Here is a 111,096-nt window from a genome sequence, read left to right on the forward strand (position 1 = left end):
CGACCGCGAGACAGAGCCTTGCAGCACGCCCGGCTGCGGCGGTACGGTCGCCCGCATCGTCCAGGCGGGGCGCTCGTCCTTTTTCTGCGCCTCCTGCCAGAACTAATGTGAAGGGAGAGACAAATGGCTTATGAAACCTTGATTGTCGAAACGCATGGTCCCGTCGGTCTCATCAGGCTCAACCGGCCCCAGGCGCTGAATGCGCTGAATTCGACTGTGCTCGCCGAATTGAAGCAGGCCTACGGCGCCTTTCATGTCGACGAGGCGATCGGCGCAATCGTGCTGACCGGCTCGGAAAAGGCCTTTGCCGCCGGCGCCGACATCAAGGAGATGCAGCCGCTCGATTTCGCCGATGTCTACAAAAGCGATTTCATCAGCGGCTGGGACGAAATCGCCAAGGCACGCAAGCCCGTCATTGCCGCCGTCAGCGGCTTTGCCCTTGGTGGTGGTTGCGAGCTTGCCATGATGTGCGATTTCATCATTGCCGCCGATACGGCAAAATTCGGTCAGCCCGAGATCACGCTCGGCATCATCCCTGGCATGGGCGGCTCGCAACGCCTGACGCGCGCCGTCGGCAAGGCGAAGGCGATGGATCTGGTGTTGACGGGCCGGATGATGGATGCCGACGAAGCGGAGCGTTCCGGCCTGGTGTCACGTGTCGTGCCGGCCGATAAGCTGATCGAGGAGGCGCTGGCCGCCGCGGCCAAGATCGCCTCGCTGTCGCGTCCCTCGGTCCTGATGGCGAAGGAGGCGGTCAGCCGGGCGCTGGAAACGACGCTGGAAGAGGGGCTGCGTTTCGAGCGCCGGCTTTTCCATAGCCTGTTTGCCACCGAGGATCAGAAGGAAGGTATGGCCGCCTTCATCGAGAAGCGCAAACCTGTCTTCAAGAACCGGTGAAAGCGCGATTCCGGAATTGCGCGGGTTCCGTGAGAATCCGCGTTGACGCCGCCGCTCATTCCGGTTATATGCCCGCCACAGTTTGGAAAGCCGATCTGGTTTTCCGCAATTGCTCCCGCATTGCTGGATGAAGAGGCCGCAAGGCCCGCGCTGCATTGACGGAGTTATGTTCGAATTCTAAGAGAGGCATACATGGCCAATACCAGCTCGGCGAAAAAAGCGACCCGCAAGATCGCCCGCCGCACCGAAGTCAACAAGGCTCGTCGCTCGCGCGTTCGCACCTTCGTCCGCCAGGTTGAAGAAGCCATCGCATCGGGTGATGCGGATCGTGCGAAGGAAGCCTTCCTGGTTGCGCAGCCGGAACTGGCTCGCGCTGCCACCAAGGGCGTCCTGCATGCCAACACCGCTTCGCGCAAGGTCTCGCGTCTTGCCAAGCGTGTGAAGGCGCTTTCGGCTCCGACCGCGTAATTTTTCCTTAACGATTTGATCGTTAAACTTGAGCCCGGCCCTTGTGCCGGGCTTTTTGGATTCGGTCAAAATCGACCCGTATCGTTAAAATGTAGCCGGCTGATCATGTCACTGAAGTGACAGAAAAATTTGTTTAAAAACAAATAGTTATGGCAGGATGCCATAATGTTGGGTGATCTGCGTGACGTGCTGCAGGCTCCCAAGTGAGTCAAGGGATTTTTTATTTTTTTTGTTTTCAAACCTGTGTGAATCGCGCTGAACGCGAATCTCCTTGATTCAAAAGCGATTCTTTTTTGACGGGGTTGTGACACTCAAAAACGGCTTCCAGAGTCAAGGACCGCCTCTTAATTTTGTGTAAAATTCATCGTTGATCTCTGCCTGCGATCCTGCCTAAATGGCTTTCAACAAGGGGCGCGGACATCATCTGAAACGGCTTTTGCAAGCACTGTCACTAACGGCAGTGAGGGTGGTTTTTGTTCCTTGTGACGGAGCGGTTCAGTTCCGTTTTTTCAAACAGTTGACGAGTTAAGGCCGCAAGCGGTAACGCCTGCGGAACGAGGAAACTTGTCTGCTCTTTGCAGCCTAAGTCCCAAGCGTGGCTGCGGGGAGGGGAGAAAAATTGACAGCCGTTTGGCGCAGTCGGTCGGAGTACGAGGACCGAGCGACTGCTCCAGATGCAAGCGCCAAGGAGACAGCCGCTCGATGAGCAGTTTTCGCCGAGGTGTTTTGCATAAGGTCCGTTTGGCTGGACCAGGCTGATGAACCGGTGTGCGGCGAGCTCCCAGCAACGAGCGCGACCGTTACGCCATGGCGTAGACCTAAGGGCGGCGGCAATATCTAATTTCCGTCCTATAAAAAGAGACTGTGGAAGGCGGCATTATGCAGATGATTACGAGAACGACGGGTGCATTTGAAAATGGGGACAATGCACAGCAGGCGTTCAGTACGGTTTGCCTTGAAGCGGCGGGGGAAAAGGGAGACATGAAGCATAACGTGTTGTTCGAGCGTGTTAGCGCGCGCTTGAAGGCCCAGGTCGGTCCGGATGTATATGCCAGCTGGTTTGCACGGCTTAAGCTGCACTCGGTATCGAAAAGCGTCGTACGTCTGACTGTTCCGACGACCTTTCTGAAATCCTGGATCAACAACCGTTATCTCGATCTGATCACCAGCCTGTTCCAGGCAGAAGATGCTGAAATCCTGAAGGTTGAAATTCTGGTGCGCACCGCGACCCGGCCCGGTGCAAAGCCCTGCGCGGATGAACAGGTGGCTGTTCCCGACGCGGCTTCGGTGGCTCCGATCCGCCGCCCTGTCGCCCAGCCGGCTGGTCAGGTCGTTGCCCAGACGGTCAGTGCGGCAGCTGCTGCGCGACCGGCGGCTGCGGGCGCGCCGCTGTTCGGCTCGCCGCTCGATTCCCGCTTCACTTTCGATACCTTCGTGGAAGGCAGCTCGAACCGCGTCGGTCTCGCCGCTGCCAAGACTATTGCCGAAGCCGGCTCCGGCGCCGTGCGGTTCAATCCGCTCTTCGTCCACGCCACGGTCGGTCTCGGCAAGACGCACCTCCTGCAGGCGATCGCCAATGCCGCCGTGCAGAACCCGCGCGCCCTGCGCGTCGTCTATCTGACGGCAGAATATTTCATGTGGCGCTTCGCCACCGCCATTCGTGACAATGATGCGCTGACCCTGAAGGACTCGCTGCGCAACATCGATCTTCTGATCATTGACGATATGCAGTTCCTGCAGGGCAAGATGATCCAGCACGAGTTCTGCCACCTGCTGAACATGCTGCTCGACAGCGCCAAACAGGTCGTCGTTGCGGCCGACCGCGCGCCTTGGGAACTGGAATCGCTGGATCCGCGCGTGCGCTCGCGTCTTCAGGGCGGTGTCGCCATCGAAGTCGAGGCGCCGGACTACGAGATGCGTCTCGAAATCCTCAAGCGCCGGCTGGATGCCGCCCGTCAGGATGATCCGTCGCTGGACATTCCGACCGAACTTCTCTCGCATGTCGCTCGCAATGTGACGGCAAGCGGCCGCGAGCTCGAGGGCGCTTTCAATCAGCTCATCTTCCGCCGCTCTTTCGAGCCCAACCTGACGGTTGAGCGCGTCGACGAATTGCTTGCCCATCTGGTCGGCTCCGGCGAGCCGCGCCGTGTGCGCATCGAGGACATCCAGCGCATCGTGGCGCGTCATTATAATGTCTCGCGCCAGGAGCTGGTCTCCAACCGCCGTACCCGCGTCATCGTCAAGCCGCGCCAGATCGCCATGTATCTGTCGAAGACGCTGACGCCGCGCTCCTTCCCGGAGATCGGCCGTCGCTTCGGTGGTCGTGACCACACGACCGTGCTGCATGCGGTGCGCAAGATCGAGGAGCTGATTGCCGGCGACAGCAAGCTGTCGCACGAAATCGAGCTGCTGAAGCGTCTGATCAACGAATAACCTGCGACGTCAGACCGTCCCGCTTACGGGTGGGATCATCTGTAAGCGGGTAGATGCACCCGATCTGCAAGTTATCAACGGCCGGCTATATCGCCGGCCGTTTTCATTTATGCGGTTTTTATTCTATAGGTGTCTGAAATACTGAATCGGATACCGGCCGGAGGAGGTCGGGCACCGAAGGGAGAAGATGCCTATGAGTTTTGACAGGATTGCCGTTCTCGGCCTCGGTAAGGTCGGGCGGCTCGCCGCCACATTGCTGCATGAAAGCGGTTTTGCCGTCACCGGCGTCGATGCGCGTTTGCCAGCGGAGGCCATGCCTTTCACCTGCGAGGCGGGCAATGTCTGCGATCCGGAGCTGATCGGCCATCTCTTTTCTCGCGTCGATGCCGTGCTCTCCTGCCTGCCATTTCACTTAAACGCCGAACTGGCGCGCCTGGCCCATGGCGCCGGCATTCATTATTTCGACTTGACCGAGGATGTGCCGACCACGAACGGCATTATCGAGCTTGCAAAGAGCGCGCATGGCCTGATGGCGCCGCAATGCGGCCTGGCGCCCGGTTTCGTCGGTATTGTCGGTGCGAGCCTTGCCGACGTCTTCGATCGCTGCCGCTCGATCCGCATGCGCGTTGGTGCTTTGCCGCAGAATCCGACCGGACTGTTGGGTTATGCCTTCAATTGGTCGCCGGAGGGCGTGGTCAACGAATATCTGAACGACTGCGAAGTCATCGAGGGCGGTGTGCGCAAGCTGGTCTCGCCCATGGAATGGCACGAGACGCTCTATGTGAACGGCGTCAAGCTTGAGGCCTTCACCACCTCGGGCGGTCTTGGAACCATGTGTAGTACCATGCTCGGCCGGGTGGAAAACCTCGATTACAAAACCATGCGCTATCCCGGCCACATGGAGCTCATGAATTTCTTCTTCCATGAGTTGCTGATGCGCGACCGACGCCAGCTTGCCGGCGAGATCTTGACCGACGCGAAGCCGCCGGTCGATGACGACGTCGTCTATGTCCATGTCTCGGCTGAAGGGACGATCAACGGCAATATGCGCCGGCGGGAATTCGTACGGGCCTATTATCCGATCGAGATTGCCGGCGAGAGCCGCACAGCCATTTCCTGGACTACGTCGGCCTCGGTCGTCGCCGTTATCGAGATGGTGCGTGCCGGCCGCCTGCCTTCGACCGGCTTTTTGCATCAGGAGCATATTTCGCTCGACACCTTCCTGGAAACGCGGACCGGCAGCCTGTTCAAGGGCGGCATCACCTATCACGGATGATGCGCGTCCCTATGCCGAAGGCGTCGCCTGCGGGGCCTCGGAAAGCAGCCAGGCACGAAAGGCGGCGACGGCAGGCCGCTCCAGCGCCGTCGTGGGGTAGACCAGATGGTAGGCCAGCGCGCTGGCAAGGCCCAACGGGAAGGGCGCGACAATCGTGCCCTCAGCCAATTCCTTCTCGATGAACGAGCGCCGCATCAGCGCAATGCCGAGTCCCGCCTTCATCGCATGATAGGCGCCGGTACCGTCAGTGAAGATCGGTCCCCGCGTCGCGTCGACCTTGGTCGCGCCTGCCGCCTCCAGCCAGAGTTGCCAGTCGCGCCGATAGACATCGTGGATCAGGATCAGGCCGGCCAGCGCGTCTGCCGTGGGTGAGGGGCCGAGAGTGGCGGCGATTTCGGGCGTGCAGACCGGGACATATTCGTCGTCAAGCAACCGCTCGCTTGCCAGCCCTTCATAGCCGCCAAGGCCATGTCGAATGGCGATGTCGATGCCATCGCGCTGGAAATCCATCACCCGATGCGAAGCGCTGATCCGCAGATCGATCTCGGGATGCGCCTGCTCGAAACGCATTAGGCGCGGCACCAGCCAGTGCGTGGCAAAGCCGGCGGTGCAGGTGACGGTCAGCACCGTGTCCCGCGCCCGCATCGTCAGTGCCGCCGTCGCCTCTCGCACCAGGCGGAAGGCGGTGCGCAGCGTCGCGAAATAATCAGCACCGGCAGCCGTCAAGGTGAGGCCCCGCGCACGGCGGTCGAAAAGCCGCACACCGAGCGCGGTCTCGAGATCGCGCACCTGCAGGCTGACCGCACCGGGGGTCACATGTAGCTCCCTGGCGGCGGTCGTCATGCTTAGATGCCGCGCCGAGGCTTCGAAGGCGCGCAGCGCCGAAAGGGAAGGAAATTGATCCATGATGATTGAGTTCAGCTAAACGATTGAGCGAAAAAGACTCGTTTGCAAGAGTCCCATAATGGCGAGATAATTCCATCAATCTCGATGGTTGACAAGAAGGCGCATACCCATCGCCATCGAGTCCAACTAATAGATCGGAATACAGGAGAAATCGCCATGGCGCAGAAATCAATGGGCGCGGCGGAATGGGGCATGCTGTTCGGATTGTCGATCCTCTGGGGCGGCTCGTTTTTCTTTAACGGCATCCTGGTACATGAACTGCCGCTCTTCACCATCGTCGCCGCGCGCGTCGCACTGGCGGCGATCGCCTTGCATGTCATCGTCCGAATGACCGGGCAGGCGATGCCTCGCGATGGTCAGACCTGGGCCGCCTTCTTCGGCATGGGTGTCCTCAACAATGCTATTCCCTTCCTGCTGATCGTCTGGGGCCAGACGCATATCGCGAGCGGCCTGGCTTCAATTCTTAATGCGACGACGCCGCTTTTCGCCGTCGTGGTGGCGCATTTCCTGACGGCGGATGAAAAAATGACCGGCAATCGCCTGATCGGCGTTGTCGTCGGCTTTGCCGGCGTCGCGCTGATGATCGGCCCGTCGGTGTTGAGTAGTCTCGGCTCGAATGTGCTGGCACAGCTCGCCGTGCTGGGTGCTGCCTTCTCCTATTCGCTCGCCGGTATCTTCGGCCGCCGCTTTCGCCGCATGGGGCTTGCTCCCATCATCCCGGCGGCCGGGCAAGTGACGGCCTCGAGCGTCCTGTTGCTGCCGGTCGCCCTCGTTGTCGACCATCCTTGGACGCTCAACATGCCTTCGACGGAAACATGGATAGCGCTGGCCGGCCTGGCGATCCTCTCGACCGCGATCGCCTACGTCCTGTTCTTTCGCATCCTGGCAACGGCAGGCGCCACGAACCTGATGCTGGTCACCTTCCTCATTCCCGTCAGCGCCATCCTGCTCGGCGCGCTGATCCTCGGTGAACAATTGCAGCCGAAACACTTCATCGGCATGGCGATGATCGCCGTCGGCCTCGCGGCAATCGATGGACGCCTACTCACCCTCCCCTTGAGGGGGAGGGTCGGCACATAGTGCCGGGGTGGGGTGACCCGCCGCTTTGCTGCGACCTCCCCTCGGGGGAGGTTGATCAGCAGGCCAGATCAGCAACGACGGAATCGAGGATCAGCATTCCCGCCGGCGTGCAGCGCAGGCGGGAGTTGCCGAGGCGTTCGATGAAGCCGTGCTCCAGCAGGAGCTGTTCGCGATTCGGATCCGGCTCCCGGCCGGAGAGCTGTTGCCAGCGCACGAGATCGATACCTTCTTTCAGGCGCAGGCCCATCAGCAGCAGCTCGTCGGCCTGCTCTTCGAAGCCGAGCATCTCCTGTTCGACCATGCCGTGGCCGTCGCGCTCGACCAGCTCCAGCCAGCTTTCCGGCTTCCGCTCGGTGGAGGTCGCCAGTTTCTTCGGGCCGTGGGTCAGCCGGCCGTGGGCGCCGGGGCCGATGCCGGCATAGTCGCCATAGCGCCAATAGGTGAGATTGTGGCGGCTCTCCGCGCCCGGGCGCGCATGATTGGAGACCTCGTAGGCCGGCATGCCCTCGCGCTCAGTGATCTCCTGCGTCGCCTCATAGAGCAGCGCCGACTGGTCGCCATCCGGCACGATCAGCTTGCCCGCCTTGTGGAGGCCATAGAAAGGCGTGCCTTCCTCGATGGTGAGCTGGTAGAGCGACAGATGATCGACGGCATAGGAGATCGCCTCCTTCAGCTCGCGCTCCCATTCCTCGACCGTCTGGTTCGGGCGGGCATAAATCAAGTCGAAGGACATGCGCGGGAATATCTCGCGCGCCAGCTTGATCGCCTTCAACGCATCGGCGACGTCATGAAGACGACCCAGGAATTTGAGATCGCGGTCGTTCAGCGCCTGCACGCCCATCGACACACGGTTGACGCCGGCGGCGCGATAGCCGCGGAAACGCTCGGCTTCGACGCTGGAGGGGTTGGCCTCCATCGTGATCTCGATTCCTTCAGGCACATGCCAATACCTGGAAATGCCGTCGAGAACCGCGGCGACGGTCTCCGGCTTCATCAGCGAAGGCGTGCCGCCGCCGAGGAAGACGCTGGTCACCGTCTTCGGGCCGCTGATCGCTCGCATAGACGCCATTTCCTTGAGGAAGGCGGCGGCGAAACGCTCCTGGTCGACCGGCTGGTGGCGGACATGGCTGTTGAAATCGCAATAGGGGCATTTGGCCGCGCAGAAGGGCCAATGCACATAGACGCCGAAACCGGGTTCACCGGTATCGGGCAGCAACAGCCCTTCACGTGTCAGGTTTTGCGAATCCATGATGTCCACGGGCTTGAGCTTACGCCTCCAGGCAGGTTTCGACAAAGATCTTGAAGGCGCGAGCCCGGTGCGACAGTGCCTGCGTCTCACCGGGCTTCCAGCCGTGCTTCTGCTCGGCACTCATCTCGCCGAAGGTCACATCGTAACCCTCGGGCTGGAACACCGGATCGTAGCCGAAGCCCTGCGTGCCGCGCGGCGGCCAGACGACATGGCCCTCGACTTCGCCGCGGAAAAGCTCGGTGTGCCCATCCGGCCAGGCAAGGCAAAGCACGCTGACGAAGCGCGCCGTGCGGCTTTCCGGCGATGTGGCGCCGGCTTTTTCCAGCGCGGTCTCGACCTTCTGCATCGCCATGGCGAAATCGCGGGTGCCGTCCTGCTTTTCCGCCCAATTGGCGGTATAGACGCCGGGATCGCCGCCAAGCGCGTCGACCACCAGGCCGGAGTCGTCGGACAATGCCGGCATGCCGGAGGCTATAGCAGAGGCCAGCGCCTTGATCGTAGCGTTTTCCTCGAAGGTGGTGCCGGTCTCGTCCGGCTCGATGAAATTGAGATCGGCGGCAGACTTGGCGGTAAAGCCGAACGGGCCGATCAAATCCTGAATTTCACGGATCTTCCCGGCATTGTGGCTGGCGACAACGATGGTCTTGGTATCGAGCTTGCGCATATCCTGTCCTGTCATAGGCCCCAGATGCGGGGTTCGGCGCATTCCAGGCTGTTGCCGGCCGGATCGCGGAAATAAATTGAACGGCCGCCGTTCGGCCAGTGAAAATCGGCCTCGATGGCGACGCCGGCAGCTCTCAGCTTCCGAGCCATTGCTTCGATATCGTTGCCGCCGACCCGGAAGCAGACGTGGCCGTGGCCCTTCGTGCCATGCGGCGGTACCGGCAAGGAACTCGATTCCGGCGGCTTCACGGTTTCATTGCCGTTGAAGATCAACAGCACACCTGGCCCGCAGCGATAGAAGACATGGCGGTTACCGGCCCGCGTGATCTTCTCCAGGCCGAGAACGTCGCCATAAAAGGCTTCGGCCGCATCGAGATCATCGGCATAGAGCGCGGTTTCGAGAACGCTTTCGATTGTCACATTGCTCATCGGTTAGCCCCTCACCCTAGCCCTCTCCCCGCAGGCGGGGAGAGGGGACGACCTCAATCTCGATCGTCCTCCGATTGCCCGTAGCGGAGAGATGACCGTAGGTGCGTCTTGCCCCTTCTCCCCGTCGAGACGGGGAGAAGGTGGCCAATAGGCCGGATGAGGGGCAAGCCCGCACGACGTGCATTTTCCGATATCCTCAGGCAATCGCCTGTTTCTGCAGCCCCACCAGCTCGGCGATGCCGTTCTTGGCGAGATGCATCAGGGTGGTAAATTCCTCTTCGCTGAAGGGCGTACCTTCCGCCGTGCCCTGGATTTCGACGATGCCGCCGGCGCCGGTCATGACGAAGTTGGCGTCGGTCTCGGCGGACGAGTCCTCGAGATAATCGAGGTCGATCACCGGCTGGCCCGCGAAGATGCCACAGGAAATGGCCGCGATATGGTCCTTCAGGACACGGTCCGTCTTGGTCATGTTGCGGCTTTCCATCCACTTCAGGCAGTCGTAAAGCGCAATCCAGCCGCCGGTGATCGAGGCCGTGCGGGTGCCGCCATCGGCCTGGATGACGTCGCAGTCGAGCGTGATCTGGCGTTCGCCGAGCGCCTGCAGGTCGACGACGGCGCGCAGCGACCGGCCGATGAGGCGCTGGATCTCCTGCGTGCGGCCGCCCTGCTTGCCGGCGGCGGCTTCGCGCTTCATGCGTTCGCCGGTGGCGCGCGGCAGCATGCCGTATTCGGCCGTGATCCAGCCCTTGCCGCTATTGCGCAGCCATGGCGGCGTCTTTTCTTCCAGGCTCGCCGTGCAAAGCACATGCGTGTCACCGAACTTGACCAGGCACGAGCCTTCGGCATGCTTGGAAAAATTGCGCTCGAATGACACCTTGCGCATCTGGTCGGTTTTTCTGCCTGAAGGCCGCATTCTACTCTCCTGAACGTTTATCGACCGCTTCTACGATCCAGCGGCGGCTTTTGCAAAGGAAAAGCAGGATGGAGGGTCTCGTAGGGGCAGCCTTGGCATTTTTCCCTTTTGCCATTGCTAACTGAATGATTATATTTTGACTAAGGCTCAACAGAACGGGTTTGACAGCGAAATGGGGTTCACGACATCGTCGGTTTCGGATGCCATTGCCGCGCTGGACGAACGCTCGAAGGAAATCTTCCGCCGTATCGTCGAAAGTTATCTTGAGAACGGCGAACCGCTCGGCTCGCGCAATCTCTCGCGCCTGCTGCCCATGTCCTTGTCGCCGGCCTCCGTGCGCAATGTCATGAGCGACCTGGAAGAGCTTGGTCTGATCTATTCGCCGCATATCAGCGCCGGGCGCCTGCCGACGCAGGTCGGCCTGCGTTTCTTCGTGGACGCCTTCATGCAGGTCGGCGATCTCTCGGCGGAAGACCGTGCCACCATCGATCGTCAGGTGCGCGGCAGCAATCGCGATCAGCCGATAGAATCGGTCATGACCGAGGCGAGCCGTATGCTTTCGGGTATTTCGCGCGGCGCCGGACTGGTGATCACCTCGAAGAGTGATCCGATACTGAAGCACGTCGAATTCATCCGGCTGGAGCCGACCAAGGCGCTTGCCGTGCTCGTCGGCGACCATGATCAGGTGGAAAACCGCATCATCGAATTGCCGGCCGGGGTTACCTCTTCGCAGCTCACGGAAGCGGCGAATTTCCTCAACGCCCACATGACAGGCCAGACCCTGCCGGAGCTGCGCCGCCAGCTGCAGACGCTGAAGGAGAGTGTTCGCCAGGAACTGGATACGCTGTCGCACGCGCTCGTCGAACGCGGGATCGCCGTCTGGTCGGGCGATGGAGATGAGGGTAAGCCGACGCAGCTCATCGTGCGCGGCCGCGCCAATCTGCTGGCCGAAGTTGGGGGCGCCGAGGACCTGGACCGGCTACGCCTGTTGTTCGACGATCTGGAAAAGAAGGACAGCCTGATCGAGATCCTGAATCTCGCCGAAAGCGGGCCGGGCGTGCGCATCTTCATCGGCTCGGAAAACAAGCTCTTTTCGCTCTCCGGCTCCTCGCTGATCGTCGCGCCCTATCGTGATGACGATGACCGGATCATCGGCGCCGTCGGCGTCATCGGCCCGACAAGGCTGAATTACGCGCGCATCGTGCCGATGGTGGATTATACCGCCCAACTGATTTCCAGGCTGTCGCGGACCGGGATCTGACGAAAAGCGGCTGGAGCCCTTGCGCGCTCTAAATGTGCGAAGATGGCCTTAGTCCGGAAGCAGGACCCCCGATCCGCCCATCTCTGCCGGCATGTCTTTTTGCTTCGGTAGGCCGTCCGTCATGTGCAGCACGGTGTTCCCGTAGTTGACATGAAGCATGGGCTGAAAGTCGAGGGTCGGGATGATGGCGGCGTAGACATCGGTCACGCCCCATAAGGGATGCTCGGTCAACAGATGGCCGCCGCAAATCTCGCACCATTTGCGCACGCTCTTTTCGCTTCTTTGATAGCTGCGGATGTGTTCGGCACCCTTGGTCACGCGAACGGCTTCAGGCGGCCAGAGCGAGAAGGCGTTGACCGGTCCCGCCGACCATTCTCGACAGGAATCGCAATGGCAATAGCCCATCGCGGCCGGCTCGCCACTGACCGCGATCTCCACCGCGCCGCAGAAACATTTGCCTGAATAGGACTTGTTGCTGGACATGGATCACACCTCACCCCGTGTTGAAACGGCGCCGACTATACCGGGAAAGGCTTTTCGATAGTAGAAGCCCCAACGGGGGAGGTGCACTCACCCGATTGGTATTCGCGCAAAAGCGAAGGGATTGCCGGGAATCGCCTGATCTTCGCGACAAAGCCTTGATTTTTTCCGGCCAAACCTCGATATCGGGCACATTCAAAAGACAAAGCAATTCGGAGACCGTCATGACCGACGAAACAACGAAGACCGGACCTGACGCCACGGCGACTGACAATCCCGCGGGCTTCGCGCAAGAGGATGCTGAAACCGTGGAAACGGCACAGTCCTCGCAGCCGGATCCGGTCGAGCTGCTTAAGGCCGAGAATAGCGACCTCCGCGACCGCTATTTGCGCCTTGCCGCCGAGATGGACAATTTGCGCCGTCGCACCGAGCGCGACGTCAAGGACGCCAAGTCCTATTCCGTCGCCAGCTTCGCCCGCGATATGCTCGCGGTGTCGGACAATCTGCACCGCACGCTGGAAGCCATTCCGGCCGAAGCCCGCGCCGAGGCAGATGCCGGCCTGAAGACGCTGATCGAGGGCGTCGAGATGACCGAGCGTTCCATGCTGTCGGCGCTGGAGCGCCATGGTGTCCGTCAGCTCGAGCCTGTCGGCCAGAAGTTCGATCCTAACTTCCATCAGGCAATGTTCGAGGTTCCGAACACTGAAGTGCCGAACAATACGGTTGTGCAAGTGGTGCAGGCCGGCTTCGTCATCGGCGAGCGCGTTCTGCGTCCGGCCATGGTTGGTGTCGCCAAGGGCGGCCCGAAGGTGGCCGAGATTTCCGAACCGGGCGCCAATAGCCCGTTCGACGAAAAAGACGCCTAGGCCCCAAGCCGTACACAAAAAAATAAGAGCCGGATGACATCGTCGTCCGGCTCTTATTTTATCCGAGTTTAAATCCGGGTCGATCGGTCAGGCGGCGTTGGACGCCTGCTCTTCGTTGAGGAAAGCGTAGATTGCCGAGGCGGATTCGGTGGCGCGCAGTTTGGCAACAAGATCCTGGTCGCGCAGCACGCGGGCAATGCGTGACAGCGCCTTCAGGTGGTCGGCGCCGGCGCCCTCGGGAGCGAGCAGCAGAAAGACGAGGTCGACCGGCTGGTCGTCCAGCGCCTCGAAATCAACCGGCACTTCCAGGCGTGCGAAAATACCGATGATGGATTTGATGCTGGTGAGCTTGCCGTGCGGAATGGCGATGCCGTTGCCGACTCCGGTGGAGCCGAGGCGTTCGCGCTGCAGAACGACGTCGAAAATCTCGCGCTCGGGCAGTCCGGTCAATTTGGAGGCTTTGGCTGCCAGCTCCTGAAGCAGTTGTTTTTTGGAATTTGCCCTCAAGGCGGGGATGATCGCATCTTGGTGCAGCAAATCTGCCAATGCCATTCTCTTTATCCTTCGTGTCGCCGAGATCCGATGACGGAGGAGCGGCGGCCAGTTGATTGTGCGGAGCCGCCGCTCATCTTCTTTTCTCAGCCTTTGATATTGGCTGCGTCGATCCAGCCAATGTTGCCGTCCTGACGACGGTAAACGATGTTCAAATGTTCCTTGCCAGGGCTGCGGAAGAGCAGCAGTGGCTCATCGGTCATGTCAAGCGCCATCACGGCGGTCGCGACCGACATGGTCTTTAGCTGTTTCGTGCTTTCAGCGACGATCGCCGGCGCGAAATCGGCAGGGACCTCGTCGTCGTCATCCGGTACGCCGTCCATGACGGTGTAGGAGACTTCGGCAAGGCCGTTCGTGTGGTTGCCGGCCTGGTGATCCTTGAGCTTGCGTTTGTAGCGGCGCAAGCGCTTTTCGATGCGCTCGGACGCCGCATCAAAGGCCAATTGCGGATCCATCGCCTCTCCGGCGGCATGCAGGACGACGCCACTGTCGAGATGAAGTTTGCAATCGGCTGCGAAGCGGGAACTGGATTTCTGAACCGTCACCTGGCCTGAATACCCCCCGTCGAAGTATTTCGTCACGGCCGTTCCGATCTGGTCTTCAATCCTTTGGCGGAAGGAGTCACCAATTTCCATATGTTTACCGGAGACACGCACACTCATGGAGTTTCCCTTCTTGTCGTGGTTATTGCGCGTACCAGTTTACGCCAAGCCTCAAGCTCATCCAAGCACTTCACGCGGTCAAAGACAAATTGCGTTTTTTAGGGCGCCCTGGGGATGATGGGGATAAGTTCATGGCAGTGATGTCCTGCATCGATTGCGGCGGGCTTCTAGCTCCGCCACATTGGAAAGTCAACTGTATCTTAACGATCCGTTAGGGGATTTGCAGGTCAGGGTAGAGATTGGGCAATTGCTAAAAGCTGGCGACTTTTGCCAATGCACGCTTCTCACGACGGCGCTGTACAGAGGAAGGGATATTCATCGCTTCGCGGTACTTTGCAACCGTGCGGCGAGCTAGCTCGATACCGCCCTTCTTCAGCGTATCGACGATATCGTCGTCGGAGAGCACGGCGTCAGGACTCTCATGCGAGATCAGCAGGCGGATCTTGTGACGCACCGCTTCGGCTGAATGGCTGTCGCCGCCCTCGACGGCGCCGATCGAGACAGTGAAGAAATATTTGAGTTCGAACAGTCCGCGCGGCGTCAGCATGTATTTGTTCGAGGTCACGCGGCTGACCGTCGACTCATGCATCTTGATGGCGTCCGCCACGGTCTTCAGGTTGAGCGGGCGCAGATGATCGACGCCGTACATCAGGAAGGCATCCTGCTGCCGGACGATCTCGCTCGCCACTTTCATGATCGTCTTGGCGCGCTGATCGAGGCTGCGCGTCAGCCAATTGGCATTCTGCAGGCATTCCGAGAGAAAGGCGTGGTCCTGGCTGGTCTTGGAGACGGAGGCGAAATAGGACTGGCTCACGAGGACGCGCGGCAGTGTATCGGGATTGAGCTCCACCAGCCAGCCTCCGTCGGCGGATGCGCGCACGACGATATCGGGCATGATTGCCTCGGACATGCCGGTCTCGAAGCCGCTGCCGGGTTTCGGGTTCAACTGGCGGATCTCCGCCATCATGTCGAGCAGATCTTCCTCATCGACGCCGCAGAGCCGCTTCAAGGTCGCAAAATCGCGCCGGGCGAGAAGTTCGAGGTTCTGGATCAGCCGTTCCATGGCCGGATCGAACCGATCTTTCTGCCGAAGCTGGATCGCAAGGCACTCGCTGAGGGAACGCGCAAAGATGCCGGGAGGGTCGAGCAATTGCAGTGCGCCGAGCACACGCTCGACATCCGCAGGGGTGGTGCCGAGGCGCTCTGCGGTTTCGCCCAAATCGGCCTGCAGATAGCCGGCATCGTCGAGCTGGTCGACGAGATGTTGAGCGATCAGCCGGTCGGCCATGTTCGGCAGGGAAAAGGGGATCTGTTCGTTCAGGTGGTCGCGGAGAGAAATCTGGCCGGCGACGAAATCATCGAGATCGTAGCTTTCACCGGCTTCGCCGCCCGGCATGGATTTCCATTGGCTCAGTAGCTCGGGCGCATCCGCGCGCTGCGGGCTGCCGTCGTCGGGAAAGACATTGCTGAAATTGGTATCGAGCTCGTCGTTAAGCCGATCGGCATGACCGGTATTCTCGCTCTCGTACCAGTCGCTCGTCAGGTCGCCGCTGTTGCGGTCGAAGCCATCGTCGCCGCTCTCCTCCGAAGCATCGAATCTTTCATCCTTCGCCTCGCGATCGCCACTGCTGCCCATATCCTCGTCATTTGACGTAAATTCGAGCAGCGGATTTTTTTCGACTTCCTGAGCGATGAATTGGGTGAGTTCAAAATGCGTCATTTGCAGCAACTGGATGGATTGCATCAGTTGCGGTGTCATCACCAGGCTTTGGCTTTGGCGCAGGAAAAGATTGGCCGATAATGCCATGGCGGACGCGAGACTCCCCTTGATCTCTTCGGGAATCCGCGTTTTCCGCTAAGAAATATCCGCAAAATTCCAACTGGCCCAAAAATTGCTTTTTTATTGGGTTTGGTCAAGCGGAACTGTGACGGGACCATGAATTTCCGGCGCATCGCGCCTTCTGGTAAGGCACGAGGACGCCGCCGTTCAACCTAAGCTCATCAAAGGCTGAAATTGTCGCCGAGATAGAGTTTGCGCACTTCCGGATTGCTGACGATGTCGTTGGCCCTGCCGTGGGTCAGGACTTCGCCGGCATGGATGATATAGGCCCGGTCGATCAGACCAAGCGTCTCACGGACGTTATGGTCGGTGATCAGCACGCCGATGCCGCGGGCCGTCAGATGATGCACGAGGTTTTGGATATCGGCGACCGAGATCGGGTCGACGCCGGCAAAGGGTTCGTCGAGCAGCATGAAGGTCGGATCGGTAGCCAAGGCGCGGGCGATTTCCAGACGTCGCCGCTCGCCGCCCGAAAGAGCGATCGCCGGCACCGTGCGCAGATTGCGGATGTGGAATTCTTCCAGCAGTTCGTCGATCTTCCGCTCTCGCTTGTTCTTGTCCTTTTCGTGGACTTCAAGCACGGCGCGGATGTTCTCCTCCACCGTCAGACCACGGAAGATCGAAGCTTCCTGCGGCAGATAACCGACCCCAAGACGAGCGCGACGATACATCGGCATCGACGTGACATTGTTGCCGTCGATCTCGATCGTGCCTTCATCGACCGGCACCAGCCCGGTGATCATGTAGAAGCAGGTCGTCTTGCCCGCGCCGTTCGGCCCAAGCAGGCCCACAGCCTCGCCACGCCGCACGACAAGCGAGACGCCGTTGACGACGCGCCGTGTGCGGTAGGTCTTGGTGAGGCCACGCGCGATCAGGGTGCCCTGATAGCGCGCTTTGTCCGCCGTCGGCGTGCCGGATGTCGCAGGGGGCGATCCCGGCGTGCCGGGCAAGGTGGGTGTGGTCGATATCGTCACGAGGAGACCGGGATCAGTTCTTTTTTTGCTGTTGCTGTTGCACTTGCTGCGACTTCGGATCGAGCTGAATCTGGACGCGGCCCCCGCAGGCATCCAGTTGCGCCTCGCCCGTAGCCATATGCACGGTAAGCTTACAGCCGGTAAACACGTTCGGCCCGTCCGTCAGCACGACTTTCTGGCCGTTCAGAATGGCGAGCTGGTTGGCCATGTCGAAAGAGCCGTCATCAGCCGTTGCCGTCTGCGTGCCGGAGACTAGGTAGACCTTGTCGGTGACCAGAATGTGATCGATGTCGGCATCGCCGGAGACCAGCGACTGGTTCTGCTGCTTGGCAGCATTTGCGACCGGATTATCGGTTGTCGACTTGGCGTTGGCGTCGGCAGGCTGCTTTTTCTTGTAGAAAACAGTCATCTTGCCGGCCTGCATCGTCGTGGTGCCCTGGACGACCTTGACGTTGCCGGTGAATACCGCCTGGCTTTGCGCATCGTGGATTTCCAGCTTGTCGCTTTCGATCTGGATCGGCTGATCCTTGGAAAGCTTCAAGCCGGGCATATTGCTCGTCGTCGCCTGGGCGCCGGCCTCAGTTGCCACAAAAATTGCAAGTGCGCTAAGCGCGCAGAAAAGGCCTGCCTTGCGCAGACCAGAATTGAAAAGGGAATGTCGCCAATCGTTTGTCATGAACCGCCCGGCTGTTGCTCGCTAGCTGAATTGTGGAGTGCGGCTGGCTCGATATGCATCTGAACCTGGCCGTCGAATTCGATTACGCTTCCCTTATCCGTCATCTTGAGCGACTCTGCAACAACCGACATGCCTCCGCGGTATATTGCAACCTGATCCTGACTGGAGAGGTCGCCCTTCTTCACATCGAGGAACGCGGTCTTGAATTCGGCACGCAAGCCGTTGTCCATCAGGATGGTAAAGGGCGCGGTCAGCTTCAGCGTGTCGCCCTGCCGGTCGAAATCCGCGCTCTGGGCCGTCACATGCGCAATCACCTGGTTGTTGACCGGCATCGAGGCCTTGATGGTCTTGAGCGTGATCATATTGGGATTCTTGATGTCCTGCAGCGCCTTTTCTGCGAGCAGTGAATAGTTGATGCCGTCCTTGTTGCGGCCTGCGATGGCCGGACGCTCCATCACCACCTTGCCGTCCTCGATCTTCGCGCCCTCGATCTGAATGTTCTCCGGCAGATATGCGCGCACGACTGACACCGCGATGAAGATCAGCGAGATGATCAACGCAGCCACCGGAAGCAGGATCCTCAGTCTTCTGACGCGCGCAGAATGAAAGATCGCGTCCTTATACGCATTTCTTCCCAGGTCGGCGCTGATCGGCTGGCCGGAGGTCTCGAGTGTATTGAGCATGCAACAGGTCCGTCTTCTCTGTTCCGGAAAAACACGTTCGAGTCATGCACAGACTGTGCCAACAAGCCTGCCAGATCGTTTCGCATTATTGCATTGGCTTGCCAATATGGATTTTTTGTCTGCGACAAGCAATTTTAGCAAAAAAATATAATGCGTGGCCGTTTCGCCCGATCGAGTGTCGCCCTATCTGACGAAACGCCGGCAGCATAATCCTGAAAAATTAGGGTGGATTTTTGCTAAGGATTATGCCCGTTTCAAGGTGTTGTATATCCGGTTCGTCGTGTATCCGATTTATGACTAGGGGAGAGATAAGGCGTCATGGACAGTTCTGCAATCGCAGATCGGCGGCAATTGCGCCGCAAGCTTGGCTTCTGGCGCGTCATCGCGGTTCTTCTCCTGGTGGCGCTTGGCTTTGCGCTCTTCCGTTTCGTCGCGGGTGATCTGCTACGCGGACCGCAGATCGCGCGCGTCGAGGTCAGCGGGCTTATCCTGGACGACAAAGAGCTTTTGGAGCGGCTGAAGAGGATTCAGGACAACGATCAGGTCAAGGCGCTGATCGTGTCGATTTCATCGACCGGCGGCACCACCTATGGCGGTGAACGCATCTTCAAGGCCATTCGCGCCGTTGCCGCGAAGAAGCCCGTCGTCTCCGATATCCGCACCGTGGCCGCGTCTGCGGGCTATATGATCGCCACGGCCGGTGATGACATCGTTGCCGGCGACACCTCGATCACCGGATCGATCGGTGTCATCTTTCAGTATCCGCAGGCGAAGGACCTGCTCGACAAGCTTGGCGTGTCGTTGGAAGACATCAAATCGGCACCGCTGAAGGCGGAGCCGTCGCCTTTCCATCCGGCGAGTGAGGAAGCCAAGAGCATGATCCGCAACATGGTCATGGACAGCTATGCCTGGTTCGTCGATCTCGTCGCCGACCGCCGCAAATTGCCGCGGGAGGACGTGCTGAAGCTCGCAGACGGCAGCATCTTCACGGGCCGGCAGGCATTGCAGAACAAGCTGATCGACACGATCGGCGGCGAGGACGAAATTCGCGCTTATCTCGCTACGCGCAAGGTCAAAAAGGACTTGCCGATCGTCGACTGGAAGGCGGAGGACAAAACCTCATTCTTCTCATGGTCGGGCGCCGCTTCCCGGTTGCTAAATCTCTTCGGTTATGATGATTTTATGAAGGGAGAGGATCTCCAGAAATTTATGACCGAGAAGTTGTTTCTTGACGGCCTGCTTTCTGTTTGGCAGGGTGCAGCCAATTGATAAATCAATGATTTAAGGGGGCAACCGTGATTAAGTCGGAATTGGTGCAGATTGTTGCGGCACGTAACCCGCATCTCTACCACCGGGACGTCGAAAATATCGTCAACGCTGTCCTCGACGAGATCACAGATGCGCTTGCTGGCGGAAATCGGGTGGAATTGCGCGGTTTCGGCGCTTTTTCCGTCAAAAACAGGCCCTCGCGCTCCGGTCGCAACCCGCGTACGGGCGATACGGTGTTCGTCGAAGAAAAATGGGTTCCCTTCTTCAAGACGGGCAAAGAGCTGCGCGAGCGCCTCAATCCCGGCGCCGGCGACGAAGAAGACGACAATTAACAGTCGTTTTTGACCGATACTCCTTGCGAATGTCCCCGGTGGACATGATTGTGCCGCGACCGGATGGCACTTGAACTCGGCCCGGTCTTTCTTATTCTGCGGCTATAGGCGTCAGGGGTGCATGGCACGGATGCGCCTGGACAAAGGAGCGCTCAATGGCCAAGAAGATCATCAACCTGCTGATATTGCTGCCGCTCGGTATCATCCTCATCGTCTTCTGCGTGGCCAACCGGCAGTCCGTCACGCTCGCGCTCAATCCGTTCAGACCCGAAGATCAGGTGCTGTCGCTGAACGCGCCGCTGTTCGTGCTGCTGTTTGTAGCGCTCATCATCGGCATGCTGGTCGGCGCAGCCGTCACCTGGTTCAATCAGGGCAAACACCGCAAGCTCGCCCGCGCCCAATCACGCGAAGCCGTCCGCTGGCAGGCGGAAGCCGACAAGCATCGCAGCCGCGCTGAACAGATCGCCGGCCAGCTTCCGTCTAAGTGACTGGAGCGTGGGCGCTCATTTGAACGCTCTATTCGCCGCTGAGCCGCATGTCCTTGTAATCGCCCTCCGGCGATGAACCGTCGCCGATGATCCTGAAACCGAGCGTGCGGTAAAAGGCGATCGCCCGCGTATTCTTCACCAGGCATTTCAGCCGGTAGCGCCGCTTGGGCCATTCCGGCAGCGCGGCGAGGAGCGCCTTGCCGGCGCCACAGCCCTGAAATTCGGGCAGGATATAGAGCATATGGATGAAATCATCCGGCTCCCACAGCGTCAGAAAGCCGGCGATGGTCGCGTTCCGGTCCTCGCAGACGAAGATGCGCTCGCCCTGCGTATGAATAACGAAATCCGTAGCGTGAAATTCGCCCGGATCGACCCAGAGAAAGGTGAGGCGGCGCACGCGGAGATAAATATCGGCGAGAACATCCATGTCCCGCTCGCATGCCGGCCGGATGGTCCAAAGATCTGATTTCGACGTCATGATCGGCCTATATGGGGCGTCAGGTGACGATCGCAATCAGGCGCTAGCTTGGCCGTTGAGGGCCGAGGTGAAATCCGCGAAGAACTGCTGAGCCAGTTTCTTGGCGCTGGAATCGACCAGCCGCGACCCGAGCTGGGCGATCTTGCCGCCGACCTGGGCCTTGGCCTCATAGCGCAGGATCGTCTCGCCGCCTTCCTCTTCCAGGGTGACATCGGCCCCGCCCTTGGCAAAGCCGGCAATACCGCCCTTTCCTTCGCCGGAGATCGTATAGCTCTCCGGCGCGTTGATATTGGACAGCGTCACCTCACCGTTGAAGGAAGCGGAGACCGGGCCGATCTTCAATTTCACCGTTGCCGTGAGTTCGGTCGGTGAGATCTTTTCCAGGCTCTGACAGCCGGGGATGCACTGCTTGAGGATATCGGGGTCGTTCAACGCGGCCCATACGACGTCCCTCGGCGCGGCAATCCGTTCTTCACCGGTCATATCCATGGCAATCCTCCCGATCTGGCATCTTGTCCGGGGATAATCGCAGATCGGAAAGCGCTTTGCCAAGTGGCAGCCAGGTGCTATTTGCACGCACATATCAATTTTGAGACAAGCATGGTGAAACAGAAGGAACGCCGACCCGGTTCGAAAACCGCGGGCGGCCCCGGCGCAAAGCCACAAAGGGATGTCAGGCGTGACGCGCCCCTCAAGACCGGCAAGCCACCGGCAAAGCCCGCACGGGATACCGGCCCGAGGACCGCGCCGGCCGCGCGCGACCGCAACGACCGGACGGCGGAGCCGCGGGCTGCTGCCTCGGTTTCGGCAACGCCCGAACGCCCGTTGATCGTGCGAAGCGGCGAGCGTCCGGCTGAGCGCGTGCCTGTTATCCTCGAATCCTTGGGTGCTGGCGATTTTCACCTGATCGATAGCGGCAACGGGTTGAAGTTCGAGCAATACGGCCCCTATCGCATCGTCAGACCGGAGGCGCAGGCGCTGTGGCAGCCCTCGCTCGCCGCCCAAGTCTGGGACAATGCCGATGCGATCTTCACCGGCGATACCGATGAGGACGGCATGGGCCGCTGGCGGTTTCCACGCGAAGCGCTGGGCGAGACCTGGCCGCTGCAATTGCTCGGCATCGATTTCCTCGGCCGCTTCACCGCCTTCCGCCATGTCGGCGTGTTCCCGGAGCAGATCGTCCACTGGGCCTGGATGAAGGAGCAGGTCGAAGCCGCAAAACGGCCGCTGAAGGTGCTGAACCTCTTCGGCTATACCGGTGTCGCCTCGCTTGTGGCCGCCGCTGCTGGCGCCGAGGTGACCCATGTCGACGCCTCGAAGAAGGCGATCGGCTGGGCGCGGGAAAACCAGTCGCTCGGCCGCATGGAAAAGCTGCCGATCCGCTGGATCTGCGAAGACGCCATGAAATTCATCCTGCGCGAAGAACGGCGCGGCAGCAAATACGACATCATCCTGACCGACCCGCCGAAATTCGGACGCGGCCCGAACGGTGAGGTCTGGCATCTCTTCGAACATCTGCCGTCGATGCTCGACATCTGCCGCGAGATCCTGTCGCCCAAGGCGCTTGGTCTGGTCCTGACAGCCTATTCGATCCGTGCCAGCTTCTATTCGATCCATGAGCTGATGCGCGAAACCATGCGTGGCGCCGGTGGCGCCGTCGAATCCGGCGAGCTGGTCATCCGCGAGGCGGGCTTTGACGGCAAAACGCGGGGCCGGGCGCTCTCCACATCCCTCTTCAGTCGTTGGGTGCCGAAATGAACCACGATTTCCGCAATGACGGCCCTCGCAAGGTCGGACATGTCAAGGAGGTCACCTCGCTTGCCAATCCGATCATCAAGGACATCAAGGCGCTCACCAACAAGAAGTCGCGCGAGGAGAGCGGCGCTTTCCTGGCGGAAGGCCTGAAGCTGGTCATCGACGCCCTGGAGCTCGGCTGGACCATTCGCACGCTGGTCTATGCCAAGGCCGCCAAGGGCAAGCCGCTAGTCGAGCAGGTGGCTGCCAAGACCGTCGCTGCCGGCGGGCTCGTGCTCGAAGTCAGTGAGAAGGTCATTGCCTCGATCACCCGCCGCGATAATCCGCAGATGGTGGTCGGCATATTCGATCAGCGCTGGCGGCCGCTCCGGGACGTCAAGCCGAAGGCCGGCGAGACCTGGGTGGCGCTCGACCGCGTGCGTGATCCCGGCAATCTCGGCACCATCATCCGCACTTCGGATGCCGCAGGCGCCTCTGGCGTCATCCTCGTTGGCGAGACGACGGACCCCTTTTCGTTGGAAACGGTCAGGGCGACCATGGGTTCGGTCTTCGCCGTTCCCGTCGTCAAGGCGACTCCGGAGGAATTTCTGGCCTGGAAGAAGACTGCGGGCGTTTCCGTCGTCGCCACTCATCTGGCTGGCGCCGTCGACTACCGCACGATCGATTACAAGAAAAAGCCCGTCGTGCTGCTGATGGGCAACGAACAGTCCGGCTTGCCGGACGCCTTGGCGAAGGAGGCCGATGCGCTTGCCCGCATTCCGCAGGCCGGCCGCGCCGACAGCCTCAACCTGGCGGTGGCGACTGCAGTGATGCTGTTCGAAGCCCGCCGTCATCTTCTGACCCTCAGTGAGACGCGATGACCGACAGTGAGATGAACGAACAGACGCCCGCAAAACCCGCGCTGTTTTCCCGGCCCTTGCCGATCCTGATTTTCATCGTGGCCGCTGTCGTCCTTGACCAGGTCGTGAAGATCATGGTCGATAATTGGCTGCCCTTGCAGGAGATGGTGCCGGTGATTCCAATGCTGGCGCTCTATCGCACCTATAATCTCGGTGTCGCCTTCTCGATGCTGTCGGGCATGGACGGCTGGTTCATCGTCGGCATGCGGCTCGTCATCGTCGTTTTCGTGCTCTGGCTCTGGCGGCGTACGCCCAATCATCGCTGGCTCGCTCATCTGGGCTTTGCGTTGATTATCGCTGGCGCGCTCGGCAACCTGATCGACCGGTTCCTCTATGGCCACGTGATCGACTATATTCTGTTCCACACGCAGACGTGGTCGTTCGCCGTCTTCAATCTTGCCGACAGCTTTATCACCGTAGGCGCCGGTTGCGTCATTCTGGACGAGCTGCTTCTGCCGAAAAAGGCGAAAGCGTAAAATTCTACCGAATCCCTGAAGGCATCGGGAAGAGTGCCCATGTTAGCAAGCCTATATGAGCACTCTGGCAAACCTGCAGGAAAAGCTTGTCGCCGCCATTGCCGACGACCACACCGAGCCGCGCGAACGGCCGGCCAAAGACGCGCCTCTCATAGCCGTTGATCCGATTGTTATTTCGCCGGCTAATATGCTGACTGCATCAGAATCCGCGCTTCCTCAATGGCTGCAACGCCATTGGCTGAACGGCGGCGGCTTGGTCGCCGGCGTGGCGCTCATGTCGGTCGGCTATGCAGGTGGCCCGCTGGCGCTCGCCGCGCTGCTTGGCCTGATAGCCCTGACGATCGTTATTGCCGGTATCGTCCGCAGGCGGAATGCTGCCCGCAAGATCTTGACGGATGCGCTGTCGCTGAGCGAACACGAGCATGATCGTCTCTGGGAAAGCAACGAAAGCACAAGTCTGCTCGCCACCATCCACGATGCGCTTGGCGATATCACGGTGACGCGTGACATCGAACGCCGCATCGTCCACGCCAACGCCACCTTCCGCAAACTGACCGGCAAAGCGAACCCGGAAGGCCTGACGCTGGAAGAGGCGGGGCTTGTCTTCCGCGCCGCGACAGCTTCTCAGCGTCAGGACGCCGAGATTTCCACGGCGGAAGGCCCTCGCATTTTCGCGTGGCACGATGTCATGTTCCGCGACCCCGCCACTGGACAGTTGAAAATCCAGAGCGTCGCCCGCGACGTGACCGAGGAGCGGCAGGCCGCTCGCCTTCGCGAGGAGGCACGGCTGAAGGCGGAATATAACAGCGCCGCCAAATCGCGGCTGCTCGCCACCGTCAGCCACGAGGTTCGTACGCCGCTGTCGGGCATTCTCGGCATGAACCATTTGCTCGCCCAGACGCCGCTGACGCCGGAGCAGGCTAACTACCTGACCGGCATCCGCCAGTCCGGCAATGCCCTCGCGCAACTCGTCGAAGACCTGCTAGATTTCTCGACGATCGAAGTCGGCCGCTTCCAGCTCCGCCCGCGCATGGAACATCTGCGGCCGCTGCTGGAAGGCGTCGTCGAGATGCTCGCGCATCGCGCCCATGAAAAAGGCATCGAGATCGCCGCGACCGTTGCGGCAGACGTTCCCGAAACCATGGAGTTCGATCCCGCCCGGCTGCGCCAGGTATTGTTCAATGTGATCGGCAATGCGGTGAAATTTACGCAGAGCGGCGGCGTCCTGATCCGCGCCGGTCTCGATGGCGATAATTTGGTGATATCGGTGCGAGATAGCGGCCCGGGAATGACCGAAGAAGAGCAGGCTCGTATCTTCGGCGAGTTCGAACAGGCCGGCAATGTACTGGACAGAAGTGCCGGCACCGGCCTGGGGCTCGCGATCTCCGCCCGCATCCTGCGCGAGTTCGGCGGCGCATTGAGCGTCGCCAGCGAGCGAGGCAAGGGCAGCGAGTTCACAATCCGCTTTCCCGTTTCCATCATCGCCGGAGAAAACGAGCAGGGCAGGCGCAGTGACCTGCTCGAAGCGTCCCACGTCTTGCTATTGGCGCCAGAAGGGGCCGCAAGCACCGCAATCGCCGAGACTATCCGCACACTTGGCGGCCGCTGCCGCCTGATCGGTCCCGGCGATGTGAAAAATCTGGTTCATTCCGCCGCCCGCGGTGAAGACAGGCCGCTGACGGACCTCATCGTCGATCATCGCATGGCGCCCTGGTATTTCCGGGAGGGAGCCGAACTGGCCGCCTCCGGCCTCAGAAAAATCTTTCTGGTCAATCCCGAGGAGCGCAACACCCATCCGCTCGATCTTTTCGATGCCTGGCTGATTCGGCCCCTGCGCGAACAATCGCTGATCGATGTGCTGAGCGGCCGCATGCGCGGCATGGAGAAGCGTGATGTGTTGATCGACAGCCCACCCGAATTCGGTCTTGTAACGCCGGAAGCGACGGATACCACCCTCAATGTCCTGCTCGGGGAAGATGATCCCGTCAATGCCATGCTGGTGCGCGCCATGCTCGCCAAGGCCGGCCACAGGGTTCGCCTTGTCGAGGATTTCGGCGGCCTGCTCGCCCGCGCTGAAAATAGCGAGAATCGTCCGGATGTCGTTGTCACCGATCTCACCATGCCCGGCGGCGAGGGGGCGGCAATGCTCGCCCAACTGAGGGCGCTGGAGCGCCGATACGGCCTTTCGCCCCTGCCTGTGATCGTGCTGACCGCCGACAGCCGTGACGCTATCCGCCGCCAGGCCCTGCTGGCCGGAGCCGATGCCGTGATCGTAAAGCCGGTCGATCCGGGGCGACTGATTGCCGAGGTCCAAGGCCTGTCGAAGCAGGCTCTCGGACGTGCTTAGGGCAAATAATCGGCCTTCGAATCACTGTTTCGTATCGTTTATTTGCCCGACGGCGGTCTTGTCCGGAAGCAGCCGCGCACTTTTTGAACGCACCCCCTGGAACCCCAGGACTTCGCTCCGGTATGACATTTGAAACAGGCACGGTTCTTGCTTTTCGCAAAGCACCATGTCACTTTCCTGTCGCACGAATTTGCTTTATGGCGCTATATCAACCCGCACGGGGGGAATCGCCATGTCCATCGAAATTTTGAATCGCGAAGCTCAGGGCGAAATGGTTCAGTCTTCACAGGCAACGGTTACGCCGGTTGCCAGCGATGTGTTCGGACGCATCGGAAATCTAGAAACGCGCCTTGCTCGCACGGCGCGCGAGATCGATTCGGCTCAGGCCGTGCGCTATCGCGTGTTTGTCGAGGAGATGAACGCCCAACTGCCGGCCGACGCAATGCGCCGCCAACGCGATGTCGATAGCTGGGACGCGATCTGCGATCATCTCTTGGTGCTCGACCGCTCGCTGGAAGGTGATTCGGAAGATCAGATCGTCGGCACCTATCGCTTGCTGCGTCAGGACGTGGCGATGGCAAATGGCGGATTCTATTCTTCTTCGGAATTCGACATTGACGCCCTGCTCGCCCGTCACCCCGACAAGCGTTTCATGGAACTTGGCCGCTCCTGCGTACTGCCGGAATACCGCACCAAGCGCACGGTCGAACTGCTGTGGCAGGGCAATTGGGCCTATTCGCTGAAGCACGGCATGAACGCCATGTTCGGCTGCGCCTCATTCCCCGGCATTCGCCCGGAACAACATGCGCTGGCTCTGTCCTTCCTCTACCATAACGTTAGTGCGAAGGACGAATGGGCTGTTGGCGCGCTACCCTCGCTCGCCCGCACCATGGACCTGATGCCGGTCGAAGCCGTCAATTCCAAGAAGGCGCTGATGGCACTGCCGCCGCTGATCAAGGGCTATCTTCGCCTTGGCGCGATGGTCGGCTCCACCGCCGTCGTCGATCATGCCTTCAACACGACAGACGTCTTGATCGTCCTGCCGATCGCCAGCATTTCGGACCGCTACGTCAACTATTACGGCGCCGACGCCGGTCGGTTCGCGAGCTGATCGTCGCGGACAGGACTGGCCAGGCAACGGACCATCAGGGAATCGCAAAAATATCGATCTCATCGGTAATGCCGCGGAGCGAGACGTGATGCGATTGTGGCTTCAGGCCGCGTGTCGTCAGAAATTTCGCCGCACTGGGGTTGTCGAGTACGGAGCCGGTGGCGAATATTTCGTGCGAAGTAGCGAGATGCTGCACGCGAGAGGCGATGTTGACGGTCTGTCCGAAGTAGTCCTGCCGCTCATTCAGGCTGACCGCGATGCACGGTCCCTCGTGGATGCCGATCTTTAGAAGAAGATCGTCGTTACCGCGCTCCTTGTTGAGGCTGAGCATTGCTTCGCGCATCCGTGTTGCTGCGACCAATGCCCGGTCCGGAGTTGGGAACGTCGCCATGACCGCATCGCCGATGGTTTTGACGACAGCACCGGCCTCGGCGCCGACGATCTCTTGCAGGATGCTGAAATGCGTCCTGACCAGATCGAAAGCGGCAAGGTCGCCGACCCTTTCGTATAGGGCGGTCGATCCGCGCAAATCCGTAAAAAGAAAGGTGAGGCTGGTGATCTTTAGCCGCTGGTCCACGTCGATCGTGTCGGTGCGGTGGATGTCGCGGAAGGTTTGGTTGGAGAGCAGTCGCTTGGCAGTCAGGAATGGACGTCGCTTGCCCAGCAGGCCGTGAAGGACGTCGTTGGCCACGCAGATGGATGGCAATGTGCGGACGTCCGTATGATTTTCCATCTGAATGCGCAAAGGGCCCGGTCGCAGGGTGATGGCCTCGCTGTGCCGATGCACGCGATCGAACACGAGTGAGAGGGTCTGCCGTTCCTTCGACGGTTCGCCTTTCACGTCAACGAATTGTGCAGCGTGCGTGACCGGCTCGAAGATGATGACGTATTCCGCTGGCAACTGAAGCGATACTACCGCTTTTTCTCCCGCAGGCAGCTCCAGCGCCTCCAGAATGAATTGGTCGACCGTCTCCTCGTAACCCGCATCGGGAAGATCGACGCCCGAGCCCCAATAGATCTGGCGAAAATATTCGAGCGGCGACAATTCATGCGGATTGTGAGCCTCGATGTGGCGTGCGCGGGCGCTGACGGTGAAGGTGACTTCGACCATCTCATCGAGGGTCGGCTCATAACCGGCGGCACAGAGCGCGCAACTATAACTGTCGCTCTGAACTGTCTTCAGCGAGGTGTTGGCATCCAGCACCCCACCGCAGCCGGGGCAAAGAACATTCCAGGATATCTCGAAGAGGCCGAGGCGAGATGCATGCAGGAAAGCGTTGATGGTCTGCTCTTCATCGAAGCCGTGGTCGGCTGCAAAGGCAAGCGCGTTCACGCGGTTGAGCTTGCGGTCGGGTGCGTCAAGGACGAGCCGCTCGATAGCATCCACAATATCTGGCCGCGCTGAATGGCGCAGCACTGCGAATAGGGGCTGGGCTTCACTCATTGGCGCATCTTACACCAAATCGAAACCGCAGCCATTGTCTTCTTCGAGCCTCTGCATGCAGCCGAGGTTGTAGGGGCGCCCCTCACCCTTCCCTCTCGGGGAGGGTGGTTTCAGTGGGTGCGGCAAGCTTTCGCGTTATCCAATGCGATGCTTGAGCAAGAATTAGCGGCAGAACTCGATCTCACCGTCTACCCTCGGAGAGAGGCCAGGGTGAGGGGCTCTAGCAAAAGTGACCGCTTTTAAGACCCCGCCCCATAGGCGGCAATTGCCGCCATGTTGACGATGTCGGAATCCTTGGCCCCCATCGAGGTGATCTGCACCGGCTTGTCGAGGCCGATGAGAAGCGGACCGATAACGGTGGAACCGCCGAGTTCCTGCAGCATCTTCGTGGAGATCGAGGCCGAGTGGAAGGCCGGCATCACAAGCACGTTGGCAGGACCGGAGAGGCGCGAGAAGGGATACTGGGTCTCGATGATCTTGCGATTCAGCGCCACGTCGGCGGCCATTTCGCCGTCGAATTCGAAATTGACATAGCGCTTGTCGAGAATGTTCACCGCTTCGCGCACCCGTTCGGAGCGTTCGCCCGGAGGATGGCCGAAGGTGGAGTAGGCTAGCATGGCGACGCGTGGCTCATAGCCCATGCGCCGTGCGAAGCCGGCGGCCTCCTCGGCTATATCGGCCAGTTCCTCAGACGTCGGCATGTCATGCACAGCAGTGTCGGCGACGATGACGGTACGGCCGCGGGCAAGCACCAACGAGGCGCCGATAACCCGGTGTCCCGGCTTGGCGTCGATGCAACGGCGCACGTCGCCGAGCGCGGTCGAATAGTTGCGGGTCACGCCCGTCACCATGCCATCGGCGTCGCCGAGCGCTACCATGCATGCGGCGAAATGGTTGCGGTCGTTGTGGATCAGGCGCGTCACATCGCGGTGCAGGTAGCCTTTGCGCTGCAGCCGGGCATAGAGATAATCGATATAGGCCTCTACACGCTTGGAAATGCGGGCGTTGACGATCTCGAGGCCTGGCCGGTTGAGGTCGATCCCAGCGCGTTCGGCGGTGGCGTGGAGCAGATCCTCGCGGCCGAGCAGGATAGCGGTGCCGAGCCCTTGGTTGGCATAGGACAAAGCGGCGCGCATGACCTGCTCTTCCTCGGCCTCGGCGAACACGATGCGCTTTGGATGCCGGCGCACGCGCTCGTAGAGCTGCGCCAGCGTCGAAGCGATCGGGTCGCGTCGGGCAGAGAGTTCGCGAGCATAGGCAGCCATGTCCGGTATTGCCCGGCGAGCGACACCGCTCTCGATCGCGGCTTGCGCGACGGCGACCGGGATCGCCGAAATCAGGCGCGGATCAAAGGGCACGGGGATGATGTATTGCGCCCCGAAACGTGGTCTCGCGCCCTGATAGGCGGCGACCACATCATCCGGCACATCTTCACGTGCCAGGTTCGCCAGGGCCTTCACGGCGGCGATCTTCATCTCATCGTTGATCGTCGAAGCGCGCACATCGAGCGCACCGCGGAAGATGTAGGGGAAGCCGAGGACGTTGTTGACCTGGTTCGGATAGTCGGAGCGCCCGGTCGCCATGATGGCGTCGTCGCGGATGCGGGCGACTTCCTCCGGCGTGATTTCCGGATCGGGATTGGCCATTGCGAAGATGATCGGCCTGTCGGCCATGGAGCGGATCATCTCGGCGGAAAAGGCACCCTTCTGCGACAGGCCGAAAACCACATCGGCGCCTTTCATCGCATCCGCCAGCGTACGGTTGTCGGTTTTTACCGCATGCGCCGATTTCCACTGGTTCATGCCTTCGCTGCGGCCCTGGTAGATCACGCCCTTGGTGTCGCAGAGCACGATGTTGTCAGGGTTGAAGCCCATCGCCTTGATCAGTTCGACGCAGGCAATCGCGGCAGCACCCGCGCCGTTGCAGACGAGCTTGGTGGTCTTGAGGTCGCGGCCGGTCAGCTCCAGGGCGTTGATCAGGCCGGCGGCGGCGATGATCGCGGTGCCGTGCTGGTCGTCGTGGAAGACGGGGATATCCATCAGCTCGCGCAGGCGCTGCTCGATGATGAAACAGTCCGGCGCCTTGATGTCCTCGAGATTGATGCCGCCGAAGGAAGGCCCGAGGTAGCGGACGCAGTTGATGAACTCGTCGACATTTTCGGTGTCGATCTCGAGGTCGATCGAATCGACATCAGCAAAGCGCTTGAAGAGAACGGCCTTGCCTTCCATGACCGGCTTGGAGGCCAGTGCTCCGAGATTGCCGAGGCCGAGAATGGCCGTGCCGTTGGAGATGACGGCTACCATGTTGCCGCGAGACGTATAGTCATAAGCCGTGCCCGGGTCGGCGGCGATCGCCTTCACCGGTACGGCGACGCCGGGCGAATAGGCTAGCGAAAGATCGCGCTGGGTCGCCATCGGTTTGGTCGGATTGATTTCAATTTTACCGGGGCGGCCCTGCTTGTGAAAGTCGAGCGCTTCCTGATCGGTGACCCCCGTTCCCGGACGCGGCATGCTGCTGGTGTCAGACATATATCCTCCAAACCTCCTGTGGGCGACCGGTCCCTCTTGCCCGATAGCTGTTGTCTTCTATAGCGGCGCGCGGGTAGGGTGGCACCTCATTTTTTGGGAAAAACTGCACCTCCGTGAACGAACGAATAATTGCCAGCATCGATGCTTTCTCGGCCGCCGAGCTTGCCTCGGAGGAAAGCCGTGCCTCGGCCACGCCGATGATGGAGCAATATATCGAGATCAAGGCGAACAATCCCGGTTCGCTGCTGTTCTATCGCATGGGCGATTTCTACGAACTGTTCTTCGAGGATGCCGTCGATGCGTCGCGCGCACTCGGCATCACGCTCACCAAACGCGGTCAGCATATGGGGCAGGATATTCCGATGTGCGGCGTGCCGGTGCATGCCGCTGACGACTATCTGCAGAAGCTGATTTCGCTGGGTTTTCGTGTCGCCGTTTGCGAACAGGTGGAGGACCCGGCAGAGGCGAAGAAGCGCGGCGGCAAGTCGGTGGTCCGGCGCGATGTCGTTCGCCTGGTGACGCCGGGCACGATCACCGAGGAAAAGCTGCTGTCGCCCTCGGAATCCAACTATCTGATGGCGCTCGCCCGCATTCGCGGCGGCTCGGCGCCGCAACTGGCGCTCGCCTGGATCGATATTTCGACCGGCGTTTTCCGGCTGGCGGAAACCGAAGTCTCCCGGCTGCTCGCCGATATACTGCGCATCGATCCGCGCGAACTGATCCTGCCGGACACCATGTTCCACGATCCCGAGCTGAAGCCGGTCTTCGACATACTCGGCCGCACGGCAGTGCCGCAGCCGGCCGTCCTCTTCGACAGCGCCAGCGCCGAAGGCCGCATTACCAGATATTTCGGTGTTTCGACGCTGGATGGTTTCGGCTCTTTTACCCGCGCCGAGCTTGCCGCCGCGGCGGCCGCCACCGCCTATGTCGAAAAGACCCAGATCTCCGAGCGGCCGCCGCTCGGGCTGCCGGAGCGCGAAAGCGGCGCATCGACGCTATTCATCGATCCCGCCACCCGCGCCAATCTCGAACTGGTGCGCACGCTTTCCGGCGACCGTAACGGCTCGCTCTTGAAAGCGATCGACCGTACTGTGACTGGTGGCGGTGCGCGTCTGCTTGCCGAACGCCTGATGTCGCCGCTGACCGATCCTGCGCGCATCAACGAACGGTTGGATTCAATCGGCTTCCTTGCCGAAGAGCCCTCGCTTTGCAACGATCTCAGGACAGCGCTGAAACATGTGCCGGACATGCCTCGTGCGCTGTCGCGCCTGGCGCTCGACCGTGGTGGCCCGCGCGATCTCTGGGCGATCCGTCAGGGGCTCGGCGCGGCTGCCGGTGTTGCCGATCTGCTTGGCGCCGCACTGCTGCCCGAGGAGCTGAAAGCAGCACTTGCCGGGCTCCGTGCATTGCCCGCCGATCTCGAAGCGCTGCTTGCCGGCATGCTTTCCGATGAATTGCCGCTCTTGAAGCGCGATGGCGGGTTCCTGCGGGAAGGGGCGAATGCCGAGCTCGACGAAGTCCGTGCGCTGCGCGACCAGTCACGTCGCGTCATCGCCGGACTGCAGCTGCAATATGCCGACGAAACCGGCATCAAATCGCTGAAGATCAAGCACAACAACGTGCTCGGCTACTTTATCGAGGTCACGGCCGGCAATGCCGGTCCGATGACCGATACTGCCGAGGCGAAGGCACGCTTCATCCATCGCCAGACCATGGCTAACGCCATGCGCTTCACCACGACCGAGCTTGCCGATCTCGAAAGCCGCATCGCCAACGCAGCGGACAAGGCGCTGGCGATCGAGCTGGAAGCCTTCGACCGCATGGTCGCGGCCGTTGTGGCCGAGGCCGAGGCGATCAAGGCGGGCGCGCGGGCACTATCGGTGATCGACGTCGCGGCCGGGCTGGCCTTGCTTGCCGAAGAACAGGGCTATTGCCGGCCGGTAGTCGACGACTCCAGGATGTTTGCGATCGGCGGTGGCCGCCATCCTGTGGTCGAGCAGGCACTGCGCCGCCAGGCGGGCGGTCCCTTCGTCGCCAATAATTGCGACCTGTCGCCGACGGCGGATGGCAAGGACGGCGCGATCTGGCTGCTGACCGGGCCGAATATGGGCGGTAAATCGACTTTTCTGCGCCAAAACGCGCTGATTGCCATCCTCGCGCAGATGGGGTCCTTCGTACCAGCGACTTCTGCCCATATCGGTATTGTCGACCGGCTGTTCTCGCGCGTCGGTGCCTCGGACGATTTGGCGCGTGGCCGCTCCACGTTCATGGTCGAGATGGTCGAGACGGCGGCGATCCTCAACCAGGCGACCGCCCGGTCGCTGGTCATCCTCGATGAAATTGGCCGTGGCACCGCGACGTTCGACGGTCTCTCCATCGCCTGGGCGGCGGTCGAGCATTTGCACGAGGCCAATCGATGCCGGGGTCTCTTTGCCACCCACTTTCACGAGCTGACGGTGTTGTCGGAAAAGCTCGGCCGGCTCTCGAATGCCACGATGCGCGTCAAGGAATGGGACGGCGACGTGATCTTCCTGCACGAGGTCGGGCCGGGTGCTGCCGACCGTTCCTATGGCATCCAGGTGGCGCGGCTCGCCGGTCTGCCGGCTTCGGTGGTGGCGCGCGCCCGCGACGTTCTGACGCGTCTGGAGGATGCCGACCGCAAGAATCCCGCGAGCCAGCTGATCGACGACCTGCCACTTTTCCAGGTCGCGGTCCGCCGTGAGGAGGCGGCCGGCCGGCGAGGGCCGTCCAAGGTCGAGGAGGCGCTGAAGGCGCTCGATCTTGACGATCTGACGCCGCGCGCCGCACTCGATGCGCTTTACGAACTGAAAAAGACCCTGACCAAGGCCGGCTGACAACAGGCGATTTCCAAGGATAATCCGATGCATATCGAACATCTTCTCGCCGAGGTCCGCATCCTTGCCGAGCGTTTTTCTCCGATAGCGGCCCGTGGCAAGATCTGCGGCGAGGGCGATCCGCCGGATTGCGAATCCGATCGCGGGCTCCTCAATATCGCCCTGTCCTGCAGCCGGATTTCCGACATCAGCTCAAACATAGCCAAAGCCGGCTATTGGGAATGTGAACGGGAAATGCTGATGCAGATCGGCGCCCAATCGCGAAACATATTGTATAGCATAAACGAACTCAGACGGTCGCTTGAGGTGCCGCAGCCCTAAAACGGCCGATTTCTGCATTAAGAGCCGTCATTCTTCGTCTACTTTGGCCCGATGGAACTCCCGAAGCCGCTGATTCGGGAATTTGGCCTAGAGCGCCGTGCGTTCATTTGAACGCACAAAGGTCGCTCTAGTCTTTTGAATCTAGAGCATCTTATCCGCCTGCAGGTGATGCCACCTGAAAGCGGGATGCTCTAGGGCTGAATTATGAGGATTCGGGCGTAGAATGCCTGTGTCAATCGCCGGGCAAAGAGGCTATAGCGCATGCAGACGAAAAGACAGGCGCGCCGGAAATGGGCCGCGGTCAATGAACAGGATCCCGGTCGGCAGAGCATGGTGACGCATGACATCGATTTTTCCGTCATTCTCGACGTCCCCGCGCTGAGGGCGGACTGCGAGACCCTCGCCAAGCGCCATGAGGACCAAAAGGACCAGCGCTCCGCTCTTCTTGCATTGCTGAAGAAGGCAAGCCAGGAAGGCCGCGAAAACGCGCGCCGCCTGCTTTCCGAAGATGGCAGCGGGCTCGATTGCGCCTACCGCATTTCCTGGCTGCAGGATCAGATCATCACCGTCCTCTACGACTTCACGGTCCGCGACGTCTATCCGAAGCAGAAGGGCAACTTCGCCATAACTGCCGTTGGCGGCTATGGGCGCGACACGCTCGCCCCCGGCTCGGATATCGACCTTCTGTTCCTCTTCAAGCCGAAGCCTGCGGAGGAGACGCACAAGGCGGTGGAGTTCATTCTCTACATGCTCTGGGACATGGGGCTCAAGGTCGGCCACGCCACGCGCACCCTTGAAGAATGTATCCGCCAGGCAAAGTCCGACATGACGGTGCGCACCGCCGTTCTCGAAACGCGCTATATCTGCGGCAATGAGCCCTTGGCGCGCGAGCTAGAATCGCGTTTCGACAAGGAAATCGTGACCAATACCGGCCCGGAATTCATCGCCGCCAAGCTCGCCGAGCGCGACGAGCGCCATCGCAAGGCCGGCGACACCCGCTATCTGGTCGAGCCGAACGTCAAGGAAGGCAAAGGCGGCCTGCGCGACCTGCATACGCTGTTCTGGATCTCGAAATATTACTACCACGTCCGCGATGCTGCCGATCTGGTAAAGCTCGGCGTGCTGTCGAAGCAGGAATACCGTCTCTTCCAGAAGGCCGAGGATTTCCTCTGGGCCGTGCGCTGCCACATGCATTTCCTGACCGGCAAGGCGGAGGAGCGGCTCTCCTTCGACATCCAGCGTGAGATTGCCGAGGCGCTTGGTTATCATGCCCGCCCTGGCCTGTCCGCCGTCGAGCGCTTCATGAAGCACTACTTCCTCGTCGCCAAGGATGTGGGGGATCTCACCCGCATCCTCTGCGCGGCGCTTGAGGACCAGCAGGCCAAGGCGACGCCGGGCCTGACCGGCGTCATCAGCCGCTTCGCCCATCGCTCGCGCAAGATCCCCGGCACGCTCGAGTTCGTCGAGGATCGCGGCCGCATCGCACTCGCCAATCCCGATGTTTTCAAGCGCGACCCGGTGAACCTCATCAGGCTGTTTTTCGTCGCCGACATCAACGGGCTGGAATTTCATCCTGACGCCCTGAAGCGGGTCACCCGCTCGCTGGGGCTGATCGACAACGACCTGCGCGAGAACGAAGAGGCAAACCGTCTGTTCCTTGCCATCCTCACCTCGAAGCGCGACCCGGAGCTGATCCTTCGCCGCATGAATGAGGCCGGCGTGCTCGGCCGCTTCATTCCGGAATTCGGCAAGATCGTCTCGATGATGCAGTTCAATATGTATCATCACTATACGGTCGACGAGCATCTGATCCGCACTGTCGACGTGCTCTCGGAGATCGACAAGGGCAAGGCCGAGGAGATCCATCCGCTGGTCAACAAGCTGATGCCCGGTATCGAAGACCGCGATGCGCTCTATGTCGCCGTGCTGTTGCATGATATCGCCAAGGGCCGGGAAGAAGATCACTCGGACGCCGGTGCCAAGGTGGCGCGCAAGCTTGGCCCCCGTTTCGGCCTGTCGCCGAAGCAGACAGAGCTGGTCGTCTGGCTGATCCAGGAGCACCTGACGATGTCGATGGTCGCTCAGACCCGCGACCTTACCGACCGCAAGACCATCATCGATTTTGCCGATCGCGTGCAGTCGCTCGACCGGTTGAAGATGTTGCTGATCCTGACCGTGTGCGACATTCGCGCCGTCGGTCCCGGGGTTTGGAACGGCTGGAAGGGCCAGCTTCTGCGTACGCTCTACTACGAGACCGAATTGCTGCTTGCCGGCGGTTTTTCGGAAGTGTCGCGCAAGGAGCGGGCGGAAGAAGCAGCCAAGGCGCTCGAAAAGGCACTGGGGGACTGGAGCCAGAAGGAGCGCAAGGCCTATGTCAAGCTGCACTACCAGCCCTATCTCCTGTCCGTGCCGCTGGAAGATCAGATCCGCCATACGCAATTCATTCGCCAGACCGACAAATCGGGTCAGGTTCTGGCGACCATGGTGCGAACCGACAGTTTCCACGCCATCACGGAAATCACCGTGTTGTCGCCTGACCACCCGCGCCTCTTGACCGTCATAGCCGGCGCCTGCGCTGCCGCGGGCGCCAATATCGCCGATGCGCAGATTTTTACGACGTCGGACGGTCGTGCGCTGGACACCATCCATGTCAGCCGCGAGTTCGCCGACGACGCGGACGAGCTGCGGCGCGCCGCTACCATCGGCAAGATGATCGAGGATGTGCTTGCCGGCCGCAAGCGCCTGCCGGAAGTCATTGCCACCCGTACCAAGAACCGCCGCAAGAACAAGGCCTTCGTCATTCCGCCATCGGTGACGATCTCCAACAGCTTGTCGAACAAGTTCACCGTCATCGAAGTCGAATGCCTCGACCGCCCCGGCCTTCTCTCGGAAATCACCGCGGTTCTCTCGGATCTGTCGCTCGATATCCAGTCGGCACGCATCACCACCTTCGGTGAAAAGGTCATCGACACCTTCTATGTGACCGATCTCGTCGGGCAGAAAATCTCCAACGAAAACAAGCGAGCCAATATCACCGCTCGCCTGAAGGCGGTGATGGCCGGCGAAGAGGACGAGATGCGCGAGCGCATGCCGTCCGGTATCATCGCGCCCGCTGTTACGCGGTCGCCTGCCGTTGAAAAGCTCAATACTGAAAAGAAAGCCGGTTCAGCCGCATGAGTCTGGTCAAGAAATTCATCACCGTCGGCGGCGCGACGCTTGGAAGCCGCATCTTCGGGTTTGCCCGCGAAACCCTGATGGCCGCTGCCCTCGGCACGGGGCCGATGGCCGACGTCTTTTATGCCGCCTTCCGCTTCCCGAACCTGTTCCGCCGCCTGTTTGCCGAAGGTGCCTTCAACGCTGCTTTCGTGCCGCTCTTCGCCAAGGAGATCGAGGCGCATGGCATCGAGGGCGCCAAGCGGTTTTCCGAGGAAGTCTTTGGCGTTCTCTTCTCGGTCCTGCTGCTGATCACCATCGTCATGGAACTGGCCATGCCGCTCCTGGTGCGTTGGGTCATCGCGCCTGGTTTCGCCGATGATGCCGAGAAATTCGACCTGACGGTCCGGTTGGCCGCCTTGATGTTCCCCTATCTCATGTCGATGTCGCTGACGGCGATGATGAGCGGCATGCTGAATTCGCTGCATCGTTTCTTCGCCGCCGCCGTGGCTCCGATCTTCCTCAACCTGGTGATGATCAGCGCGCTGTTCTACGCGATCTATTACGGCGCCGATCCGCTGAGCACCGCCTGGTACCTGTCCTGGTCGGTGCTGGTGGCGGGCGTGCTGCAGCTGGCCGTCGTCTATATCGGCGTGCGTCATGCCGGCATCAATATCGGCCTGCGCTTTCCGCGCTTCACGCCCAATGTCAAGCGGCTCCTGTTTCTTGCCATCCCGGCGGCCATCACCGGCGGTGTCACCCAGATCAATCTGGTGATCGGCCAGGCGATCGCCTCGGGCAAGGAAGGCGCGATCGCCGCCCTGCAATATGCAGACCGCATCTACCAGCTGCCGCTCGGCGTCGTCGGCGTCGCGGTCGGAATCGTGCTTCTGCCGGAACTGGCCCGTTCGCTGAAGTCAGGCCATATCAAGGAAGCCGCCAATATCCAGAACCGCTCGATCGAATTCGTGCTGTTCCTGACCCTGCCGGCCGCTGTCGCCCTCTGGCTTCTCTCCGACGATATCATCCGCGTGCTTTACGAGCGCGGCGCCTTTAATCCGAACAATACAACGCTGGTCGGCTCCATCCTCGCCATCTTCGGCCTCGGCCTGCCGGCTTTCGTGCTGATCAAGGCGCTGCAGCCCGGCTTTTATGCCCGCGAAGATACGAAATCGCCGATGCGCTACACGGCGGTCGCCGTCTTCGTCAATTCGGCGCTGTCCATCCTGCTTTTCCCGGTGCTGGCCGAACGCGGCATTGCGCTCGCCGAGGCGGTTGCCGGATGGCTGAACGCTGTGCAGCTCTTCGTCACGCTCTATCGCCGCGGACATCTCGCCTGGGAATGGTCGCTGGCGCGCCGCACCGTCATGCTGCTCGTCTCCTCCGCCGTCATGGGCGGCGTCATCGTATATTTGTCACATCGCTGGGAGCCGCTTCTGGCGTCCAGCTCGACGCTGCTCACCAAGGCCGGCGTCCTGGGCTTGCTCATATTGATTGCGATGGTGGTGTATTTCGTTGTCGCCTTCCTGATCGGCGGCGTGGATTTGGGCATGGTACGCCGCAATTTGAAGCGCAAGCCGCCAACTCCCGCGCCGGATGCGAAGGTTGTGAACGGGGAGTAAGCGGCCAAATTAGAGGAAGGTATACGTTGGGCCTTTGGCGCCGCTCTGTCACTGTCGTGACATCTCCCCCACAAGGGGGATCGTTGGGAGTCTGGCGCGTCGCGGGAAAGCAATAGACTCAGCTTCTGCGGATGCGATATTTGTTTCAAGCGTAGAGGGCGCCACGCGTTACCGATCTCCACCCTTGTGGGGAGATGTCACGAAGCGACAGAGGGGGTGTACACTCTCCGCAAACTCGCAATCAATTCGATCCCGGAGCTCCTATGCCCCAATCCCTGTTCCTCGTAACCCTCGTCGTGGACGACTACGACCGCGCCAAGGCCTTCTATTGCGATTGTCTCGGCTTCGAGTGCTTGTCTGACCAAGTGCAGCCAGAGGGCAAGCGGTGGGTGATGGTGAAGCCGAAGGGTGAAGAGGGGGCAGCATTACTTCTGGCCCAGGCTGCCAGCGAAAGCCAGCGCGCTGCCATCGGCCATCAGACTGGCGGCCGCGTCGGCTTCTTTCTCAAGACCGACTATTTTGCTCGCGACCATGCGGCAATGCTTGCTAAGGGCGTGCGATTTTTGGAGGAGCCGCGCCATGAAGTTTACGGTACGGTAGCCGTGTTTGCCGACCTTTACGGCAACACCTGGGATTTGATCCAGCATTCTTCTTGAGAGGCGATGGATATCCTCTTGATCCCTAGCTGTCTGCCGTGCATAAGCCGGCCGAACACCAGGGGTCGAGCGCAAGCTCGCCCGGGCCCTCCACAAGCCTTTTGAGGACGACATGACCGAATTCAAGCCGCTCGTATTCTCCGGCGTTCAGCCGACCGGCAATCTCCATCTTGGCAATTATCTCGGCGCGATCCGCAAGTTCGTGGCGCTGCAGGCAAACAACGACTGCATCTATTGCGTGGTCGACATGCATGCGCTGACGGCTCAGCTCGTGCATGAGGACATGCCAGGCCAGATCCGTTCGATCACTGCCGCATTCCTCGCCGCCGGCATCGATCCGGAAAAGCATATCGTCTTCAACCAGTCGGCCGTGCCGCAGCATGCCGAGCTTGCCTGGATATTCAACTGCGTCGCCCGCATCGGCTGGATGAACCGTATGACGCAGTTCAAGGACAAGGCTGGCAAGGACCGGGAGCAAGCCTCCCTCGGCCTCTACGCTTATCCTAGCCTGATGGCGGCCGACATTCTCGTCTATCGTGCTACCCACGTGCCCGTCGGCGACGACCAGAAGCAGCATCTGGAGCTGACCCGCGACATCGCCATGAAGTTCAATCTGGACTACATGGAGCACATTCGTCGTTCGGGCTATGGCATCGACATCACCGTCGGCGACGAGCCGGTGCATGCCTATTTCCCGATGGTCGAGCCGCTGATCGACGGTCCGGCACCGCGCGTCATGTCGCTCCGCGACGGCACCAAGAAGATGTCGAAATCGGATGCTTCGGATCTGTCGCGCATCAACTTGCTCGACGACGAAGAAAATATTTCGAAGAAGATCCGCAAGGCCAAGACCGATCCGGACGGCTTGCCGAGCGAGATCGCCGGCCTTGCCGGCCGCCCGGAGGCCGATAACCTTGTCGGTATCTATGCTGCGCTTGCCGACAAGTCGAAGGCGGACGTTCTTGCGGCATTCGGCGGCCAGCAGTTCTCGGTCTTCAAGCCGGCACTAGTCGATCTGGCCGTGCATGTGCTCTCGCCGATCACCGGCGAAATGCGCCGCCTGATGGCCGATCCCGGCCACATCGACAACGTTCTGCGCGATGGCAGCGCCCGTGCCCGTGCCCGTGCCGAAGTGACGATGAAGCAAGTCCGCGATATTATTGGCTTTATCTATTGATTATCTCGTGAAGGCAGCCCCCGTATGAAACGGGGGCTTGCAAAACGCCCCGGTCAAGTGTCAGACTTGAGCCATGGTATCAAAACGTCTCTCACGCCTCGAAGGTCATCGCCGCAAGTTCATGGCGGTCATCGACGGCACTCCTGAATGCCAGCGTGCCGTCCACTATGCTGGTCGGCGCGCCAAGAATTCCAATGGCGGCCTGGTGCTCCTCTTTGTGATCCCTGAAGGCGATTTCCAGCAATGGCTGGGTGTCGAAGAGATCATGCGGGCTGAAGCGCGCGAGGAGGCCGAGGCGGCGACGGCCAAGGCGGCGCAGATCGTGCGTGAGAATATCGGCATCGATCCGGAGGTCGTCATTCGCGAAGGCGCGGCTGCCGAGCAGATCAATGCAGTGATCGAGGAAGACCGGGATATTGCGCTTCTCGTTCTTGCCGCCGGTTCGGCCAAGGAAGGACCAGGGCCGCTGGTGTCTTCGATTGCGGGACGTGCCGCAGCCTTTCCGATCCCCGTGACGGTGCTGCCGGATACGCTGACGAATGAGGAAATCGACGCCCTCAGCTGAGTTCTTTTGGGCTATTTCTTGAGAATCAGTCTCTTGAATAGAGCAGCCAAAAAGCCTATTTTCCTTTGAAATATTCTAAAGTCGGATAGCACTGAAGCGGCATGGGCTTCGGTCTGCCGCATGGAGATCAAGATGTTCATTCAAACCGAAGCGACGCCAAACCCCGCAACCCTGAAGTTCCTGCCGGGCAAGGTGGTCATGGAAAGCGGCACCGCCGAATTCCGCAGCGCCGAGGAAGCGGAAGTCTCGCCGCTCGCCGCCCGCATCTTCGAGATCCCCGGTGTTAGCGGCGTCTATTTCGGTTACGACTTCATCTCTGTCTCCAAGGAAGGTCAGGAGTGGCAGCATCTGAAGCCCGCCATCCTCGGTTCGATCATGGAGCATTTCATGTCCGGCAAGCCGGTCATGGGCGAAAGCTCGGTCCTCTCCGAAGTGCAGGATGCCGGCGGTGAGTTCTTCGATGCGGATGACGAATCGATTGTGCTGACCATCAAGGAATTGCTCGAAACCCGCGTTCGTCCGGCTGTTGCCCAGGATGGCGGCGACATCACCTTCCGCGGCTTTCGTGACGGCAAGGTCTACCTCAATATGAAGGGATCGTGCTCCGGCTGCCCGTCGTCGACGGCGACGCTGAAGCACGGCATACAGAATCTGCTGCGCCATTTCGTTCCGGAAGTGCAGGAAGTCGAAGCCGTTTGAGCATGATCCCAAAAGTGCAGAGCGGTTTTTGGATAGGATTATGCAAGAACGAGACGCTGGCGCGTTGGGACATTCGAAGACAAGTCAACCGCGCTTTGAGCGCGGCTTTTCGGAAAAGTTGTGATGATCGTACTGGCGCTCGACACGGCAGGTGTGGATTGCGCTGCCGCTGTGTATGATAGCGGCAGTGATTCTGTGATTGGGGAGGTCACGGAAACGATTGGGCGAGGACATGCCGAACATTTGATGGATGTTGTCGACCGGGCGCTGGCTGAAGCCGGTATAGCGCTCGCTGCAGTGGAACGTGTGGTCGTGACCGTCGGTCCGGGCTCCTTCACCGGCATCCGCATCGGCGTTGCCGCTGCCCGTGGTTTCGCGCTCTCCCTGAACGTTCCCGCTGTCGGCGTCACGACCCTTGAAGTTATGGCGGCTGCCGTGCGGGAGACGAATCCGGGTAAGTCGGTTCTGGCCGCCATCGACGCCAAGCGCGAGGAGATCTATCTCCAGTCGTTCGATGCCGATGGCCATCCGCTGGATGAGGCGCGCGCCGTAGCGATCGATGAAGCGCGTGCGATCGCCGATGCTTTCGACGGCGTCGTTACCGGCTCGGCTGTTGCCCGGCTCGGCGGCTTGCCGCCCGCGGCGCGGCCTGATGCCTTTCCGATTGCCACCGTCGCCCGGCTGGGCGCTGCCAAGCCTGTCAGCGAAAAGCCGAAGCCGCTTTATCTTCGCGGGCCTGACGCCAGACCACAGGCAGGGTACGCAGTCGCCAGGGTATGACCATGCTCGAATCCTATCTCACCCTGAAAGCCGAATACGAGATCGTTCCGATGCAGTTGCGGGATTGCGTCGAGGTGGCGGCGCTGCACGGTGAACGTTTTTCGCGCGTTTGGGACGATAGCGAGTTTCAAAATCTTTTATCGCAGGACACGACCTTCGGCTTCGTCGCCCGCCAGACCAACGCCATTTTGAAAAAGCCGCTTCCAGGCTTCGTGCTGGCACGGCATGCCGCGGGCGAGGCGGAAATCCTGACGGTTGCCGTCAATGCCAAGCTTGGCCGCACCGGTCTCGGCTGGCGGCTGATGCAGGCGGCGTTGCGCGAGGCGCGCAACCGCGGCGGCGAAACCATGTTTCTGGAGGTCGACGGTGCCAACCAGCCTGCCCTCGGTCTCTACCGCAAGCTTGGTTTCGAGAAGGTCGGCGAGCGCAAGGCCTATTATGTCGATGAAAGCGGCGCGAAATCGACGGCGCTTGTCATGCGCCGTGTTCTTCGCTAGTCCGTTGTCCTAGACGAATAGACCGAAGACCGAATGCGATGAACGATCCCGTAAAATCCCTCGAGGAGCTTTGCGCCGAGCGCGGCATGCGCATGACGGAGCAGCGGAGAGTCATTGCGCGCATTATCGAGAGTTCCGAGGATCATCCGGATGTCGAGGAGCTGCACCGCCGCTCCATCAAGGTCGATACGAAAATCTCGATTTCGACCGTCTACCGCACCGTAAAGCTTTTCGAGGATGCCGGCATCATCGCCCGCCATGACTTCCGTGACGGACGTTCGCGTTACGAGACCGTGCCGGAAGAGCATCACGATCACCTGATCGATCTGAAGAGCGGCGAAGTGATCGAATTTCGCTCGCCGGAGATCGAGGCGCTGCAGGAGCGCATCGCCCGCGAATACGGTTTCAAGCTCGTCGACCATCGGCTGGAGCTCTACGGCATCCCGCTGAAAAAGGATGAGCCCGTGAAGAAGGACGAACGCTGAGGTGGCGGCGGTCGTGCGGGAGCGAATGACTTGGTGACCTGGCTGCGAGTGGCCTGTGCCCTCCTCGTCATCTGCGCCGTCAGCCTCGTCATGCTGCCGCTGCAGATTCTCTGCCTGCGCTTCGATTGGAAGCTCAGGCGCTATCTGCCGCGTTATTGGCATCGCATCATCTGCTATTGCCTCGGCATTCGTGTCAATGTCATCGGAAAGGTCGAACAGCGTCGACCATTGATGCTGGCCGTGAACCACGCCTCCTGGCTTGATATTCTCGTGCTGTCCTCCATCGCCGACGTTGCCTTCATCGCCAAGGCGGAAGTGCGCGATTGGCCGATCTTCGGTCTCCTCGCCCAATGGCAAAAGAGCGTGTTCGTCGTTCGCGAGCAGAAGCGCAAGACGGGCGATCAGGTGAGCGAGATCGCCGAGCGCATGGCCGACGGCGAAATCATGGTCTTGTTTCCAGAAGGCACGACATCGGATGGCAACCGACTGCTGGAGGTCAAATCCTCGTTGTTCGGCGCCGCAGCGGCCGCCCTGCCGAAAGCGCCTGATGCGGTCGTTCATGTCCAGCCGGTCGCTGTCGCGTATACGCGCGTCCACGGTATCGCCATGGGCCGCTATTATCGTCCCCTGGCGGCCTGGCCAGGCGACATAGAGTTGATGCCGCATCTCAAGGGCATTTTCGGCTGCGGGGCGATCGATGTCGATGTCTGCTTCGGCGAGGCGGTGGATTATCGTGCCGATACCAACCGCAAGGAGGTCAGCGCCACCGTCGCGCGACGCATTCGCACAATGCTGGCAAGCCGGTTGCTTGGCCGCGAGATCGCCTGATATTCAAGCGATTTTAACTTTTCCATTTTCTCCGGAAGCAAAAGTCACTACATAGCGGCCATGAACAAGGATAGTGCACTTCTCGATGCCCCGCAGCCCAATGCTTTAGAGATTGGTCTCCGCGATGGCTCCAACAGCCGTAAGGTCTTCATCAAGACCTATGGCTGCCAGATGAATGTCTACGACTCGACGCGGATGAGCGATGCGCTTGCCCGCGATGGCTATGAGCCGACCGAGGACATGGAAGAAGCCGATCTCGTCCTCCTGAACACCTGCCATATCCGCGAGAAGGCGGCCGAGAAGGTCTATTCCGCGCTCGGGCGCCTGCGCGAGATGAAGAAGCGCAAGGCCGCCGATGGCCGCGACATGATGATCGGCGTCACCGGCTGCGTCGCCCAGGCGGAGGGCGAGGAAATCCTCCGTCGCGCGCCCGCCGTCGATGTGGTCATTGGCCCGCAGACCTATCACCGCCTGCCGGACGCGCTGCGCCGGGCCAAGGAAGGCCAGCGTGTCGTCGATACGGAATATGCGATCGAGGATAAGTTCGAACATTTGCCGATCGCCGAGGCGACGAAGATCCGCGCCCGCGGCGTCACGGCCTTCCTGACGGTGCAGGAGGGTTGCGACAAGTTCTGCACTTTCTGTGTCGTGCCCTATACGCGCGGTTCCGAAGTCTCCCGCCCGGTCGCCCAGATCGTGGAAGAAGCTCAGAAACTTGTGGATGGCGGCGTACGCGAAATCACCCTGCTCGGCCAGAATGTCAACGCCTGGCACGGAACCGGACCGACGGGCGAAGCCTGGAGCCTCGGCGATTTGCTCTATAGGCTGGCTGAAATTCCGGGCCTCGCCCGGCTGCGTTACACCACCAGCCACCCGCGCGACATGGACGACCGGCTGATAGCGGCCCATCGCGACCTGCGCACGCTGATGCCCTATCTGCATCTGCCGGTTCAGTCCGGTTCCGATCGCATCCTCAAGGCGATGAATCGGCGGCATACGGCTGCGGAATATCTTGCTCTGATCGAAAAAATCCGCACGGCACGCCCAGATATCGCCCTTTCGGGTGATTTCATTGTGGGTTTCCCGGGGGAGACAGAGGAGGATTTTGCGGATACACTTCGCCTGGTAGAGGAGGTGAACTATGCGCAAGCCTTCTCGTTCAAATATTCGACGCGCCCTGGAACACCGGGCGCGGAATTGAAGGGCCAAGTGCCGGAAGAGATCAAGGCGGAACGGCTGGAACGGTTGCAGGCGCTGCTTTTGAAGCAGCAGCACGCTTTCGCTGACGCCTGTGTCGGCAAAGTGGTCGATATCCTACTGGAAAAGCCGGGCCGCATGCCGGGTCAGTTGATTGGCCGGTCCCTCTGGCTGCAATCTGTGAATGTTGATGCAAAAGCATCGCAAATCGGTGACATTATCAACGTACGAATCATCGGAACCAGCACGAACAGCCTTTTTGCTGAGTTGCTTTAGGTTCCGGACGAGGCAAAGGAGCCGGACCGCTTGAACGGACAGGAATTGGTTTCTTCTTCATCGCGCCAGCCACGCACCGCGAGCGACGCCAATCACTTCATCCTGACGTTCGAGAACAATCGGTTCGCCAGCGAACTTTTCGGACAGTTCGATCAGAACTTGAAGCTGCTCGAGGAGCGCCTTGGTATCGACGCGCGTGCCCGCGGCAATTCCGTTATCATCACCGGCGATGTGCTGGCCACCAACCAGGCGCGCCGCACCCTCGACTATCTATATGATAAGCTGCAGAAAGGTGGGCATGTGGAGCGCTCCGACGTGGAAGGTGCAATTCGCATGGCGGTTGCCGCCGATGACCAACTGACGCTGCCGACGATGGAGAAAAAAGCCAAGCTGACGATGGCGCAGATTTCGACGCGCAAGAAGACGATCATCGCGCGCACGCCGACTCAGGACGCCTATATCAGGGCGATGGACCGTTCCGAAATGGTTTTCGGCGTCGGTCCGGCCGGTACCGGCAAGACCTATCTCGCCGTCGCCCATGCCGCCCAGCTTCTGGAGCGCGGCGCGGTCGAGAAGATCATCCTGTCGCGCCCGGCCGTCGAAGCCGGTGAACGTCTCGGCTTCCTGCCCGGCGACATGAAGGAGAAGGTCGATCCCTATCTCCGTCCGCTTTATGACGCGCTCTACGATATGATGCCGGGCGACAAGGTCGAACGCGCCATCGCCGCCGGCGTCATCGAGATCGCCCCGCTCGCCTTCATGCGCGGCCGCACGCTTCCCAACGCCGCCGTCATCCTCGACGAGGCGCAGAACACAACGTCGATGCAGATGAAGATGTTCCTGACGCGTCTTGGCGAAAATTCGCGCATGATCATTACCGGCGATCCGAGCCAGATCGACCTGCCGCGCGGTGTCAAATCCGGGCTGGTGGAAGCCTTGCAGCTCCTCAACGGCGTTGAAGGGATCACCATCGTCCGCTTCAAGGACACGGACGTCGTCCGACATCCGCTGGTGGCGCGCATCGTCAGAGCTTACGACTCGAACTATGCCGCCCCCGTTGAGGGCAGCGAGGCCGATCCGCAGATCTGATGGCCGAACTCGATATACAAATCAGCGTCGAGGCGGGCGTTTGGCCCTCCGAGGAAGAGTTGCAGGTTCTGGCCGAGCGCGTGCTGGGCGCGGCTGCGATTTATCTTGAGAAAAATGAGAAGCAGCCTTTTCCGCAAATGGCGCCGGAATTGTCGCTGGTCTTTACCGATGATGCCTCGATCCGTGAGATCAATGCGGAATGGCGTGAACAGGACAAGGCGACCAACGTCCTGTCTTTCCCCGCTTTTCCGCTGGTGCCCGGCGGTAAACCCGGCCCGATGCTCGGCGACATCATCATCGCCAAAGAGACGGTGGAGCGGGAAGCCGTCGAGCTGGAAAAGAGTTTTGATGACCATCTGACCCACTTGATGGTGCATGGTTTCTTGCATCTCTTCGGCTACGACCATATGAATAATAGCGAAGCCGAAAGAATGGAGGGGCTGGAGACTCGCATTTTGGCGGGGCTTGGCCTATCTGATCCCTATGCGGGGCAGGACCCCATTTGACTTGAACCCTGTCTGATCAGGAACAATGAGCGACTTTACGACAAGACCGGCCGCCGAGGCCAAAGACGGTGCTGAAACCGCCTCCTCCTCTGATGAGGCGGGCAGTAGTAGCGGCAAACGATCACATTCTTCCTTCTGGGCCCGTGCTGCGCGCATTCTGCGCCCAGCTCAAGGATCGTCGCGGCTGCGCGAGGATCTCGCCGACGCGTTGATGACCGGCGCCACCGATGACGATGCCTTCTCGCCGGACGAGCGGGCGATGCTGCACAATATCCTCCGCTTCCGCGAGGTGCGTGTCGAGGACGTCATGGTGCCGCGCGCCGATATCGAGGCGGTCGACCAGAACATTACCATCGGCGAATTGATGATCCTGTTCGAAGAAAGCGGCCGCTCACGCATGCCGGTCTATGCCGATACGCTCGATGATCCGCGCGGCATGGTGCATATCCGCGATCTCCTGTCCTATGTCGCCAAGCAGGCGCGCAACAAGCGCCGCGGCAGCAATGGCAAGACGGCCGCCGCTGCGGCGTCCGCGTCGGCTGCGAGCCCGGCTGAAAAGCCGCCGCGCTCGGCCAAGCCGAATTTCGACCTTTCGCGCGTCGACCTGCAGAAGACATTGGCCGAAGCCGGCATCATTCGAAAAATCCTGTTCGTGCCACCTTCCATGCTGGCGTCCGATCTGCTCCGCCGCATGCAGGTCAACCGCACCCAGATGGCGCTCGTCATCGACGAATATGGCGGCACCGACGGCCTCGCCTCGCACGAGGATATCGTCGAAATGGTCGTCGGCGACATCGACGACGAACATGACGACGAAGAAGTCATGTTCAAGCGCGTCTCCGAAGACGTTTTCGTCGCCGATGCCCGCGTTGAGCTGGAGGAGATCGCGGCCGCCATCGGCCCGGATTTCGACATCAGCGAGCAGGTGGACGAAGTGGATACGCTCGGCGGCCTGATCTTCTCGGCGCTCGGCCGTATCCCGGTGCGCGGCGAGCTCGTCCAGGCGCTGCCCGGCTTCGAATTCCATATTCTCGATGCCGATCCGCGCCGCATCAAACGGGTGCGCATCACCCGCAAGCGTCATGCCTTGCGCCGCCGTCCGACAAAGGCGGAAGGCGAGGCTGGCGCGCTAGAGCGCGACCTGCCTTCACCGGATGCGCTGCCGGACGAGCCCGCGGCAGAACAGAACACCGCGACCCCATGATTGGCGCTTCAACAGGACAAATCGCTGCTTTTTTGAAAGACTGCGGCCAATTGATTCGCAGTTTGGACGGAGCGCGCGCATGGAACGGCTTTCGGGCAGGGTAATCCTCGTCTGGGGTTTCAAGCGCGCTTTTCTTGCCATCCTGGCCGGAGCCATCGGTGTCCTCGCGCTGCCGCCTTTCGGCTTCTTCGCGGCGATGTTCGTCTCCTTCACGCTGCTTGTCTGGTTGCTGGATGGTACTGCCGCCGGTCCCGATAGCGGTTTTCTTGGCCGTCTCTGGCCGGCTTTTGCCATCGGCTGGCTGTTCGGCTTCGGTTATTTCGTCGCCGGTCTCTGGTGGCTCGGCCATGCGCTTCTGATCGACGCCGATCAATTTGCCTGGGCGCTGCCGCTGGCGATTCTCGGCCTGCCGGCCTTTCTGGCGATCTTTTACGGTGTGGCGGCAGTGCTGGCCCGCCTGCTCTGGTCCGATGGCGTGGGGCGTATTGCCGCACTCGCCTTCGCCTTTGGGCTACTGGAATGGCTGCGCAGCTTCCTGTTTACAGGCTTTCCCTGGAATGCCATCGGCTATGGCGCCATGCCCACACCGCTGATGATGCAGTCCGCACATGTGATCGGCGTACTCGGCGTCACCGTGCTTGCAGTCTTCGTTTTCGCAGCCCCGGCATTGCTTGGAACACGTCAAGGTCGGGTGCCGGGGATCGGGCTCGCCGTGCTCATCGCCGCCGCGCATTTCGGTTATGGCTATTACGCGCTCCACCTGCCGGAACCATCGGCGGGCAGCAAGACGGCGCCGGTGGTGCGCATCGTCCAGCCGGCGATCGATCAGGAAGCCAAGATGGATACGGATGCCGATCGCGCCGCCATCTTCGACAAGCATCTCTCGCTCTCGGTCCAGCCGCCGGTCAATGGCGGCAAGCGGCCCGACATCATCGTCTGGCCGGAAACCGCTATCCCCTTCATTTTGACGGATAATCAGGACGCGCTGACCCGCATTGCCGATCAGCTCGACGACGACCAGATCCTGATCACCGGTGCTGTGCGCGTCGAGGACATGGGTCCCGGTCTCGAGCCGCGTTATTATAATTCAATCTATGTCATCGACGGGCGAGGCCAAATTATCGGCGCCACCGACAAGACCCATCTAGTGCCTTTCGGCGAGTACGTGCCCTTCGAAAACATCCTCGGCTATCTCGGAATTCAGAATGTCATCGAGCTGCCCGGCGGCTTTTCAGCGGCCGCCAGCCGGCAATTGCTGACGCTGCCAAGCGGCATCAAACTCTATCCGCTGATTTGTTACGAGATCATCTTTCCGAACGAAATGACACCGGAAATCCGGCAGGCCGATGCCATTCTAAACGTTACGAACGATGCCTGGTTCGGCGATACGCCAGGGCCCTATCAGCATTTCCTGCAGGCGCGGGTGAGGGCTGTCGAACAGGGGCTGCCGCTGATTCGCAGCGCGAATACGGGGATCTCCGCCTATGTCGACGCTCACGGACGTTTGATTTCCGGAATTGACTTTAGTCAGCAAGGATTCGTAGACGCCACTTTGAGTGGCGCAACCGTATCGCGTATCGACGATAGCGTACGAAAAGCATACTTCTGGTTGATCGTAGGGGTGGTCGGTATAATCGCTGTGATTTCACGCATGGGTTTTATTTCAAGGGCGAATTGACCAAAAAACCCTAAAATTGCATAGTGGTTGCTGTCCGCCTTTTGAACGTAAACTAGATACCGAGTGGGCGTCGGCTGCAACGTGGCGTTATAGGGGTGGTTAAGGGCACCGGATGGCAGGACCTGAATTCAACCTATGTTAGGGCTATATGATGATTGAGAACAAAAAAAAGCCGAACCCTATCGACATCCACGTCGGTAGCCGTATCCGCCTCCGCCGCACCATGCTGGGCATGAGCCAGGAGAAACTCGGTGAGAGTCTCGGAATCACTTTCCAGCAGATTCAAAAATATGAGAAGGGCACCAACCGCGTTGGCGCCAGCCGTCTTCAGAATATTTCCAGCATTCTTAACGTTCCCGTTTCCTTCTTCTTCGAGGATGCTCCCGGCGAACACGCGACCACCGCCGGCGGCATGGCCGAAGCCTCCAGCTCCAATTACGTTGTCGACTTTCTCTCCTCCTCCGAAGGCCTGCAGCTCAATCGCGCTTTCGTGAAGATCTCCGACGGCAAGGTCCGCCGCAAGGTGGTGGAACTCGTCAAGGCGCTCGCAGCCGAGGCAGACGCGGAATAAGCGTTTCGAAACTGCCCTGCACCGGCAAAGTTGAAAGGCGGTCATTTTGGCCGCCTTTTGCATGTTTATGGCAAAATTTTATCACTTCCGATGAGATATAAAGATATATTTATGTCCTTCTGCGACTTGTTTTTCGGGCTCGACGCGAATATCAAAAGCGGAGTTTGTTCTTTGAGGGGAATCCCACATGCGCGCGAATTATCTGTTTACCAGTGAGTCTGTTGCCGAAGGTCACCCGGATAAAGTCTGTGACCGTATCTCCGACGAAATCGTCGATCTGGTCTACCGCGAAGCCGCAAAGACCGGCATTAACCCCTGGGGCGTGCGCATTGCCTGCGAGACCCTTGCCACCACCAACCGCGTCGTCATTGCCGGCGAAGTTCGTCTGCCGCCGAGCCTGATGAAGAAGGACAAGGACGGCAAAGACGTCATCAATCCCTCGAAGTTCAAGGCCGCCGCCCGCCGCGCCATCAAGGATATCGGTTACGAGCAGGACGGCTTCCACTGGAAGAAGGCGCGCATCGACGTGCTGCTGCATTCGCAGTCCGCCGACATTGCCCAGGGCGTTGACAACGCCGCCGACCAGCAGGGTGACGAGGGTGCCGGCGACCAGGGCATCATGTTCGGCTATGCCTGCCGCGAAACGCCGGACCTTATGCCGGCGCCGATCTATTACTCGCACAAGATCCTGCAGTTGCTCGCAACCGCCCGCAAGAAGGGCGACGGTGAAGTCGCCAAGCTTGGTCCGGACGCCAAGAGCCAGGTGACCGTTCGCTACGTCGACGGTAAGCCGCACGAGGTGACCTCGATCGTGCTTTCCACCCAGCATCTCGATGACAGCTGGGATTCGAAGAAGGTTCGCGCCGTTGTCGAACCCTATATCCGCGAAGCTCTCGGCGACCTGAAGATCGCGGCCGACTGCAACTGGTACATCAACCCGACCGGCAAGTTCGTCATCGGCGGTCCGGATGGTGATGCTGGCCTGACCGGTCGCAAGATCATCGTCGATACCTACGGCGGTGCTGCTCCGCACGGCGGCGGCGCCTTTTCCGGCAAGGACACGACCAAGGTCGACCGATCCGCGGCCTATGCTGCGCGCTACCTCGCCAAGAACGTCGTTGCCGCCGCTCTTGCCGACCGTTGCACGATCCAGCTCTCCTACGCCATCGGCGTTGCTCAGCCGCTGTCGATCTATGTCGACCTCCATGGCACCGGCAAGGGCGTCAGCGAGGACCAGATCGAAGCGGCTATCCGCAAGAATATGGACCTGTCGCCGACCGGCATCCGCCGCCATCTCGACCTCAATAAGCCGATCTACGCCAAGACCTCGGCTTACGGCCATTTCGGCCGCAAGGCGGGCCGTGACGGCTCGTTCTCCTGGGAGCGCACGGACCTCGTCAAGGCGCTCAAGGAAGCCGTAAAGACCCGGGAAGCTGCATGACCGATACGGAGCGCCGGTCGCGGGCGACGGAAGCATTTTTCGGCCGGCGCAAGGGAAAAGCCCTGCGCGGCCAGCAGGCCGAAAGGCTGGAAGCGCTGCTGCCGCGATATCTCCTCGACCTTTCCGCACCGGCGCCTCGACCGCTGAATGAGCTATTTCCGGCGTCGACCGAACGTCTGCGCCTGGAAATAGGCTTCGGCGGCGGCGAGCACCTGATCCACCGGGCGCTGGAACATCCGGCGACCGGCTTTATCGGCGTCGAGCCTTTCATCAATTCCATGCAGAAACTGCTCGCCCGCGTCGAGGAGACCGGCGCGCGCAACATCCGCGTCTATAACGACGATGCCACGCAATTGCTGGATTGGCTGCCGGACGCCTGCCTCGACCAGATCGATCTGCTCTATCCCGATCCATGGCCGAAGAAAAAGCACTGGAAGCGCCGCTTCGTCTCGCAGGTGAATCTCAACCGGTTCCACCGCGTTCTGAAACCCGACGCCCTATTCTGCTTCGCCTCCGACATCGATACCTATGTGAACTGGACGCTGCAGCATTGCCAGGCCCATGGCGGTTTCGAATGGACGGCGCGAAACGCCGCCGACTGGCTGACGCCCTACGAGGGCTGGCCGAGCACGCGCTATGAAGCCAAGGCACGGCGCGAAGGCCGGTCTTCGGCCTATCTGACGTTCTGTCGCGTTTGACCTGATATCGTTGGATCATCCTGCATTGCAATCGACTTTTGATGCCATAGGCTGCCGGAATGAGCGACTATCAGTTTCGAATTTCTCTACGCATATGGCATCCGGAGTTTGATCCGGCATCTATCGCCGCAGCCGTCGGATTACGGCCGGTAGCGGCCTATCAAGCCGGAGAACCCATGCGCGGAAGCGATGGGCAGCTTCTGAACATGGTATCGGAAGCCAATTATTGCACCTTCGAACTTGCCGCCGGCGAGCGCGTTTCGTTGGCGGAAACGCTTTCTGGCATCCTCGCCAAGCTGGAAAGTCGCGCGGAAGGGTTGGCGGCACTCAAGGAGAGCGGCGGCGAATTGGAGCTTTTCATCGGCTGGTTCATCGACGGCAATGGCGGAGATACATTTCCACCCGAGCTTCTGGGGCAAGCATCAAGGCTGGGGATCGCGCTGGCGTTCGACGTTTATGGAGCGTGAGAACGCTGCGAGGCGCTTAGGCCGGAAAAACCACAGCCTGGCACGGTCGGCCGCTTAATCGCTGCGTCCACGAGCCTCAATGCAAGCTGACTGTCTTCAGCTCGTCCTCGGCGGCCTTGTAGAAGGTGCTGGACCGATTGTCGGTCAGTAGGATCGGGGTGCCATCGGCGCCGAAGAGGGCCCAGAGGTCGACGTTCGGATCGATTTCAGGGGCCTCCGGGAAGCAACGGGAAACTTCGTCCGAATGCATTTTCCTGACATAGGCAACCTCGCCAGAACCAATGTCGGCGAGTTCGGATTGGGTCAGGCGGGCAGTGGCTTCTCTCAATAGCATATTCGTACCTCCAGTATGAGGGACCAGCGGCAATCTGCCGTTGTCTTACTGTGAGACCGAAATGTTAATTTTCTTTACCATGCGGTCCGGTTCGGGCCGAATGAGATCGACCGAGAGCAGGCCGTTCTTCAACACGGCGCCAAGCACTTGCATGCCGTCGGCCAAAACGAAGACGCGCTGAAATTGGCGGGCCGCAATGCCGCGATAGAGATAATCGCGTTCCTCATGCTCCACCTGTCGCCCGCGGATCAAAAGCTGGTTTTCTTCCGTGGTGATATCGAGTTCGTCTTCTGAGAAGCCGGCAACGGCAAGCGTAATGCGCAGGCGCTCGGGCTCGCCAGATACCCGGTCGGCGCGCATGCGTTCGATATTGTAAGGGGGATAGCCGTCACTGGCCTTGGAAATCCGCTCCAGCGTTTTTTCCATGGTATCAAAGCCCAGAAGCAGTGGGCTCGCAAAGGGAGTCGTCCGGCTCATCGTCTCAAGTCCTTGGTAGCAAGCGACCTTTCCGGACCTGATCTTTCAGCATCCGGTTACCTATAATATGGGAGCAGAGGCAGGGGAGTGCAAGGAGCAAGCCTTTCGCATTTGCGAGATCGATGTCATGCGAAAGTGTCAATTGTTGCATCCCATGCGGCTGCTTGACAAAGCTCAATCGGGCTCGCATCAAGACTGCGGATCTGCACCGGAGGAAAGCCACTGACATGACAGAGCCCAGAAAAATTATCATTGATACCGATCCCGGCCAGGACGACGCCGCCGCGATTTTGCTCGCCTTCGGGAGCCGCGAGGAGATCGACGTGCTCGGCATCACAGCGGTTGCCGGCAATGTGCCCCTGCGGCTGACGAGCCGCAATGCGCGCATCGTCTGCGAGCTCTGCAATCGCCGTGATGTGAAGGTCTTCGCCGGCGCCGACGCACCGCTCAAGCGCAAGCTGGTTACCGCCGAACATGTCCACGGCAAGACCGGCCTCGACGGCCCTGACCTGCCGGAGCCGACCATGGAGCTTCAGCCCGGCCATGCCGTCGACTTCATCATCGAGACCCTGCGCAACGAGCCGGCAGGCGCGGTCACGCTCTGCACGCTCGGCCCGCTCACCAATATCGCGCTCGCCTTCCAGAAGGCGCCCGACATCGTCGCTCGCGTCCGCGAGCTGGTGATGATGGGCGGCGGCTTTTTCGAGGGGGGCAACATCACGCCGGCCGCCGAGTTCAACATCTATGTCGACCCAGAGGCTGCCGATATCGTCTTCCGCTCCGGCGTGCCCATCGTCATGATGCCGCTCGACGTGACCCATCAGCTTTTGACTCGCAAGGATCGCGTGGCGCGCATCGCATCCGTAGGCACCGCTCCGGCCAAAGCCATGGTCGAGATGCTGGAATTCTTCGAGCGCTTCGACATCGAAAAATACGGCTCAGATGGCGGCCCGCTGCACGACCCGACCGTCATTGCCTATCTGCTGAAGCCGGAACTGTTCAAGGGCCGCGATTGCAATGTCGAGATTGAGGTCACGTCGGAACTGACCGTTGGCATGACCGTCGTCGACTGGTGGCATGTCACCGACCGCAAGCACAACGCCAAGGTCATGCGCTTCGTCGACGCCGACGGCTTCTTCTCGCTGCTGACAGAGCGTTTTGCGCGCATCTGACATTTGCCTATAGCCTAAAAATGAAAAGGCCGCCGGATCGCTCCGGCGGCCTTTGCGTCTGCAATACGCCGCTCAGAATTCTTCCCATTCATCCTGCGCCAGCGCATTCGCGCCCTGCGTTTGCGGCCGCGGTTTGCGAACCGGTGCGGCGGCAGGCGCGGCGCGGCGAGCGGGCACCGGCGCGCGCATTTGCTGGGCGGCGGCGCGCAATGCCGAGACACTGTCCTGGCCGCCATGCGATGTACGGAAGCGAGAGACAAGAGCCTTCAGCGTCTGGGCCTCGTCGTTCAGCGTCACGCTGGCGGCGGTGGTCTCTTCCACCATTGCGGCGTTCTGCTGCGTCACCTGATCCATCTGGTTCATGGCCGAGTTGATTTCCTTCAGGCCGATCGCCTGTTCGCTGGCGGAAGCCGAGATCTGGCGGATGAGGCCGTTGATCTCCATCACCTGCTCGGCGATTTTGTGCAGTGCATTGCCGGTGCGGCCGACGAGATCGACGCCTTCCTTGACCTGGCCGGCCGAGGTGTTGATCAGGGTCTTGATCTCCTTGGCGGCATTGGCGGAACGCTGAGCCAACTCACGCACTTCCTGCGCCACGACGGCAAAGCCCTTGCCGGCTTCACCGGCGCGGGCCGCTTCGACGCCGGCGTTCAGGGCGAGAAGGTTGGTCTGGAAGGCGATCTCATCGATGACGCCGATGATGCGCGAAACCTCCTGCGAGGATTGCTCGATGCCATGCATGGAGGCGATCGCCTTCTGCACGATCTCACCGGAGCGCCCGGCGTCCTCGGACGCCGCGCTGACGCTGCTAGCGGCCGTGCGGGCGTTTTCGGCGCTGGAGTTGACCTGAGCCGTCAGCTGGTTGAGCGCAGCCGCGGTTTCTTCCAGGCTTGCCGCCTGCTGCTCGGTGCGGCGGGCAAGGTCGGAAGCACTATTGCTGATCTCGCTGGTGCCGCTGCCGATATTGCCGACACTGAGGTTCATCGTGTGAACCGTCTCTTCCAGGCTGACGAGCGCCGCATTGAAGTCCTGCTTCAGCTGGGCGTATTCGCCGGGGAACTCCTCCGCGATGCGGTGTCCGAGATTGCCCCTGGAAAGCTCGGCCAGGCTCTGGCCGAGAATGGTGACGATGCGCCGCTGCAGGGCCACGGTTTCGCCGCGCTCCGCTTCCGAGCGGGAGCGCTCGCCTTCGGCGGCACGGCGCTGGTCGTTGGCTTCGACTTCCAATCTCTTGGTGTCGGCAAGGGCGAAGCGGAAGCCTTCGAGTGCCTTGGCGACCGAGCCGATTTCGTCGGCGCGCGCCTGGCCTTCGACGGGCTCAGCATAGTTGCCGGCGCTGAGACCATTGACGCTGGCGACCAATCCGCCGAGCGGCTTCTGCACGAAAGTGCGTACCGCGGCATAGAGCGCCAGCATGACGGCAGCGAGCACGAGGATGCCGCCGATGATCATCATGTAGGTCTGGTCGCGCACCGGCGCTGCAATGGCGCTATGCGGCACGTCGACGAGGACGACCCAGGTGGCGTTCAGCCCCGGGACGGCGAAGGGATAGACCACGCGGTCGAATTCTTCCTGGCCGCCATCGGTAATGTTCTTCACCAGCCCCGCCGTCGACGAGGTCAATGCTGCCTTGATGACGTCGGCGCCGTCGCCGCTATAGTCCTTCATCAGCAGGTCCTTGTTCGGCGCCACCAGCCACTTGTTGTCCTGGGAAAGCAGGAGGACGCGGCCGGAGCCGAAAGGATGCAGATTTTGCAACTTGACGGAAAGCGAGGCGAGCGAGATGTCGACGCCGGATACACCGATCAATTTGCCGCCGGACATGACCGGATAGGCAATCGAGCTCATGGTTGTCGGAACATCGGTACCTTCGGCCATGTATGGCGGTGTGATGGAGCCCTTGCCGCTGGTGGCTGCAAGCTTCCACCATGCGGCGGTGTAGTCGTTATCGAAGGTGGAGAACTGAATGCCGCCATCCTTGGTCTTTGACCAATAGGGTGTAAACGCGCCCTTATCGTTGACGCCTTGGTCCTTGTTGTTGGCAAGTTCGGTCGTCTTGCCGTCGAAGGTGCCGAGTTGTTCGCAGAACCAGCTGCCGAAGGCGAAGGCGTTCTGCTCGACATTGGCCTTGAGGATATTGATGATGCCCTTGCGATCGAAGGTGTGGCCCTCGTGGCCGCGGCCGATGATGGCGGCCATGGAGCGGGCAGCGCTGGCGAGCTCGCCGATATTGGCGGCGACTTCGTTGGAGATGGATTTGGCCTCGCTATTGGCCTGATCCATCGTCAACGTCTGCACGCGATCACGGGTCTGGGCGATCAGCAGGAAGTTGGACACGAACAGGACGAGCGCGATCGCCAGCCCAGTGACCACGATGAGCTTGGCCGCAAGCGACTTCATACGAAAGATGGACATCATTTCCTCGAGAGAACGATGCGTCGGATGCACATTATCCGGATGCAAGGTCGGCACAGGATGGCACCGTCATGGGGCCGCCGCGAAAGCGCCTGCCGCCGCGAGACCGCAAACTACGGCAGACTTGAGGAGAATGATCATGAAGCGGAAAAATTTAATTAAATTTCCACGGCTAGGAATGGCAGTCTCAAAGATGCGCAGCGACATCGCTCGCGACTGGGATAGACGGTTGCGCGCCTGGCTTTAGGCAAGCCAGCGAACCGGCGACGGCGGCACGGCGCAGCGCTGCGTGAAAGTCGAGACCCTGGTCGAGGCTGGCGGCCAGATAGCCGCAGAAGGTATCGCCGGCGCCGACGGTATCGACCGGTTCGATGACAAGGCCCTTGGCGCGCGACAATTCACCATTGCGGATGGCGACGACACCATCGCCGCCAAGCGTGACGATCAGCGTCTGCCCCGTTTCCGCATGCAGGCGGACGAGCGCCGCCTCGCGATCACTGGCCGACATATTGTCCTGACCCGCCAGCCTCTCGAATTCCGTCTCGTTGGCGATGACGATATCGGCAAGGCGGCCGAGCCGCGCGGCATCGGGAATGAGCGGCGCGAGATTGAGGATTGTGCGAACGCCCTTGGCCTTTGCCGCCGCAAGCGCCGTCTCGACGGCCGCAACCGGAATTTCGAATTGCAGCATGAGCGTATCGTTTGGGCTCAGCGCGTCGACCGCGGCCGTTGCGTCCTTGGCCGTCATCGTGCCGTTGGCGCCGGGCACGACGGCAATCATGTTCTCGCCGTCGCCTCCGACGAGGATGAGCGCCGTACCGGTCGGTTCGGAAACATGGCTGACGGTGGAGAGATCCGTGCCGGCCGCATCGAGCAGGGCAAGCGCAGGCTCGGCGAAACCGTCATTGCCGACAGCGCCGGTCAAGCGCACCGTCGAGCCCGCGCGCCGCGCTGCCAATGCCTGATTGGCGCCCTTGCCGCCGGCGGCAGTGGAAAAACCGTTGCCAGCTACCGTCTCGCCCGGCTTCGGCAGACGGTCGGTGGTGGCGATGAGGTCCATATTGATGGAGCCGAAAATGGTAATCATGAGATGTCCCGCCCTGCTTGTTGATCTCATGTGATCCGACGCAAAGGCACTTTGCGGGTCTTAAGATCATGCATTGATTTGGCGCGACACTGCCCGAAGCGATCAGTCCTCGTCAACCACCCTGAGCTTGAGCTGGCCGGTGCGGTTGTCGATCGGTTTCGGCCGGTCCTCGGTGATCGCCTTCGCCGGCTCGCCGGCGGCTTCGAATTCCAGTGCTTCTATCCTCTCGCCGCGACGTGCCAGCTTGTCGGCGGAAGTGACGATCATGTCGACATCCTTCTGCGCCAGGGCGAAATGCCCCTGCAGCTTTCGCACCCGCTCGTCGAGGCGGGACAGATCGTCCATCAGATGCGCGACTTCACCCTGGATCACATGCGCTTGCTCGCGCATGCGTTGGTCCTTCAATACCGCCTGGATTACCTGGATCGACAGCATCAGCAGTGATGGCGAGACAATGACGACGCGTGAACGCTGCGCTTTCTGCACGATCGCTTCGAAATTCTCGTGGATTTCCGCAAAAATCGATTCGGAGGGGACGAATAGGAACGCCGTATCCTGCGTCTCTCCCTGAAGGAGATATTTCTCTGCGACATCACGGATATGCACTTCGAGATCCCGGCGGAACTGCTGCGCGGCGAGCTTGCCCTGCTCCGGGTTTGCTGCCGCGGCCTTGCGGATAGCGTTCCAGGCTTCCAACGGAAATTTGGCATCGATAACAAGCGGCGGCGAGCCGTTCGGCATACGCACGGTGCAGTCGGGCCGCGAACCATTGGACAGTGTCGTCTGGAAGGCATAGGCGCCCATAGGCAATCCATCGGCGATGATCGTCTCCATGCGCGCCTGACCGAAGGCACCGCGCGTCTGCTTGTTGGAGAGAATCGCCTGCAGACCGACGACGTCCTTTGCCAGCGACTGGATATTGGTCTGCGCGGCGTCGATCACGGCAAGCCGCTCTTGCAGGCGGCGCAGGTTCTCATGGGTCGAACGCGTCTGCTCGCCGATCGTCGCCGTCACCCGCTGCGACATGCCGTCGAGCCGCTGGTTGATGGCATGGTTGAACTCCGCCTGCCGCGAGCCGAACACCTCGGCTATGGTGGAAAGCCGGCCCTGCATCTCGGCCTGCGCCCTGAGGAGCGCCGCCATGCTTTGTTCGGCATCCTCGGCCCGCAGCAAATCCTCCTCCGACCGCCGCCCTCTGCCGTTGATGACAAGGACGATGACGGCGATCAGAAGCACGATGACAAGGCCGGCCAGAACCGGGACTACAGGAATCTCTTGGCCCAAGAGGATAAAGGTCATGATATCGGATACTCGTGAAACTCGTGTCGCACCATAACAAAAAAGCGGAGAATATCTAGATCAAAACGTGAACAAAATTTCACGAAGCCTTTGCCGACCTGAAGTCGCAAGCGTTGAAAAAACACCCTTCAACCGCCATCTAAATAATTCCATCGCACAACAAGATGCGTTATGGGAAACTTCATGACGATCAAGCCACTCATCATTTTGCCCGATCCGCTGCTCCGCCAGGCCTCCGCGCCGATCGAGCGCGTCGATACCGAAGTTCAACGCCTTGCCGAAGATATGCTGGCAACCATGTATGACGCGCCGGGCATCGGTCTCGCCGCCATTCAGATCGGCGTTCCCCGCCGTATGCTGGTGATCGATGTGTCGCGCGAAGGCGAGGATAAGCAGCCGCTGGTCTTCATCAATCCCGAAATCGTCACCTCGTCGGACGATCGTTCGGTTTATGAAGAAGGCTGCCTCTCCATTCCGGACTACTATGCCGAAGTCGAGCGTCCGGCCCGCGTCACCGTCAGGCATATCGATCGCGACGGTAAGGAACAGATCGTTGAAGCCGACGGTTTGCTCGCCACCTGCCTGCAACACGAGATCGACCACCTGAACGGCGTGCTGTTCATCGACCATATCTCGCGTCTGAAACGCGACATGGTGATCAAGAAGTTCACCAAGGCGGCGAGGGCAAAGGCGCTCTGAGGGAAGGTTGAAAAACCAACTCGGCAAACCTATGATATCAGTGATATCAATTGGAGGTGCTGAATGAGCGACCTTTTGATTCGCGATATTCCAGATGCCATGAAGCAAGATCTCGCAGAGCGGGCAAAACAGTCTGGCCGCAGCCTCTCCGACGAAGCAAAGGAGCTTTTGCGGGCGGCGCTAGTGGCGGAGGATGTTAACGCCGGCCGGAGCGGATTGTCCGCTTGGGATGTTTTGCGTCCCATCCTCTATACTGGGGACGCCACTGCTGCTGAAGAATATCGGCGCATCATGGACGAAATTGAAGTGGAGCGGAAAAAGGATTTCGGCCGACCGGTTGAGGATTTCGAGTGATTCTCCTCGATACGAATATCCTATCCGAATTGACGAAGCCTGTTGCCGACCGCAAGGTCGAAGCATGGTTTCAGACGCAGCCGATCATGAACCTCTATCTCTGTGATATCGTGGTGATGGAGCAATCTTACGGGGCGGAGCGTTTCTTCCTGCGGACGAGATCATACCGCTACATTCAAATGTTCAACGAGCAACTCGTTTCTTTCCGCGGCAGGATACTGCGCTTCGATCATCAATCGGCCATCGAAACCGGCCGCATCCGGGCGCGACGCGAGAGAACCGGGCACCAGATTTCCGTCCAGGACGCCATGATCGCCGCCATCTGCCTCGGACACGGCGCGACGTTGGCGACGCGGAACACAAAAGATTTCGAGGGGGTTGATCTTAAGCTCGTAAACCCGTTTGAAGGCGGCTAGTGCATGATCCCAAAAACTGCGAAGCGGTTTTTGGACATGATGATGCCAAAATAGATATCTCTTAGCCGGACGGATCGCATGTCGCTAAGCATCATTTTCATGGGAACGCCTGAATTTTCTGTTCCGACTTTGCGGTCGCTGGTCGATGCCGGGCACAGGATTCGCGCCGTTTATACGCAGCCGCCGCGCCCAGGTGGTCGGCGTGGGCTCGACCTGCAGAAATCACCGGTGCATCAGGCAGCGGAGTTGCTCGGCCTGCCGGTCTTCACACCGGTCAATTTCAAGGATCCGGAAGAGCGTCATCGTTTTCGCGAGTTGGATGCCGATGTCGCCGTCGTTGTCGCCTATGGCCTGCTGCTGCCGGAGGCGATCCTCACGGGCACCCGGTTCGGCTGCTATAACGGCCATGCCTCGCTGCTGCCACGCTGGCGGGGTGCCGCGCCCATTCAGCGGGCGATCATGGCGGGCGACAAGAAAACCGGCATGATGGTGATGAAGATGGACAAGGGTCTCGATACCGGCCCGGTCGCACTGGCGCGGGAAGTCGAGATCGGTGACACGATGACCGCTGGCGAGCTGCACGACAGGCTGATGCTGGTTGGCGCCAAGGCGATGGTCGAGGCGATGAACAAGCTGGAGCATGACGAACTGCCGCTGACCGAACAGCCTGCCGAGGGTGTCCTCTATGCCGCCAAGATCGATAAGGGCGAGACGCGCATCGATTTCAGGCAGCCGGCTGCCGATGTTCACAATCATATTCGCGGCCTCTCCTCGTTCCCCGGTGCTTGGTTCGAGGCCGAGGTCGCCGGCCGGCCTGAACGTATCAAGGTGCTGGGCTCTGAAGTGGCCGAAGGCGATGGCCCTGCCGGCCGTGTGCTGGCGGATGATCTGGTCATTGCCTGCGGCACCGGTGCGGTCCGGCTGACGAAGCTGCAGAAGGCCGGCGGCAAGCCGCTGGCTGCGGCCGATTTCTTGCGCGGCACGCCGATTGCACCGGGCACGATGTTGGGGACGGGACCAGCCTGATGCCGCGTTACCGCATGACCGTCGAATATGACGGCATCCCCTATGTCGGTTGGCAGCGTCAGGACAACGGTCCGTCGGTACAGGGCGCGATCGAAGGCGCCATCCTGTCTCTGACGGGCGAGAAGGTCTCCATTCGTGGCGCGGGACGCACCGATTCCGGCGTACATGCCATGGGCCAGGTTGCGCATGCCGATCTTTCCAAGGAATGGAAGCTGCATACGCTGCGCAATGCGCTGAATGCTCATCTGAGGATGGCCGGCGAGCGTGTCGCCATTCTCGATGTCGAGCAGGTCGATGGGAGCTTCGACGCCCGTTTCTCGGCGATCCGCCGGTATTATCTCTACCGGATCATCGCGCGCCGGGCGCCGCTGGCGCTCGAGGCCGGGCGTGCCTGGTGGGTGCCGAAGGATATGGACCACGAGGTCATGCATGCGGCGGCGCAGACGCTGGTCGGGCGGCATGATTTCACCACCTTCCGCTCGGCGCATTGCCAGGCAAACAGCCCGGTCCGCACGCTCGACCGGCTGGATGTGACCCGCAATGGCGAGCTGATCGAAATCCGCGCCACGGCACAAAGCTTCCTACACAACCAGATTCGCTCCTTCGCCGGCACACTGAAGCTTGCGGGCGAGGGCAAGTGGACCGTGGACGATGTGCGTGCCGCATTGGAAGCACGAGACCGCAAGGCTTGCGGCCCGGTCGCGCCGCCGGATGGGCTTTATTTCATGCAGGTGGATTATCGCGATCCGTCCGGCTCGGTGCCGCCGCTTCTCGACGAAGAGTCCGACGATTCCTGAATCGCATCGCGGTTCTCAAGCAGTTGCGGACATGCCTTAGCCGGGCGGATAGACGCCGAGGAAGCGTTGCAGAAAATCCGTCAGCAGCATGGTCGGGATCAGCAGCACCAGCGTCAGTGCGCCGACAAAAAGCGGATGCGTACCGCAGATCATCCTGAGAATGCGCGCCAGCGAGAAGATGATCGCCATCATCAATGCTAGCCACAGGATGGCCGCCAGCCCGCTGGAGCCGGGAACGAAGGCGAGCAATGCGATCAGCAAGGAGTTGAGATAGGAGGTCGGCAGGCCGAGCCAGTTGACTACCACAACGATAGGCGCGAATTTGTCGCCGAAGCGAAAGATCATTAGCAACACGCCGGCAAGTATCAGCGGCACGAGCCAGCTTGCCGCCTCGACCAATGCGAGGCGAAAGAAAAAGGCCATGCCTGTCGAGGTTTCCGGCGGCATGGCGGTGAGATAGGCCTGCTGCCACCAGAGCCACGAAATGCCGATCGATGGCAGACTCCAGAGTATCGCCCAGAAGGATCGCAGCATGCCACGATCTGATATGTCGAGATATTGGAAGCCGCGCGCATCCATGCGGATCAGCAGCCATAAACCCGCCAGATAATATTGGACTTCCCTAAAGGTCGGCATTCGTAAACCAGCGCTGGATGAAGGTCTCGTAGATCTCGGTCAGGGTTTCGAGATCCGATAGCGCCACCCGCTCGTCCACCATGTGCATGGTCTGGCCGACAAGGCCGAACTCCACGACAGGGCAATAATCCTTGATGTAGCGTGCATCAGAGGTGCCGCCGGTGGTCGAAAGTTTCGGCATGCGGCCGGTGACGTTTTCGATCGCCGAGGATAGGGAGGCGATCAGCGCGTTGTTGCGCGTCAGGAAGACCTGGCTCGGGCGTTCTGACCAGACAATGTCATATTTAGTCGGCTCACGACCTAGTCGAAGCGTTTGGTCCGCGGCAGCGCCATCGAGGCGGGCGAGAATTTCCGCCTTCAGCGTCTCGGCGGTCCACGTGTCGTTGAAACGAATGTTGAAGGCGGCCGTCGCCTTGGCCGGAATGACGTTTGTCGCTGCGTTGCCGACATCGATCGTCGTCACTTCGAGGTTCGACGGCTGGAAGTTGTCGGTGCCAGTGTCGAAAGGCGGATCGAGCAAAGCCTCGGTGAGCTTGACGATGCTGCGCACCGGATTGTCGGCGAGATGCGGATAGGCGGCATGACCCTGCACGCCATGAACCGTGATGAAACCGGATATCGAGCCGCGCCGGCCGATCTTGATCATGTCGCCGAGTTGGTCCGGATTGGTCGGCTCGCCGACGACCGAGGCATCCCATCGCTCGCCCCGCTCGGCCGCCCATTGCAGCAGTTTGACCGTGCCGTTAATGGCCGGGCCTTCTTCGTCGCCAGTGATCAGGAAGGAGATGGAGCCGGCAGGAGCACCATGCTTCTCGATATGGCGGGCGACTGCGGCGGCAAAACAGGCGATGCCACCCTTCATGTCGACCGCGCCGCGGCCGAAGAGCTTCCCACCGGCGATCTCGGCGGCAAAGGGTGGATGGCTCCAGGAGGCCGCATCACCAACCGGAACGACGTCCGTGTGGCCGGCAAACATCAGATGCGGCCCGTCGGTGCCGAGGCGGGCATAAAGGTTCTCGATATCGGGTGTGCCCAGCTCGCTTGCCGTCATGCGCTCGACCTTGAAGCCCAGCGGCAACAACATGTCGGCAAGCGCGGTCAGTGCACCGCCTTCAGCAGGTGTGACAGACGCGCAGCGAATGAGGGTCTGCAGATTGGTGACGGGATCGGTAACGGTCATCGGAGGCAACTTATCCGGCGGGAAATGGCAAAGCGATGGCAAAGGATCGGCGATGAGTCGAAAATCTTTGCGGCGATTCAGCAATCGCACACGCATGCTCACCCGGCAAGCATGAGGGAAGCGCGATATGGGAACCGCGCTTCCAAAAATTGCAATCAGTCGCGCAGCAACTCGTTGATGCCGGTCTTCGAGCGGGTCTTTTCGTCGACGCGCTTCACGATCACCGCGCAATAAAGGCTGGGGGCCGGCTGCCCGTTCGCCATCGTGTTGCCGCTCGGCAGAGCGCCGGCGACGACGACGGAGTAGGGCGGCACTTCGCCATAGGTAATCTCGCCGGTGGCGCGATCGACAATCTTGGTCGACTTGCCGATGAAGACGCCCATGCCGAGCACGGAGCCTTCGCGGACGATGCAGCCTTCGACCACCTCCGAGCGCGCGCCGATGAAGCAGTTATCCTCGATGATGGTCGGACCGGCCTGCATCGGCTCCAGAACGCCGCCGATGCCGACGCCACCCGACAGATGAACATGCTTACCGATCTGTGCGCAGGAGCCGACGGTCGCCCAGGTGTCGACCATGGTGCCTTCGCCGACATAGGCGCCAAGATTGACGAAAGAGGGCATCAGGATGGCGTTTGGCGCGATATAGGCCGAGCGGCGGACGACGGCATTCGGTACGGCGCGGAAACCAGCCTCGCGGAAGCGGTTCTCGCCCCAGCCTTCGAATTTCGACGGTACCTTGTCCCACCAGGCCGAGCCGCCCGGGCCGCCGTCGACGACCTGCATGTCGTTCAGCCGGAAAGAGAGCAGCACCGCTTTCTTGAGCCACTGATTGACCGTCCAATTGCCGTCGGAACCACGTTCGGCAACACGGACCTTGCCGCTATCGAGCAGCTCCAGCGCCATCTCGACGGCGTCGCGAACTTCGCCTCGCGTCGATGTGTTCACGTTATCGCGATTTTCGAAGGCAGCCTCAAGGGTCTTTTCGAGAGAGACGAGATCGGTAGCGCTCATGAGAATTCCTTAAAACGTCAGTGCCTATCGTGATTTCCGGAAAGGGGTCCGGAAGCAGTCGATTGGTCCTATAGCATGGAGTTCGAAAATGGAATGTCTTTTCCGCGCCGATTGAGCTTGGATTCAAGGCGTTGTAGTGCATATGCAAAAGCTTGGTCATTCCTGTCAGAGGGCGGGAATAACCAGTCATGATCGATTTGAAAGGCTTGAGTAGATGAGCAAGGCGAAGAACGGCAGGTTGAGGCGCAAGGATGGCGTATGGGATCCCTTGAAGACGAGCTCAGCCGACAAGAAGCGGGCCGAATCCGTACCGAAGACGCCGCAATCCATGTCGCCTTCCTATCGGCTCGCCTATGCCGACGAGGAGTTTCTCTGCCGCGAGGAACTGCGGCCGATCCGGCTGCAGCTCGAATTGTTGAAAACCGAGATGTCGCTCACCGAACGCGGCATCAAATCGACGGTGGTCATGTTCGGCGGCGCGCGTATTCCCGCGCCCGGTACCAGCGCCTGGGCGGCGCGCAACGACGTGCAGCGCGCAAATCTCGAGGCGGCATCCGTCTATTACGAGGAAGCCCGCAAGTTCGCCCGGCTTTGCGCGCGCTATTCCGCCGGCTTCGATTTCCATGAATATGTCGTGGTCACCGGCGGCGGCCCCGGCGTCATGGAAGCGGGCAATCGCGGTGCCTCGGAAGAGGGCGCTCCCTCCATCGGCCTCAACATCGTACTGCCGCACGAGCAGGCACCGAATGTCTACGTTACGCCGGAGCTCAGCTTCAATTTCCATTATTTCGCGATCCGCAAGATGCATTTCATGGTGCGCGCCAAGGCAATCGCGGTATTTCCGGGTGGTTTCGGCACGCTCGACGAGCTGTTCGAATGCCTGACTTTGATCCAGACCGGCCGCATGGAACGCTTGCCGCTGATCCTGTTCGGCGAAAAATTCTGGCGCGATATCATCAATTTCGATGCGCTCGCCGAATTCGGCACCATTGCGCCCGATGACGTCAAGCTGATCAGCTTCGTCGATACCGCTGACGAAGCCTGGAAGATCGTCGCGGATTTCTACGAGCACGATAACGGGCACTGAAGGTGAAAAGGCCCGCATCTGTGAGGCGGGCCTTTTCGTCTTGGGAGGATCATCTAGGGCGGCGTGATCCCCCAAGGCGTGATGCGCTTTCGGACAAGATCCTGCGCAATCGAATTTAGAGCAGCGGGCGGTTCGGCATGTCGTCCAGCGAGATCACGCCGTCATGGTTGCGATCCATGCGGTCGAAGAACTTGTTGGCGGCGTCCTCGGCTTCCTGCTTGCTGATCTGCCCATTGCCGTCGGTGTCGATGCGATGGAACATGAGCATGCCACGGATCAGGGCAGCCTCGCGGACAAAGTGGGTGCGGGGATCGTGGCGGCGATGCTCGCTCCTGTCGTCGTTATTGTCACCCTTGTTGTCACCGGCCTGGGCCTGATCGGTTTTATTGTCGTCGCCCTTGGCCTTGGCGCGTTCCGCACGCCATTCCTTGATGCGCTCCTGGCGATAGGCCTTGATTTCAGCCGGGGTGATCTGGCCGTCCTTGTTGGTGTCGATCTGGTCAAAGATTTTGTCGACGCCGGCCTTGAGCTCGTCCTTGGTAATCTTCATGTCGCCATTGGTGTCGAATTGCTTGAGCATCCGCACATAGGCGACTTCGGGTGAAAAGTGAGGGCGATGCCAACGGCCGCCGGGGCCACCCATGCCATCGTTGCCCTGCGGGGCGGCAAAGCTTGCCTGGGCGGCAGCGCCGACCAAAAGAGTTGCTGAAAGTGCTGCTAGAAGAAGTTTTTTCGTGTACATCGTTTGTATTTCCTTTCGTGCTGAAGGATGGTCAAACGATACGGCTGAAGGGAAAAAACGACCAATTAAACATCCGTAAGGCGGATGAAACTTTGGTAATCCGACCTTAAGAAACGGTTAAATCAGGGCTTCGAGAAAGGCCGTGAGATCGTCGGTCACGTAGTCGATATGATCGTCCTTGCCGCTCACCCTTTCCCACCATTCGACGACGATGCCTTCGAGATTCTGCGGCACGAGAAGGACGGTCTTCATGCCAAGTGCTTTCGGCACGGAGAGATTGCGCGGCAGATCCTCGAACATCGCCGCTCGCCTTGTGTCCACCCGGTTGAGGCTCATGAATTTGTCGTAGGTGCTGCCTGCCGGCTTCGGCACGTAATCGGCCGCGACGATGTCGAAGATATCGTCGAAGTTATTGAGGATACCGAGCGCACCGGCGGCGGCCTGTGCATGCTTGACGCTGCCGTTGGTGAAGATGAACTTGCGTCCCGGCAGCGCCTCGATGGCGGCGGCGAGCTCCGGCTGCGGCGTCAGCACCGAATAATCGATCGCATGCGCCTTCTCCAGGAAATCGTTGGGGTCGATGTGATGATGAAGCATCAGCCCCTGCAATGTCGTGCCGTGGTTTAGATAGTATTGTTTCTGCAGCTTCCGCGCCTCGTCCCGCTCCATTTGCAGAAGGGCCGAAACATAGGCCGTCATGTTCTTGTCGATCTGCGAGAAGAGATCGATGTGATGCGGATAGAGCGTATTGTCGAGATCGAACACCCAGTCGCGGATATCGGAAAAATCGGCAGGGCGAGGCAGCGTTTTTGTCTGGGTCATGGCGCTCTTATGACATGCAGCCTCACGCGAAGAAAAGGGAAATATGCTAGCGGCGCATGTGAGAAATGTCGCAGATATTGCCGGGAATTCCAACGCAGGCTATGGTTTTACTGATTGATTTCTGGGGTTGCGCGCTATTTGCCCGATGGAGGAGGAGCCCGAGCCTCTTCGAATGCAAGGGCCAGAACGGTCGGGTTTGCGGAGGGGGATAAGATGAGTCAGGTGGAAAAGGCAGAGGCGTTCGCCAAGTTGCATCGGAAGGGCGACCCGCTCATCCTCTTCAATATCTGGGACGCCGGCTCGGCCAAGGTGGTCACTGAAGCCGGGGCCAAAGCGCTGGCTACCGGAAGCTGGTCGGTCGCCGCGGCCAATGGTTTCAGCGATGGTGAGGCGATACCGCTGTCGTTGCTGGCGGTCATCACGCGTCTGATTTCAGTGACGAGCCATCTGCCGGTCTCCGTCGATTTCGAAGGCGGCTATGCGGTAGAGCCGGATGCCGTCGCCGCCAATGTGGAAAAGATCATGGACCACGGTGCCATCGGCATCAACTTCGAGGATCAGGTGGTTGGCGGCCGTGGCGTTCACCCGATTGAGACGCAAGCAGCCCGCATTCGCGCCATCCGGGAGATGGCCGAGCGCCGGGAAATGCCGCTGTTCATCAATGCCCGCACCGATCTTTTCCTTCAGGAAAGCGATACGGCCCATCATCAGATCCTGCTGGACGAGGCCTACCGCCGCGCCGATGCCTTTGCCGAAGCCGGCGCCAGCGGCTTTTTCGCACCGGGCCTTGTCGATGCGGAGCTGATCGAAGCCGTCTGCGATCGCTCTTCTTTGCCGGTCAACATCATGGTGCGTCCGACGACGCCCGACAATGTCACGATGGCGAGGCTCGGCGTCAGCCGTATCAGCTATGGCCCTGCGCCCTATAGGACAGTGATGGGAATGCTGAAGAGCGAGGCTGAGGGACTTTATCAACAGACCTGATCATCCCTGGCTGTTTTTGTCTGCAAGCACGCGCGCGACAAAATTCTGAACGACGGCGGAGCGCTCGTCACGGCGCGTTGCGAGCGCCAACCGCGCCACCGGGCCGTCGCCGCTGATCGGTATGTAGGTGACACCCGGCACTCGGATTTGCGCGACCGCTGATGGTACGACCGAAACGCCGAGCTCGACCGCGACGAGATTGGCGAGCGAGGTGATCTGTGGTGCGATCTGCCCGAGGATTGGTTCGAAACCCGCATGCCGGCAGGCAGCGATGATTCCATCGAACAGGCTGGGACCGGCCTCGCGCGGAAAGAGCACGAAAGGTTCGGCCGAAAGAGCCGACAGAGGCAAGGCGGCGGCATCGGCAAGAGGATGGCCGGAGGGAAGCGCGATGACCATGGCTTCTTCACCGAGCGAATGCGTTCGGAAACCGGGCGGGTCAGCCCGACCGGGCCGGATGAAGACCGCATCCAGTTCCTCGGCATCAAGCCGTTCCAGCAGCAGGGTCGTATAGGCTTCCTGCAACGTCAGATCGATTTCCGGGTAGGCGCGGCGGAAGCTGCGCACCGCCGACGGCACGATCGGGCTGAAAGCGGCCGAACCAGTAAAGCCCAGCCGTAGCCGCCCGAGTTCTCCGCGCGCCGCCCGCAACGCCAAGGCTTTCGCGTGCTCGGCCCTAGCCATGATCGCGCGCGCTTCCGGCAGGAAAACCTGCCCCGCCTCGGTCAATTCGGCGCCGTGCGACAGACGGCGAAACAACCGCGCGCCGATCTCCTCTTCCAGATCGCGGATCTGATTGCTGAGCGGTGGCTGGCCGATGCCGACGCGTCGGGCCGCGCGGGTGAAATTCAGTTCTTCGGCGACTGCGAGGAAATATTTGATATGGCGCAGCTCCATCTCTTCCCCCCAAACTGATTGGCAAGAGATACCTTTAGGATATGAACAAAGCCACTGCAATATATTGGACTGTCAGTCCTGCCGCATCCACATAGGCAGCAAGCGGCCGCTTGACCGAGCGTCGAGCCCGCTGACAGCAAGGAGCTTCCCCATGAATTCGAAAGACAGCAAACTTTTCTTGATCACCGGCGTCAGTTCCGGCTTCGGTCGCGCCTTCGCCGAGGCCGCCCTTGCCGAAGGACACCGTGTTGTCGGCACGGTCCGCATTGCTTCCGGCCAAGAGCAGTTCGATGCCATGGCGCCGGGCCGCGCCAAGGCGGTCCTTCTGGATGTGACCGATTTTGCCGCCATCGAGCCTGCCGTTGCGCGCATCGAAGCGGTCCTTGGCCCAATCGACGTGTTGATCAACAATGCCGGCTATGGTCACGAAGGCACATTGGAGGAGTCGCCGTTCGACGAGATGCGCCGCCAATTCGATGTCAACGTCTTCGGTGCCGTGGCGATGACCAAGGCAGTGCTGCCCTTCATGCGCCGCCGCCGCGCCGGCCACATCATCAACATCACGTCGATGGGCGGTTTCATCACCATGCCCGGCATCGCCTATTACTGCGGCAGCAAATTCGCCCTCGAAGGCATCAGCGAAGTATTGGCAAAGGAAGTGAAGGATTTCGGCATCAAGGTCACAGCCGTTGCGCCGGGCTCATTCCGCACCGACTGGGCCGGTCGCTCCATGGTTCGCACCGGCCGCAGCATTGCCGACTATGACGCGCTGTTCGACCCCATCCGCAAGGCACGGGAAGAAAAGAGCGGCAACCAGGCCGGCGACCCCCGTAAGGCTGCTGCGGCCATATTGGCGTTGGTGGCGTCAGACGAGCCGCCGGTCCATCTCTTGCTCGGAACGGACGCCCTGAATCTGGTGCGTGGAAAAATCGCAGCGCTCGGCGAGGAGATCACCGCTTGGGAAAGCCTCACGCGTTCGACCGATTTCGGTTGAACGCGCAATTGCCGACAAATGAGAGAACCGCGCCCTTTCCCGGCTTGGAGAGGGCGTGTTTTTCTTAAGGGACGATCAGCGTGCCGGCGCCGTGTTCGGTGAAGATTTCGAGCAGCACGGAATGCGCGGTCTTGCCGTTGAGGATGACCACGCCCTGGACACCGGCCCTGATGGCATCGATGCAGGTCTCGACCTTCGGGATCATGCCGCCGGAAATCGTGCCGTCCGCGATCAGCGCGTGCGCCTGGGCAACGGAGAGTTCCTTGATCAACTGGCCCTGCTTGTCGAGCACGCCCGGAACGTCGGTGAGGAAGAGCAGGCGAGTGGCGCTGAGTGCGCCGGCGATAGCGCCGGCGAAGGTGTCGGCATTGATATTATAGGTGGCGCCATCGCGGCCGGGAGCGACCGGAGCGATGACCGGGATCATTTCCGACTTTGCCAGAAGGTCGAGCAGCGTACGGTCGACCTCTACCACTTCACCGACGAAACCGAGATCGAGCACGCGCTCGATGTTGGAATCCGGGTCCTTGATGGTCTTATGCGCCTTTTCGGCGAAGACCATGTTACCGTCCTTGCCACAAAGGCCGATCGCCCATTCGCCGGTCTGGTTGATCAGCGCGACGATTTCCTTGTTGATCGAGCCGGCAAGCACCATTTCGACGATCTCGACGGTCTTGGCGTCGGTCACGCGCAGGCCGCCTTCGAATTTCGATTCGATGCCCATCTTCGTCAGCATGGAGCCGATCTGCGGCCCGCCGCCATGGACAACGATCGGGTTGACGCCGGACTGCTTCAATAGAGCGATATCGGCCGCAAACGCCCTGCCAAGCTCGGCATTGCCCATCGCATGGCCACCGTATTTCACCACGATGGTCTTGTTTTCATAACGCTGCATGTAGGGCAGGGCCTGAGCCAGCAGGCTGGCTTGGAGTTCGCTTTGGGATTCGGACATGGGGCACCCCGTGGAATTGTTCGCGGCCTTTTATCGCAAGTTTTTGACGGAGGGAATAATGATGACTGGATTAGTTTTTCCTGCGTCACATCGCCTCCGCCATGTTTCGTCCATTGAGTGAACTTGCCGTCGGACGCTTTTCCCTTAAGTTAACCATAGGAAAGCCGCGATCGGGGGATCGGATGGCGAGTGAGGAGATAGAGGCGCTCATCGGCAGGGTCGCGATGCGTGACCAGAAAGCCTTTGGAACGCTCTACAAAAAGACCAGTCCGAAACTCTATGCCGTCTGCCTGCGTATCCTCGGCAACAGAACGGATGCTGAGGAAATTTTGCAGGAAGTCTACGTGAAAATCTGGCAGCGGGCCGAGCGTTTTATCGCCTCGGAGGGGCCGGCCATGCCATGGTTGACGACAATTGCGCGCAATCAATCGATCGACGCCATTCGCGCCCGAAAACCTGTCGCCGACGAAATTGATACGGCCTATGATCTTGCCGATACCGAACCAGGCCCCGAAGAGCAGGCGATGGTGAAGGGTGAGGGAAGGCGGATTGACAGGTGCATGGAAGAGTTGGAAGCTGATCGAGCTCAGGCTGTTCGCAGCGCTTATGTCGAGGGCCTGAGCTACCAGGAACTCGCCGAGCAATATGCGGTGCCTTTGAATACCATGCGTACCTGGCTGCGCCGAAGCCTGATTAGACTGAGAGAGTGCATGGACCGATGAGTACGCCCGATCAAAGCAAGGGAGGCCGCTCCCGCGATGAAGTCCTAGCTGGTGAATATGTGCTCGGCGTGCTGTCATTGGAGGATCGGCAGAAGGTGGAGCGGCGCATGCGCAGCGATCGACAGTTCGCCGCCATTGTCAGCCGTTGGGAGCAGAATCTTTCGGGATTCAACGATGATTATGATGCAGTCGCGCCGGCCGCCTCGGTTTTCCCCAAGATCGAGCGGCGCATTTTCGGAGAAGCCGCTTTCGGCGCCAATCTCTGGAATTCGCTGCTGCTCTGGCGTTCGGTTGCCTTCGGTTCATTGTTTCTTGCGGCCGGCGTTCTGGTCTTCACCATCACGAACAATACTTCGCGACCGTCGCCGGGCAAGCAGCTCACGGCTTCGCTGGCCGGGCAAAACAGCGCCATCAATTTGTTGGCTGACTATGACGTTGCCAGTGGGCGACTGAAGGTTACGCCGGTCGCGGCCGGCCAGCCCCAGGAAAAGTCATTGGAACTCTGGCTGATCCGTGGCAGTGAACCGGCCGAGGCGCTCGGCGTCTTGCCGCAGACCGGCGAGGGCGAGATCGTCCTGCCGCCGGAGGTTCATGGCAAGCTGACGGAAGGCGCCATCATCGCCGTCAGCGCCGAACCCTTCGGTGGTTCGCCGACCGGCAAGCCCACCGGCGATGTCATAGCCTCCGGCACGATCCATCAGCCCTGAAGACACCTTGCCTTCGAAAAAGAACCGAGACTGAAACTCTTCTTCCCGCAGCGCCGTACCTTGCTCTGACCCCGCCTGAGCGGGGTAAGAGAGGAAGAGGATAAGCCTATGATCAAGACTGTGATCCGCATTGCTGCGGTGGCCGTAGCGCTTTCGGCCGCGACCGGCATCGCTTATGCGAAGAACCCGACCGTTGGCGGCGCGCCGATGTTTGCCAACAAGAACATCATCGAAAATGCCGTAAATTCGAAGGACCACACGACGCTGGTCGCCGCCGTCAAGGCGGCCGGCCTCGTCGATACACTGGAGGGGAAAGGCCCCTTCACCGTCTTCGCGCCCACCAACGAAGCCTTCAAGAAGCTGCCGCCCGGCACCGTCGAGACGCTGCTGAAGCCGGAGAACAAGGCGACACTGGCGAAGATACTGACCTGCCACGTCGTCGCCGGCGATGACATGGCCGCCGCCATCAAGAAGATGTCGATGGGCAATGGCGGCGAATACGATCTGAAGACGGTCGGCGGCTGCACGATCAAGGCCACGGAGATGGGCGGCAAGCTGACGCTGACCGACGAGGCAGGCGGCACCGCCCACATCACCATTGCCGACGTAAAACAGTCGAACGGCGTGATCCACGTCGTAGACAAGGTGTTATTGCCGAAAATGTAACGAACATTGGCAAGATGGCCGCCGTCCTTGGGCGCAGGGACGGGGGCCCTTTGTCTGCGATTTTTAGGCGGCGATGCCCACCGTCAGGCCGATCGCCTGACGCAGTTCGTCAAGGCCCTCGCTCTTTTCGGAGGAGGTGGCGAGAATGCCAGGATAGGCGGCGGGGCGCTTACGGATCTTTTCAGCCGTATCGGCCATCAGCTTCGGCAGGCCCGCCGGCTTGATCTTGTCGGTCTTGGTCAGCACGATCTGGTAGGAAACAGCCGCCTTGTCGAGCAGCGACAGAACCTCGTCGTCGTTTTTCTTGATGCCATGACGGCTGTCGATCAGCACATAGACGCGCTTCAGCGTCGACCTGCCGCGCAGATAGTCGAAAACCAGTTTCGTCCAGGCATCCACCTGCTCCTTCGGCGCCTCGGCATAGCCGTAGCCGGGCATGTCCACCAAAGCCATCGGCGGCAGGTCGGCACCCTCGCCGGAAAAGCCGTCGGGAACGAAGTAGTTGAGTTCCTGCGTGCGGCCCGGCGTATTCGAGGTGCGCGCCAAACCCTTCTGGCCGACCAGGGCATTGATGAGCGACGATTTGCCGACATTCGAGCGTCCGGCGAAAGCCACTTCCAGCGGCCCTTCCGGTGGCAGGAATTTCATCGCGGGCACGCCGCGGATGAATATCCACGGACGCCCGAAAAGCGGCTTTTCGTCTTTTATCGTCTGTTCTGCCATGCGCTCGCGGTCTTCCGGTTCAATTGGCTGACTGGATTCGGGGTTTTACCCGCGAAAGTCAAGTTTTGATCCGCGTGCGGCTCAGTCTTCCGAGCTTCCTATTCCACCGTTGGCTCAATGCGGGCTTGGCGTAGGAAGTTGCGCTCCGCTCACCCCGGCCTATCACTTCCCTCAGGAATTAGTGCGCAAACGCCAACCCTATGTTGACCGCTGCCAGCCCCGCGGTCACGCAGTGGCTAACCGCAGCACTTGGCAGTATTCGCTGATCCGCAGCAGGCCACTGCTTGCGCTTGCTCCGCCAGCCAGCGGTCACGCGGCTTGCAGCTAGCCGCGCGGGGAAAGAGTTCGACATAAACTGCACCATCGGTGACTAAAGGCGTTGATGCGCAGTAGAGCTGCATTGGCTGCACCCCGTCGCTTACTTCGAAGGTCAGCTTGGCGGAACCGTCGAGCTGCACATGCTCGGAAACTTTACGGATGATGGCAGCGAACTTTCCGGCTGGCATGTGCGTGCGGTCGCACTCTTCGATGTCCCAGAGCTGGACGAAAATTTCCGCCCACGCTTCTGGGTTGGCTCCGCAATCCAGCGCCGAAAACTGCCCGGTCTTAACTTCGGTGACGTGATAGCCCGGCTTTACCAACCGAGTGTCGTAGCGAAATGCCAGAGGCAGGGTAGGTGATGCGGCCAAGGCCTCAAGCAGAACACCGAGGCTGATATCTGAAGATAGGGTCTTGTCGATCGCATTCATCCGAGGTACTCCTTGTTTCAACATTTCAAGGATTATTGAAATATGGATGAACGTCAAGCCCTGGCCTCGTTCGGCGCTCTTTCTCAAGAAACACGCCTTCAGATCGTCCGCATGCTCGTTGTCGCCGGGCCCGACGGCATGGCAGCAGGAACGATTGCGGAAAAGCTTGAAGTATCGCCCTCGAATATTTCCTTCCATCTGAAAGAGCTGGACCGCGCAGGTCTTGTCAGCCAGCAGCGTGAAGCCCGTTCGATCATCTACACCGCCAATTTCGATGCCTTGGGCGGTCTCGTGAGGTTTTTGATGGAAGACTGCTGCGCTGGCCATCCAGAAGTCTGTGCGCCGGCGGCGAAGGCTGCCGCCTGCTGCGCTCCTGGGGCGGAAAAAAATCAATGACGATCCGGGACCCTCGCTGATGAATTCCTTTCCGCTCTCACGGCGCCTCGTTGCGGAGGCCCTTGGCACTGCCGTACTGGTCGCGACGGTGGTCGGTTCAGGCATCATGGCGAGCAAGCTGACGAGCGATACGGCGGTCGCACTTCTCGCCAACACGCTGGCAACCGGCGCGATCCTGGTTGTGCTGATCACCATTCTCGGGCCGATTTCCGGCGCACACTTCAATCCCGTCGTATCGCTGGTCTTCGCTCTACGCCGCAAACTAAATGCGACGTCGGCTCTAGCCTATATCGTCGTCCAGATTGTCGGCGGTACTGCCGGGACGATTCTCGTGCATGCCATGTTCGAATTGTCGTTGTTGCAGACTTCGACAACCATTCGCAGTGGCGGCGCGCAATGGCTGGCCGAAGTGACGGCCACCTTCGGCCTCGTTTTTGTCATTCTCGCAGGCCTGCGGTTTCGATCCGAAGCCGTGGCGTGGCTTGTCGGTCTCTACATCACTGCTGCGTACTGGTTCACTGCCTCCACCTCATTTGCCAATCCGGCCGTCGCCATTGCTCGCGCGCTGACGAATACCTTTGCAGGCATCCGCCCGATCGACCTTCCCGGGTTTATCATCGCGGAAATCCTGGGTGGATTGCTGGCGGTGCTGCTTGTGAGCTGGCTTCTGACGGACGCCCACAACGCTCAAACTCTCACCGAAACGGAACCCGCCCCATGACCACTGACGTTACTATTTACCACAATCCCGACTGCGGCACTTCTCGCAACACGCTAGCGATGATCCGCAACGCAGGCGTCGAGCCGACGATCATCGAATATCTGAAAAATCCGCCGACCCGCGATGAGCTGGTCAAGATGATTTCGGATGCAGGCTTGAGCGTCCGCGAGGCCATCCGCGAGAAGGGCACGCCATACGCCGAGCTCGGTCTCGATAGTCCGGACCTGACCGACGCACAGTTGCTCGATGCCATGCTGAAGGATCCGATTCTAATCAATCGCCCGTTCGTCATAACGTCCATGGGCACACGTCTTGCCCGCCCTTCAGAAGTCGTTTTGGACATCCTGCCCGACACGTACAAGGGCCCCTTTACCAAGGAAGACGGCGAGCAGGTTCTCGACGCTGAAGGCAAGCGCCTTGTCTGAACGCGTGCCGATTCCTGCGGTGGTTGCGCTCGGCGTGACACAGATAATCGGTTACGGCACCCTCTACTACAGCTTCAGCATTCTTGCGCCAGACATGGCCGCGCAGCTTGCGTGGTCAAGCGAATGGGTCTTCGGTGCGCTGTCGGTCGCGCTTCTGGTAGGCGGACTCACGGCTCCGTGGCTGGGTATGCTGTTCGATAGGGTCGGCGCCGCCCGGGTGATGACGATCGGCTCGTTCGTAGCGGCTGCCGCACTGGCCGCCTGCGCCTTTGCGCCGAACAAGACAGTCTATGTCGCCGCACTCATCGCGGTCGAGGTTTCGGCCAATCTGGTCCAGTATGGCGCGGCCTTCGCATTGCTCGTACAAATCCGGCCACTGGTCGCTTCCCGAAGCATCACTTATCTGACGCTGATCGCAGGGTTTGCCTCGACGATCTTTTGGCCAATCACTACGGTGCTGCATGCTCACCTTACGTGGCAACACGTCTATCTGGTATTCGCACTGCTCAACCTTACTATTTGCCTTCCAATCCATTGGTGGCTGTCCTGTCAAGGAACCACCCACAGTGCGAAGGCGTCGACGGCGGTTCCGCGCGTCGAAGGGATATTATCACCTGCTCGCCGGCGCCTTGGCTTCGCCATCATGGTCACGGGTTTTTCGTTGATGTCGCTCGTCAGTTCGGCCGTTTTGGTGCATCTGGTGCCGCTGCTGTCAGGCCTTGGGCTTGGCGCAACCGCCACCCTTGTTGGGGCGCTATTTGGTCCGTCACAGGTTAGCAGCCGCCTGATCAACATGGTATTCGGCAAGAACCTGCCGGCACTCCATCTGGCCCTGATCGCGGCGGCACTGATTCCGAGCGGTGTCCTGGTGCTTCTCCTTTCGGCTCCATCCATACCGGGTGCCATGATCTTCGCCATGATCTTCGGGATGGGTAACGGCCTCCTGAGCATCGTCGCCGGGACCCTGCCTCTGCATCTCTTCGGGAGCGAGGGTTACGGGAAGCTACAAGGGAAGATGATCGCGGCGCGGTTGGTCCTCTCCGCCCTTGCACCGTTCGTGCTTGCCTTCGCGATGGAGAATATCGGTATCACATTGTCCCTTGGCATCACGGCTGCTCTGGGTGGTCTTTCCATCATTGCTTTAGCTTCGATTGCAACGCTGTGATGACCGCTATTGGGGAGTGCTACACGCCTCTTCGATGCGGGCAGTTCCCATTGGCCGCACTTGCTGCCGAATAAAGAAAAGCCCCGCCGGAGCGAGGCTTTTATCGTCATTTCGATGGCGCCGGTTTTCGTTTGAAGAGGCCCTTCAGATTGTCGAAGAGCTCCACCTTCACGCCGTGGCGCTTCATGATGATGGACTGCTGGATGACCGACAGCGTGTTGTTCCAGGCCCAGTAGATCACGAGACCCGCCGGGAAGCTGGAGAGCATGAACATGAACACCAGCGGCATCCAGTTGAAGATCATCGCCTGGGTCGGGTCCGGCGGCGTCGGGTTCATGCGCATCTGCAGGAACATGGTCACGCCCATGATCAACGGCCAGACGCCGAGATGCAGGACGGCCGGAGCCGTAAACGGCAGCAGACCGAAGAGATTGACGATCGAGGTCGGATCGGGAGCGGAAAGGTCCTGGATCCAGCCGAAGAACGGCGCATGGCGCATCTCGATGGTGATGTAGATCACCTTGTAGAGCGAGAAGAAGATCGGGATCTGCAGGAGCACCGGCCAGCAGCCGGCGATCGGGTTGATCTTCTCTTCCTTGTAGAGCTGCATCGTCGCCTGCTGCAGGCCCATGCGGTCGTCGCCGAACTTGGCCTTCAGCTCTTCCATCTTCGGCTGCATGCGCTTCATGTTCGCCATCGAGGCGTATTGCTTGCTGGCGAGCGGGAAGAACAGCGCCTTGACGAAGATCGTGGTGCAGAGAATGGCGACGCCGAAATTGCCGAAGAAGCGGAAGAAGAAGTCCATCAGCTGGAACATCGGCTGCGTCAGGAACCAGAACCAGCCCCAATCGATCAGGCGGTTGAAGAGCGGGATCGAGTAGGTCCGCTCGTAGCCGTTGATGACAGGAACTTCCTTGGCGCCGGCGAAGACGAGGGTCTTGATCTCGGTCGATTGGCCGGGCGCGATGGTGACGGGGGTGTTCTTGAAGTCAGCCTGGAAACGCGCCTGGCCATCGGTGAAATGCGAGAAGTTGGAATCGAACGGCACCGTCTGTGGCGGCACCATGGCGGCCGCCCAGTATTTGTCGGTGATGCCGAGCCAGCCGCCGGTCGCTTGCTCGTTCCTGACGTTTTCCTTTTCGACGGCGGCGTACTTGCTTTCCGAAATGCCGCTATGCGCGCCGAAAACGCCGAGGAAGCCCTCGTGCAGCACATAGGTGCTGGGCGTCAGCGGCTTGTTGTAGCGGGTGACGCGACCGTAGTTCGACAGTGACACCGGTGCCTGGCCGGCATTGGCGACCTTGTCGGTGATCGTGAACATATAGCGGTCGTCGAGCGAAATCGTCCGCGTGAAGGTAAGGCCCTTCTCGTTGGTGTAGCTCAGCGTCACCGGGGTCTTGTCGGTCAGCTTGTCGCCGCTCGCGAGCTTCCAGATCGTCGAGGGACCGGGAACCGTACCGGTGGCGTCGTTGCCGACATAGCCGAGTTCCGTGAAGTAACCGTCTTTCGTGTTGGCCGGGCTGAACAGCGTGATGATCGGGCTGCTCTTGTCGACGGTCTCGCGGTATTCCTTGAGTCTGAGGTCGTCGAGGCGAGCACCTTCCAAGTTGATGGAGCCTACGAGTGCCGGGGTGTCGATCGTCACACGGGGCGTCTCGGCAAGCGCCTGATCGCGATTGACAGGCGTCGGCGCCGTCTGGCCATTCGCCGGCGGCGCGCCGGTCACGGCTCCGCCTGCGGCCGGGGTCTGGGTCGTCTGAGCCTGCTGCGTCTGCTGCTGCAGCTTTGCGGCCTGTTCGGCCTTGCGCTGCGCATCGAGGCGCGGATTCATATAGAAAAACTGCCAGGCGAGGACAATCAGCACAGACAGGGCAATTGCTATGAAGTAATTGCGGTTGTTTTCCATCATACTTTCCTGGAGCGGTCCGTTTCCGGCCGCCGGTGTTTCGGCCTGGCTTCGATGCGGCCGACGAGTTCGCTCGCCAGTTTTTCGAAGGGTGCGGTCAGCACATCGCGCCGCGCGACAACCACATAGTCGTGTCCGGGCTGCATTGCAAATCCCGCATGACGCCGCACCGCTTCTTTCAGCCTGCGCCGCATACGGTTGCGTTCCACCGCGTTGCCATGTTTTTTGGTGACGGTAAAGCCAACGCGGGGTTCGGCGTCGGGGAGCTTGCGGTCCAGCACTTCGATAAGGAAGAGACTTCCCCTGCGCTTTTCGCCTTCGCGGACTGCAAGAAACTGCGGCCGGCTTTTCAGCCGCCCGACAGTCTTTTTGGGTCGTTCGCCCGCCATCTTATCGGGCATTCCGGCTCTTAGGCCGAAAGACGCTTGCGACCGCGGTTACGGCGAGCGGCAAGAACCGCGCGACCGCCCTTGGTGGCCATGCGCGCACGGAAACCGTGACGACGCTTGCGGACAAGCTTGGATGGTTGATAGGTACGCTTCATTTATTTAAACACCGCGGAGTGCGGCCCTTCTTGAGCTTTGCTTTAAAAGCAAGGAGCGTTGTTGATTATGGCGAACGGACTTGGCCCGCAAAGGCAGGCTCCATGGCCGGACGTGCGCGGGCTTATAAGGATCAAGCCCCCGGAAGTCAATTATGCCCGCCAAAGATTCCTGGAACCCGGCGTCCCTCACCGATATGAGCTCCGGTCTGCCGATGCGTCCCGGCGATGCCCGTCTCGGGCAGCACGACAAATTATAAATATTCAGAATTAATAATATTAGATAAGACTATTGTTCGCGGCCGTCAGACTAGCGAAAGTGCTTCTGAATTTATATTCGAAATAGCGCAAGATAGCATTAATAATTTTAGTCGATATTTAAGGATATGCCGGGAAACCCTGGCTTTCTGAGGTCTTCGGTTGCTAGAGGGCACACCCTTGAAAATTCGTGGTAAAATTAATCTGCTCGTGTCCGTGATGGCCGGTGCAGCGCTTTTGATCGGCGCAACCGCTCTTTATGCGGTCAATCAATATGACCGGCAGCTTCAGGCCTATGAGCTGGCAGCGAACCGCGCCTATATGGGCGAGCATCTGAACCGCTACGTGACCGCGGTCGTGATGGAATCGCGCGGCATCTATGCGTCCGCTTCCGCCAAGGATGCCAAGAGCTTCGCCGATGGGTTGATGAGTGACCTCGACGAAATCGACAAGGTGCTGGCCGCCTGGTCGCCATCTGTCCCCGACGTGCAGAAAGCCGAATTCGCAAAATTGCAGGACCGCGCAAGGGATTTCCGCACGTTCCGGACCGAGACCGCCCGCCTTGGTGTGACCGAGGGTCCGGATGCCGCCAACAAACAAGGCAACAACGACGCCAACCGCGCCAACCGCAAGGCCTTCCAGGCTGAGATCGATGCTGTCGTCCAGGCCGACAAGGCAGCACTTGCCGCCGTCAATGCCGATATCACGGCTTTTCGCCAAACGATCATGTGGGCCGTACTCGGCATCATGGTGGCCGGTATCGGTGCCGGCGTCGGCCTCGGCATGTATATCGGGACAGCACATCTGAGCCGGCCGATCCGCAAGGTGACGGAGACGATCAAGCGGGTGGCTGACGGCAACTTCGATATCGAGGTTCCCTTTGCTGGACGCGCCGACGAAATCGGCGAGATGGCGGCCGCCGTCGATGTATTCAAGCAGAACGGCAATGCCGTGCGCCGCATGAACGCCGAGGAAACGGCGATGCGCGCCAAGAGCGACGACTTGCAGTCCAGCATGTCGCGCGTCGTTGCCGCCGCCGCTTCCGGCGATTTTAGCCGCCGCATCGACAAGGATTATGGCGACGTCAACCTCAATCGCTTCGCCGGCAACATCAACGAACTGCTTGCGAGCGTGGATACAGGCGTCGGCGAGTTCCGTCGCGTCATTGCCAGCCTTGCGGAGGGCGATCTGACCCAGACCATGCGCGGCGAGTTCCAGGGCGCCTTCGCCGAATTGCAGCAGAACGTCAACGCGACCCTTGCGACTCTCAAGAGCACCATGCGCGAAGTGCGCGAGACGACCGGTTCGATCAATTCCAACACCTATGAGCTGCGCCACGCCAGCGACGATCTGTCGAAGCGCACCGAGCAGCAGGCCGCTGCCCTGGAAGAGACCTCGGCGGCGCTCGATCAGATCACCGCCGTCGTGCAAAGCTCGACCGAGCGCGCGCAGGAGGCAAGCGTCATGGTGACGGAAGCCAAGGAAAACGCGGCTCGCTCCGGCACGGTGGTTCGCAACGCCGTCGACGCCATGGGCCGCATCGAGCAAGCTTCGGGCGAAATCAGCCAGATCATCGGCGTCATCGACGAAATCGCCTTCCAGACCAACCTACTGGCGCTGAATGCCGGGGTCGAGGCGGCCCGTGCGGGCGAGGCGGGCAAGGGCTTTGCCGTCGTCGCTCAGGAAGTGCGCGAACTGGCGCAGCGTTCCGCGACTGCGGCCAAGGACATCAAGGCGCTGATCGGCAAATCCGGCGATCAGGTTCAGGTCGGCGTCAAGCTGGTGCAGGCAACCGGCGAGGCGCTGGCAGCGATCGAAGCGCGGGTGCTGAAGATCAACGATCATATCCATTCGATCGCGACGGCCGCCCGTGAACAATCGACGGGTCTCACCGAGGTCAACAAAGCCGTCAACCAGATGGACGAGGTGACGCAGCGCAACGCCGCCATGGTCGAGGAAACCTCCGCCGCCACCCATCGCCTCTCGGCTGAAGCCGATGGTCTCGTCCGTCTCGTCGCCCGCTTCAAGGTCGACACGGGTGCGGCATCCGCCCCGGCGCCGGCGCGCGCCGAAACGCATCGCCCCGTGGCTTCGCCCGCGCGCCGCATGATCGGCAAGGTCGCCGGCGCCTTTGCGGGCGGCGGTGCTGCCGCTGCGCAGAGTTGGGAGGAATTCTGATCCCTGGGCAGCAGCGGGAAGCGCGTGCAGACGCGCCTTTCCCGCCGCCGGCATGATCCATCCGCCCCATTGTGACAGAAGCGATTGGAAAAACCGTCACAATCTCTTATTATCTACGTTCGATATGTCGTCATCAGATCGCTTTGCAACAAAGCGGGACAGCCGAAATGGATAGTGAGCAAGACAGGAACGTCGGCGAAGGCGGCAAGGCCGAGGCTCGGACGCACCTGCGTTTCTACCGCCCCACCGGGATTTTCGGTGGCCTTTCCGGCAAGCTTCTGATGCTCACCGTCATTTTCATCCTGCTCGCCGAAGTGCTGATCTTCGTTCCTTCCGTTGCCAATATGCGGCTGCGCTGGTTGCAAGACCGGTTGAACACGGCCGCTGCGGCGGCAATCGTCATCGACGGTCTGCAGCCGGTCGAGCTGCCGCGCGCGCTTCAGAAGGAGACGTTGATGGCGACGGGCACGCGCGCCATCGTGTTGCGCAAGGAAGGCACGTCGCGGCTGCTGGCGACCGCCGAGATGCCGGCCTCCGTCGATGAACAATATGATCTGAGCGATGTTTCGCAGCTGACGGCGATCCGCGATGCCCTGGACACGCTGCTGTTCGGGGGCAACCGCATCATCCGCGTCTTCGGCCCGGTCGGCGGCGATGCCAGCACAGGCATCGAGGTGGTGTTGAAGGACACTCGGTTACGCAGCGCCATGCTTGCTTATTCAGCCAGCGTCTTTTTCGTCTCGATCCTGATTTCGCTCTTCACCGCGACCCTGATCTTCTTCGCCATCAATCGCATGATGATTCGCCCGATCCGCCGTCTGACCGACAGCATGCAGGCCTATTCCGATGATCCGGAGGATCCGAACCGTGTCTTGGTGCCGGACGAGGGGCGGGACGAGCTCGCCGTGGCCGGACACCATCTCGCCTCCATGCAGTCGCAACTGCAGAAGACGCTCAAGCAGCAGAAGAATCTTGCCGCTCTCGGTCTCGCCGTGTCGAAGATCAACCACGACATGCGCAACATCCTGTCGGCTGCGCAATTGATGTCCGACCGCCTGGTCGACGTCGATGATCCCATGGTCAAGCGCTTCGCGCCAAAGCTTCTGCGTACCATCGACCGGGCCGTCGGCTATACGACCGAGGTCCTGTCCTTCGGCCAGACTTCCGAATCCGCGCCGCGCCGCCGCCGGATGCATCTGCTCGAGCTCATCGACGAGGTGCGCGATATCCTGGCGATCGATCCCGAAAGCGGCATCGAATTCTTCGCGCAGATGAGCCCCGACCTGGAAGTCGACGCCGACGGCGAACAATTGTTCCGCATCATCCACAATCTCTGCCGCAACGCTCACCAGGCGCTGGTGGCCTTTGCCGAGACCGCGCCCGACAGCATCCGCCGCATCACGGTTTCGGCGCGCCGCATCGGCAGCGTCGTCAGCATCACCGTCGACGATACCGGCCCCGGCATGCCGCAGAAGGCGCGGGAAAACCTCTTCACCGCCTTTCGCGGCTCCGCCCGCTCCGGGGGCACGGGCTTGGGCCTGGCGATCGCCCGCGAACTGGTGCTTGCCCATGGCGGCACCATCGCGCTGGTGGAAAAACCCGCCGCCGGCACCCAGTTCCGCATCGAAATTCCCGACCGTCCGGTCTCGCTCGACGATTACCGCAGCCGCAGCCTCCACGAAAACTGAGAGTTTTCAGCCTCTTCGCGATACTGTTTGCAAAAATCGTGATCTTTTTCACAAATCCACTTGCATTCCCCGGAGGGACCCTTTAGAGAACCGCCCACGCCAACGGTTTCTTCCGTTTCGGCCACGCACCCGTAGCTCAGCTGGATAGAGCACCAGACTACGAATCTGGGGGTCAGGAGTTCGAATCTCTTCGGGTGCGCCATTTCTTTCAGTTATTTGGCTGTTGGGTTGTTGTCTCTTGCATGTGTTGGCGGCGCATAAGCTGCCGCCTCAAATCTTTGAGAGCAAAGGCTAGTCGCCTGTCGTTCAGAGCCAACTTCAGAGGGATTGTTTATTTGCCCCCCGAATCTCGCACAGCTTTTTATAATCGTAGCCCTCGAATGCCCAGACCAAGCCAAGGAAACGGTGATGCCATGGGATATGGATGCGTTGATCGGGCGAGTAGTATTCGGTAGCGCCGATTGCATCGTTATAGGCTTTGGCGTCAAGAGCGCGAAGCGTTGGCGGTTCATCACCTGCAATCCGCGTCATTTTACCGAACCACAATGCGAGCTCCGCCTGTGTGGGATCTATCTTCTCTTCGATGTCTGCCAGAAGATGATAGTAGTCGCGCTGCAGACTTTGGTGGTCACGGGATTTGCCGCCAAAGTCAAATACAAGCTGAGCGGCGCCCACAGCTGCTACTGCGGCCCCAACGGCGCCTTGAGAGACATCAATTCCAAAGCGCTGCAAAAGATTGCTCATAGCCGTTGCCCCTAGAAGAATAACGGCGAAGTTGAACCAGCGATTCCAGCGATCAAATGTAAGTCTTCGGGACGTGTGATACAGCGCATTTCGAAGTACGTTGAATCGGATCTGGTCGCGATCCATCGCTGTGATCACTCCTTGCTTGGCGGAGGCGCCGGAGGGGCAGACGGTGCAGGAGCAGCTGGTTGTCTCGGCCCATGGCCAGCTCCAGGATTTGCCGGTGATTTCAACGGCTGGCGTGGGCCCATGCCTCGCTGTTCCTGCGCGACAGTTGGTTGGCGGATGCCGCTGCTGTTTGCACTGGTCTCATATTCTTTCAAGATCATCTCCGTTTGCCTCGATCGCTTGGCGTTGTTGGTTTTTGAGACCGCATGCCGGGCGATTCAGCGTTGCTCGACTTCCCCAATAAATTGCACATTGAATTCACGCCACGTCAAACGGCGCGAAATTTGGGCGTAGTTTTCATGAGAGTTATCCCCGCGATTATCGGCTGGTCTCGATCGCCGCAGAGCGAATGCTACTTTGTCTCGATATTGGAAATTATCAGCTGGCTTCCGATGCGAAATCATAGTGTTCCGCGCAACGCAGTTCCCGGTTTTATTAGCTCCGGCGCACCCACTGGCAATTCGCTGATTGGGCCATTTGCGCGCAGGAAAGCGGCGCGGTGTAGAACTGCGGCGGATCGGCGGGGGTAATGCTGTGGAATATCGCCACCAGCAAATGACGGATCACATAAAGCCTGGATTTCGCGGCAGATACTGAGTCCAGTCGCCATAGCCAGGCGATGCCATCAACAGCATTGGAAAGGTGATCCGCATGCCTTGCTGGACCGCAAGGCTCAAGGCGCTGTCGCATGTGCCCGGCAGGAACGCCGACACCTTCTCTGCGGAGCGATCTACCGCCAGCTTCAAAGCAGTCGCAAAAGCGTCGCGAAGAAGGTTGGGCCGCTTGACCGCCAGTGGGCCGATGTGCCCGCCGGAGCTGACATAGCTGTAGCCGACACAGTCGCTGCCGGCGCAGAGCAGTACTCCTGTGTTTGCTGCGTCGTCGAGCAAATAGCGGTGATGTTTCGCACGCGAGGCGCCTATGGCGCGGGAGTCGATCTCGACAAGTTTTTCCATGGTCGCGGCGCTGTCGTCGATCGCGATGGTCTCTAGTGGCGGCGCCGGCAAATCCTGCACTACCCGTTCGCGCGCGGCACTGAACGCGTAGATCGGCATCTTGGGAAAGAGGCCATGCCGCATGTAAAGTCCCTGCGAGACGCGATTGAAGGTGAAGGTAATAAGTGCCTTGTGGGCCGCTCCCGATCTCCGGGCGTGCTCCATGGTTCGCCCCAAGAGTTCAGTCCCGATACCCTGGCCCTGTCGGGTGGGGTCGACGAACAACTGGGCGAGGAACCAAGCATCGCCGCAAACCCAGCTCCAGGCAAAGCCGAGAATGTCTCCACCGTCCTCCGCAACCCACAGGCCATCAGGGTCGTCGTTGAGCGAAAACAGCTGAAAGTTGGGAGGGCTTGCGCTCGCCATCTGGCCGAAGCCATGCCGAACGGTAAGGTCGTTGATGGTGGCAACCACCAAGGCATCGGTCGAAGCCAAATCGTCAGCCCGAGCAGGTCTGTAGACAAGCGACATTGGGTAACTCCGGCGAAGGTTTACGGGAGAATGCGAGCCGCAACGCCAATCATACCAGTTCCCACGATCGTGGTCTCGGAGAACGCTGCTACCACTTTCGGTGGAGGCACCGGCCTGCACCGGTAAAATCATAGCTTCCTTGCGGAAAAAATAATCGCCTGCAGAGGCATGCGTGCCGGTTTGTCGCCGAATGCGCGGCGAATCTCCTGCAAGATCGCCTCAAGGACCTGTTGGGGTTCCGCGCCCTGTCGCGAGCGGATCTGTTCCGCAGCAGGATTGCCGTAGACGAGGCCGCGGGCAAAGGCTGCGGTGTCGTAGATTTCCTTTTCCAATCTCAGGACTGAGATCGTGATGTCGGAGAAGCCAGCATCGATGAGCGATTCCTTGATCGGGTCGATTGGGGCGCAGGAAAACGGCACGGTGTAGAACTGTGGCGGATCGGCGGGGAAAAGACGTCCGACGACCTCGTGGGCGATGAGGGAATACGGATTGTAGTCCATCCGGTCCCAGACGCTGAGCAGATAGGCACCGCCGTGGGCAAGGACGCGATACGCTTCGCGATGGGCCTTGTCCTTATCGGGAAAAAACATCAGGCCGAATTGGCATACGACGGCATCGAAGCTGTCGGCTGCAAAAGGCAGTTGCGTCGCGTCGGCGGTTTGGAAATCGATCTGATCGGCGGAGCCGAATTTCTTGCGGGCGATCTCCAGCATCGGTGCGTTGAAATCGGTGGCTGTCAGGGACACGCCGGAGGGCAAGGCATCGCGCAGACGGCGCGTGACGATTCCGGTGCCGGCGGCAATTTCAAGAACCCGCCCGGGCCTGAAAGCGGCCGCGCGCCGTGCGGTTTCGGCCGCATAGTCGGCAAAGATGATCGGCCCCATGCCGGTGTCGTAGTGCTGCGGAATATCACCGACGAAACGAGCCGAATCCGTGTTCATGGGGCACCTCGCGAGGCCACTGGAGAGTGTAGATATCGCTCATGATATAGCTGTCGCGCCTGCTGAGGCAGGCGCTCATGAAGTCGGTGGTGACGACCTTACGCAGTATATTTTAAATGTATGCCGCCGAGACGACCGTAGGGCCGCACTCGATCTGCTTACATCTTACCTCCGCTTTTCTTGCACTGGGCGCGGAACTTGGAGCGTTCTTTGCCATGAAGCCCCTTTGCGTCCGCCTGCGCTGAGCAAGCCTTTGAAATGTCCGTTTGCGCAGTCGTTGTTGCCTTTGGCTTGGCCGTGGTTGCGGGCGTTTTCATGGTGGCCGCCGGCTTGTTTGTGGTCATCGGCGTCGTTGTCGTTGTCGACGGGGTCGTCGTCGTTTGCGCCATGGCGCCGGTGCCGATGAGAGCGATAACCGCAGTAGCTGCGAAAATTGCAACAATTCTCATGGTCATTCCTCCGCTGGGTGTGACGACGCTTGGTGCGTCGTCAGTGACGAAGATTGAACCAATATATTAGCAAAAGCAATCCGCCGCTTTCACCGATGCCACCTGTCGATGAAATTACACGTTTCGGTTAGATTATGCTGCTTTTACACCCCGACCGCTCGTGCCTTTACTTCCAAACGACGCGTAACGGCGCGGTCAGCCTTTTGAAGCCGGAGCGTAGCATGTCGTGCTTGGTCTTAGGTTTCTTGTCGGCAAACATTCCGATGATCGAGGTCTTCAAATTGTCGCGCCATTGGGACTTGCCGGGCGATGTCGGCTTCAGGCCGCAGCGCCGCAGGAGATAGTTCATCTGGTAGACGGAGGCCTGCCGGTCGCAATCGCGCACACAGAAATGAATGCCAAGAGCGATCGAATAGACATCGCCGTTCTTGAAAGCATGTGGCGCTTTCGACGGGTGGTGAACGCCCGTCCCCTGGTTCAGGGCATAGACCGCCGCCTTGCTTTGTTTTTCGATGGTATATTTGGCGGCGTTGAGATCGCCGATGTAGTATTTCTCGATTTCCTTGTCGGGCAAGACGGAACGATCGTTTGCGTCCCATATGTTGGCGGTTCGGTTGCCGTGGATCTGGAACAGAAATGTTGCTTCATGGTCGATGTGATAGGGCGTTACGGCCTCAGGGGAGGCCAGGAATATGTAGGCGTCTTCCCACGTGACTTCGTCCCGCGAGCAACCGGTGTCGGCAAGGATTTCGGTCATGAGCTGATCGAGCAATGCGCGATATTCCGGATCGCGCTGAACGCTGTAGAGCAGCACCCACGATCCTGATTCCGCCAGATTCGAGATCGCTTCGTTGACGCTTTCCACCTTGTCGTGCAGCGGCACGGCCCAGCCGGCGTCTACGGGTGCTCCGCCCGCCTGCCAGCGCACGCTTCTCGTGCTCGTGTCCGCAAGCAAGGATTTCGCAAGTTCAGCAAGGCGCGGAAGCGAGAACAGTCGATGCCCGACCAAGTTGTGACTGAACTGAAATGACCTTTTATTGAAGTCATTTCTGAAAGCATTCGGTCCCACCTCGATACTACGCTTTTGCTGGGGAACTGTTTTCGTCACGACCGCTGTAGGCATGATTGAAATCCTTTGGAATGACAGAGGCGTCAGGGAATTTCACGAAAATGTGATCCCCGTTCACACTTTTGTCATCTCGTCCAAAAGGGGAGGAACATCCTACGATTGGTTACCTCATTCTTCATTCGGATGTAGGGTTGTGCTGACGCCAGCATGCGGTCTCAGGAAGGATGGCGGGGGCGGTTCCGCGGGCGCGGCGAGGGATCATTTCTTCCCGATGCCATCACCGTCCGGCGGCACCGTTGTCGGCGCGCTTGATGGCTCGACGACCCATTTGGGGCTTGGTTGATCTCTACTGCCTGTTCCCCGTCGTCACACCACCGTCGCAGATGAACTCCGCGCCGGTGGAGTAAGCGGACGCATCCGAAGCGAGAAAGAGGACCATTTCCGCGACCTCGCGCGCAGTGCCGAGACGGTTGATCAGCTGGCGTGCCGCAAAGGCGTCGATGCCCTCCTGGTCGAGAAACGGGTCGATCATCGGCGTTTCGATCAGGCCGGGATGCACGGAATTGACACGGATGCCGTATCGGGCGAATTCGTTGGCGGCGACCTTTGTCATGCCGCGCACGGCGAATTTCGAGGCGACATAGGCGACATTGTTGGCCGGGCCGCGGATGCCGGCCGTGGACGATATGTTGACGATGCTGCCGCCGGTATTCTTCATCAGCCTGACGGCGGTTTTCATGCCGAGGAACACGCCGGTCTGATTGACCGCGATCACCTCTTCGTACATGTCGAGCGAGCATGCCTCGATCGGTGCGCGCCGCAGGATGGCTGCGTTGTTCACGAGGATTTGCAAGGCCCCGAAATTCCTTTCGATGGCGGCGATGGCGTCGTTCCAATCCGCTTCGCTTGCCACGTTGAGCGGTACGTATAGGCCGCCAATCTCTTTAGCGAGCTTGCGGCCCTGGTCATGGATCACGTCGGCCAAGACGACCTTGGCGCCCTCTGCTGCGAAGAGGCGGGCCTCTTCCGCGCCCATCCCCCGCGCCGCGCCGGAAATCAGCGCAACCTTGCCGTCCAACCTGCCCATGCCATGCCTCCCTGTCTGCAAGCCGTTTGGTAGCGATCAGTAAGGCACGGCCAAAGCAGGTAGGGCAAGGAGGTCGCCGAAAAATGAACTGTGAGAGGTTGTCGAATCTAGGATTTCTCGGCGGCCTAGATGTCACCTGCCACGATCAGGCGCTCGCCTTGTCGGCTGCCGCGGATGCATCTGAACTCGATGCATTTGTATCTGAGGTAGCCGATGCCGACGGCCAGGTGATGTAGTAATACTGCGATCCGACCTGGCCGAAATAGGCTTCGCTGCCGGTGGTCTTGTCGACGAAGCTGCCGTCCGTGTTCTTGACGAAGGTTCCATCGGAGCCGCGTTCGAGATGAGCTTTCAGGAAGTCGTTCCAATCGCTGGTGGGGATGGTGTCGGCGGTCTTGCTGGTCATGCCCTGCTCGCTGGCGGCATTGACGTCCCAAGCCTTGATCGAAGCGCCCTTCGTCGGGTCGGAAACCGTCAGCGTACCGTTGTCGAGGGCATCGAGCATCGCCTGTGCCTGGCCTCCCGTACCTTCGCTTTTGACCGCGTCCTGCAGGTTCTGTTTCAGAAGATCCATGAACGAACTGCTGGTCAAATCCGGATCGGGCTGGGCTGCCGTATTGTCGGTCTGATTTGCCGACAGGCCGTTGAGCATGTTCGTGAGCGATGCCTGTGACTGCGACGGCAGGTTGGAGAGATCGCTGCCGCTGCTGCTGCCCAACAGAGGGTCGCTGCTCGAATCCTGCGACGGATCAGGCGTCTGCAGCAGCTGCAGCGCCATTTGCGATGCGAGCAATCGGGTGGTGGTCAGTGCGGAGACCATAGGTCGTTCCTTCCCAATGTGGCTGGTGAGCGGGCGGTGCTCATCACATGATGCCGTCGATTGTAAGATGAAGGACTTACCTGGGGCTTGTGATGGCCTCAGCGCGCAGGCTGAGCGCCATCGCCATGATGAGTCCTTAGCGGCAATTCGGGCAGGAACAGCAGCACGACCAATGCCACCGCCACGATGGCGGTTCCGGTGGCGAAAGTCATGGCGATGGCGTGGCGGTAAAGCGCTATTGCCGCGGCATGGGCTTCCGGCGACGCGGTGGCGAGTTGCCGGAGGCCGCTTTCGGTCAGCGACGACATGTCGAGGCTGCCGGACGGCCCCGTCGCCTGCCGCACGCGATACGCCAGGATCGCGCCGGAGCCGGTGACGCCGATGAGACCGCCGAGCGAGCGGAAGAAGGCAAGCGTTGCCGTGCCAACGCCGCGATGAGCATAGGGCAGGGCGTTCTGCACCGCGATCGTCATGTTCGGCATCACCAGGCCAAGTCCGAGACCAAGCGCGAAGACCGAGGGTTCGATGATGCCAAAGCCTTGGCTGGTGGCGGCTGCCCAGGCGAGCACCGCGAAAGCCACCGTGGCGAGGGTGAGGCCGAAAAGCTGGGCCGGCTTGTAGCGACCGGAGCGTTGCAGCAGCACGCGACCGTTGACGATCGAGGAGATGACCACGCCGATCATCAGCGGCCCGGTCAGGAGGCCGGAACGCGAGGGGCTGACGCCCATCACCATCTGGAAGAACAGCGGGAAGAACAGCGTCGCCCCAAGCATGCCCATGAAGGTTAGCGCCAGCACGACGCAGGCGACGACGAACAGTCTGTTGCGGAAAAGGTCAAGCGGCAATACCGGCTCCGGCTCGTGACGGATATGAAGGACAAAGAGGATGCCGAGGACCAGGGCACCGGTCGCAAGACCGATAATCTGCGGTGAATTCCAGGCCCATTCATTGCCGCCGAGTGCGAGTGCCAGCAGGAAGCCCGTCGTGCATGCGGTCAGCAGCACCGCGCCGAGATAATCGATGCGGCGGCTGCGCGCCTGATGCGGCCGTTTCAGGGCCCGGCCGATCATGACGAGCGCCACCGCGCCGATCGGCAGGTTGACGTAGAAGATCCAATGCCAGGAGAGGAGATCGGTGATGATGCCGCCGACGATCGGTCCGAGGATGCTGCAAACGGCAAAGACGGCGACGATCGAGCCCTGATTGCGGCCGCGTTTGGCCGGCGGCACGAGGTCGCCGATGATGATCTGCGCCAGGGGCATCAGCCCGCCGGCACCAAGTCCCTGAATGGCGCGGAAGATGATGAGCTGTAGCAGCGTCTGCGCCATGCCGCTCAACACCGAGCCGAGGAGAAAGATCAGGATCGCAGCATAGATCATGGGCTTGCGGCCATATTGGTCGCTGAGCTTGCCATAAAGCGGCATGGTGCTGGTCGAGGCCAGCACATAGGCACTGACCACCCAGGACAGATGTGTGACACCGCCGAGATCGCTGACGATGCGCGGCAGGGCGGTCGCGACGATGCTCTGGTCGATGGCACCGAGGCCGAGAACAATCATCAGGCCGAGAATGACGGCGCGGATTTCGCGGCGATCGGGTGCATCGCCTTCGGTTGGCTCCGGTTTCGGAGCGGCTTTTTGAATTTGTGCGGTCACTGTCCGATGTCCCCGAGCGGGCCGATGGCGGCGCAGATGGCGGCGCGCGCCTCAGGCGATAATTTGGCGAGTTCGAAGGCGAGCCAGTCGGTTCGCCGCTGTTTTATGCCTTTAATCAGAGCCCGTCCCTTGTCCGTGGCGACGAGACCGCTGCGCCGCCTGTCTTCGGGATCGGGAGCGGCGCGGGCGACGAGGCCTTCGCGCTCCATCGCCTTGATGTGTCCCGATATTGTCGGCCCGCGCAGTTTCTCCAGCCGCGCCAGCTCCGCGACGCCAATGCCCGGCTGCCGCAGGATGGCGACGAGGAGAAGAGCCTGCAGCGGCGAAATGCCGGGGTCTTCGACCTCGCGCCGCAACTGCCGATAGAGGCGATGCAGGGCGGGGCGCAATGCTTCAGCAAGCGCCATGGCCTCTTCTAGGTCCTGGAGATGTCCGGTTTCGCGCATGGTCAAAAAAGATAGATAGGCTTCCTATCTATCTACATAACTCACGATTCCGCATTGCGCAAGCGATCGAAGCCTTGGAAGGATTCCGCTCCGGTGGGGAAGAGATGACCGCTACGCCATGACAGGTGCCGGCATCCTCAGCCCGGTCAGCTGCTCAGACACCTGCCAAAGACGCCGCCAGATGGCTTTATTTTGTGCATACGGCACGATCTTGGCTCGCACAGGCGGCCCCTTCAATTCATAAAAGCCATCGGGACCGTACATGACGCCGCCCTCTGCGTCGGGCGACGTCGCGGCGAAAAGCGTCGGTAACGCACCTGCCGCGGCGGACTGCGACAGGACCGGTTCCATCAATTTGCCGAACCGTTCAAGAAGGCCCGGCCTATCGCGACCCATGCGCGGGCCGGTGCTTTGCAGGCCGGTAACGGCGAAACCAGGATGGGCGGCCGTGCTCATCAGGCTCCAGCCCTCGGCGCAGGCGATCCGGTCGAATTCGAGGCTGAACATCAGCGTCGCCAGCTTCGACTGGCAATAGGCGCGCCAGGAACTGTAGCTCTTCTTCCATTGCAGATCGTCGAAATTGATCTTGCCGCTGCGGTGCGCCAGGCTGCTGACGGTAACCACACGCGGGTTCGCAGCGGCGAGGACTTTCGGCAGCAGCCTCATGTTCAGGGCGAAATGACCGAAATAATTGGCTCCCATCTGCATCTCGAAACCATCTTCCGTTTCATGCCTGTCCGGAATGGCCATGACGCCGGCATTGTTGATGAGCAGGTCGATCTGCGGCACGGAAGCACTGATGCGCTTGGCGGCGCGGGCAACGGAATCGAGGCTGGCGAGATCGAGCGGCTCGAAGGTGACGTCTGCGCCAGCCGTTGCCGCGCGGATTTCGGCCAGCACTTCGGCACCTTTGCGTTCGTTGCGCGAGGCTATGATCACCTTGGCGCCGGCACCCGCCAGTGCTTTGGCGGTTTCGTAGCCGATGCCGCTGGTGGCACCGGTGACGAGGGCGATGCGGCCAACCTGCGAGGGAATGTCTTTCACGGTCCAATTCGGCATGAGGATCTCCGGAGAGCAATTTCAGATATTCTGTATCTGGTACATTATTGCATTTAATGCAAAAATACAATAGATAAAGCACAGCTCGCGATTATGGCTTGCATATCAGCAATATTGGCCGCGCAATTGCCCGCCGTGCCTTCGAATTGCCACGCTGCTCGGACGTGAATCGCGTCCATATTCGATATCTTTGCTGCAGATTGGATTCCTGGAATGACGACAAAGACGACATGTGCCGATTTCGTTCAGTTCTTCCGCTCCTGGGTGAGCGATCCGATGCGTGTCGCGGCGATCGCGCCGTCCGGCGAGCGGTTGGCCCGGCTGATGACGCAGGAGATCGAGCCGCTCAATGGCCCGATCCTTGAGCTCGGCCCCGGCACCGGCGTCTTCACGCGTGCGCTGCTCGCCCGCGGCATCCCTGAAACTGACCTGACGTTGATCGAATTCGGCGAGGAATTTGCCGTCCGGCTGCGCGGCCGCTTTCCCGAGGCGCGCGTGGTGCAAATGGATGCGGCTCAGCTCGCACAATGCGGCCTGTTTGCCGATGCACCCTTCGGCGCCGTCGTCAGCGGCCTCCCGTTGCTCTCTATGTCTCCGGACAAGATCGCCGCGATCATCGGCGGTGCCTTTGCGACGATGAGGTCCGGCGCTGTCTTCTATCAGTTCACTTACGGCCCACGCTGTCCGGTGCCGCGGCCGATCCTCGATCGTCTCGGCCTGAAAGCGGCGCGCGTCGGCAGCACGGTACGCAACATTCCGCCGGCTGGCGTCTACCGGATTTCGCGCAGAAAATCGTTAGAGATCTCGATCGATCGCTCCAAATATCCTAGCAGGGAAGAGAATGCCGGAATCGCGGTTCCTGCTGCGGAGACCGGTGCGGCCGACATGGAACGGCCGGAAGCGGGTGCGTAGAGTGGGGGGAGTTCATGGCGGATGTGAAAGAGATCGACGGCGAAGTGAAGGAAGGTCGGCGCGAACGCAAGCGCCGCCAGACGCGCGAGCGCATCGAGGCGGTGGCCCTGACGCTGTTCCTTGAACGCGGCTTCGACGGCACGACGATCGAGGACATCACCGAGGCCGCCGATGTCTCCAAGCGCAGCTTCTTCGATTATTTTCCGAGCAAGGAAGAGGTGGTTTTCGCCTGGCAAGACAGCTTCTCCGGCGATCTGGCCGATGCCATCGCTGCGCAGCCCAAGGATGCATCGATCGTCGAAGTCATTGAGGGCGCTCTAAGCTCGGCGCTGCTTGCCGCCACGTCGGATCCGCAGCGCCTCGCCTTGGCAGCCTTGATCCGCGATACGCCGGCGCTTTGCGCCCGCGATCAGTTGAAATATGCCAAACTGGAACGAAAGCTGACGGATGCGCTTTTCGCTCGCTCCGGTGGCGGCGAAGAGGAGCGGTTCCGCCTGCGCCTGCTGTCGACGATCGTCGTCAGCGCGCTGCGCATCGGTGGGGAGCGCTGGAACGAAGGGCCGCGGGAGCTGTCGCTACAGGATTTCGCCCGTCACGTGCTCGAACAGCTCTGGACCGCACTTGCCGATCTCGGCAGTTTGTTGCGGCAACGCAAACCCAATCGTTGATTTTAGGTCAGGGCACCTGCCGTTTGCGGAGGTTCGACGTGCCGCCGCTGGCGCAGGAAGTCGATCAACGCCCGGAGTTTCGCCGGCACGCGGCGCCGGTCGGGGTAATATAGCGTCAGGCCGGCGAGCGCCGGACTCCAGTCGGAGAGGATGCGTACCAGCCGCCCGTCGTCGAGAAAGCGGTCGATATAGCCGTTGATCATGTAGGCGATGCCGATGCCGTCGAGTGCTGCCTGCGTCAGCGCCGCGGAATCGTTGAGGATCAGCCGGCCGTTGACGGCAAGCTCGATCTTCTCGCCACCCTTTTCGAATTCCCATCGCTCGACTTGGCCGCTGGATGAATGGCGAAAGCCGATGCAATTGTGGTTGAGGAGATCGCGCGGATGTTTCGGAATTCCGTGTCGGCCGAGATAGCTGGGCGCGGCAATGATATGGGCCGATATCGCCGGGCCGATCTTCACCGCCACCATGTCGCGCTGCACCAGATCGCCAAAGCGGATGCCGGCATCGAAGCCTTGGCCGACGATATCGACCAACGACCCCTCGATGCGCACCTCCAACTCGATTTCCGGATAGGCATCGAGGAAATCGCGCAGGATCGGTTGAAGCGCGATCATATAGCCGGCGCGCGCCACGTTGATGCGCAGCAGTCCGGCCGGCCTGTCGACGGACTCGCCAAGCTCCTGGGCAGCGGCGGTGAGATCATGCACGGCGGGAACGACGCGTTCGAGATAGCGCAAGCCAGCCTCGGTCAGGCTGACGCTGCGGGTGGTGCGGTTGAAGAGCGCCAGCCGCATCCGGCCCTCCAGCTTGCTGATCGACTGGCTGACCGCCGAGGGCGACACGCCGAGACGCACGGCCGCCGCTGAAAAGCTCTTTTCCTCTGCGACGATGACGAAGGTCACCAGCCCGTCCAACACGTCCTGCCGCATGTATGCTCTCCGAACGATTCACTTTTGCTGGAAATTAATCAGTTTTTCTAAAAAGGTCATCTCCGATTGATGAGATTATCGAAAATGTCGCCTTGGCCTATGTTGACCTCATTCAACAGGGAGATATCGCCATGTCCGACACAAAATCCGATACCAAGACCTTTTTCATCACCGGCGTTTCCTCGGGCTTCGGGCGGGCGCTTGCCGAGGCCGCTCTTGCCGCGGGCCATAAGGTTGTCGGCACACTGCGCAAGGAAGCCGACCGCGCCGCGTTCGAAGCGCTGAAACCGGGCTTTGCCTTCGGCAAGCTGCTCGACGTCACCGACACCGCCGCCATCGCGCCCGCCGTCGCTGCGGTCGAAAACGAGATCGGCCCGATCGACGTTCTCGTCAACAATGCCGGCTATGGGCATGAAGGTCTGGTCGAGGAATCGACGATCGACGAGTTGCGCCGCCAGTTCGAAGTCAATGTCTTCGGGCCTGTTGCCGTCATCCAGGCGGTATTGCCCTATATGCGCAAGCGCCGGGCCGGCCACATCCTCAACATCACATCGATGGGCGGCCTCATCACGCTTCCCGGCATTTCCTTCTATCACGGCAGCAAGTTCGCGCTGGAGGGGATTTCCGAAAGCCTCGGGAAAGAGGTCAAGAGCTTCGGCATTCATGTGACCGCCATCGAGCCCGGCGGCTTCCGCACCGATTGGGCCGGCCGTTCGATGGTGCGCGCCGAGCGCTCGATCCCCGATTATGACGAAGTCTTCGAACCGCTTCGTCAGCGCCGCCTCGAACGCAGCGGCAAACAGCCCGGCGACCCGAAGAAGGCTGCGCAAGTTATGCTGCAGCTCATTGCATCCGACAAACCGCCGACCCATCTCCTGTTAGGCCGCGACGCCATCAGTCTCGTTCGCGAAAAGCTTGGCCTGCTGAAAAGCGAGTTCGACGCCTGGGAACAAGTCTCGGCTTCTACGGATTTTGAATAACGTCAACCAAACTACAGGGACGAAAACCATGTCAGATTTCAACGCAGCCAAGTCCGGTCAATTCAAGATCGGCGGGGATCTCACCGTCAATCGCCTGGGCTTCGGCGCAATGCGCATCACCGGCTCCGGCATCTGGGGCGAGCCGGAGGATCACGACGAAGCCGTCCGCACTCTCAAGCGCCTCCCGGATCTCGGCATCGACTTTATCGATACGGCCGATTCCTACGGTCCCGACGTTTCCGAACGTCTGATCAAGGAAGCGCTGCACCCTTACGACAACAAGGTTGTGATCGCCACCAAGGGAGGGCTGACCCGCACTGGGCCTAACCTCTGGGTTCCCGTCGGCCGCCCGGAGTATCTGATCCAGCAGGCGCATAAGAGCCTGCGCAATCTCGGTGTCGAACAGATCGATCTCTGGCAACTTCACCGCATCGACCCCAAGGTGCCGGCAGCCGAACAGTTCGATGCGGTCAAGTCGCTGCTCGATGCCAAGATTATCCGCCATGCAGGCGTCAGCGAAGTGTCAGTCTCCGACATCGAAGCCGCTTCGAAGTACTTCAAGGTGGTGACGGTGCAGAACCGCTATAATCTCGTCGACCGCACCAGCGAAGACGTGCTCGATTATTGCGCAAAGCACAATATCGGCTTCATCCCCTGGTTCCCGCTTGCTGCCGGCGATCTCGCCAAGGAGGGCTCGTTGCTCGATATCATCGCGAAGAAGCACGGCGCTGCTCCGAGCCAGATCGCCCTCGCCTGGGTTCTGAAGCGCAGCCCCGTCATGCTGCCGATCCCCGGCACCGGCAAGGTCAAGCATCTCGAAGAGAACACTGCGGCGGTAAACATCACGCTGTCCGATGAAGAGTTCTCCGCGCTCGATGCCGAAGGCAACAAGGCATTTGCCGCTAGTTGACGGCTGCCTTAAATAAATAAATGAGTGAAGGGGCGGTCGCTGACGAAGCGGCCGCCGCTTATGCTTTGGTCATCTCCCGGATGACGCCGACAAACGCCTTGAGCCCTGCCGGCACATGGCGATGTCTCGGGTAGTACAGGCATATTCCCGGAAACGGCGGCGTCCAGTCTTCCAGCAGGTGGACGAGCTTGCCCTCGGCGAGACCGAGTGCCGCGGTGCGTTCGGTCATGTAACCGATGCCGGCGCCGCCGAGCACGGCTTCCAGCATCAGCTCGGCACTCTGCAGTGTCATCGGCCCTTGAACGTCGAGACGGATTTCCTGGCCATGGCGTTCGAATTCCCAGCGATAGACCGTGCCGCTCGGCAGGCGCAGGCGGATACAGTCATGCGCCAGCAGATCCTGCGGCGTCTCCGGCCGCCCGCGTTTTTCGATATAAGAACGGGCGGCGGTGACGATCAGCCGCTCCTCGGCTTTCAGCATCACGGCAACCATGTCCTGCGGCACGGTTTCGGCAATGCGGATGCCCGCATCGAAGCCATCGGCAACGATGTCGATCATCTTGCCCTCGGTGACGATGTCGACATGCACGTCGGGAAAGCGCCGATGAAATTCCAACACGAAGGGCATCAGCAGTCCGCGCGCCGCGCCCTCGGCGGTGTTGATGCGCAGTGTTCCTGTCGGCGTGGCGCGGAATTGGTTGACCGCTTCCATCGCATCCGAAATCTCCCTGAGCGCCGGGCCCACCCGGCTCAGAAACTCCTCGCCCGCCTCCGTCAGCGAGACACTGCGGGTGGTGCGATTGAAGAGCTTTACGCCCATTCGCGCCTCCAGCGTCGCGATCGCGTGGCTAAGTGCGGAGGCCGACATGCCGAGTTCGCGGGCGGCTACGCGAAAATTCCGCGCCGCGGCAACGGCAGCCACGGCGTTCAATTCCACAAGGCCGGTCTTCTGCCCAGTTTTGCTCATTGTACGATTTCTCTCATCACCGCATGCCACAATATGCCGCTTATTCGCATAGTTCTAACGCATTATCTCTTGCCCGAAAGCGAATCCTTCGAGCGAGAAAGGCAAGACGATGCAAAAAACAGTTCTAATCACCGGCGCGTCCTCCGGAATCGGCAAGGCGTCAGCCAAACTCTTCCACGGCAAGGGCTGGAACGTCGTCGCCACCATGCGATCGCCTGATAAGGAGACCGAGCTGACAGCGCTCGACGATGTGCTAGTCACCTGGCTCGACGTCTCCGATCAGCAAAGCATCGCAGCCGCAGTCAGCGCCGGCATCGACCGTTTCGACAGAATCGACGCGCTGGTCAATAATGCCGGCTATGGTCAATACGGCGTCTTCGAAGGCGTGCCGCCGGAAAAGATCAGGCAGCAGTTCGACGTCAATGTCTTCGGCGTCATGGACGTCACGCGTGCCATCCTGCCGCACTTGCGTGCCAACAGAGCGGGCACGATCGTAAATGTCAGCTCCGGCGCCGGCCTCTTCACCCTGCCGATGATCTCGCTCTATTGCGCCAGCAAGTTTGCGCTGGAAGGATTTACCGAGGCGCTGGCCTATGAGCTGCTCGACCTCAATATCGGCGTCAAGCTGGTCATTCCGCATGGCGGTGTCAGCGAAACCAGGTTCAGCCAGCGCTCCGCCGAGGACAATGCCCTTGCCGACATGCCTGCCGATTATGCGCCGTTCGTCGCCAATATGGCAAAGGCCTTCACCAATATGACCGCAGCCCGCAAGATCACGTCCGCCGATGTCGCCGATGTCATCTACGAATCAGTGACGGATGGGAGTGATCGCCTGCGTTATCTCATCGGCGATGATGCCCGCGGATTCATCAGGGCACGCCGCGAAATGACGGATCACGACTATGTGAAATTCATGCGTTCGTATTTTGCGGCTGTAAAATAGGCGCTGAAATGCTCGAATTGCAGGTGATATGCGGCATTTGCGGTCCATGAGGATAGAAGCTTTGCATTTCGTGCATTGCTGCATTGCGAAAGCCGGTCTGTTAATGCCTGCCCGGCAGTTATATCTACCCCCTCGAAGGCAGCGCATCTCCTCCTCCCAGCGCTCCTTCATAGATTGGCAACACTCCTCCTCCTCCCAGTTGCCAATCCGGATCAAGAGCCCGATGCATCCTCCTCCCGCATCGGGCTCTTTTTATTTCTCCTGTTTGTCCAAATTCTCCCCGGCCACTTTCTTCCAACCCACCGTTGCGCCTTTGCCTCGCCGCGACGAATTAGCATTACATCACGTTGCGAAGACGGCGAACGCGGCTTGCGCCATGACCTTCCATGCTTAGAGTGCCGCGACATCGAAGCTGTGATGAAGAGGGTCTGCGCGATGCGGCGCATGGAAGATGCTGGCAAATGGGGAAAGACCTTCTTCCGGGCTATCGTAGTCGTCGCAGCGCTGTCCTTGACCGCCTGTGGCGGCCGTCCCATCGGTGTCATGAAGCCGGTAGTCGAAAATGTTCCGGGCACCTCCAAGGTCGATCTGCTGGTCGCCACCACCCGTCTGCCGGACAAGAATCCGGCGATCCTGTTTTCCGGAGAACGCGGTCCTGATCTGAAGGTGGATGCCATCACCGTCTCGATCCCGCCGGAGGCCAATCGCAAGGTCGGCCAAGTGCAATGGCCGAGCCGGCTGCCCGGCGATCCCCTAAAGAATTTCGTCACGACCTCGGTACAGCCGATGATGAGTGTGGCCGACGATCATGCCTGGCTGCGCACGCATCTGCCGAAGAGCAAGCGCGTGCTGATTTTTGTGCACGGCTTCAACAATCGCTATGAGGATTCGGTCTATCGCTTCGCACAGATCGTCCATGATTCCCATGCCGATGTCGCGCAGGTCGTTTTCACCTGGCCGTCGCGCGCCAGCATTTTCGACTATGCCTACGACAAGGAAAGCGCCAACTATTCCCGCGATGCGCTGGAGGAGCTACTACATCGCGCTGCCTCCAACCCGTCTGTCGGCGATGTCACCGTCATGGCCCACTCCATGGGCACCTGGCTTGCTGTCGAAGCTCTGAGGCAGATGGCAATCCGCGACGGCCGTGTCGCACCGAAGATCAAGAACGTTATCCTCGCGTCTCCTGACCTCGACGTGAATGTCTTCGGTCAGCAATTTACAGCGCTCGGTAAGGACCCGCCGCATTTCACCCTGTTCGTCTCGCGAGACGACCGCGCGCTATCGCTGTCGCGCCGCATCTCCGGCAATGTCGACCGCCTTGGCCAGATCGACCCGACCGTCGAGCCCTATCGCAGCGCGCTGGAAAAGCACGGCATCACCGTGCTCGATCTCACCAAGCTCAAGACCGGCGACAGTCTGAACCACGGCAAATTCGCCGAGAGCCCGGAGGTGGTCAAGCTGATCGGCGACCGTTTGATCGAGGGCCAGACGATCACCGATTCCGATGTCGGCATTGGCGAAGCGGTCGGCGCGGTCGCCATCGGCGCGGCTCAGACGGTCGGCAGCGCGGCCAGTGTGGCCGTTAGCGCGCCGATCGCAATCTTCGATCCGCGCACGCGCCAGAACTATGGGGAGCAGATCCGCCGTCTCGGTGCGTCTGCCGGCAATACCGTCGGCTCCGTTGGCGATAGCGTCCAGACGACCGGCAGCAACGTCGGGGCTGCAGTCGGCCAATAGATCGCCGCCGGAGAGCCGCAAAAAGATCGTAGCCAGTCGAATCGATCTGATATATCACAGAGTCGGAATGTCGGACCAGGCCGCTTGAGAGCGGCCCGCAGCCCTACGACATTCTGCAGGTGGATTTGCGGATGAACGAGAGTAAGCGGACAGTCATTGTTGTCGGCGCCGGCGTTATTGGCGCGGCGATCGCCTTTGAATTGCAGCGGCGCGGACGGCAGGTGACGCTGGTGGACAAGGGCGAGCCAGGGCAGGGCGCTTCCTTCGGCAATATGGCGAGCATCGCACTCGATTTCGCAGCCAATTCCGGCCCGTCCACCTGGGCGAAAATTCCCGGCTGGCTGCTGGACCCGGAAGGTCCGGTTTGGCTCAGGCCCTCCTATGCGCCGAAGATGCTGCCCTGGTTCCTGCGTTTCGTCTCTGCCGGCCGGCCCTCCCGCGTAAGGGAGATCGAAGATGCAGGCATGAGCCTGTCCCGTCCTGCGCTCGGCGATTTCAGGAGGATGCTGGATGCCATCGGCGCGCCGGATCTGATGACGGAAGAAGGCTGCCTGGCTATCTACGAGACCGAGTCGGAGTTTTCCGGCGATCGCGGTCATATCAAGCTGATGCGGCGCTACGGTTTCGAGCACAAGGTTCTCTCCGGCGCGGAAATCCGCGATTACGAGCCGGCGCTGTCGCCGAAAATTGCCAAGGCGGTGCTGCTGCCGGACAATAAGTCGATCCGCAATCCCTATCAGCTTGTCCTCGAGCTGGTGGACGCGGCAAAGGCTCTCGGCGCTACCTTCGTCTCCGGCGCGGTCAAGACGGTGGAACGTCAGGCCAATGGCGCCACGGCCTTGCTTTTCGAAGACGGAAGGCGGCTGGAGGCCAACGATGTCGTGCTCGCCGCCGGCGTCCGCACGCGCTTCATTGCCTCCGCGCTTGGCGAGCCGATCCCGCTCGAGACCGAGCGCGGCTATCATACGCAGATCATGAAGCCCGGCATCGCCATGCGCTATTCGATCATCTGGCCGCATCGTGCCTTCATGGTGACCCCAACGGCCGGTGGCATTCGCGTCGGCGGCAACGTCGAATTGGCGGGCCTCGATGCGCCCCCGGATTTTCGTCGCCCGCGCATCCTCGTCCGTCACGCCCAGCGGGCGCTGCCCGGTCTGCAGGTTGAAGACGCCAAGGACTGGATGGGCCATCGCCCGGCGCTGCCCGACACGATCCCGATCATCTCGCCATCCTCGCGCATTCCCGGCGTCTGGTATGCCACCGGCCACGGCCATCTGGGGCTGACTTTTTCGGCGACGACAGCAAGGTTGATGGCCGATATGATGGCCGGCGTCACGCCCGAGGTCGATATGGCCCCGTTCCGCATCAATCGCTACTAGGAGCGTTCCTGCGCTCCGATGGTGCCGGACATATCACAGGATAGAATATTCGCATCGACGGCGGCATCGCCCGCCAGGTTTGATTGGAGCATATGAGATGAGATGGAAGCGCACGATCCAGTTGCTGGATGTTCATTGCGAAGGGGAAATCGGCAAGGTTGCCATCGGCGGCGTGCCGAAGATCCCGGGCAATAGCATTGCCGAGCAGTTGCATTGGTTAAACACCGATCCGAAGGGCCAGGAGCTGCGTCGTTTCCTGGTGCTCGAGCCGCGCGGCGCGCCGATCGGCTCCGTCAACTTGTTGCTGCCCGCAAAACATCCCGAAGCCGATGCCGGCTTCATCATCCTGCAGCCGGATCAGGCGCATGCGAGCTCTGGCTCCAATTCGATCTGCGTGACGACAGCCTTGCTCGAATCCGGCGTCGTCGAGATGAAGGAGCCGGAAACGGTCGTCACGCTCGACACGGCTGCCGGTCTGGTGCGGGCGACCGCGACCTGCCGCGACGGCCGCTGCGAGAAGGTCCGGCTCACCATGGTTCCGTCCTTCGTGCATGAGCTGGATGTCGAGCTCGACACGCCGCAGTGGGGCCGGATCAAGCTCGATCTCTGCTATGGCGGCATCTTCTATGCGCTCGTCGATGTCGGCCAGATCGGTTTGACGATCGAAAAGTCCAATGCGGCAGCCCTCGTTCAGGCTGGCATGGTTCTCAAGGATGCGATCAATCGGACGATGTCCGTGGTTCACCCGGAGATCCCGGCAATCTCAGGCGTCGCCTATGTGATGTTCCGCGACATCGATGCCGACGGCGCCATCCGCACCTGCACGACGATGTGGCCCGGCCGCGCCGACCGCTCGCCCTGCGGCACCGGCAACTCCGCCAATCTGGCGACGCTGCACGCCCGCGGCAAGGCCAAGGTCGGCGATGTCTTCAAGTCCCGCTCGATCATCGGCTCGGAATTCGAGGTCGGCCTGCAGGCGGTGACGGAAGTTGCCGGAAAGCCCGCCATCATCCCCACCATCACCGGCCGTGGCTTCACCTTCGGTCTGTCGCAGGTGGCGCTCGATCCCTTCGATCCGATGGCCAATGGCTTTGCCATGACGGATGTCTGGGGGCCGTCGGCTGGGGATATCTGAGGGCAGACAGGGAGCGGCTTCTTGACGTCGTATAGAGAGTTCGGCCCCTCACGCTAACCCTCTCCCCGTTGTGACGGGGAGAGGGGACGACCTTCGACCCTCGTCTGAGCAAGTGGCTGGGGATGGGAGGCTGCGGTCGCGTCTATCACCTTCTCCCCGCAGGCGGGGAGAAGGTGGCCCAAGGCCGGATGAGGGGCTTTCTACCCAGCGCCCTCTTTATCCCTTCGGATAGATCACGCCCTTGCGCAAAATAATGTTCCCATAAAGCCGTGGCTCGCCGGTCTGCACTAGCGCATGTGCGTGCTTCACCCGCTCGTAGAATTCCGCCGGCAGTAACGGCACGACCTTGATGTCGCGAGCATGCCGGGCACAAACGTCGATCATCTCCGCATGCACCGGATCGACAGCGTCGCGGTCCTGCTTCACCGTCGCGCGCAAAATCGCCTGCGGTACGAAATCGTCGATCGGCAACACGCTGAGTACGGCATCGAGCACACGGACGACGCCGTGGCCATCGAGGCGGATCAGGCGGCGCGCATGTTCGAGACCTGGATAATTGCCGTCGACGAGGGCGATTTCATCGCCGTGGCCCATGGCGCGCAACGTCGCCAGCAAGTCGGGGCTCAACAGCGGGTCAATGCCCTTCAGCATGGTCTATCTCCTTGAAGAGTATGTTCTGGTCGATCAGGTAACGCGCGAAGATCGGCAGGCTGGCACCGCCGATGGCACGCGCCTGCGGCCCCACCGCGCCTTCGATAATCTCGGGCATCACGACGCCCTGAAGGTCGAGTTCCGAGGCCGCTTTGATGGTGGCGCGAACGACCCGTTCGCGCACCCAGCCCGGAAAGCCGCCGTCGATGATCGCGGCACTGAAATCGATGATGGAGGCGGCGGCAACGATCGCCTGCGCCAGCGCCTTGGCCGTATCCTGGATCCAGGTTTCGAGGGGCGCGCCGAAATCGATCCAGTTGTCAGCGGAATACCAGAGCGGCCGAGGATCGAAGCCGGCTTCGCGCAAGTAATTTTCCAGAACGTAGATCGAAGCGATGTCGAGCAGCTGCCGGGTTTCGCCGTTGCGCCCGCGCACGGGCAAGGGGCCGAGCGCGCCTGCCGTTCCGGTCCGCCCGACGAAGATCGACGAGTTCAGAACGATGCCGCCGCCGAGGAAGGAACCGATGAAAAGATAAACGAAATCCGGATAGCGCGGGCCGACGCCGAAAACGAGCTCGGCCCCGCAGGCGCTAGTCGCGTCGTTCTGCAGATAGACGAGATAGGGCACGTGGGCAGCAACTTCCGCCTGCAAGTCGAAGCCGCGCCAAGCCTCCATGGCTCCCTCAGGCGCGCCGACTTCCTCCGCCCAATTCCAGAGCTCGAAGGGGGCGGCGATGCCGACCCCGGCAAGCTTGCGGCGCTCCTCACTGCTGAGGCGTGTTTCAAGCTCTTGAATGCCGGATGTGACGAAGGACATGATGTCCTGCGGCAGCGGGTAAGGGTAGATTTGGTGAAGCTGCATCCGTATGCTCCCGACGAAATCCATCAGCACGAGATCCGCACTTCGCCGGCCGATCTTGACGCCGAAGGAGAGCACCGCATCCGGATTAAGTCGCATCGGAATGGAAGGCTGCCCCACGCGCCCGCGCACGGGTTCGCCGCGCGACAGCAGGCCATCCTTCTCCAGCGCCCGCATGATGACGGAGACGGTCTGCGCCGACAGACCGCTGCGCCGAGCGATTTCCGCCTTCGATAGGGCGCCGTGGCGGCGTACGAGCGAGAGCACCAGCCGTTCGTTATGAGCGCGCACGCGCACCTGGTTCGCACCGCCACTGGGGTCGAGAATCAAGGGTGATGTTGGCGTTTCCGCCGGGTCTTGCAGGGGAGACATTGGCCCGCTCCTTCCATCATGGCCATGCCCTATTTTCCAGCAAAATGCCACATCCAATTAATAATTCAATCAGATTTATTTATTGACAGGACGAAATCTTTAGGCTCAGATGTAGGCGTTGGAGGACGTGCATATGGCCTTGGAGGCGGCTCATTCGGCGAAAAAAATCCAAGCAGACATGGCGCGTCTAAAATCCGGACTCAGTGGGGGTCCGGGGCAGCCGGGAAGTTCCCGCCAATTCAAATTTTGGGAGGATTGAATGAAGAAATCTGTTGTTTCCGCGGCACTCGCCGCTCTGGCGATCGGCGTCGTCTTTGCGGCGCCGGCCAAGGCTGCCGACGTTTCCGCTTGCCTGATTACCAAGACGGACACGAACCCCTTCTTCGTCAAGATGAAGGAAGGTGCTACCGCCAAAGCCAAGGAACTCGGCGTCACGCTGAAGGCCTATGCCGGCAAGATCGATGGTGACAGCGAAAGCCAGGTTGCTGCCGTTGAAAGCTGCATCGCCGAGGGCGCCAAGGGCATTCTGATCGCCGCCTCCGATACCAAGGGCATCGTTCCGACGATCAAGAAGGCGCGTGACGCGGGCCTCCTGGTCATCGCGCTCGACACGCCGCTGGATCCGGCCAACGCCGCCGATGCGACCTTCGCGACAGACAATCTGCTCGCCGGTAAGCTGATCGGTGAGTGGGCCAACAAGACGCTTGGCGCCAAGGCGAAGGACGCCAAGATCGGCTTCCTCGACCTGACGCCGTCGCAGCCGACCGTCGATGTCCTGCGTGACCAGGGCTTCATGATCGGCTTCGGTATCGACCCCAAGGATCCGAACAAGATCGGCGACGAGACCGATCCGCGCATCGTCGGTCATGACGTGACCAACGGCAACGAGGAAGGCGGCCGCAAGGCCATGGAAAACCTTCTGCAGAAGGACTCCAGCATCAACGTTATCCACACGATCAACGAGCCGGCCGCTATCGGTGCTTATCAGGCGCTGAAGGCCGTCGGGCTGGAAAAGCAAGTCCTGATCGTCTCGGTTGACGGCGGTTGCCCCGGCGTTAAATCGGTAAAGGATGGCGTCATCGGCGCAACCTCGCAGCAATATCCGCTGATGATGGCTGCTCTCGGCGTCGAGGCAATCAAGAAGTTCGCCGACACCGGCGAAAAGCCGAAGCCGACCGAAGGCAAGTCCTTCTTCGATACCGGCGTCTCGCTGGTGACGGACAAGCCGGTTTCCGGCCTGAAGTCGATCGATACCAAGGAAGGCACCGCGAAGTGCTGGGGCTAAGCCCAAGCCCCATCCTGGGTTCGGCGTGATCCTGTCCGAAGGCCGTTTCACATCCACTGATGCGGTTCTTCGATCTGCGATAATGCCGTCGCCACACCAATGCCGGCCGGGTTCGAGCCCCGGCCGGTTTTCAACCCCGGCGGTTTCCGCGAAGTTCGGCGCGGTTACGGAGGAAAACAATGACCGGAGCACAGGAATTCGAGCGTGTTCTCGACGGCAGCGACAAGAACGTCGCCTCGTTTGAGCACCAGGATGTCACTCTTCTCAAACGCACACAGCATTTCTTGCATTCGACGCCGGCCGCGGTGCCATTGATCGTATTGGTGATGGCAATCATCATCTTCGGCATTGCCATTGGCGGGCGCTTCTTCTCCGCCTATACGCTGACGCTCGTCCTGCAGCAGATTGCCATCGTCGGTATTCTCGGCGCGGCGCAGACTCTGGTCATCCTGACCGCCGGCATCGATCTGTCGATCGGTGTGATCATGGTCATTTCCGCCGTCATCATGGGCAATTGCGCCATAACCTATGGCATGCCGACGCCGATTGCCATTCTTGCCGGCATGGCTGCGGGCGGTGTTTGCGGGCTGCTCAACGGTTTCCTCGTCGCCAACATGAAGCTACCGCCGTTCATCGTGACGCTTGGCACCTGGAACATCGTCATGGCGACGAATTTCATCTATTCCGCCAATGAAACCATCCGCGACACCGATGTCGACGAACAGGCGCCGCTCCTGCATTTCTTCGCAATCAGCTTCCGGCTTGGCGGCGCGGTGCTGACGCTTGGTGTCATCGCCATGGTGCTCCTGGTGGTTGGTCTATGGTATGTTCTCAATCACACGGCCTGGGGCCGGCATGTTTATGCTGTCGGCGACGATCCGGAAGCGGCAAAATTGTCTGGTATCCAGACCAAGAAGGTGCTGCTCGCCGTCTACGGCGTTTCGGGACTGATCGCGGCGTTTGCCGCTTGGGTCTCGATCGGCCGCAACGGCTCGATCTCGCCATCCTCGGCTGTAACTGATTTCAATCTT

General features: G+C 60.4%; 112 protein-coding genes and 1 tRNA gene (2 of these 113 only partly in view). 67 read left to right on the plus strand and 46 right to left on the minus strand.

Annotated elements, in window-relative coordinates; all coding sequences use genetic code 11:
• The 5 genes from mutM to PY649_RS09080 form a co-directional block, all read left to right on the plus strand.
• Positions 1–106 carry the end of a bifunctional DNA-formamidopyrimidine glycosylase/DNA-(apurinic or apyrimidinic site) lyase gene (gene mutM, locus PY649_RS09060; protein ID WP_285867966.1) on the plus strand. It extends 785 nt beyond the left edge of the window, so only the last 106 of its 891 coding nucleotides appear in the window; the start codon falls outside the window, past its left edge; its stop codon occupies positions 104–106.
• Between the two features lie 17 nt (positions 107–123).
• Positions 124–897, plus strand: a complete 774-nt coding sequence (locus tag PY649_RS09065) for an enoyl-CoA hydratase (RefSeq protein ID WP_285867967.1) — start codon at positions 124–126, stop codon at positions 895–897.
• A 192-nt stretch (positions 898–1,089) separates the two neighbouring features.
• The gene (gene rpsT / locus PY649_RS09070) at positions 1,090–1,365 is read left to right on the plus strand and encodes a 30S ribosomal protein S20 (RefSeq protein ID WP_028750996.1); all 276 of its coding nucleotides are present in this window, start codon (positions 1,090–1,092) and stop codon (positions 1,363–1,365) included.
• 879 nt (positions 1,366–2,244) lie between these two features.
• Positions 2,245–3,798: a chromosomal replication initiator protein DnaA gene (gene dnaA, locus PY649_RS09075; protein ID WP_285867968.1), complete on the plus strand. Its 1,554-nt coding sequence runs from the start codon at positions 2,245–2,247 to the stop codon at positions 3,796–3,798.
• Positions 3,799–3,991: 193 nt separating this feature from the next.
• Entirely contained in the window at positions 3,992–5,074 is a 1,083-nt protein-coding gene (locus tag PY649_RS09080; RefSeq protein ID WP_285867969.1) for a saccharopine dehydrogenase family protein, read from the plus strand.
• Between the two features lie 9 nt (positions 5,075–5,083).
• Here the strand turns inward: PY649_RS09080 and gcvA are convergent, their stop codons facing one another.
• The gene (gene gcvA, locus PY649_RS09085; protein WP_285868167.1) at positions 5,084–5,983 is read right to left on the minus strand and encodes a transcriptional regulator GcvA; all 900 of its coding nucleotides are present in this window, start codon (positions 5,981–5,983) and stop codon (positions 5,084–5,086) included.
• A 153-nt stretch (positions 5,984–6,136) separates the two neighbouring features.
• On the opposite strand from gcvA, the gene PY649_RS09090 reads away from it, so the two are divergent.
• Positions 6,137–7,060 carry a DMT family transporter gene (locus PY649_RS09090; protein ID WP_285867970.1) on the plus strand — a complete coding sequence of 308 codons (924 nt, stop codon included), beginning with the start codon at positions 6,137–6,139 and terminating at the stop codon, positions 7,058–7,060.
• 55 nt (positions 7,061–7,115) lie between these two features.
• On the opposite strand, the gene hemW is transcribed toward PY649_RS09090, so the two are convergent.
• The 4 genes from hemW to rph all read right to left on the minus strand — a co-directional run bounded on the left by hemW (position 7,116) and on the right by rph (position 10,314).
• Positions 7,116–8,309 carry a radical SAM family heme chaperone HemW gene (hemW, locus tag PY649_RS09095; protein ID WP_285867971.1) on the minus strand — a complete coding sequence of 398 codons (1,194 nt, stop codon included), beginning with the start codon at positions 8,307–8,309 and terminating at the stop codon, positions 7,116–7,118.
• 19 nt (positions 8,310–8,328) lie between these two features.
• A complete protein-coding gene (gene rdgB / locus PY649_RS09100) occupies positions 8,329–8,973 on the minus strand; it encodes an RdgB/HAM1 family non-canonical purine NTP pyrophosphatase (RefSeq protein ID WP_285867972.1) in 645 nt (214 codons plus the stop codon).
• Positions 8,974–8,984: 11 nt separating this feature from the next.
• A complete protein-coding gene (locus PY649_RS09105) occupies positions 8,985–9,401 on the minus strand; it encodes a VOC family protein (RefSeq protein WP_285867973.1) in 417 nt (138 codons plus the stop codon).
• Between the two features lie 196 nt (positions 9,402–9,597).
• On the minus strand, positions 9,598–10,314 hold the full coding sequence (rph, locus tag PY649_RS09110) for a ribonuclease PH (protein ID WP_285867974.1): 717 nt from the start codon (positions 10,312–10,314) through the stop codon (positions 9,598–9,600).
• A 172-nt stretch (positions 10,315–10,486) separates the two neighbouring features.
• On the opposite strand from rph, the gene hrcA reads away from it, so the two are divergent.
• Positions 10,487–11,575, plus strand: a complete 1,089-nt coding sequence (gene hrcA / locus PY649_RS09115) for a heat-inducible transcriptional repressor HrcA (protein WP_285867975.1) — start codon at positions 10,487–10,489, stop codon at positions 11,573–11,575.
• A 48-nt stretch (positions 11,576–11,623) separates the two neighbouring features.
• On the opposite strand, the gene PY649_RS09120 is transcribed toward hrcA, so the two are convergent.
• Positions 11,624–12,058, minus strand: coding sequence for a GFA family protein (locus PY649_RS09120; protein ID WP_285867976.1), 435 nt, complete (start codon positions 12,056–12,058; stop codon positions 11,624–11,626).
• A gap of 221 nt (positions 12,059–12,279) precedes the next feature.
• Here PY649_RS09120 and grpE point away from each other — a divergent pair, with 221 nt between their 5' ends.
• Positions 12,280–12,921 (plus strand): nucleotide exchange factor GrpE, encoded by a 642-nt coding sequence (gene grpE / locus PY649_RS09125; RefSeq protein WP_285867977.1) that lies wholly within the window; start codon positions 12,280–12,282, stop codon positions 12,919–12,921.
• An 87-nt stretch (positions 12,922–13,008) separates the two neighbouring features.
• On the opposite strand, the gene ptsN is transcribed toward grpE, so the two are convergent.
• From ptsN to lptC, 6 genes are all read right to left on the minus strand, one after another.
• Positions 13,009–13,473, minus strand: a complete 465-nt coding sequence (gene ptsN / locus PY649_RS09130) for a PTS IIA-like nitrogen regulatory protein PtsN (protein ID WP_120702972.1) — start codon at positions 13,471–13,473, stop codon at positions 13,009–13,011.
• An 86-nt stretch (positions 13,474–13,559) separates the two neighbouring features.
• The gene (gene hpf, locus PY649_RS09135) at positions 13,560–14,135 is read right to left on the minus strand and encodes a ribosome hibernation-promoting factor, HPF/YfiA family (RefSeq protein ID WP_285867978.1); all 576 of its coding nucleotides are present in this window, start codon (positions 14,133–14,135) and stop codon (positions 13,560–13,562) included.
• Between the two features lie 250 nt (positions 14,136–14,385).
• Entirely contained in the window at positions 14,386–15,942 is a 1,557-nt protein-coding gene (gene rpoN / locus PY649_RS09140) for an RNA polymerase factor sigma-54 (RefSeq protein ID WP_285867979.1), read from the minus strand.
• 194 nt (positions 15,943–16,136) lie between these two features.
• Positions 16,137–16,925, minus strand: coding sequence for an LPS export ABC transporter ATP-binding protein (gene lptB, locus PY649_RS09145; RefSeq protein WP_285868168.1), 789 nt, complete (start codon positions 16,923–16,925; stop codon positions 16,137–16,139).
• A gap of 37 nt (positions 16,926–16,962) precedes the next feature.
• Positions 16,963–17,625 (minus strand): LptA/OstA family protein, encoded by a 663-nt coding sequence (locus PY649_RS09150; protein ID WP_285867980.1) that lies wholly within the window; start codon positions 17,623–17,625, stop codon positions 16,963–16,965.
• Complete coding sequence (lptC, locus tag PY649_RS09155) at positions 17,622–18,308, minus strand: LPS export ABC transporter periplasmic protein LptC (protein ID WP_285867981.1); 687 nt, start codon at positions 18,306–18,308, stop codon at positions 17,622–17,624. The genes PY649_RS09150 and lptC overlap by 4 nt, the downstream gene beginning before the upstream one ends.
• Before the next feature lie 318 nt (positions 18,309–18,626).
• On the opposite strand from lptC, the gene sppA reads away from it, so the two are divergent.
• The 3 genes from sppA (at position 18,627) to PY649_RS09170 (ending at position 20,397) form a co-directional block, all read left to right on the plus strand.
• Entirely contained in the window at positions 18,627–19,577 is a 951-nt protein-coding gene (gene sppA / locus PY649_RS09160) for a signal peptide peptidase SppA (protein ID WP_285867982.1), read from the plus strand.
• A gap of 26 nt (positions 19,578–19,603) precedes the next feature.
• Positions 19,604–19,909, plus strand: a complete 306-nt coding sequence (locus PY649_RS09165; RefSeq protein ID WP_285867983.1) for an integration host factor subunit beta — start codon at positions 19,604–19,606, stop codon at positions 19,907–19,909.
• Positions 19,910–20,064: 155 nt separating this feature from the next.
• Complete coding sequence (locus PY649_RS09170; protein ID WP_285867984.1) at positions 20,065–20,397, plus strand: LapA family protein; 333 nt, start codon at positions 20,065–20,067, stop codon at positions 20,395–20,397.
• Positions 20,398–20,425: 28 nt separating this feature from the next.
• On the opposite strand, the gene PY649_RS09175 is transcribed toward PY649_RS09170, so the two are convergent.
• A complete protein-coding gene (locus tag PY649_RS09175) occupies positions 20,426–20,875 on the minus strand; it encodes a GNAT family N-acetyltransferase (protein WP_285867985.1) in 450 nt (149 codons plus the stop codon).
• 36 nt (positions 20,876–20,911) lie between these two features.
• The gene (locus PY649_RS09180) at positions 20,912–21,364 is read right to left on the minus strand and encodes an SRPBCC family protein (RefSeq protein WP_285867986.1); all 453 of its coding nucleotides are present in this window, start codon (positions 21,362–21,364) and stop codon (positions 20,912–20,914) included.
• 114 nt (positions 21,365–21,478) lie between these two features.
• Between PY649_RS09180 and PY649_RS09185 the strand changes: the two genes are divergently transcribed.
• The 5 genes from PY649_RS09185 (at position 21,479) to olsB (ending at position 27,463) form a co-directional block, all read left to right on the plus strand.
• Positions 21,479–22,633, plus strand: a complete 1,155-nt coding sequence (locus PY649_RS09185) for a class I SAM-dependent methyltransferase (protein ID WP_285868169.1) — start codon at positions 21,479–21,481, stop codon at positions 22,631–22,633.
• Positions 22,630–23,490, plus strand: coding sequence for a TrmH family RNA methyltransferase (locus PY649_RS09190; RefSeq protein ID WP_285867987.1), 861 nt, complete (start codon positions 22,630–22,632; stop codon positions 23,488–23,490). Before PY649_RS09185 ends, PY649_RS09190 begins: the two co-directional genes overlap by 4 nt.
• Positions 23,491–23,501: 11 nt before the next feature.
• The gene (gene lspA, locus PY649_RS09195) at positions 23,502–24,005 is read left to right on the plus strand and encodes a signal peptidase II (RefSeq protein ID WP_285868171.1); all 504 of its coding nucleotides are present in this window, start codon (positions 23,502–23,504) and stop codon (positions 24,003–24,005) included.
• 55 nt (positions 24,006–24,060) lie between these two features.
• Positions 24,061–26,352, plus strand: a complete 2,292-nt coding sequence (locus PY649_RS09200; protein ID WP_285867988.1) for a hybrid sensor histidine kinase/response regulator — start codon at positions 24,061–24,063, stop codon at positions 26,350–26,352.
• Positions 26,353–26,584: 232 nt separating this feature from the next.
• Complete coding sequence (olsB, locus tag PY649_RS09205) at positions 26,585–27,463, plus strand: l-ornithine N(alpha)-acyltransferase (protein ID WP_432761340.1); 879 nt, start codon at positions 26,585–26,587, stop codon at positions 27,461–27,463.
• A gap of 34 nt (positions 27,464–27,497) precedes the next feature.
• Here olsB and PY649_RS09210 read toward each other — a convergent pair whose 3' ends face one another.
• Positions 27,498–28,907, minus strand: a complete 1,410-nt coding sequence (locus PY649_RS09210; protein WP_285867989.1) for an adenylate/guanylate cyclase domain-containing protein — start codon at positions 28,905–28,907, stop codon at positions 27,498–27,500.
• Positions 28,908–29,146: 239 nt separating this feature from the next.
• Entirely contained in the window at positions 29,147–31,435 is a 2,289-nt protein-coding gene (locus PY649_RS09215; RefSeq protein WP_285867990.1) for an NADP-dependent malic enzyme, read from the minus strand.
• 197 nt (positions 31,436–31,632) lie between these two features.
• Between PY649_RS09215 and mutS the strand changes: the two genes are divergently transcribed.
• The 21 genes from mutS (at position 31,633) to PY649_RS09320 (ending at position 54,200) form a co-directional block, all read left to right on the plus strand.
• Positions 31,633–34,290 carry a DNA mismatch repair protein MutS gene (mutS, locus tag PY649_RS09220; protein WP_285868173.1) on the plus strand — a complete coding sequence of 886 codons (2,658 nt, stop codon included), beginning with the start codon at positions 31,633–31,635 and terminating at the stop codon, positions 34,288–34,290.
• A gap of 27 nt (positions 34,291–34,317) precedes the next feature.
• Positions 34,318–34,611: a hypothetical protein gene (locus PY649_RS09225; protein ID WP_285867991.1), complete on the plus strand. Its 294-nt coding sequence runs from the start codon at positions 34,318–34,320 to the stop codon at positions 34,609–34,611.
• Positions 34,612–34,872: 261 nt separating this feature from the next.
• Positions 34,873–37,788, plus strand: coding sequence for a [protein-PII] uridylyltransferase (locus PY649_RS09230; protein WP_285867992.1), 2,916 nt, complete (start codon positions 34,873–34,875; stop codon positions 37,786–37,788).
• On the plus strand, positions 37,785–39,386 hold the full coding sequence (murJ, locus tag PY649_RS09235; protein ID WP_285867993.1) for a murein biosynthesis integral membrane protein MurJ: 1,602 nt from the start codon (positions 37,785–37,787) through the stop codon (positions 39,384–39,386). The genes PY649_RS09230 and murJ overlap by 4 nt, the downstream gene beginning before the upstream one ends.
• A 263-nt stretch (positions 39,387–39,649) precedes the next feature.
• Positions 39,650–40,042 carry a VOC family protein gene (locus PY649_RS09240; RefSeq protein WP_285867994.1) on the plus strand — a complete coding sequence of 131 codons (393 nt, stop codon included), beginning with the start codon at positions 39,650–39,652 and terminating at the stop codon, positions 40,040–40,042.
• Between the two features lie 112 nt (positions 40,043–40,154).
• The gene (gene trpS / locus PY649_RS09245; RefSeq protein WP_285867995.1) at positions 40,155–41,219 is read left to right on the plus strand and encodes a tryptophan--tRNA ligase; all 1,065 of its coding nucleotides are present in this window, start codon (positions 40,155–40,157) and stop codon (positions 41,217–41,219) included.
• A gap of 73 nt (positions 41,220–41,292) precedes the next feature.
• Positions 41,293–41,784: a universal stress protein gene (locus PY649_RS09250; RefSeq protein ID WP_285867996.1), complete on the plus strand. Its 492-nt coding sequence runs from the start codon at positions 41,293–41,295 to the stop codon at positions 41,782–41,784.
• Positions 41,785–41,916: 132 nt separating this feature from the next.
• Positions 41,917–42,483 carry a NifU family protein gene (locus PY649_RS09255; protein ID WP_285867997.1) on the plus strand — a complete coding sequence of 189 codons (567 nt, stop codon included), beginning with the start codon at positions 41,917–41,919 and terminating at the stop codon, positions 42,481–42,483.
• Between the two features lie 123 nt (positions 42,484–42,606).
• Entirely contained in the window at positions 42,607–43,263 is a 657-nt protein-coding gene (gene tsaB, locus PY649_RS09260) for a tRNA (adenosine(37)-N6)-threonylcarbamoyltransferase complex dimerization subunit type 1 TsaB (protein WP_285867999.1), read from the plus strand.
• 2 nt (positions 43,264–43,265) lie between these two features.
• Positions 43,266–43,760: a GNAT family N-acetyltransferase gene (locus PY649_RS09265; RefSeq protein WP_285868000.1), complete on the plus strand. Its 495-nt coding sequence runs from the start codon at positions 43,266–43,268 to the stop codon at positions 43,758–43,760.
• 38 nt (positions 43,761–43,798) lie between these two features.
• A complete protein-coding gene (locus PY649_RS09270) occupies positions 43,799–44,245 on the plus strand; it encodes a Fur family transcriptional regulator (protein WP_285868001.1) in 447 nt (148 codons plus the stop codon).
• 30 nt (positions 44,246–44,275) lie between these two features.
• Entirely contained in the window at positions 44,276–45,073 is a 798-nt protein-coding gene (gene olsA, locus PY649_RS09275) for a lyso-ornithine lipid O-acyltransferase (RefSeq protein ID WP_285868002.1), read from the plus strand.
• 60 nt (positions 45,074–45,133) lie between these two features.
• Complete coding sequence (gene miaB / locus PY649_RS09280) at positions 45,134–46,546, plus strand: tRNA (N6-isopentenyl adenosine(37)-C2)-methylthiotransferase MiaB (protein WP_285868003.1); 1,413 nt, start codon at positions 45,134–45,136, stop codon at positions 46,544–46,546.
• Between the two features lie 30 nt (positions 46,547–46,576).
• Positions 46,577–47,635 carry a PhoH family protein gene (locus PY649_RS09285; RefSeq protein WP_285868004.1) on the plus strand — a complete coding sequence of 353 codons (1,059 nt, stop codon included), beginning with the start codon at positions 46,577–46,579 and terminating at the stop codon, positions 47,633–47,635.
• Positions 47,635–48,141, plus strand: a complete 507-nt coding sequence (gene ybeY / locus PY649_RS09290) for an rRNA maturation RNase YbeY (RefSeq protein ID WP_285868005.1) — start codon at positions 47,635–47,637, stop codon at positions 48,139–48,141. Before PY649_RS09285 ends, ybeY begins: the two co-directional genes overlap by 1 nt.
• A 25-nt stretch (positions 48,142–48,166) precedes the next feature.
• Positions 48,167–49,345 carry a hemolysin family protein gene (locus PY649_RS09295; protein ID WP_285868006.1) on the plus strand — a complete coding sequence of 393 codons (1,179 nt, stop codon included), beginning with the start codon at positions 48,167–48,169 and terminating at the stop codon, positions 49,343–49,345.
• Positions 49,346–49,424: 79 nt separating this feature from the next.
• Positions 49,425–51,023 carry an apolipoprotein N-acyltransferase gene (gene lnt / locus PY649_RS09300; RefSeq protein ID WP_285868007.1) on the plus strand — a complete coding sequence of 533 codons (1,599 nt, stop codon included), beginning with the start codon at positions 49,425–49,427 and terminating at the stop codon, positions 51,021–51,023.
• Positions 51,024–51,174: 151 nt separating this feature from the next.
• Positions 51,175–51,594, plus strand: coding sequence for a helix-turn-helix domain-containing protein (locus PY649_RS09305; RefSeq protein WP_120706223.1), 420 nt, complete (start codon positions 51,175–51,177; stop codon positions 51,592–51,594).
• A gap of 187 nt (positions 51,595–51,781) precedes the next feature.
• Positions 51,782–53,035 (plus strand): methionine adenosyltransferase, encoded by a 1,254-nt coding sequence (gene metK, locus PY649_RS09310; RefSeq protein ID WP_285868009.1) that lies wholly within the window; start codon positions 51,782–51,784, stop codon positions 53,033–53,035.
• Positions 53,032–53,733 carry a tRNA (guanine(46)-N(7))-methyltransferase TrmB gene (trmB, locus tag PY649_RS09315; protein WP_285868011.1) on the plus strand — a complete coding sequence of 234 codons (702 nt, stop codon included), beginning with the start codon at positions 53,032–53,034 and terminating at the stop codon, positions 53,731–53,733. The genes metK and trmB overlap by 4 nt, the downstream gene beginning before the upstream one ends.
• 59 nt (positions 53,734–53,792) lie before the next feature.
• On the plus strand, positions 53,793–54,200 hold the full coding sequence (locus PY649_RS09320; protein WP_285868012.1) for a DUF4279 domain-containing protein: 408 nt from the start codon (positions 53,793–53,795) through the stop codon (positions 54,198–54,200).
• 76 nt (positions 54,201–54,276) lie between these two features.
• Here PY649_RS09320 and PY649_RS09325 read toward each other — a convergent pair whose 3' ends face one another.
• Both PY649_RS09325 and PY649_RS09330 read right to left on the minus strand, forming a co-directional pair.
• Positions 54,277–54,534 (minus strand): BQ00720 family protein, encoded by a 258-nt coding sequence (locus tag PY649_RS09325; protein ID WP_285868013.1) that lies wholly within the window; start codon positions 54,532–54,534, stop codon positions 54,277–54,279.
• A gap of 45 nt (positions 54,535–54,579) precedes the next feature.
• A complete protein-coding gene (locus tag PY649_RS09330) occupies positions 54,580–55,011 on the minus strand; it encodes an Hsp20 family protein (protein ID WP_120703003.1) in 432 nt (143 codons plus the stop codon).
• A gap of 227 nt (positions 55,012–55,238) precedes the next feature.
• Between PY649_RS09330 and PY649_RS09335 the strand changes: the two genes are divergently transcribed.
• Complete coding sequence (locus PY649_RS09335) at positions 55,239–56,183, plus strand: nucleoside hydrolase (RefSeq protein ID WP_285868014.1); 945 nt, start codon at positions 55,239–55,241, stop codon at positions 56,181–56,183.
• A gap of 72 nt (positions 56,184–56,255) precedes the next feature.
• On the opposite strand, the gene PY649_RS09340 is transcribed toward PY649_RS09335, so the two are convergent.
• The 3 genes from PY649_RS09340 to PY649_RS09350 form a co-directional block, all read right to left on the minus strand.
• Positions 56,256–58,598, minus strand: a complete 2,343-nt coding sequence (locus PY649_RS09340) for a methyl-accepting chemotaxis protein (protein WP_285868015.1) — start codon at positions 58,596–58,598, stop codon at positions 56,256–56,258.
• Positions 58,599–58,785: 187 nt separating this feature from the next.
• Positions 58,786–59,685 (minus strand): ribokinase, encoded by a 900-nt coding sequence (locus PY649_RS09345; RefSeq protein ID WP_285868016.1) that lies wholly within the window; start codon positions 59,683–59,685, stop codon positions 58,786–58,788.
• A 102-nt stretch (positions 59,686–59,787) separates the two neighbouring features.
• The gene (locus PY649_RS09350) at positions 59,788–60,984 is read right to left on the minus strand and encodes a DNA recombination protein RmuC (RefSeq protein ID WP_285868017.1); all 1,197 of its coding nucleotides are present in this window, start codon (positions 60,982–60,984) and stop codon (positions 59,788–59,790) included.
• Positions 60,985–61,167: 183 nt separating this feature from the next.
• On the opposite strand from PY649_RS09350, the gene def reads away from it, so the two are divergent.
• The 5 genes from def to truA all read left to right on the plus strand — a co-directional run bounded on the left by def (position 61,168) and on the right by truA (position 64,276).
• Complete coding sequence (def, locus tag PY649_RS09355) at positions 61,168–61,683, plus strand: peptide deformylase (RefSeq protein ID WP_285868018.1); 516 nt, start codon at positions 61,168–61,170, stop codon at positions 61,681–61,683.
• A gap of 63 nt (positions 61,684–61,746) precedes the next feature.
• Positions 61,747–62,037: a FitA-like ribbon-helix-helix domain-containing protein gene (locus PY649_RS09360; protein ID WP_285868019.1), complete on the plus strand. Its 291-nt coding sequence runs from the start codon at positions 61,747–61,749 to the stop codon at positions 62,035–62,037.
• Positions 62,034–62,453: a type II toxin-antitoxin system VapC family toxin gene (locus PY649_RS09365; RefSeq protein ID WP_285868020.1), complete on the plus strand. Its 420-nt coding sequence runs from the start codon at positions 62,034–62,036 to the stop codon at positions 62,451–62,453. Before PY649_RS09360 ends, PY649_RS09365 begins: the two co-directional genes overlap by 4 nt.
• Positions 62,454–62,531: 78 nt before the next feature.
• The gene (fmt, locus tag PY649_RS09370; protein WP_285868021.1) at positions 62,532–63,479 is read left to right on the plus strand and encodes a methionyl-tRNA formyltransferase; all 948 of its coding nucleotides are present in this window, start codon (positions 62,532–62,534) and stop codon (positions 63,477–63,479) included.
• Positions 63,479–64,276 (plus strand): tRNA pseudouridine(38-40) synthase TruA, encoded by a 798-nt coding sequence (gene truA / locus PY649_RS09375; RefSeq protein ID WP_285868022.1) that lies wholly within the window; start codon positions 63,479–63,481, stop codon positions 64,274–64,276. The genes fmt and truA overlap by 1 nt, the downstream gene beginning before the upstream one ends.
• Positions 64,277–64,312: 36 nt before the next feature.
• Here truA and PY649_RS09380 read toward each other — a convergent pair whose 3' ends face one another.
• The 3 genes from PY649_RS09380 to dapD form a co-directional block, all read right to left on the minus strand.
• Positions 64,313–64,912 (minus strand): hypothetical protein, encoded by a 600-nt coding sequence (locus tag PY649_RS09380; protein ID WP_285868023.1) that lies wholly within the window; start codon positions 64,910–64,912, stop codon positions 64,313–64,315.
• Positions 64,899–66,092 carry a succinyl-diaminopimelate desuccinylase gene (gene dapE / locus PY649_RS09385; RefSeq protein ID WP_285868024.1) on the minus strand — a complete coding sequence of 398 codons (1,194 nt, stop codon included), beginning with the start codon at positions 66,090–66,092 and terminating at the stop codon, positions 64,899–64,901. The genes PY649_RS09380 and dapE overlap by 14 nt, the downstream gene beginning before the upstream one ends.
• Positions 66,093–66,247: 155 nt before the next feature.
• Positions 66,248–67,105 carry a 2,3,4,5-tetrahydropyridine-2,6-dicarboxylate N-succinyltransferase gene (gene dapD, locus PY649_RS09390; RefSeq protein WP_285868025.1) on the minus strand — a complete coding sequence of 286 codons (858 nt, stop codon included), beginning with the start codon at positions 67,103–67,105 and terminating at the stop codon, positions 66,248–66,250.
• Between the two features lie 214 nt (positions 67,106–67,319).
• Here dapD and PY649_RS09395 point away from each other — a divergent pair, with 214 nt between their 5' ends.
• Positions 67,320–68,192, plus strand: coding sequence for an LOG family protein (locus PY649_RS09395; protein ID WP_285868026.1), 873 nt, complete (start codon positions 67,320–67,322; stop codon positions 68,190–68,192).
• 115 nt (positions 68,193–68,307) lie between these two features.
• On the opposite strand, the gene PY649_RS09400 is transcribed toward PY649_RS09395, so the two are convergent.
• The gene (locus tag PY649_RS09400; protein ID WP_285868027.1) at positions 68,308–68,934 is read right to left on the minus strand and encodes a calcium-binding protein; all 627 of its coding nucleotides are present in this window, start codon (positions 68,932–68,934) and stop codon (positions 68,308–68,310) included.
• 117 nt (positions 68,935–69,051) lie between these two features.
• The gene (locus PY649_RS09405; protein WP_285868029.1) at positions 69,052–69,756 is read right to left on the minus strand and encodes a pyrimidine 5'-nucleotidase; all 705 of its coding nucleotides are present in this window, start codon (positions 69,754–69,756) and stop codon (positions 69,052–69,054) included.
• 213 nt (positions 69,757–69,969) lie between these two features.
• Between PY649_RS09405 and PY649_RS09410 the strand changes: the two genes are divergently transcribed.
• Entirely contained in the window at positions 69,970–70,740 is a 771-nt protein-coding gene (locus PY649_RS09410) for an isocitrate lyase/PEP mutase family protein (RefSeq protein WP_285868030.1), read from the plus strand.
• On the opposite strand, the gene PY649_RS09415 is transcribed toward PY649_RS09410, so the two are convergent.
• The gene (locus PY649_RS09415) at positions 70,741–71,637 is read right to left on the minus strand and encodes a LysR family transcriptional regulator (RefSeq protein ID WP_285868031.1); all 897 of its coding nucleotides are present in this window, start codon (positions 71,635–71,637) and stop codon (positions 70,741–70,743) included. It lies immediately after the preceding gene.
• A 151-nt stretch (positions 71,638–71,788) separates the two neighbouring features.
• Between PY649_RS09415 and PY649_RS09420 the strand changes: the two genes are divergently transcribed.
• The gene (locus PY649_RS09420) at positions 71,789–72,631 is read left to right on the plus strand and encodes an oxidoreductase (protein ID WP_285868032.1); all 843 of its coding nucleotides are present in this window, start codon (positions 71,789–71,791) and stop codon (positions 72,629–72,631) included.
• Between the two features lie 64 nt (positions 72,632–72,695).
• Here the strand turns inward: PY649_RS09420 and argB are convergent, their stop codons facing one another.
• Positions 72,696–73,583: an acetylglutamate kinase gene (gene argB / locus PY649_RS09425; RefSeq protein ID WP_285868033.1), complete on the minus strand. Its 888-nt coding sequence runs from the start codon at positions 73,581–73,583 to the stop codon at positions 72,696–72,698.
• 182 nt (positions 73,584–73,765) lie between these two features.
• Here argB and PY649_RS09430 point away from each other — a divergent pair, with 182 nt between their 5' ends.
• The 3 genes from PY649_RS09430 to PY649_RS09440 all read left to right on the plus strand — a co-directional run bounded on the left by PY649_RS09430 (position 73,766) and on the right by PY649_RS09440 (position 75,678).
• Positions 73,766–74,305, plus strand: coding sequence for a sigma-70 family RNA polymerase sigma factor (locus tag PY649_RS09430; protein ID WP_285868174.1), 540 nt, complete (start codon positions 73,766–73,768; stop codon positions 74,303–74,305).
• The gene (locus PY649_RS09435; RefSeq protein ID WP_285868034.1) at positions 74,302–75,012 is read left to right on the plus strand and encodes an anti-sigma factor; all 711 of its coding nucleotides are present in this window, start codon (positions 74,302–74,304) and stop codon (positions 75,010–75,012) included. The genes PY649_RS09430 and PY649_RS09435 overlap by 4 nt, the downstream gene beginning before the upstream one ends.
• A 108-nt stretch (positions 75,013–75,120) precedes the next feature.
• Positions 75,121–75,678, plus strand: coding sequence for a fasciclin domain-containing protein (locus PY649_RS09440; protein WP_285868035.1), 558 nt, complete (start codon positions 75,121–75,123; stop codon positions 75,676–75,678).
• Between the two features lie 63 nt (positions 75,679–75,741).
• Here the strand turns inward: PY649_RS09440 and yihA are convergent, their stop codons facing one another.
• Both yihA and PY649_RS09450 read right to left on the minus strand, forming a co-directional pair.
• A complete protein-coding gene (gene yihA / locus PY649_RS09445) occupies positions 75,742–76,401 on the minus strand; it encodes a ribosome biogenesis GTP-binding protein YihA/YsxC (protein ID WP_285868036.1) in 660 nt (219 codons plus the stop codon).
• Positions 76,402–76,637: 236 nt separating this feature from the next.
• Positions 76,638–77,150 carry a DUF6428 family protein gene (locus PY649_RS09450; protein WP_285868037.1) on the minus strand — a complete coding sequence of 171 codons (513 nt, stop codon included), beginning with the start codon at positions 77,148–77,150 and terminating at the stop codon, positions 76,638–76,640.
• 42 nt (positions 77,151–77,192) lie between these two features.
• Between PY649_RS09450 and PY649_RS09455 the strand changes: the two genes are divergently transcribed.
• From PY649_RS09455 to arsK, 4 genes are read left to right on the plus strand one after another with little or no spacing between them, the layout of a single operon-like run.
• Positions 77,193–77,546: an ArsR/SmtB family transcription factor gene (locus tag PY649_RS09455; RefSeq protein WP_285868038.1), complete on the plus strand. Its 354-nt coding sequence runs from the start codon at positions 77,193–77,195 to the stop codon at positions 77,544–77,546.
• A gap of 19 nt (positions 77,547–77,565) precedes the next feature.
• Positions 77,566–78,267 carry an aquaporin gene (locus PY649_RS09460; protein WP_285868039.1) on the plus strand — a complete coding sequence of 234 codons (702 nt, stop codon included), beginning with the start codon at positions 77,566–77,568 and terminating at the stop codon, positions 78,265–78,267.
• The gene (gene arsC / locus PY649_RS09465; protein ID WP_285868040.1) at positions 78,264–78,692 is read left to right on the plus strand and encodes an arsenate reductase (glutaredoxin); all 429 of its coding nucleotides are present in this window, start codon (positions 78,264–78,266) and stop codon (positions 78,690–78,692) included. The genes PY649_RS09460 and arsC overlap by 4 nt, the downstream gene beginning before the upstream one ends.
• Positions 78,685–79,857 (plus strand): arsenite efflux MFS transporter ArsK, encoded by a 1,173-nt coding sequence (gene arsK, locus PY649_RS09470; RefSeq protein WP_285868041.1) that lies wholly within the window; start codon positions 78,685–78,687, stop codon positions 79,855–79,857. Before arsC ends, arsK begins: the two co-directional genes overlap by 8 nt.
• 106 nt (positions 79,858–79,963) lie before the next feature.
• Here the strand turns inward: arsK and yidC are convergent, their stop codons facing one another.
• The 3 genes from yidC to rpmH are packed head-to-tail and all read right to left on the minus strand — an operon-like array spanning position 79,964 to position 82,307.
• Positions 79,964–81,763 (minus strand): membrane protein insertase YidC, encoded by a 1,800-nt coding sequence (gene yidC / locus PY649_RS09475; protein WP_285868042.1) that lies wholly within the window; start codon positions 81,761–81,763, stop codon positions 79,964–79,966.
• Positions 81,763–82,152 carry a ribonuclease P protein component gene (gene rnpA, locus PY649_RS09480; RefSeq protein ID WP_285868175.1) on the minus strand — a complete coding sequence of 130 codons (390 nt, stop codon included), beginning with the start codon at positions 82,150–82,152 and terminating at the stop codon, positions 81,763–81,765. The genes yidC and rnpA overlap by 1 nt, the downstream gene beginning before the upstream one ends.
• Positions 82,153–82,172: 20 nt before the next feature.
• Positions 82,173–82,307, minus strand: a complete 135-nt coding sequence (gene rpmH / locus PY649_RS09485) for a 50S ribosomal protein L34 (RefSeq protein ID WP_283056961.1) — start codon at positions 82,305–82,307, stop codon at positions 82,173–82,175.
• Between the two features lie 435 nt (positions 82,308–82,742).
• On the opposite strand from rpmH, the gene PY649_RS09490 reads away from it, so the two are divergent.
• From PY649_RS09490 to PY649_RS09500, 3 genes are all read left to right on the plus strand, one after another.
• Positions 82,743–84,740 (plus strand): methyl-accepting chemotaxis protein, encoded by a 1,998-nt coding sequence (locus PY649_RS09490; RefSeq protein ID WP_285868044.1) that lies wholly within the window; start codon positions 82,743–82,745, stop codon positions 84,738–84,740.
• Positions 84,741–84,907: 167 nt separating this feature from the next.
• The gene (locus PY649_RS09495; protein WP_285868045.1) at positions 84,908–86,428 is read left to right on the plus strand and encodes a sensor histidine kinase; all 1,521 of its coding nucleotides are present in this window, start codon (positions 84,908–84,910) and stop codon (positions 86,426–86,428) included.
• Between the two features lie 125 nt (positions 86,429–86,553).
• A tRNA-Arg gene (locus PY649_RS09500) sits at positions 86,554–86,630 on the plus strand.
• Positions 86,631–86,746: 116 nt separating this feature from the next.
• Here the strand turns inward: PY649_RS09500 and PY649_RS09505 are convergent.
• From PY649_RS09505 to PY649_RS09515, 3 genes are all read right to left on the minus strand, one after another.
• Positions 86,747–87,298 carry a hypothetical protein gene (locus PY649_RS09505; RefSeq protein ID WP_285868046.1) on the minus strand — a complete coding sequence of 184 codons (552 nt, stop codon included), beginning with the start codon at positions 87,296–87,298 and terminating at the stop codon, positions 86,747–86,749.
• Positions 87,299–87,903: 605 nt separating this feature from the next.
• Positions 87,904–88,806 (minus strand): GNAT family N-acetyltransferase, encoded by a 903-nt coding sequence (locus tag PY649_RS09510; protein WP_285868047.1) that lies wholly within the window; start codon positions 88,804–88,806, stop codon positions 87,904–87,906.
• A 128-nt stretch (positions 88,807–88,934) separates the two neighbouring features.
• Positions 88,935–89,747 carry a class I SAM-dependent methyltransferase gene (locus PY649_RS09515; protein WP_285868048.1) on the minus strand — a complete coding sequence of 271 codons (813 nt, stop codon included), beginning with the start codon at positions 89,745–89,747 and terminating at the stop codon, positions 88,935–88,937.
• A 258-nt stretch (positions 89,748–90,005) separates the two neighbouring features.
• Between PY649_RS09515 and PY649_RS09525 the strand changes: the two genes are divergently transcribed.
• Positions 90,006–90,266 (plus strand): hypothetical protein, encoded by a 261-nt coding sequence (locus PY649_RS09525; protein ID WP_285868181.1) that lies wholly within the window; start codon positions 90,006–90,008, stop codon positions 90,264–90,266.
• 96 nt (positions 90,267–90,362) lie between these two features.
• Here PY649_RS09525 and PY649_RS09530 read toward each other — a convergent pair whose 3' ends face one another.
• From PY649_RS09530 to PY649_RS09555, 6 genes are all read right to left on the minus strand, one after another.
• Positions 90,363–91,124, minus strand: a complete 762-nt coding sequence (locus PY649_RS09530) for a hypothetical protein (RefSeq protein ID WP_285868049.1) — start codon at positions 91,122–91,124, stop codon at positions 90,363–90,365.
• Positions 91,125–91,611: 487 nt separating this feature from the next.
• Entirely contained in the window at positions 91,612–92,352 is a 741-nt protein-coding gene (locus PY649_RS09535; protein ID WP_285868050.1) for an SDR family oxidoreductase, read from the minus strand.
• Between the two features lie 145 nt (positions 92,353–92,497).
• Positions 92,498–93,172 (minus strand): hypothetical protein, encoded by a 675-nt coding sequence (locus PY649_RS09540; RefSeq protein ID WP_285868051.1) that lies wholly within the window; start codon positions 93,170–93,172, stop codon positions 92,498–92,500.
• Between the two features lie 98 nt (positions 93,173–93,270).
• Positions 93,271–94,827, minus strand: coding sequence for an MDR family MFS transporter (locus tag PY649_RS09545; RefSeq protein ID WP_285868052.1), 1,557 nt, complete (start codon positions 94,825–94,827; stop codon positions 93,271–93,273).
• Positions 94,824–95,234 (minus strand): MarR family winged helix-turn-helix transcriptional regulator, encoded by a 411-nt coding sequence (locus PY649_RS09550; RefSeq protein WP_285868053.1) that lies wholly within the window; start codon positions 95,232–95,234, stop codon positions 94,824–94,826. Before PY649_RS09550 ends, PY649_RS09545 begins: the two co-directional genes overlap by 4 nt.
• Before the next feature lie 150 nt (positions 95,235–95,384).
• On the minus strand, positions 95,385–96,332 hold the full coding sequence (locus PY649_RS09555; RefSeq protein ID WP_285868054.1) for an SDR family oxidoreductase: 948 nt from the start codon (positions 96,330–96,332) through the stop codon (positions 95,385–95,387).
• Between the two features lie 213 nt (positions 96,333–96,545).
• Here PY649_RS09555 and PY649_RS09560 point away from each other — a divergent pair, with 213 nt between their 5' ends.
• Together PY649_RS09560 and PY649_RS09565 are read left to right on the plus strand one after the other, a co-directional pair.
• Positions 96,546–97,244: a class I SAM-dependent methyltransferase gene (locus PY649_RS09560; protein WP_285868055.1), complete on the plus strand. Its 699-nt coding sequence runs from the start codon at positions 96,546–96,548 to the stop codon at positions 97,242–97,244.
• Positions 97,245–97,258: 14 nt separating this feature from the next.
• The gene (locus PY649_RS09565; RefSeq protein WP_285868056.1) at positions 97,259–97,912 is read left to right on the plus strand and encodes a TetR family transcriptional regulator; all 654 of its coding nucleotides are present in this window, start codon (positions 97,259–97,261) and stop codon (positions 97,910–97,912) included.
• A gap of 2 nt (positions 97,913–97,914) precedes the next feature.
• On the opposite strand, the gene PY649_RS09570 is transcribed toward PY649_RS09565, so the two are convergent.
• On the minus strand, positions 97,915–98,844 hold the full coding sequence (locus tag PY649_RS09570) for a LysR family transcriptional regulator (RefSeq protein WP_285868057.1): 930 nt from the start codon (positions 98,842–98,844) through the stop codon (positions 97,915–97,917).
• Between the two features lie 131 nt (positions 98,845–98,975).
• On the opposite strand from PY649_RS09570, the gene PY649_RS09575 reads away from it, so the two are divergent.
• Positions 98,976–99,824 carry an oxidoreductase gene (locus tag PY649_RS09575; RefSeq protein ID WP_285868058.1) on the plus strand — a complete coding sequence of 283 codons (849 nt, stop codon included), beginning with the start codon at positions 98,976–98,978 and terminating at the stop codon, positions 99,822–99,824.
• 28 nt (positions 99,825–99,852) lie between these two features.
• Entirely contained in the window at positions 99,853–100,734 is an 882-nt protein-coding gene (locus PY649_RS09580; protein WP_285868059.1) for an aldo/keto reductase, read from the plus strand.
• A gap of 58 nt (positions 100,735–100,792) precedes the next feature.
• Here PY649_RS09580 and PY649_RS09585 read toward each other — a convergent pair whose 3' ends face one another.
• A complete protein-coding gene (locus PY649_RS09585; protein ID WP_285868060.1) occupies positions 100,793–101,701 on the minus strand; it encodes a LysR family transcriptional regulator in 909 nt (302 codons plus the stop codon).
• A gap of 109 nt (positions 101,702–101,810) precedes the next feature.
• Between PY649_RS09585 and PY649_RS09590 the strand changes: the two genes are divergently transcribed.
• The 4 genes from PY649_RS09590 (at position 101,811) to PY649_RS09605 (ending at position 106,898) form a co-directional block, all read left to right on the plus strand.
• Positions 101,811–102,644: an SDR family oxidoreductase gene (locus PY649_RS09590; RefSeq protein WP_285868061.1), complete on the plus strand. Its 834-nt coding sequence runs from the start codon at positions 101,811–101,813 to the stop codon at positions 102,642–102,644.
• A gap of 435 nt (positions 102,645–103,079) precedes the next feature.
• The gene (locus tag PY649_RS09595) at positions 103,080–104,384 is read left to right on the plus strand and encodes an alpha/beta hydrolase (RefSeq protein ID WP_285868062.1); all 1,305 of its coding nucleotides are present in this window, start codon (positions 103,080–103,082) and stop codon (positions 104,382–104,384) included.
• 131 nt (positions 104,385–104,515) lie between these two features.
• Positions 104,516–105,763 carry an NAD(P)/FAD-dependent oxidoreductase gene (locus tag PY649_RS09600; RefSeq protein WP_285868063.1) on the plus strand — a complete coding sequence of 416 codons (1,248 nt, stop codon included), beginning with the start codon at positions 104,516–104,518 and terminating at the stop codon, positions 105,761–105,763.
• A gap of 97 nt (positions 105,764–105,860) precedes the next feature.
• Entirely contained in the window at positions 105,861–106,898 is a 1,038-nt protein-coding gene (locus tag PY649_RS09605; RefSeq protein WP_285868064.1) for a 4-hydroxyproline epimerase, read from the plus strand.
• Positions 106,899–107,114: 216 nt separating this feature from the next.
• On the opposite strand, the gene PY649_RS09610 is transcribed toward PY649_RS09605, so the two are convergent.
• Both PY649_RS09610 and PY649_RS09615 read right to left on the minus strand, forming a co-directional pair.
• Positions 107,115–107,549 (minus strand): RbsD/FucU family protein, encoded by a 435-nt coding sequence (locus PY649_RS09610; protein ID WP_285868065.1) that lies wholly within the window; start codon positions 107,547–107,549, stop codon positions 107,115–107,117.
• The gene (locus tag PY649_RS09615) at positions 107,533–108,780 is read right to left on the minus strand and encodes an ROK family transcriptional regulator (RefSeq protein ID WP_285868066.1); all 1,248 of its coding nucleotides are present in this window, start codon (positions 108,778–108,780) and stop codon (positions 107,533–107,535) included. The genes PY649_RS09610 and PY649_RS09615 overlap by 17 nt, the downstream gene beginning before the upstream one ends.
• A 259-nt stretch (positions 108,781–109,039) precedes the next feature.
• On the opposite strand from PY649_RS09615, the gene PY649_RS09620 reads away from it, so the two are divergent.
• Positions 109,040–110,065 carry a sugar ABC transporter substrate-binding protein gene (locus PY649_RS09620; protein WP_285868067.1) on the plus strand — a complete coding sequence of 342 codons (1,026 nt, stop codon included), beginning with the start codon at positions 109,040–109,042 and terminating at the stop codon, positions 110,063–110,065.
• A 179-nt stretch (positions 110,066–110,244) separates the two neighbouring features.
• Positions 110,245–111,096, plus strand: the 5' portion of a protein-coding gene (locus PY649_RS09625; protein WP_285868069.1) for an ABC transporter permease. 213 nt of this gene lie beyond the right edge of the window; 852 of the gene's 1,065 nt are visible here — the first part of the coding sequence; the start codon lies at positions 110,245–110,247; the stop codon falls past the right edge of the window.

Origin of the sequence: Rhizobium mayense (genome assembly GCF_030272705.1) — a bacterium.
Taxonomy (GTDB): Bacteria; Pseudomonadota; Alphaproteobacteria; order Rhizobiales; family Rhizobiaceae; genus Rhizobium; species Rhizobium mayense.

Excerpts from the sequence above, each read along its gene's own strand:
- argB (WP_285868033.1), bottom strand. The coding sequence starts at position 73,583 with ATGTCCGAATCCCAAAGCGAACTCCAAGCCAGCCTGCTGGCTCAGGCC.
- PY649_RS09225 (WP_285867991.1), top strand. The coding sequence starts at position 34,318 with ATGCATATCGAACATCTTCTCGCCGAGGTCCGCATCCTTGCCGAGCGT.
- PY649_RS09360 (WP_285868019.1), top strand. The coding sequence starts at position 61,747 with ATGAGCGACCTTTTGATTCGCGATATTCCAGATGCCATGAAGCAAGAT.
- PY649_RS09230 (WP_285867992.1), top strand. The coding sequence starts at position 34,873 with ATGCAGACGAAAAGACAGGCGCGCCGGAAATGGGCCGCGGTCAATGAA.
- PY649_RS09175 (WP_285867985.1), bottom strand. The coding sequence starts at position 20,875 with ATGACGTCGAAATCAGATCTTTGGACCATCCGGCCGGCATGCGAGCGG.
- def (WP_285868018.1), top strand. The coding sequence starts at position 61,168 with ATGACGATCAAGCCACTCATCATTTTGCCCGATCCGCTGCTCCGCCAG.
- PY649_RS09505 (WP_285868046.1), bottom strand. The coding sequence starts at position 87,298 with ATGGATCGCGACCAGATCCGATTCAACGTACTTCGAAATGCGCTGTAT.
- sppA (WP_285867982.1), top strand. The coding sequence starts at position 18,627 with ATGGACAGTTCTGCAATCGCAGATCGGCGGCAATTGCGCCGCAAGCTT.
- PY649_RS09605 (WP_285868064.1), top strand. The coding sequence starts at position 105,861 with ATGAGATGGAAGCGCACGATCCAGTTGCTGGATGTTCATTGCGAAGGG.
- trmB (WP_285868011.1), top strand. The coding sequence starts at position 53,032 with ATGACCGATACGGAGCGCCGGTCGCGGGCGACGGAAGCATTTTTCGGC.
- lptC (WP_285867981.1), bottom strand. The coding sequence starts at position 18,308 with ATGCTCAATACACTCGAGACCTCCGGCCAGCCGATCAGCGCCGACCTG.
- PY649_RS09415 (WP_285868031.1), bottom strand. The coding sequence starts at position 71,637 with ATGGAGCTGCGCCATATCAAATATTTCCTCGCAGTCGCCGAAGAACTG.
- fmt (WP_285868021.1), top strand. The coding sequence starts at position 62,532 with ATGTCGCTAAGCATCATTTTCATGGGAACGCCTGAATTTTCTGTTCCG.
- PY649_RS09400 (WP_285868027.1), bottom strand. The coding sequence starts at position 68,934 with ATGTACACGAAAAAACTTCTTCTAGCAGCACTTTCAGCAACTCTTTTG.
- PY649_RS09215 (WP_285867990.1), bottom strand. The coding sequence starts at position 31,435 with ATGTCTGACACCAGCAGCATGCCGCGTCCGGGAACGGGGGTCACCGAT.
- PY649_RS09380 (WP_285868023.1), bottom strand. The coding sequence starts at position 64,912 with ATGCCGACCTTTAGGGAAGTCCAATATTATCTGGCGGGTTTATGGCTG.
- PY649_RS09590 (WP_285868061.1), top strand. The coding sequence starts at position 101,811 with ATGCAAAAAACAGTTCTAATCACCGGCGCGTCCTCCGGAATCGGCAAG.
- PY649_RS09615 (WP_285868066.1), bottom strand. The coding sequence starts at position 108,780 with ATGTCTCCCCTGCAAGACCCGGCGGAAACGCCAACATCACCCTTGATT.
- PY649_RS09210 (WP_285867989.1), bottom strand. The coding sequence starts at position 28,907 with ATGAGTGAAGCCCAGCCCCTATTCGCAGTGCTGCGCCATTCAGCGCGG.
- lnt (WP_285868007.1), top strand. The coding sequence starts at position 49,425 with ATGGAACGGCTTTCGGGCAGGGTAATCCTCGTCTGGGGTTTCAAGCGC.
- grpE (WP_285867977.1), top strand. The coding sequence starts at position 12,280 with ATGACCGACGAAACAACGAAGACCGGACCTGACGCCACGGCGACTGAC.
- dnaA (WP_285867968.1), top strand. The coding sequence starts at position 2,245 with ATGCAGATGATTACGAGAACGACGGGTGCATTTGAAAATGGGGACAAT.
- truA (WP_285868022.1), top strand. The coding sequence starts at position 63,479 with ATGCCGCGTTACCGCATGACCGTCGAATATGACGGCATCCCCTATGTC.
- PY649_RS09350 (WP_285868017.1), bottom strand. The coding sequence starts at position 60,984 with ATGACCTTTATCCTCTTGGGCCAAGAGATTCCTGTAGTCCCGGTTCTG.
- PY649_RS09200 (WP_285867988.1), top strand. The coding sequence starts at position 24,061 with ATGAGCACTCTGGCAAACCTGCAGGAAAAGCTTGTCGCCGCCATTGCC.
- PY649_RS09345 (WP_285868016.1), bottom strand. The coding sequence starts at position 59,685 with ATGATTACCATTTTCGGCTCCATCAATATGGACCTCATCGCCACCACC.
- olsB (WP_432761340.1), top strand. The coding sequence starts at position 26,585 with ATGTCCATCGAAATTTTGAATCGCGAAGCTCAGGGCGAAATGGTTCAG.
- murJ (WP_285867993.1), top strand. The coding sequence starts at position 37,785 with ATGAGTCTGGTCAAGAAATTCATCACCGTCGGCGGCGCGACGCTTGGA.
- tsaB (WP_285867999.1), top strand. The coding sequence starts at position 42,607 with ATGATCGTACTGGCGCTCGACACGGCAGGTGTGGATTGCGCTGCCGCT.
- metK (WP_285868009.1), top strand. The coding sequence starts at position 51,782 with ATGCGCGCGAATTATCTGTTTACCAGTGAGTCTGTTGCCGAAGGTCAC.
- PY649_RS09525 (WP_285868181.1), top strand. The coding sequence starts at position 90,006 with ATGTCCGTTTGCGCAGTCGTTGTTGCCTTTGGCTTGGCCGTGGTTGCG.
- rdgB (WP_285867972.1), bottom strand. The coding sequence starts at position 8,973 with ATGCGCAAGCTCGATACCAAGACCATCGTTGTCGCCAGCCACAATGCC.
- PY649_RS09460 (WP_285868039.1), top strand. The coding sequence starts at position 77,566 with ATGAATTCCTTTCCGCTCTCACGGCGCCTCGTTGCGGAGGCCCTTGGC.
- PY649_RS09620 (WP_285868067.1), top strand. The coding sequence starts at position 109,040 with ATGAAGAAATCTGTTGTTTCCGCGGCACTCGCCGCTCTGGCGATCGGC.
- PY649_RS09610 (WP_285868065.1), bottom strand. The coding sequence starts at position 107,549 with ATGCTGAAGGGCATTGACCCGCTGTTGAGCCCCGACTTGCTGGCGACG.
- lspA (WP_285868171.1), top strand. The coding sequence starts at position 23,502 with ATGAACGAACAGACGCCCGCAAAACCCGCGCTGTTTTCCCGGCCCTTG.
- PY649_RS09180 (WP_285867986.1), bottom strand. The coding sequence starts at position 21,364 with ATGGATATGACCGGTGAAGAACGGATTGCCGCGCCGAGGGACGTCGTA.
- mutS (WP_285868173.1), top strand. The coding sequence starts at position 31,633 with ATGATGGAGCAATATATCGAGATCAAGGCGAACAATCCCGGTTCGCTG.
- yidC (WP_285868042.1), bottom strand. The coding sequence starts at position 81,763 with ATGGAAAACAACCGCAATTACTTCATAGCAATTGCCCTGTCTGTGCTG.
- PY649_RS09420 (WP_285868032.1), top strand. The coding sequence starts at position 71,789 with ATGAATTCGAAAGACAGCAAACTTTTCTTGATCACCGGCGTCAGTTCC.
- PY649_RS09570 (WP_285868057.1), bottom strand. The coding sequence starts at position 98,844 with ATGCGGCAGGACGTGTTGGACGGGCTGGTGACCTTCGTCATCGTCGCA.
- PY649_RS09265 (WP_285868000.1), top strand. The coding sequence starts at position 43,266 with ATGCTCGAATCCTATCTCACCCTGAAAGCCGAATACGAGATCGTTCCG.
- PY649_RS09495 (WP_285868045.1), top strand. The coding sequence starts at position 84,908 with ATGGATAGTGAGCAAGACAGGAACGTCGGCGAAGGCGGCAAGGCCGAG.
- trpS (WP_285867995.1), top strand. The coding sequence starts at position 40,155 with ATGACCGAATTCAAGCCGCTCGTATTCTCCGGCGTTCAGCCGACCGGC.
- yihA (WP_285868036.1), bottom strand. The coding sequence starts at position 76,401 with ATGGCAGAACAGACGATAAAAGACGAAAAGCCGCTTTTCGGGCGTCCG.
- arsC (WP_285868040.1), top strand. The coding sequence starts at position 78,264 with ATGACCACTGACGTTACTATTTACCACAATCCCGACTGCGGCACTTCT.
- PY649_RS09535 (WP_285868050.1), bottom strand. The coding sequence starts at position 92,352 with ATGGGCAGGTTGGACGGCAAGGTTGCGCTGATTTCCGGCGCGGCGCGG.
- PY649_RS09410 (WP_285868030.1), top strand. The coding sequence starts at position 69,970 with ATGAGTCAGGTGGAAAAGGCAGAGGCGTTCGCCAAGTTGCATCGGAAG.
- dapD (WP_285868025.1), bottom strand. The coding sequence starts at position 67,105 with ATGAGCGCTACCGATCTCGTCTCTCTCGAAAAGACCCTTGAGGCTGCC.
- rpoN (WP_285867979.1), bottom strand. The coding sequence starts at position 15,942 with ATGGCATTATCGGCCAATCTTTTCCTGCGCCAAAGCCAAAGCCTGGTG.
- PY649_RS09330 (WP_120703003.1), bottom strand. The coding sequence starts at position 55,011 with ATGAGCCGGACGACTCCCTTTGCGAGCCCACTGCTTCTGGGCTTTGAT.
- hrcA (WP_285867975.1), top strand. The coding sequence starts at position 10,487 with ATGGGGTTCACGACATCGTCGGTTTCGGATGCCATTGCCGCGCTGGAC.
- PY649_RS09080 (WP_285867969.1), top strand. The coding sequence starts at position 3,992 with ATGAGTTTTGACAGGATTGCCGTTCTCGGCCTCGGTAAGGTCGGGCGG.
- PY649_RS09325 (WP_285868013.1), bottom strand. The coding sequence starts at position 54,534 with ATGCTATTGAGAGAAGCCACTGCCCGCCTGACCCAATCCGAACTCGCC.
- PY649_RS09600 (WP_285868063.1), top strand. The coding sequence starts at position 104,516 with ATGAACGAGAGTAAGCGGACAGTCATTGTTGTCGGCGCCGGCGTTATT.
- PY649_RS09250 (WP_285867996.1), top strand. The coding sequence starts at position 41,293 with ATGGTATCAAAACGTCTCTCACGCCTCGAAGGTCATCGCCGCAAGTTC.
- ptsN (WP_120702972.1), bottom strand. The coding sequence starts at position 13,473 with ATGGCATTGGCAGATTTGCTGCACCAAGATGCGATCATCCCCGCCTTG.
- PY649_RS09305 (WP_120706223.1), top strand. The coding sequence starts at position 51,175 with ATGATTGAGAACAAAAAAAAGCCGAACCCTATCGACATCCACGTCGGT.
- PY649_RS09295 (WP_285868006.1), top strand. The coding sequence starts at position 48,167 with ATGAGCGACTTTACGACAAGACCGGCCGCCGAGGCCAAAGACGGTGCT.
- PY649_RS09395 (WP_285868026.1), top strand. The coding sequence starts at position 67,320 with ATGAGCAAGGCGAAGAACGGCAGGTTGAGGCGCAAGGATGGCGTATGG.
- PY649_RS09560 (WP_285868055.1), top strand. The coding sequence starts at position 96,546 with ATGACGACAAAGACGACATGTGCCGATTTCGTTCAGTTCTTCCGCTCC.
- PY649_RS09510 (WP_285868047.1), bottom strand. The coding sequence starts at position 88,806 with ATGTCGCTTGTCTACAGACCTGCTCGGGCTGACGATTTGGCTTCGACC.
- PY649_RS09105 (WP_285867973.1), bottom strand. The coding sequence starts at position 9,401 with ATGAGCAATGTGACAATCGAAAGCGTTCTCGAAACCGCGCTCTATGCC.
- PY649_RS09595 (WP_285868062.1), top strand. The coding sequence starts at position 103,080 with ATGCGGCGCATGGAAGATGCTGGCAAATGGGGAAAGACCTTCTTCCGG.
- PY649_RS09335 (WP_285868014.1), top strand. The coding sequence starts at position 55,239 with ATGACAGAGCCCAGAAAAATTATCATTGATACCGATCCCGGCCAGGAC.
- ybeY (WP_285868005.1), top strand. The coding sequence starts at position 47,635 with ATGGCCGAACTCGATATACAAATCAGCGTCGAGGCGGGCGTTTGGCCC.
- PY649_RS09255 (WP_285867997.1), top strand. The coding sequence starts at position 41,917 with ATGTTCATTCAAACCGAAGCGACGCCAAACCCCGCAACCCTGAAGTTC.
- PY649_RS09120 (WP_285867976.1), bottom strand. The coding sequence starts at position 12,058 with ATGTCCAGCAACAAGTCCTATTCAGGCAAATGTTTCTGCGGCGCGGTG.
- rpmH (WP_283056961.1), bottom strand. The coding sequence starts at position 82,307 with ATGAAGCGTACCTATCAACCATCCAAGCTTGTCCGCAAGCGTCGTCAC.
- rnpA (WP_285868175.1), bottom strand. The coding sequence starts at position 82,152 with ATGGCGGGCGAACGACCCAAAAAGACTGTCGGGCGGCTGAAAAGCCGG.
- PY649_RS09540 (WP_285868051.1), bottom strand. The coding sequence starts at position 93,172 with ATGGTCTCCGCACTGACCACCACCCGATTGCTCGCATCGCAAATGGCG.
- PY649_RS09575 (WP_285868058.1), top strand. The coding sequence starts at position 98,976 with ATGTCCGACACAAAATCCGATACCAAGACCTTTTTCATCACCGGCGTT.
- PY649_RS09435 (WP_285868034.1), top strand. The coding sequence starts at position 74,302 with ATGAGTACGCCCGATCAAAGCAAGGGAGGCCGCTCCCGCGATGAAGTC.
- miaB (WP_285868003.1), top strand. The coding sequence starts at position 45,134 with ATGAACAAGGATAGTGCACTTCTCGATGCCCCGCAGCCCAATGCTTTA.
- PY649_RS09555 (WP_285868054.1), bottom strand. The coding sequence starts at position 96,332 with ATGCCGAATTGGACCGTGAAAGACATTCCCTCGCAGGTTGGCCGCATC.
- PY649_RS09580 (WP_285868059.1), top strand. The coding sequence starts at position 99,853 with ATGTCAGATTTCAACGCAGCCAAGTCCGGTCAATTCAAGATCGGCGGG.
- hemW (WP_285867971.1), bottom strand. The coding sequence starts at position 8,309 with ATGGATTCGCAAAACCTGACACGTGAAGGGCTGTTGCTGCCCGATACC.
- rpsT (WP_028750996.1), top strand. The coding sequence starts at position 1,090 with ATGGCCAATACCAGCTCGGCGAAAAAAGCGACCCGCAAGATCGCCCGC.
- PY649_RS09150 (WP_285867980.1), bottom strand. The coding sequence starts at position 17,625 with ATGACAAACGATTGGCGACATTCCCTTTTCAATTCTGGTCTGCGCAAG.
- PY649_RS09170 (WP_285867984.1), top strand. The coding sequence starts at position 20,065 with ATGGCCAAGAAGATCATCAACCTGCTGATATTGCTGCCGCTCGGTATC.
- PY649_RS09240 (WP_285867994.1), top strand. The coding sequence starts at position 39,650 with ATGCCCCAATCCCTGTTCCTCGTAACCCTCGTCGTGGACGACTACGAC.
- PY649_RS09320 (WP_285868012.1), top strand. The coding sequence starts at position 53,793 with ATGAGCGACTATCAGTTTCGAATTTCTCTACGCATATGGCATCCGGAG.
- PY649_RS09440 (WP_285868035.1), top strand. The coding sequence starts at position 75,121 with ATGATCAAGACTGTGATCCGCATTGCTGCGGTGGCCGTAGCGCTTTCG.
- PY649_RS09430 (WP_285868174.1), top strand. The coding sequence starts at position 73,766 with ATGGCGAGTGAGGAGATAGAGGCGCTCATCGGCAGGGTCGCGATGCGT.
- PY649_RS09550 (WP_285868053.1), bottom strand. The coding sequence starts at position 95,234 with ATGGCGCTTGCTGAAGCATTGCGCCCCGCCCTGCATCGCCTCTATCGG.
- PY649_RS09405 (WP_285868029.1), bottom strand. The coding sequence starts at position 69,756 with ATGACCCAGACAAAAACGCTGCCTCGCCCTGCCGATTTTTCCGATATC.
- PY649_RS09065 (WP_285867967.1), top strand. The coding sequence starts at position 124 with ATGGCTTATGAAACCTTGATTGTCGAAACGCATGGTCCCGTCGGTCTC.
- PY649_RS09270 (WP_285868001.1), top strand. The coding sequence starts at position 43,799 with ATGAACGATCCCGTAAAATCCCTCGAGGAGCTTTGCGCCGAGCGCGGC.
- PY649_RS09340 (WP_285868015.1), bottom strand. The coding sequence starts at position 58,598 with ATGTCCATCTTTCGTATGAAGTCGCTTGCGGCCAAGCTCATCGTGGTC.
- PY649_RS09455 (WP_285868038.1), top strand. The coding sequence starts at position 77,193 with ATGGATGAACGTCAAGCCCTGGCCTCGTTCGGCGCTCTTTCTCAAGAA.
- PY649_RS09090 (WP_285867970.1), top strand. The coding sequence starts at position 6,137 with ATGGCGCAGAAATCAATGGGCGCGGCGGAATGGGGCATGCTGTTCGGA.
- PY649_RS09190 (WP_285867987.1), top strand. The coding sequence starts at position 22,630 with ATGAACCACGATTTCCGCAATGACGGCCCTCGCAAGGTCGGACATGTC.
- PY649_RS09515 (WP_285868048.1), bottom strand. The coding sequence starts at position 89,747 with ATGAACACGGATTCGGCTCGTTTCGTCGGTGATATTCCGCAGCACTAC.
- rph (WP_285867974.1), bottom strand. The coding sequence starts at position 10,314 with ATGCGGCCTTCAGGCAGAAAAACCGACCAGATGCGCAAGGTGTCATTC.
- dapE (WP_285868024.1), bottom strand. The coding sequence starts at position 66,092 with ATGACCGTTACCGATCCCGTCACCAATCTGCAGACCCTCATTCGCTGC.
- hpf (WP_285867978.1), bottom strand. The coding sequence starts at position 14,135 with ATGAGTGTGCGTGTCTCCGGTAAACATATGGAAATTGGTGACTCCTTC.
- PY649_RS09565 (WP_285868056.1), top strand. The coding sequence starts at position 97,259 with ATGGCGGATGTGAAAGAGATCGACGGCGAAGTGAAGGAAGGTCGGCGC.
- PY649_RS09450 (WP_285868037.1), bottom strand. The coding sequence starts at position 77,150 with ATGAATGCGATCGACAAGACCCTATCTTCAGATATCAGCCTCGGTGTT.
- PY649_RS09585 (WP_285868060.1), bottom strand. The coding sequence starts at position 101,701 with ATGAGCAAAACTGGGCAGAAGACCGGCCTTGTGGAATTGAACGCCGTG.